Annotated in this window: 103 protein-coding genes (2 of these 103 only partly in view); 39 read left to right on the top strand and 64 right to left on the bottom strand. The window is 54.2% G+C overall.

All coding sequences use genetic code 11. From position 1 onward, the window contains the following. Positions 1-352, top strand: the 3' end of a protein-coding gene (locus ACYVHX_RS27675) for an alkaline phosphatase family protein (RefSeq protein WP_460674955.1). 749 nt of this gene lie to the left of the window's left edge; only the last 352 of its 1101 coding nucleotides appear in the window; its start codon lies off the left edge, out of view; the stop codon is at positions 350-352. Positions 353-364: 12 nt separating this feature from the next. On the opposite strand, the gene ACYVHX_RS27670 is transcribed toward ACYVHX_RS27675, so the two are convergent. From ACYVHX_RS27670 to gcvH, 6 genes are all read right to left on the bottom strand, one after another. Beyond that, on the bottom strand, positions 365-712 hold the full coding sequence (locus ACYVHX_RS27670; RefSeq protein ID WP_460674954.1) for a VanZ family protein: 348 nt from the start codon (positions 710-712) through the stop codon (positions 365-367). A 1-nt stretch (position 713) separates the two neighbouring features. Next, positions 714-1442 (bottom strand): gliding motility-associated ABC transporter permease subunit GldF, encoded by a 729-nt coding sequence (gldF, locus tag ACYVHX_RS27665; RefSeq protein WP_460674953.1) that lies wholly within the window; start codon positions 1440-1442, stop codon positions 714-716. 110 nt (positions 1443-1552) lie between these two features. Beyond that, on the bottom strand, positions 1553-2077 hold the full coding sequence (locus tag ACYVHX_RS27660; RefSeq protein WP_460674952.1) for a DUF4199 domain-containing protein: 525 nt from the start codon (positions 2075-2077) through the stop codon (positions 1553-1555). 19 nt (positions 2078-2096) lie between these two features. Then, on the bottom strand, positions 2097-2690 hold the full coding sequence (locus tag ACYVHX_RS27655; protein ID WP_460674951.1) for a DUF4199 domain-containing protein: 594 nt from the start codon (positions 2688-2690) through the stop codon (positions 2097-2099). A 6-nt stretch (positions 2691-2696) separates the two neighbouring features. Continuing rightward, the gene (locus ACYVHX_RS27650) at positions 2697-3992 is read right to left on the bottom strand and encodes a dihydroorotase (protein WP_460674950.1); all 1296 of its coding nucleotides are present in this window, start codon (positions 3990-3992) and stop codon (positions 2697-2699) included. Between the two features lie 51 nt (positions 3993-4043). Beyond that, positions 4044-4424: a glycine cleavage system protein GcvH gene (gene gcvH, locus ACYVHX_RS27645; RefSeq protein WP_460674949.1), complete on the bottom strand. Its 381-nt coding sequence runs from the start codon at positions 4422-4424 to the stop codon at positions 4044-4046. Between the two features lie 294 nt (positions 4425-4718). On the opposite strand from gcvH, the gene ACYVHX_RS27640 reads away from it, so the two are divergent. Next, the gene (locus ACYVHX_RS27640; RefSeq protein ID WP_460674948.1) at positions 4719-5252 is read left to right on the top strand and encodes a CD225/dispanin family protein; all 534 of its coding nucleotides are present in this window, start codon (positions 4719-4721) and stop codon (positions 5250-5252) included. Beyond that, the gene (locus tag ACYVHX_RS27635; protein ID WP_460674947.1) at positions 5227-5619 is read left to right on the top strand and encodes a DUF2752 domain-containing protein; all 393 of its coding nucleotides are present in this window, start codon (positions 5227-5229) and stop codon (positions 5617-5619) included. The genes ACYVHX_RS27640 and ACYVHX_RS27635 overlap by 26 nt, the downstream gene beginning before the upstream one ends. Here the strand turns inward: ACYVHX_RS27635 and ACYVHX_RS27630 are convergent, their stop codons facing one another. The 7 genes from ACYVHX_RS27630 to ACYVHX_RS27600 all read right to left on the bottom strand — a co-directional run bounded on the left by ACYVHX_RS27630 (position 5620) and on the right by ACYVHX_RS27600 (position 19617). After that, positions 5620-6756, bottom strand: coding sequence for a BamA/TamA family outer membrane protein (locus ACYVHX_RS27630; protein WP_460674946.1), 1137 nt, complete (start codon positions 6754-6756; stop codon positions 5620-5622). Between the two features lie 106 nt (positions 6757-6862). Then, a complete protein-coding gene (gene sov / locus ACYVHX_RS27625) occupies positions 6863-14263 on the bottom strand; it encodes a T9SS outer membrane translocon Sov/SprA (protein ID WP_460675074.1) in 7401 nt (2466 codons plus the stop codon). A 261-nt stretch (positions 14264-14524) separates the two neighbouring features. Continuing rightward, positions 14525-15118 (bottom strand): Holliday junction branch migration protein RuvA, encoded by a 594-nt coding sequence (gene ruvA / locus ACYVHX_RS27620; protein ID WP_460674945.1) that lies wholly within the window; start codon positions 15116-15118, stop codon positions 14525-14527. A gap of 157 nt (positions 15119-15275) precedes the next feature. Beyond that, complete coding sequence (locus tag ACYVHX_RS27615; RefSeq protein ID WP_460674944.1) at positions 15276-16820, bottom strand: lytic transglycosylase domain-containing protein; 1545 nt, start codon at positions 16818-16820, stop codon at positions 15276-15278. A 453-nt stretch (positions 16821-17273) separates the two neighbouring features. Then, the gene (gatA, locus tag ACYVHX_RS27610) at positions 17274-18713 is read right to left on the bottom strand and encodes an Asp-tRNA(Asn)/Glu-tRNA(Gln) amidotransferase subunit GatA (RefSeq protein ID WP_460675073.1); all 1440 of its coding nucleotides are present in this window, start codon (positions 18711-18713) and stop codon (positions 17274-17276) included. A 175-nt stretch (positions 18714-18888) separates the two neighbouring features. Next, on the bottom strand, positions 18889-19098 hold the full coding sequence (locus ACYVHX_RS27605) for a Sec-independent protein translocase subunit TatA/TatB (RefSeq protein WP_114408458.1): 210 nt from the start codon (positions 19096-19098) through the stop codon (positions 18889-18891). A gap of 84 nt (positions 19099-19182) precedes the next feature. Continuing rightward, entirely contained in the window at positions 19183-19617 is a 435-nt protein-coding gene (locus ACYVHX_RS27600) for a YkvA family protein (RefSeq protein ID WP_460674943.1), read from the bottom strand. Positions 19618-19864: 247 nt separating this feature from the next. Here ACYVHX_RS27600 and mdh point away from each other — a divergent pair, with 247 nt between their 5' ends. Then, positions 19865-20800, top strand: a complete 936-nt coding sequence (mdh, locus tag ACYVHX_RS27595) for a malate dehydrogenase (protein WP_460674942.1) — start codon at positions 19865-19867, stop codon at positions 20798-20800. 122 nt (positions 20801-20922) lie between these two features. Here mdh and ACYVHX_RS27590 read toward each other — a convergent pair whose 3' ends face one another. Both ACYVHX_RS27590 and ACYVHX_RS27585 read right to left on the bottom strand, forming a co-directional pair. Then, a complete protein-coding gene (locus ACYVHX_RS27590) occupies positions 20923-21156 on the bottom strand; it encodes a hypothetical protein (RefSeq protein WP_460674941.1) in 234 nt (77 codons plus the stop codon). 274 nt (positions 21157-21430) lie between these two features. Further along, a complete protein-coding gene (locus ACYVHX_RS27585) occupies positions 21431-22828 on the bottom strand; it encodes a hypothetical protein (protein WP_460674940.1) in 1398 nt (465 codons plus the stop codon). 349 nt (positions 22829-23177) lie between these two features. On the opposite strand from ACYVHX_RS27585, the gene ACYVHX_RS27580 reads away from it, so the two are divergent. Next, complete coding sequence (locus tag ACYVHX_RS27580) at positions 23178-23651, top strand: cupin domain-containing protein (RefSeq protein ID WP_460674939.1); 474 nt, start codon at positions 23178-23180, stop codon at positions 23649-23651. 63 nt (positions 23652-23714) lie between these two features. On the opposite strand, the gene ACYVHX_RS27575 is transcribed toward ACYVHX_RS27580, so the two are convergent. Further along, the gene (locus ACYVHX_RS27575) at positions 23715-26210 is read right to left on the bottom strand and encodes a zinc-dependent metalloprotease (RefSeq protein WP_460674938.1); all 2496 of its coding nucleotides are present in this window, start codon (positions 26208-26210) and stop codon (positions 23715-23717) included. A 112-nt stretch (positions 26211-26322) separates the two neighbouring features. Beyond that, entirely contained in the window at positions 26323-27045 is a 723-nt protein-coding gene (locus tag ACYVHX_RS27570; RefSeq protein ID WP_460674937.1) for an SIMPL domain-containing protein, read from the bottom strand. Between the two features lie 117 nt (positions 27046-27162). Here ACYVHX_RS27570 and ACYVHX_RS27565 point away from each other — a divergent pair, with 117 nt between their 5' ends. After that, positions 27163-27747 carry a hypothetical protein gene (locus tag ACYVHX_RS27565; RefSeq protein ID WP_460674936.1) on the top strand — a complete coding sequence of 195 codons (585 nt, stop codon included), beginning with the start codon at positions 27163-27165 and terminating at the stop codon, positions 27745-27747. A gap of 1 nt (position 27748) precedes the next feature. Here the strand turns inward: ACYVHX_RS27565 and ACYVHX_RS27560 are convergent, their stop codons facing one another. After that, positions 27749-28387, bottom strand: coding sequence for a peptidoglycan DD-metalloendopeptidase family protein (locus ACYVHX_RS27560; RefSeq protein ID WP_460674935.1), 639 nt, complete (start codon positions 28385-28387; stop codon positions 27749-27751). A gap of 135 nt (positions 28388-28522) precedes the next feature. On the opposite strand from ACYVHX_RS27560, the gene ACYVHX_RS27555 reads away from it, so the two are divergent. Beyond that, positions 28523-30019 (top strand): peptide MFS transporter, encoded by a 1497-nt coding sequence (locus ACYVHX_RS27555; RefSeq protein WP_460674934.1) that lies wholly within the window; start codon positions 28523-28525, stop codon positions 30017-30019. Positions 30020-30101: 82 nt separating this feature from the next. Here the strand turns inward: ACYVHX_RS27555 and ACYVHX_RS27550 are convergent, their stop codons facing one another. Continuing rightward, positions 30102-30437 (bottom strand): translation initiation factor, encoded by a 336-nt coding sequence (locus tag ACYVHX_RS27550; RefSeq protein WP_460674933.1) that lies wholly within the window; start codon positions 30435-30437, stop codon positions 30102-30104. Positions 30438-30546: 109 nt separating this feature from the next. After that, positions 30547-31422, bottom strand: coding sequence for a diacylglycerol/lipid kinase family protein (locus tag ACYVHX_RS27545; RefSeq protein WP_460674932.1), 876 nt, complete (start codon positions 31420-31422; stop codon positions 30547-30549). A gap of 243 nt (positions 31423-31665) precedes the next feature. Here ACYVHX_RS27545 and ACYVHX_RS27540 point away from each other — a divergent pair, with 243 nt between their 5' ends. Both ACYVHX_RS27540 and ACYVHX_RS27535 read left to right on the top strand, forming a co-directional pair. Then, positions 31666-32097 (top strand): YybH family protein, encoded by a 432-nt coding sequence (locus tag ACYVHX_RS27540; RefSeq protein WP_460674931.1) that lies wholly within the window; start codon positions 31666-31668, stop codon positions 32095-32097. 20 nt (positions 32098-32117) lie between these two features. Then, positions 32118-32525: a MaoC family dehydratase gene (locus ACYVHX_RS27535; RefSeq protein WP_460674930.1), complete on the top strand. Its 408-nt coding sequence runs from the start codon at positions 32118-32120 to the stop codon at positions 32523-32525. Positions 32526-32604: 79 nt separating this feature from the next. Here the strand turns inward: ACYVHX_RS27535 and ACYVHX_RS27530 are convergent, their stop codons facing one another. Beyond that, a complete protein-coding gene (locus ACYVHX_RS27530) occupies positions 32605-32784 on the bottom strand; it encodes a histone H1 (protein ID WP_460674929.1) in 180 nt (59 codons plus the stop codon). A gap of 155 nt (positions 32785-32939) precedes the next feature. Beyond that, positions 32940-34250, bottom strand: a complete 1311-nt coding sequence (locus tag ACYVHX_RS27525) for an aminotransferase class I/II-fold pyridoxal phosphate-dependent enzyme (RefSeq protein WP_460674928.1) — start codon at positions 34248-34250, stop codon at positions 32940-32942. A 172-nt stretch (positions 34251-34422) separates the two neighbouring features. On the opposite strand from ACYVHX_RS27525, the gene ACYVHX_RS27520 reads away from it, so the two are divergent. From ACYVHX_RS27520 to meaB, 7 genes are all read left to right on the top strand, one after another. After that, complete coding sequence (locus tag ACYVHX_RS27520; RefSeq protein ID WP_460674927.1) at positions 34423-35922, top strand: acetyl-CoA carboxylase biotin carboxylase subunit; 1500 nt, start codon at positions 34423-34425, stop codon at positions 35920-35922. A gap of 253 nt (positions 35923-36175) precedes the next feature. Continuing rightward, entirely contained in the window at positions 36176-36502 is a 327-nt protein-coding gene (locus ACYVHX_RS27515) for a hypothetical protein (RefSeq protein WP_460674926.1), read from the top strand. A 126-nt stretch (positions 36503-36628) separates the two neighbouring features. Then, positions 36629-37297, top strand: coding sequence for a 3-keto-disaccharide hydrolase (locus ACYVHX_RS27510; protein WP_460674925.1), 669 nt, complete (start codon positions 36629-36631; stop codon positions 37295-37297). A 143-nt stretch (positions 37298-37440) separates the two neighbouring features. Next, on the top strand, positions 37441-37812 hold the full coding sequence (locus ACYVHX_RS27505) for a hypothetical protein (RefSeq protein WP_460674924.1): 372 nt from the start codon (positions 37441-37443) through the stop codon (positions 37810-37812). A 189-nt stretch (positions 37813-38001) separates the two neighbouring features. Continuing rightward, positions 38002-39045, top strand: coding sequence for a tRNA preQ1(34) S-adenosylmethionine ribosyltransferase-isomerase QueA (queA, locus tag ACYVHX_RS27500; protein ID WP_460674923.1), 1044 nt, complete (start codon positions 38002-38004; stop codon positions 39043-39045). A gap of 99 nt (positions 39046-39144) precedes the next feature. Continuing rightward, positions 39145-39825 carry a 2-C-methyl-D-erythritol 4-phosphate cytidylyltransferase gene (locus ACYVHX_RS27495; RefSeq protein ID WP_460674922.1) on the top strand — a complete coding sequence of 227 codons (681 nt, stop codon included), beginning with the start codon at positions 39145-39147 and terminating at the stop codon, positions 39823-39825. Between the two features lie 29 nt (positions 39826-39854). After that, positions 39855-40841, top strand: coding sequence for a methylmalonyl Co-A mutase-associated GTPase MeaB (gene meaB, locus ACYVHX_RS27490; protein WP_460674921.1), 987 nt, complete (start codon positions 39855-39857; stop codon positions 40839-40841). Here the strand turns inward: meaB and ACYVHX_RS27485 are convergent. The 7 genes from ACYVHX_RS27485 to ACYVHX_RS27455 form a co-directional block, all read right to left on the bottom strand. Next, the gene (locus ACYVHX_RS27485; protein ID WP_460674920.1) at positions 40835-41803 is read right to left on the bottom strand and encodes an NAD-dependent epimerase/dehydratase family protein; all 969 of its coding nucleotides are present in this window, start codon (positions 41801-41803) and stop codon (positions 40835-40837) included. The genes meaB and ACYVHX_RS27485 overlap by 7 nt on opposite strands. Beyond that, a complete protein-coding gene (locus tag ACYVHX_RS27480) occupies positions 41800-42675 on the bottom strand; it encodes a lysylphosphatidylglycerol synthase transmembrane domain-containing protein (protein WP_460674919.1) in 876 nt (291 codons plus the stop codon). Before ACYVHX_RS27480 ends, ACYVHX_RS27485 begins: the two co-directional genes overlap by 4 nt. Positions 42676-42686: 11 nt before the next feature. Continuing rightward, positions 42687-43631, bottom strand: coding sequence for a glycosyltransferase family 2 protein (locus ACYVHX_RS27475; protein ID WP_460674918.1), 945 nt, complete (start codon positions 43629-43631; stop codon positions 42687-42689). A gap of 6 nt (positions 43632-43637) precedes the next feature. After that, entirely contained in the window at positions 43638-45278 is a 1641-nt protein-coding gene (locus tag ACYVHX_RS27470; protein ID WP_460674917.1) for an ArnT family glycosyltransferase, read from the bottom strand. A 111-nt stretch (positions 45279-45389) separates the two neighbouring features. Further along, a complete protein-coding gene (locus tag ACYVHX_RS27465; RefSeq protein WP_460674916.1) occupies positions 45390-45755 on the bottom strand; it encodes a hypothetical protein in 366 nt (121 codons plus the stop codon). 44 nt (positions 45756-45799) lie between these two features. Next, positions 45800-46264 carry a hypothetical protein gene (locus ACYVHX_RS27460; protein ID WP_460674915.1) on the bottom strand — a complete coding sequence of 155 codons (465 nt, stop codon included), beginning with the start codon at positions 46262-46264 and terminating at the stop codon, positions 45800-45802. A gap of 81 nt (positions 46265-46345) precedes the next feature. Next, positions 46346-46735: a VOC family protein gene (locus tag ACYVHX_RS27455; protein WP_460674914.1), complete on the bottom strand. Its 390-nt coding sequence runs from the start codon at positions 46733-46735 to the stop codon at positions 46346-46348. 206 nt (positions 46736-46941) lie between these two features. On the opposite strand from ACYVHX_RS27455, the gene ACYVHX_RS27450 reads away from it, so the two are divergent. Beyond that, positions 46942-47508, top strand: a complete 567-nt coding sequence (locus ACYVHX_RS27450; protein ID WP_460674913.1) for a PH domain-containing protein — start codon at positions 46942-46944, stop codon at positions 47506-47508. Positions 47509-47670: 162 nt separating this feature from the next. Here the strand turns inward: ACYVHX_RS27450 and msrA are convergent, their stop codons facing one another. From msrA to ACYVHX_RS27425, 5 genes are all read right to left on the bottom strand, one after another. Continuing rightward, complete coding sequence (msrA, locus tag ACYVHX_RS27445) at positions 47671-48330, bottom strand: peptide-methionine (S)-S-oxide reductase MsrA (protein WP_460674912.1); 660 nt, start codon at positions 48328-48330, stop codon at positions 47671-47673. 184 nt (positions 48331-48514) lie between these two features. Continuing rightward, a complete protein-coding gene (locus tag ACYVHX_RS27440) occupies positions 48515-50071 on the bottom strand; it encodes a RagB/SusD family nutrient uptake outer membrane protein (RefSeq protein ID WP_460674911.1) in 1557 nt (518 codons plus the stop codon). Between the two features lie 34 nt (positions 50072-50105). Beyond that, complete coding sequence (locus tag ACYVHX_RS27435) at positions 50106-53324, bottom strand: SusC/RagA family TonB-linked outer membrane protein (protein ID WP_460674910.1); 3219 nt, start codon at positions 53322-53324, stop codon at positions 50106-50108. A gap of 463 nt (positions 53325-53787) precedes the next feature. Next, on the bottom strand, positions 53788-55278 hold the full coding sequence (locus ACYVHX_RS27430; protein ID WP_460674909.1) for a glycoside hydrolase family 130 protein: 1491 nt from the start codon (positions 55276-55278) through the stop codon (positions 53788-53790). A 99-nt stretch (positions 55279-55377) separates the two neighbouring features. Continuing rightward, positions 55378-57678: a glycosyltransferase family 4 protein gene (locus ACYVHX_RS27425; RefSeq protein ID WP_460674908.1), complete on the bottom strand. Its 2301-nt coding sequence runs from the start codon at positions 57676-57678 to the stop codon at positions 55378-55380. Between the two features lie 422 nt (positions 57679-58100). On the opposite strand from ACYVHX_RS27425, the gene ACYVHX_RS27420 reads away from it, so the two are divergent. Together ACYVHX_RS27420 and ACYVHX_RS27415 are read left to right on the top strand one after the other, a co-directional pair. Further along, positions 58101-60464: an efflux RND transporter permease subunit gene (locus ACYVHX_RS27420; protein ID WP_460674907.1), complete on the top strand. Its 2364-nt coding sequence runs from the start codon at positions 58101-58103 to the stop codon at positions 60462-60464. A 101-nt stretch (positions 60465-60565) separates the two neighbouring features. Further along, positions 60566-60709 (top strand): hypothetical protein, encoded by a 144-nt coding sequence (locus tag ACYVHX_RS27415; protein ID WP_460674906.1) that lies wholly within the window; start codon positions 60566-60568, stop codon positions 60707-60709. A gap of 166 nt (positions 60710-60875) precedes the next feature. Here ACYVHX_RS27415 and ACYVHX_RS27410 read toward each other — a convergent pair whose 3' ends face one another. After that, positions 60876-62348: an MFS transporter gene (locus ACYVHX_RS27410; protein ID WP_460674905.1), complete on the bottom strand. Its 1473-nt coding sequence runs from the start codon at positions 62346-62348 to the stop codon at positions 60876-60878. Positions 62349-62427: 79 nt separating this feature from the next. Beyond that, positions 62428-62730 (bottom strand): DUF4286 family protein, encoded by a 303-nt coding sequence (locus ACYVHX_RS27405; protein WP_460674904.1) that lies wholly within the window; start codon positions 62728-62730, stop codon positions 62428-62430. Between the two features lie 158 nt (positions 62731-62888). On the opposite strand from ACYVHX_RS27405, the gene ACYVHX_RS27400 reads away from it, so the two are divergent. After that, positions 62889-63347 carry a cytochrome B gene (locus ACYVHX_RS27400; protein WP_460674903.1) on the top strand — a complete coding sequence of 153 codons (459 nt, stop codon included), beginning with the start codon at positions 62889-62891 and terminating at the stop codon, positions 63345-63347. A 153-nt stretch (positions 63348-63500) separates the two neighbouring features. Beyond that, a complete protein-coding gene (locus tag ACYVHX_RS27395) occupies positions 63501-64673 on the top strand; it encodes a glutathionylspermidine synthase family protein (RefSeq protein ID WP_460674902.1) in 1173 nt (390 codons plus the stop codon). Positions 64674-64679: 6 nt separating this feature from the next. On the opposite strand, the gene ACYVHX_RS27390 is transcribed toward ACYVHX_RS27395, so the two are convergent. Next, positions 64680-65114, bottom strand: a complete 435-nt coding sequence (locus ACYVHX_RS27390) for a hypothetical protein (RefSeq protein WP_460674901.1) — start codon at positions 65112-65114, stop codon at positions 64680-64682. A gap of 117 nt (positions 65115-65231) precedes the next feature. Further along, entirely contained in the window at positions 65232-66026 is a 795-nt protein-coding gene (locus ACYVHX_RS27385; RefSeq protein ID WP_460674900.1) for an SDR family oxidoreductase, read from the bottom strand. A 158-nt stretch (positions 66027-66184) separates the two neighbouring features. Between ACYVHX_RS27385 and ACYVHX_RS27380 the strand changes: the two genes are divergently transcribed. Then, positions 66185-66532, top strand: coding sequence for a DoxX family protein (locus ACYVHX_RS27380; RefSeq protein WP_460674899.1), 348 nt, complete (start codon positions 66185-66187; stop codon positions 66530-66532). Here the strand turns inward: ACYVHX_RS27380 and ACYVHX_RS27375 are convergent. Continuing rightward, positions 66529-67071, bottom strand: coding sequence for a GNAT family N-acetyltransferase (locus ACYVHX_RS27375; protein ID WP_460674898.1), 543 nt, complete (start codon positions 67069-67071; stop codon positions 66529-66531). The genes ACYVHX_RS27380 and ACYVHX_RS27375 overlap by 4 nt on opposite strands. A gap of 386 nt (positions 67072-67457) precedes the next feature. Between ACYVHX_RS27375 and ACYVHX_RS27370 the strand changes: the two genes are divergently transcribed. Genes ACYVHX_RS27370 through ACYVHX_RS27360 form a run of 3 tightly spaced genes read left to right on the top strand, consistent with a single transcriptional unit; the run spans position 67458 to position 70877 of the window. Continuing rightward, entirely contained in the window at positions 67458-67784 is a 327-nt protein-coding gene (locus ACYVHX_RS27370) for a PadR family transcriptional regulator (RefSeq protein WP_460674897.1), read from the top strand. Between the two features lie 2 nt (positions 67785-67786). After that, positions 67787-70522 carry a permease prefix domain 2-containing transporter gene (locus tag ACYVHX_RS27365; protein ID WP_460674896.1) on the top strand — a complete coding sequence of 912 codons (2736 nt, stop codon included), beginning with the start codon at positions 67787-67789 and terminating at the stop codon, positions 70520-70522. A gap of 10 nt (positions 70523-70532) precedes the next feature. After that, positions 70533-70877, top strand: coding sequence for a hypothetical protein (locus ACYVHX_RS27360; RefSeq protein WP_460674895.1), 345 nt, complete (start codon positions 70533-70535; stop codon positions 70875-70877). A 5-nt stretch (positions 70878-70882) separates the two neighbouring features. Here the strand turns inward: ACYVHX_RS27360 and ACYVHX_RS27355 are convergent, their stop codons facing one another. Both ACYVHX_RS27355 and ACYVHX_RS27350 read right to left on the bottom strand, forming a co-directional pair. Next, entirely contained in the window at positions 70883-71410 is a 528-nt protein-coding gene (locus ACYVHX_RS27355; protein WP_460674894.1) for a hypothetical protein, read from the bottom strand. Positions 71411-71433: 23 nt separating this feature from the next. Then, positions 71434-72393, bottom strand: a complete 960-nt coding sequence (locus ACYVHX_RS27350; RefSeq protein WP_460674893.1) for an MBL fold metallo-hydrolase — start codon at positions 72391-72393, stop codon at positions 71434-71436. A 121-nt stretch (positions 72394-72514) separates the two neighbouring features. On the opposite strand from ACYVHX_RS27350, the gene ACYVHX_RS27345 reads away from it, so the two are divergent. After that, positions 72515-73573, top strand: coding sequence for a 3-hydroxyacyl-CoA dehydrogenase family protein (locus ACYVHX_RS27345; protein WP_460674892.1), 1059 nt, complete (start codon positions 72515-72517; stop codon positions 73571-73573). On the opposite strand, the gene ACYVHX_RS27340 is transcribed toward ACYVHX_RS27345, so the two are convergent. Continuing rightward, positions 73547-73870, bottom strand: coding sequence for a hypothetical protein (locus ACYVHX_RS27340; protein ID WP_460674891.1), 324 nt, complete (start codon positions 73868-73870; stop codon positions 73547-73549). The genes ACYVHX_RS27345 and ACYVHX_RS27340 overlap by 27 nt on opposite strands. A 713-nt stretch (positions 73871-74583) precedes the next feature. Between ACYVHX_RS27340 and ACYVHX_RS27335 the strand changes: the two genes are divergently transcribed. The 3 genes from ACYVHX_RS27335 to ACYVHX_RS27325 all read left to right on the top strand — a co-directional run bounded on the left by ACYVHX_RS27335 (position 74584) and on the right by ACYVHX_RS27325 (position 78083). Beyond that, positions 74584-75246: a sugar transferase gene (locus tag ACYVHX_RS27335; RefSeq protein WP_460674890.1), complete on the top strand. Its 663-nt coding sequence runs from the start codon at positions 74584-74586 to the stop codon at positions 75244-75246. 116 nt (positions 75247-75362) lie between these two features. Next, positions 75363-75719, top strand: a complete 357-nt coding sequence (locus ACYVHX_RS27330) for a LytR/AlgR family response regulator transcription factor (RefSeq protein WP_460674889.1) — start codon at positions 75363-75365, stop codon at positions 75717-75719. Between the two features lie 405 nt (positions 75720-76124). Further along, complete coding sequence (locus tag ACYVHX_RS27325) at positions 76125-78083, top strand: heparinase II/III family protein (RefSeq protein WP_460674888.1); 1959 nt, start codon at positions 76125-76127, stop codon at positions 78081-78083. Positions 78084-78194: 111 nt separating this feature from the next. On the opposite strand, the gene ACYVHX_RS27320 is transcribed toward ACYVHX_RS27325, so the two are convergent. Both ACYVHX_RS27320 and ACYVHX_RS27315 read right to left on the bottom strand, forming a co-directional pair. Beyond that, positions 78195-78428: a hypothetical protein gene (locus tag ACYVHX_RS27320; RefSeq protein ID WP_460674887.1), complete on the bottom strand. Its 234-nt coding sequence runs from the start codon at positions 78426-78428 to the stop codon at positions 78195-78197. Positions 78429-78767: 339 nt separating this feature from the next. Further along, positions 78768-83729, bottom strand: a complete 4962-nt coding sequence (locus tag ACYVHX_RS27315; RefSeq protein WP_460674886.1) for a putative Ig domain-containing protein — start codon at positions 83727-83729, stop codon at positions 78768-78770. Between the two features lie 506 nt (positions 83730-84235). Between ACYVHX_RS27315 and ACYVHX_RS27310 the strand changes: the two genes are divergently transcribed. After that, positions 84236-86068 (top strand): alpha-amylase family glycosyl hydrolase, encoded by a 1833-nt coding sequence (locus tag ACYVHX_RS27310; protein ID WP_460674885.1) that lies wholly within the window; start codon positions 84236-84238, stop codon positions 86066-86068. A gap of 18 nt (positions 86069-86086) precedes the next feature. Here the strand turns inward: ACYVHX_RS27310 and ACYVHX_RS27305 are convergent, their stop codons facing one another. The 6 genes from ACYVHX_RS27305 to ACYVHX_RS27280 all read right to left on the bottom strand — a co-directional run bounded on the left by ACYVHX_RS27305 (position 86087) and on the right by ACYVHX_RS27280 (position 92519). Further along, a complete protein-coding gene (locus ACYVHX_RS27305) occupies positions 86087-86566 on the bottom strand; it encodes a group II truncated hemoglobin (protein ID WP_460674884.1) in 480 nt (159 codons plus the stop codon). Between the two features lie 44 nt (positions 86567-86610). Then, positions 86611-87333: a LytR/AlgR family response regulator transcription factor gene (locus ACYVHX_RS27300; protein WP_460674883.1), complete on the bottom strand. Its 723-nt coding sequence runs from the start codon at positions 87331-87333 to the stop codon at positions 86611-86613. 35 nt (positions 87334-87368) lie between these two features. Next, a complete protein-coding gene (locus tag ACYVHX_RS27295; protein ID WP_460674882.1) occupies positions 87369-88502 on the bottom strand; it encodes a sensor histidine kinase in 1134 nt (377 codons plus the stop codon). A 955-nt stretch (positions 88503-89457) separates the two neighbouring features. Further along, complete coding sequence (locus tag ACYVHX_RS27290; protein ID WP_460674881.1) at positions 89458-89823, bottom strand: DUF1304 domain-containing protein; 366 nt, start codon at positions 89821-89823, stop codon at positions 89458-89460. 58 nt (positions 89824-89881) lie between these two features. Continuing rightward, positions 89882-90712, bottom strand: a complete 831-nt coding sequence (locus ACYVHX_RS27285) for a CvfB family protein (RefSeq protein WP_460674880.1) — start codon at positions 90710-90712, stop codon at positions 89882-89884. A 25-nt stretch (positions 90713-90737) separates the two neighbouring features. Beyond that, positions 90738-92519 (bottom strand): DUF885 domain-containing protein, encoded by a 1782-nt coding sequence (locus ACYVHX_RS27280; protein WP_460674879.1) that lies wholly within the window; start codon positions 92517-92519, stop codon positions 90738-90740. Positions 92520-92663: 144 nt separating this feature from the next. Here ACYVHX_RS27280 and ACYVHX_RS27275 point away from each other — a divergent pair, with 144 nt between their 5' ends. From ACYVHX_RS27275 to ACYVHX_RS27255, 5 genes are all read left to right on the top strand, one after another. Continuing rightward, positions 92664-92912, top strand: coding sequence for a DUF6582 domain-containing protein (locus ACYVHX_RS27275; RefSeq protein ID WP_460674878.1), 249 nt, complete (start codon positions 92664-92666; stop codon positions 92910-92912). Between the two features lie 133 nt (positions 92913-93045). After that, a complete protein-coding gene (locus ACYVHX_RS27270; protein WP_460674877.1) occupies positions 93046-94263 on the top strand; it encodes a hypothetical protein in 1218 nt (405 codons plus the stop codon). Between the two features lie 89 nt (positions 94264-94352). Beyond that, positions 94353-96023 (top strand): hypothetical protein, encoded by a 1671-nt coding sequence (locus ACYVHX_RS27265; protein WP_460674876.1) that lies wholly within the window; start codon positions 94353-94355, stop codon positions 96021-96023. 131 nt (positions 96024-96154) lie between these two features. Then, positions 96155-96562 carry a c-type cytochrome gene (locus tag ACYVHX_RS27260; protein ID WP_460674875.1) on the top strand — a complete coding sequence of 136 codons (408 nt, stop codon included), beginning with the start codon at positions 96155-96157 and terminating at the stop codon, positions 96560-96562. Positions 96563-96660: 98 nt separating this feature from the next. Further along, complete coding sequence (locus ACYVHX_RS27255) at positions 96661-97497, top strand: sugar phosphate isomerase/epimerase family protein (RefSeq protein ID WP_460674874.1); 837 nt, start codon at positions 96661-96663, stop codon at positions 97495-97497. Positions 97498-97540: 43 nt separating this feature from the next. Here the strand turns inward: ACYVHX_RS27255 and ACYVHX_RS27250 are convergent, their stop codons facing one another. The 11 genes from ACYVHX_RS27250 to ACYVHX_RS27200 all read right to left on the bottom strand — a co-directional run bounded on the left by ACYVHX_RS27250 (position 97541) and on the right by ACYVHX_RS27200 (position 107806). Next, positions 97541-97945, bottom strand: a complete 405-nt coding sequence (locus ACYVHX_RS27250; RefSeq protein WP_460674873.1) for a DUF983 domain-containing protein — start codon at positions 97943-97945, stop codon at positions 97541-97543. A 114-nt stretch (positions 97946-98059) separates the two neighbouring features. Continuing rightward, the gene (locus ACYVHX_RS27245; RefSeq protein WP_460674872.1) at positions 98060-98923 is read right to left on the bottom strand and encodes a helix-turn-helix domain-containing protein; all 864 of its coding nucleotides are present in this window, start codon (positions 98921-98923) and stop codon (positions 98060-98062) included. Between the two features lie 52 nt (positions 98924-98975). After that, on the bottom strand, positions 98976-100106 hold the full coding sequence (locus tag ACYVHX_RS27240; protein ID WP_460674871.1) for a C40 family peptidase: 1131 nt from the start codon (positions 100104-100106) through the stop codon (positions 98976-98978). A gap of 97 nt (positions 100107-100203) precedes the next feature. Continuing rightward, a complete protein-coding gene (locus ACYVHX_RS27235; RefSeq protein WP_460674870.1) occupies positions 100204-100665 on the bottom strand; it encodes a hypothetical protein in 462 nt (153 codons plus the stop codon). Positions 100666-100780: 115 nt separating this feature from the next. Then, on the bottom strand, positions 100781-102085 hold the full coding sequence (locus ACYVHX_RS27230; protein WP_460674869.1) for a serine hydrolase: 1305 nt from the start codon (positions 102083-102085) through the stop codon (positions 100781-100783). Next, positions 102069-103124 carry an aminotransferase class I/II-fold pyridoxal phosphate-dependent enzyme gene (locus ACYVHX_RS27225; protein ID WP_460674868.1) on the bottom strand — a complete coding sequence of 352 codons (1056 nt, stop codon included), beginning with the start codon at positions 103122-103124 and terminating at the stop codon, positions 102069-102071. Before ACYVHX_RS27225 ends, ACYVHX_RS27230 begins: the two co-directional genes overlap by 17 nt. A 94-nt stretch (positions 103125-103218) precedes the next feature. Then, positions 103219-104256: a dipeptide epimerase gene (locus ACYVHX_RS27220; RefSeq protein WP_460674867.1), complete on the bottom strand. Its 1038-nt coding sequence runs from the start codon at positions 104254-104256 to the stop codon at positions 103219-103221. Positions 104257-104271: 15 nt separating this feature from the next. Then, on the bottom strand, positions 104272-104436 hold the full coding sequence (locus ACYVHX_RS27215; protein ID WP_460674866.1) for a hypothetical protein: 165 nt from the start codon (positions 104434-104436) through the stop codon (positions 104272-104274). A 1-nt stretch (position 104437) separates the two neighbouring features. Next, entirely contained in the window at positions 104438-105541 is a 1104-nt protein-coding gene (locus tag ACYVHX_RS27210) for a DUF922 domain-containing protein (RefSeq protein WP_460674865.1), read from the bottom strand. 96 nt (positions 105542-105637) lie between these two features. After that, positions 105638-106834, bottom strand: coding sequence for a molybdopterin molybdotransferase MoeA (locus ACYVHX_RS27205; protein WP_460674864.1), 1197 nt, complete (start codon positions 106832-106834; stop codon positions 105638-105640). Between the two features lie 117 nt (positions 106835-106951). Further along, the gene (locus ACYVHX_RS27200) at positions 106952-107806 is read right to left on the bottom strand and encodes a pirin family protein (RefSeq protein ID WP_460674863.1); all 855 of its coding nucleotides are present in this window, start codon (positions 107804-107806) and stop codon (positions 106952-106954) included. Positions 107807-108046: 240 nt separating this feature from the next. On the opposite strand from ACYVHX_RS27200, the gene ACYVHX_RS27195 reads away from it, so the two are divergent. Beyond that, positions 108047-109606, top strand: coding sequence for an alpha-amylase family glycosyl hydrolase (locus ACYVHX_RS27195; protein WP_460674862.1), 1560 nt, complete (start codon positions 108047-108049; stop codon positions 109604-109606). Positions 109607-109684: 78 nt separating this feature from the next. Next, positions 109685-110251 carry a hypothetical protein gene (locus ACYVHX_RS27190; protein ID WP_460674861.1) on the top strand — a complete coding sequence of 189 codons (567 nt, stop codon included), beginning with the start codon at positions 109685-109687 and terminating at the stop codon, positions 110249-110251. Positions 110252-110265: 14 nt separating this feature from the next. Here ACYVHX_RS27190 and ACYVHX_RS27185 read toward each other — a convergent pair whose 3' ends face one another. Beyond that, entirely contained in the window at positions 110266-111219 is a 954-nt protein-coding gene (locus ACYVHX_RS27185; RefSeq protein ID WP_460674860.1) for a hypothetical protein, read from the bottom strand. Between the two features lie 226 nt (positions 111220-111445). Here ACYVHX_RS27185 and ACYVHX_RS27180 point away from each other — a divergent pair, with 226 nt between their 5' ends. Together ACYVHX_RS27180 and ACYVHX_RS27175 are read left to right on the top strand one after the other, a co-directional pair. Continuing rightward, positions 111446-112366 carry an aspartate carbamoyltransferase catalytic subunit gene (locus ACYVHX_RS27180; RefSeq protein ID WP_460675072.1) on the top strand — a complete coding sequence of 307 codons (921 nt, stop codon included), beginning with the start codon at positions 111446-111448 and terminating at the stop codon, positions 112364-112366. A gap of 97 nt (positions 112367-112463) precedes the next feature. Next, a complete protein-coding gene (locus tag ACYVHX_RS27175) occupies positions 112464-113057 on the top strand; it encodes a Uma2 family endonuclease (protein ID WP_460674859.1) in 594 nt (197 codons plus the stop codon). 66 nt (positions 113058-113123) lie between these two features. Here the strand turns inward: ACYVHX_RS27175 and ACYVHX_RS27170 are convergent, their stop codons facing one another. Together ACYVHX_RS27170 and ACYVHX_RS27165 are read right to left on the bottom strand one after the other, a co-directional pair. Continuing rightward, positions 113124-114761, bottom strand: a complete 1638-nt coding sequence (locus ACYVHX_RS27170; RefSeq protein WP_460674858.1) for a carboxylesterase/lipase family protein — start codon at positions 114759-114761, stop codon at positions 113124-113126. 29 nt (positions 114762-114790) lie between these two features. Next, positions 114791-115343 carry the 3' portion of an alpha/beta hydrolase gene (locus ACYVHX_RS27165; protein ID WP_460674857.1) on the bottom strand. The gene runs 350 nt beyond the window's last position, so 553 of the gene's 903 nt are visible here — the last part of the coding sequence; its start codon lies beyond the right edge, outside the window; it ends in the stop codon at positions 114791-114793.

The following is a 115343-nucleotide window of genomic DNA, read 5'->3' as shown; positions in this document are numbered from 1 at the left end:
TGCCGACGATCTGCGCATGGTGAACGCCGTGGATGCTTTTCTGGCCGATCTCTGGAAAACCATCCAGCAAATTCCGCAGTATGCCGGAAAAACCTCGCTCCTCATTACGACCGACCACGGGCGGGGTCACACGCCGAAAGCAACGTGGAAAGCACACGGCGCCAAAACCGCCGACTCCTACCAGATGTGGTTTGCCGTAGTAGGGCCCGACACCCCGCCCACCGGCGAACAATCCGGCGGCCCGGTTTTATTCCAGAACCAGCTGGCGGCTACGCTGGCGCGGCTGCTGGGGCAGGACTTCAAGTGCGAACACCCGGTTGGCCCACCGGTTTCGACGGTTCTAAAACCGTAGGAAAAGGACTTTTCAACCTTTCATGAGCCAGCGGCCCAGCAGGACAAAGGCTGCCAGCCCGCCCACAATGCCAGCGGCATCGGCCAGCAAATCCAGCCATTCGAAGCTGCGGTTGATGGGCATCACCAGTTGGTAAAGTTCAATGGCGAAACCGTACAGCACCCCGATGATGAAAATGCGCAGCGGAAACCGGTAGAGCGTGGCCCACAGGAAGCTCCAGACGGCAAAAATCGAGAAGTGGATAAACTTGTCGTTGACGGTTTCGCCCGGGGCCGGATAATCGTTCGGCCAGGCGCAGCCAATGAAAATGGCGAGGGTCCAGCCGATGGCGGCCCATTTGATCAGAACTTCCAGTCGCATATCAGCGGATGAGGGCGGTCATGCGCCACTCGGTCAGAAACAAGAATACGGTGATAACACTCATTAGGTAAAAGACATTTCGGGAATCGATCAAACCCCGGCCCAACGCCTGGTACTGCTCGTCGAGCGCCAGCCAGCTCAGCGGATAGGCCAGGCTACCCCACCATTCCAGACCCGCCAGCTCGCTGATACCGACGTACAGTAAAAAACACAAAAAGACGCCGACCACAAACGCAACGACCTGATTTTCATTGATCGACGACGCAAACATTCCGACGGCCACGAAAACTCCGCCCAGCAGCAGCAAGCCCACGTAGGAACCAAATACCGAAGCGGAATCGACGTTGCCGGGCGGGTTGCCCAGTTGATACACCGAATAATAATACACCAGGGTAGGCAGCAATAACAGGACCACTAACAGCCAGTTAGCTAAAAACTTAGCCAGCACCAGCTGCCAGCGGGTCAGCGGCTTGGTCAGCAGCCACTCAATGGTTCCGGCCCGCACTTCCTCAGCAATGGATCGCATGGTGATGGCCGGAATCAGGAACAGCATGACGTAGGGCGTCAGGTTGAAAAAAACGCCCAGATCGGCATACCCGTAATTCAGGACACTCGTTTCCGGGAAAACCCACAGCATCAGCCCTACCGCCGTCAGAAAAACCGCCATGATCACGTAGGCGACCGGTGAGCTGAAAAAACCGTTAATCTCTTTGCGAAAAACAGGCAGCATAGTTTAGTGGGAAGACAGAAGTGGGTTACGAGGATAAAGCCGTCTGGTACGCACAATCAACAGTTTATTCTTCAACTTTATGCTCGTGTCCCAATCTCTGATCGCTTTCATTAACTCGGGAAACCCGAGTCCGGTTTGTTTCGACGCAGGAAAGCGGCCACGATCAGCGAAATGATCAGACCGAAGAAGGCCGCAGCCAGAATACCAAACAAAAACTGTAAACCGGGGCTTTGGAATTTTTCGGTCATTTCCATCGCCTGTTCGATCTGATCGTCCGGCATACCGCGCTCTTCCATCTGCTCCCGTACCTTGTCCAGCGTTTGCTGCCGAATCGTCGGGTCGATGAAAGTCGTGTAGATAAAATTATATGTAAACGAAACCATCGCCGAAACCACCGACAACAGCGTGCCAAGCCCAACCCCTTCGCCGTAGCTCATGTAATCGCCGTTCAGGGCCCGGTATTCCCGCATGGCCATTACCACAATGACAATCGAAATGACCAGGCTTAGCCAGGGTAAAGTGGTGTTGGTGAACTGACCGGTCACGTTGATCGCCGTTGTATACACCATGAAAATCACCCCGGAAATCAGGCCCCATTTCAGGGCCAAACGAGCGGTAGACGGTTTTTCTTCCATAATTTTAGCGGTTAATCCGTTATGATTGAGAGGGTTTTGAAGGATTCGGTGCGTCGGGAGCCGGGTTATACAGGCTGTAATCCTGCTTTCTGAACAGCAGCGAAATGATCAGAACCGGTAAAACAGCCAGCACGGTTTTTTTGCTGATTTCGTCGCCCACCAGCGTTTCGGGCGTAATCGTGTCGATGTTCTTCAGCGCTGTCAGGTATTCGGCCGCGCCCAGCCTTTCGACCAGCCGCCCTTTGGTGGAGATCAGCAAGTGCCGCATATCAGCAAGATAGCGCGTAAAAACCTCAGGATCAACATAATTCACAAACAGGTAGATTAGCCAGGCCGTCAGCAGGGCGCCCACGGTGTTGACCACGTAACAAATCGTCAAGGCTTCCCACAAATGCAGAAACCCCTTGCCGATGTGTTTGCGGTAATACCAGACTGCCGCGACCATCATAATAATCTGGAACCCGAAATCCAGCACCCGGATATTGCCCAGCGGCACAATGCCCAGCCAATACAGGACCAGAAAATAAAGAAAACACAGCACCCCCGCTACCAGCCCAAACAGAACCGGAAGTTTTAACAGCGGATGGTTGAAATAGGAAAACAGTTGTTTCACTCGATTTTAGACATGTTCAACAAAACCCTTATTTATAATCCATAACGCTTTTCCCCGCAGGGTTTTGCCAAAAAACGGTGAATTTTTTGAGCGGGAAGTCGTTTTTTCGTAGGTCCACGCCAGTTCCGGATCAAATAACGTCAGGGTCGCCGGCTGGTTTTCGTCGATCGTCAGTGCGGGTAGCCGCAAAATCCGGCGCGGGCCGTGCGTCAGTTTGTCGATCAGCTGCTCCAGCGGCAGGTCGGCGTGATGGGTCCGGGCAACGGCAAAGGCGGTTTCCAGCCCAATGATGCCAAACTCCGCGTGGTCAAATTCGATGTTCTTGCTTTCGTCGTCCTGCGGATTGTGATCCGACACAATCGCGTCGATGGTTCCGTCGGCCAGCCCGGTTTTCAGCGCGTCGCGGTCGGCGGGCAGGCGAAACGGCGGATTCACTTTCAGGTTCGTGTCAAACCCCATCAGCGCCGTATCGTCGAACGCCAGCTGGTGGGCCGCCACATCGCAGCTCACCGGCAACCCCTGCTGCTTGGCTTGTCGGATTAACGCAACCGAGCGCGCCGTCGAAATCGTTGAAAAATGCAAAACCGTATTCGTTGCCGGATTGGCCGTCGGCGGATGCGTATATTCTACCAGCCGCAAATCCCGTTCGACCATCATCTCCTCCGCCATGGCGGGCATCCCTTTGAGTCCCAGCAGCGTACTGGAAAGCCCTTCGTTCATCTGTCCGAAATGCGTTAGGTTCTCTTCTTCCGGGCGGTTCATCAACAGGCCGTTGAACGGTTGCAGGTATTGCAGGGTTTTCAGCAGCAGGTCCGGATTCGTGAGCGGTTTTTCACCGTCCGAAAAAGCCACCGCTCCGGCGTGGTGCAGGTCGATCATGTCCGTAAAATCCTGCCCTTCCGTGCCTTTCGTAATGGCCGCAATGGCATGGACATTCACGGGCTGCCCCTGCGTGGCCTGCCGGACATAGCCCAGCGTGTTTTTGGAATCGACAACCGGTTTGGTATTGGGCAGAACGGCAATATCCGTAAAACCGCCCCGCGCGGCCGCCCGGCACACCGTCGTGAGATCTTCTTTCTGTTCGTAACCGGGGTCTTTGGCCGACACCCGCAGATCGACCCAGCCGGGTGAGACACACAAGCCGTCCTGTTCGATAAGCTGGACAGCCGCCCCCTCGTCTTCGACGGTGAGCGAGTCGCCAATCTGGCGGATGAGACCATTTTCAAGTAAAACGTCACGAACCTGTCCATTAAAGGGCGACCGGGGGTCTACGATTCGGGCGGCACGGATGAGTAATTTCATGGAGAATGCAAAAAAAAAGCCCCGGGTGGAGCTTCCTGATCAAATCGGCATTTAAGCGCCCACCAAATCTTTATAGGCATCGGCCGACAGCAAGTCGTCGGTTTCGGCACCGTCGGTCAGTTTCAGACGCACGATCCAGCCCCGGCCATACGGATCGTCGTTGACCAGTTCGGGCGATTTTTCAACTTCCGGATTGATTTCAAGCACTTCGCCTTCGATGGGCAGAAACAGATCCGACACGGTTTTTACGGCTTCGATCGAGCCAAACACCTCGCCTTTCGCCAGGCTCTGGCCGACGCTCGTGATTTCCACAAAAACAATGTCACCTAACTCACTCTGCGCAAAATCGGTAATGCCAACCACAGCCGTGTCTCCTTCGATGCGAATCCACTCATGGTCCTGCGTATACTTCAGTTCTCCGGGAAAATTCATACGTAACGGTTCGTTTAACGCTGCAAGTTACACAGGTAAAACGGTTTTACAAACCTTCAGCCCGGCCTTTGTTTCCGGCCCTTTCTGCAAAAAGATTGCCGGGCGGTTTTGGGAGATCGACCCCTGCGGCCGGCCCACTGCGCGGGTGGTTTCATCGTCCACGGGCTCAACTTCGGACCGCACACACAAAAATGATTTCGTCAATACCCGATCGAATCGTAACTTTTTCTATCTTACATCCGGCCGTATTCACCCGTTGAGCCGGTTTTTCAGTCCACCCTTATTTCCTTTTCAATGAAGCAGTATTATTACTTGGAAGGCAATCAGCAATTTGGCCCGTTTTCCCTGGACGAACTCCGCAGCAAGCCCATCCAACCGGATACGAAGGTCTGGGCCCAGGGCTTGCCCGACTGGGTAGCGGCCCAAACGGTTCCCGAAATCAACGAATGGCTTTCCTCGGCTCCCCCTCTTCCGACGGATCCCGTGCAGCCGCCCGTGCCGGTTCCGCCCGTGGTGCGGCCTTTTCAGGAATCGTATACGCCCAACCAGCCGCTCACGGGAATGCCTCCCAAGCCCAAAAACTGGCTGGTTGAGTCCATTCTGGCCACGCTGTTTTGCTGCCTGCCTTTCGGAATTGCCGGGATCATCAACGCGGCCAATGTCGATTCGCGCTACGCCAACGGCGATTTTACCGGGGCGAAACGGGCGTCCGACGAAGCCGCCAAATGGACCAAAGTAAGCTTTTTTGTGGCCATCGGGCTCTGGATCGTGTACATGGGCCTGTTTTTCATCGGTGTTTTCAGTGGCATTACCAACTCGTATCGGTAAGCGATCCGGGCGGTTTTTCGGCCTGCTGGCCCTGGTCGGTTTGGCGGTGCTGTATCGCTGGTTCGATCCGGCGCAGGTGTCTTTTTTTCCACCCTGTCCGTTTCGGCTGCTCACCGGTTTTGAGTGCCCGGGCTGTGGTTCACAACGGTGTTTGCACCAGTTGAGCCACGGCCACATCGAACGGGCGTTCCAGTATAATCCCCTGCTGGTTGTCTCCCTGCCTTACATTCTGCTCGGGCTGGTGCTGGATTATACGCCCCTGCGGCACACGCATCCGGTTTTTTACCAGCGGTTTTACGGCAAAACCGCCAGCCTGCTGGTGTTTGGAATTGTGATTCTGTTCTGGATTGGCCGCAACCTGCCTTGATCAGAACGCTTCGCCGAGCGAAATGTAAAAACCGGTCCCTTCGCGCGTAACGCCCAGATCGGCCCGCAGAAAAATGTCTTTTCGCTGGAAAAACAAAAACCGCACCCCGCCCCCGGCCGCCCAGCGCAACTGGTTGAGCTGAAAGGCCCCCAGCGTTGGCGCCACCGTCCCTAAACCGGCGAACAGCGTTCCGCCCCAGCGTTTGCTGAACCCAAACGGCAGCCAGCGCAGTTCGGCCTGCCCCGCCAGCACGTTTTTGTCGCGGTATCGACCCAGGTAATACCCCCGCATCAGCGACTCGCCCCCGATCAGGCCAAGGTTGTTGAACGGAATATCGCCCTGCATAAACGTGCCGGCCAGTTGCATCGCCAGCACCCGGTTGGGTCGTCCCAGCATTCGGTACAGCCGCCCGTCGAGCACCAGAGCCCGGTACTTGAAATCACTGCCAAAACCGGGTCGGTACCATAAAATTCCGGTTTCCAGAAAGTGACCTTTCCGCACGTTCAGCACGTTTTTCCGGTCGTCGTAGACCACCGCAGCGCCCAGTCCCATCGTTGTCGAACCGGTTCCGCCGAGCGGCAGTTCAAAACCGGGGTGGTTGTCCAGTTCGAACGACACCCGCTGAATGCTTTGAAAATCCGCTTCCGCGCCGGCGTACCAATTGTTTTTCACCTGCCGCAAAATCCGCTGACGAATCTGAAAATAACTGGAATTGACCAAAGCCGGATTGGCCGAAGAAGTCGCCGGGCCGATGCCGTAGTAGAGCAGCGGAAATTGCTGATAGCGGGCCCGGCCCAAGAAGAAATACCGGTTTTTATGCGTGTAAGCCGCATTTTCGAGCAGAGCACCAAACTGCCCGCGAAACGTCACGAACGTATACAGAACGATTTCGCTGAGCCGGTTGACGGTGGTGTCTTTTTTGGCGTAGAACAGGGAGAAAACCCGAAGGCCCACTTCGATGCTGGTTTCGGGAGCAAAACCGGCGGTGGGAAACACCAGTAATTTCGAGGTTTCGGCCGACGAGGTGTCGTTCAGAACTTTCTTCACGTACCCAACGATTTTCCCCTGCGCCCGACCGGATAGACTTAGCAAACTCAATAATACCAACAGCAAAATACCTTTCAGGCGAATTCCCATATTTTCTTAGCGCATTTACCCCCAAGTCCGCAAGACCTGGGGGTAACCTGATAACTGGAAACCGGCCCGAATGATTATAAATCCGATGATAAGGGATATTGCCGGACTATTCCGCTAAGTTGAACCGGACCTGAACCCCGCCCGCCGTGGTGGCCCGACGGAACGAGTTGGATACCAGCGGATCGTTAAAGGTGCGATCAAAGTAAACCTGCACGTTCAACCGGCGGCTGACCACGTAACTCACCTGGGGCCGCAACTGGAAGTTGACGTTCCCGGCGGTGATAATCTGCTCGCCCACGCCATTTTCATTCTGCCCCGGCGTGTTCGAATCGTCAAACTTCCGCTGCACCGTGCGCGTATCGCGGAACGTCAGGTTGCAGTTGAACGTCAGGTCGTTTTTCAGTCGCCGGTAGGCACCGTTGATTTTAAACGGTACCCGGAAATTGGATTTTGTGAACCCGAATCGGAATGTAATGTCCTTGTTGCTCAGCTCGGCCACCTGGGCGTTGGAAAGGTTCAGCGCAACGCTGCGGTCCTGGTTGTATTCGAGTCCTCCGCTGATTTTGCTCTGCGTCCGGAACGTCACCCCCAGCAGGGGCGCAAACCGCTCGGTCATCGTAATGGTGCTCATGACAAAGATCGGCACGAACTGCAAATCCTCGTTGTAACGCGACGCCAGCGGATACCCCATCACCGCCAGATTCACGTAAGCCGCTTCGTAGTCGAGCGAGGAGGTGAAGTTCCCCACGCTGTACGTCGAGTTGTAACTGTGCGTCAGCGTAAACGCGCTGAATAGCTTCTGAAACGGTTTCAGTTGCGACAACCCGTTGTAATCGACGCGCCAGTTGGGCAACGGAAACCGCAGGAAGGGATTGAATTTTACCGTGTTGGGATCTTTGCCGCTGTAAGCCGCGAAGAAAGCCGGAATCAAGACATCCTGCGACGTGAGGTTGTACTCCCCCCCGGAACCGGACGCCGGATTGTTCCGAATCAGTCGGTCCAGAATGATCTTGCGGTATTCGGCAAACCGGTCGAAAATGGGCGATGAGTTGTCGCGGTTGAGCTTGGTAAATGCCGTCTTGAACGACAAAAATGACATACTGAACTGGCCGTTCCGGTAGGGGCTCAGGCTCGTAAAGGCACCCCCGACGGAATCGGGCCGGTACGTCTCCTGGTAGCTGTCCTGCCGGGTCAGACGCGCTTCGACCGTAATCCGGAAATCCTTGAACGGTTCGAGCGTCGTGCGGGCGTCGAACTTCCTGGCGAGGGATTGCGTAAACGGCTGGTTCTGAACCGTGCTGCGCGACAGCCAGCCCCGTTCGGCGGCCGTGCGGTGAATGTTCCGGTCCTGGCTGCCAAAGATAAAGGGCAGACCCGGCGCGTTTTCGCGCGAATTTCCGAAAAACCGGGGGGTCGGCAGAAAACCGGGCAGCAGCGTGGTTTCTTCCACGACGTAGTTGAAATTGATACCCCGAACCGTCAGCAGGGTTCGCACAAAACTCTTCAGCACCCGGCTTTCCGTCCGCTGGATTTCCTCAATGTCACCGGGGTTCCGCGTGAAATTTTTCCGGGGCACGGAAGGCGTGTTCGCAAACCGCAGGGACTTGATTTTATTGTACAACCGGATTAAATCCACCCGGCCCTGCAAACCCCATTCGCGCCGGTTCTGGATGGTGTTCCCAAACAGCGTGCCGAGCGTATCCGTAATTCCGAACGAATTGGCCTGGAACTGGTAGCGAATGTTGTACGTCATGTCGGCGGCAATCCAGTCGAGCAGCGGAATTTTGTCGAGCGGCAGCCGGTAAGTGGTCCGGATGTTCTGTTCAAAGTTTTTCGTGCGGCCAAACCGCTTGGCGTTGGCCCAAACCGAGTCGACCTTAGCCTGTGTGTTCAGGTCACCGGCGGGTTCGTCGATGATGGCATTGGTCCGGGCGTTGTAGGTTAGAATCAGGTTGCGGGTCAGGTTCCACTGCACGTCGTAAAACCGGTTGAACCAGAAGTATTTCTCAAACTGCGGCACCATGCCATCGGTAGTCAGCTCGGAATTCCGAAGCTGGGTTTTGATGAAGCTCCGGTCCAGTTCGCTCCGGAAGGCCACCTGCGTCGGCAGCAGGGTCAGGTTAAAATCACGGAGCCAGCGCAAATAGGGCCGTTCTAGGGCTTCAAACCGCTTGAAAGGCTCGAACGCTTTGGGCTGCGCGCTGTACACGTAGGCCACACTGCCCCGCGTCTGCTTCTGCACAAACTGCTCGGTCAGGATGTTGGTCCGGGTCGCTTCGTTGAACGCGTACGTAAACGCCAGGTTCTCGACGTCGTAAAAATGGCTTTTCGCGTTCGGATTGGTTTTCACTTTGCGGAAATTCGACAAGTTGAAACCGCGCCGAACCGAGCGGTCTTCCACCAGCCGCCGGTAGCGTTCCCGGGCGGCTTCGTTCTCCAGCGTCGAAAGCGTGGTTTCCAGGGGCGTATCCGGATCGAGCGGATTGAAGTGCGGCTGAATCAGGCGCTGGTCGTAGTTGACGTACAGCGGAATGCGCAATCCCCATTTTTCGGGCAGCAATTTATCGACCGCAATCTGCGACTGGATGCCGTATTCGGTGGAGGTTTCGCGCGAGCGTTCGGCAATCCGCTGCTGCACCCCACCGAAGCCAAAGGTCGTCATCTTGCCCGAAGCCGTCACGGTGGCCACGTCCGCCAACTTGGCATTGAGCACCCCAACAGCCGCGCGCCCGGCGGTCTGGTCGAACCCGTTGGCCCGCAGTTCATTCACCCAGATGGTAAAGCTTTTGGATCGTTCGTCGGGCGACTTGGGGTTTCGCACCCCGATCATGATGATCTGGACGGCGCTCAAATCCGGGTTTCCGACCACGGTGAGTTTGTAGCGGCCGTCAAGGCTGTTCATCGTAAACGGCTGGGCATACGAGCGGGTATACTGGCGGTTTTTCTCGGCCTTCAGATTAATCAGTTCGTCAAGCGCAATGTCGAGTTCGTTCGCAACCGGCCACACCAAGTCGTCGGGCTGGCTACCTTCGGGCGTTGCCACCAGATTGGGCACTTCAATTTCGTAGTAGTTATCCGTAAAATCCGTTCCGAACCGAATGAAGGCCGATACCTGACCGCTTTCGTTTTCTTCGTTGTGCATGTGGATAAACATCCGCAACCGCTCCCGGAACAACAGATCCTGGCTGGTGTTCTTGAAAGCCGCCCGCGAATCGCCGTCGCGCAGGTTGGTCACGCTCAGGCTCATCGACTGCTCGTTCAGTTCCACCTGGTTGATCTGCGTAAAATCACGGTCGCGCTGAAAACCGGGTGGCACGCGGTACACGTATTTATTATTCCCTGGCGCACTGTTTTCCTCCACGTTTACGGCGGCCACTTTAAACTGCGCGTCATAAGGTTCGGGCACTTCCTGCAAACCGCGCGCCGACAGATCGCCGGTGTATTTCCGGTATTGGTTGGAAGTCATCTGCAACTGCGCAAACCGCAGCACTACCGGTTCTTCAAACTCCGTCAGGTACATCCGGGCAAACCGCATCGACTTGAAGCCGTTGATGTTGCCCACTTTCTTCGGATTGTCGCGCACCGGCACCCGGAACAGGTACCAGGTAACGGTCCGGCCCGAGCGCGATACCACATCCACTTTATCGACAACATAGCCCCGACCAACTGCCAACTGACCCGGTTTCAGATCGACCTCATATTCGTAATAGGCCTCGTTGTCGTTGATGGTGTTGTCGGTGTTGAGGTCTTCAATGTCGGGCAACGTCGTCGATGCGGGTGTCACCACCTGGTTGCGATCCTGCAATTCGGGGGAGTTGTTTTCCATCCCCATGTACTGCTTGTAGCGGCTGACAATGTGCCGGACCGAATCGGCCCGTTGCCCGTAATAGAAAATAAAGTCGTCGTTGGCGGGGTCACTCAACAGCCGTTCGCGGGCCGCCGTATTCAAACGGGGCGAAACCTGATCGATGTAGTTTTTGAAGTAGGTATTCTCATCCCGGTTGCTCAGACCGTCCAGACCAATGTCCTGCTGCGCGCGCGTCACGTTGTCAAACGCCTGGGTTACAAACTGCGAGCGCGTCACCCGGCCCCAGACCGTCGAATCGGGCGAAAGGCCGTTCGGCACCGCCAGTCCATTCTCAAAACCGTACCGGCTGTCCTTGATCACATCCTCCGAAACGTCGCCCAGGTTGAACACCAGTTTCCCGCCGGTGCGGTTTGCTTTGTTTTCAAAACCGTCATGAACCACGGCGTAAGACGAGTCGGCCGCACCCAGGAAGGGATCCATCAGCCAGAATTCAAGGTTCTCGATGTTGGAATTATCAAAATCGGCATCCGACGAAATCGCCCGCATCACCGAGCCAAAGTTTTTCTTCGGATCACCGGTCAGCCGTCCGTCCGCGTCGAGGTTCGGATTGAAGTTATACATCCCGCGCTCTTTCGGGAAATACGCCACGTCCAGAATGTTTTCCGGCAGGTTGACCAGCCGTTGCGAACGGCCTTTGAACAGTTCATTCGACAGGAAGAACTGTTCGTACACGTTCTTTAAATTTTCGTCGGTCAGGTTGCTGGGCGGCACCCGGTTATTGGCAATCGTCGTAGCCGTACTGAACGTATTGTCGACCGTATAGACCGAAATGCGGGCCCGGTTGTAGGCGTAGGACAGCGGTTCGGCAAAGCTACCCTGCGGAAATGCCCGCTCCGGCGTCGTTGGCGTCGACCCCAGCCGCCAGCGGGTCGGTTGGCGGGTCAGGTCGTAAATCGTCCGGGCGGCTTCAAAATCGTCGATGAAGGCGTTGTTGTTGACCCGTGGAGCTACCCCCGGAAACAACTGGGCGACTTCTCCCTGAAAGGCAATGTTCGACAATTCCTTTGTCTGAATGAGCGGCAAACCGTCGAGCAGCTTGGTCAAAAACCGGGAGTCCTTCCGAATCGTGGCATCGAATCCCAGAATGGTGTTGTTCACCGGTTCGTTGCCAATGGCCACGCGCGTCAGAAAACCGGCCGGCGTTTCGCGCATGTTCATGGCCGTCATCCCCAGATTCACCTCCGGACTCAGTTTGTAGTCCAGCCGCGTTCCGACCAGGCGCCGGATCTGGTTCTGGAACAGATCGGGTCGTTCATACCGCACTTTAATCTCCTGCCCCGAATTAATCAGGCTTTCGTTTAAAAACCGCACCCGGCCAATCTGCGATTCCACCACAAAATCGACGCCCGGCGTCAGCGGCACTCCACCCGCCGTTACCTGCACCGATTTCTCATCCACGCCGTACGGCAAGGCCACATCGACGCCCGTCGACGACTGAAAACTTCCTTTCAGAAAAAACTTGTTCTTACCGGCCACCTGCTGCGCGTCGACCAGTGTGGTGCGGTACAATTCGTTGAAAACGTACTTGGCGCGCAGGGCCTCCTCCCCCGCTACGAACTGCTTTTCCAGGAACGACCCAAACGGCTCCAGAACCGGAAAAATAACCCGGCCGTAGCGGCTGTCCACCGTCACGTTCTCCACAAAATCGAAGTTTCCGTCGGGCTGCGGATCGAGCTGGGCGTTGACCTGGTCCATGTTGAACACCTGCACCAGCGGGTGGTTTTGCAGATTCCGCCCTTCCTGCAGATTCGGGTTGTCGATCCCGGTTAAATCGTCTTTATACACCACCCGCAGCTGGAAATTCTGCTTGTTGATCTGCGTTGTATTGAGTGAATAAATGTTCTTCATCATCAGGTTCCACATCGGCAACTGGGTGTTGTTGCGGATCGTCGATGACTTCAACAGCTTCAGAATCAGCACTTCATTATCCTGGCGGTTTTGGTAATCTTCCGTCAGTTCACCGACCTGATACTTGCGGCCCTGGTAGGTATACTCAAACGAAACGGCCAGCACTTCGTCGTTGCGCAGGGGCGTTACGAGCGAGATGTAGCCCAGTTCCGGCTGAAATTTAAATTCGGTTTCGGTCAGGCGTTTGGCTCCGCGCAGCAGCTCATAATCAATCCCTTTGCCAAAACCGAAGGTGCCATCCAGAATGGCGCTCACCTGATCGACCTGCCGGATGCCGGTATTGGTTCTCAGCCGGTTAAACAACCCGTTTCCGGTCAGGTTATCGGCCGGAGCGCCCGCATTGGCGTTGATGGGCTGCAAGTTCGGGTTGGTGCGGTTATAGGGCTGCGTTTCGGCCAGATCCGCAAAACCGACAATGTTTCGCAGGGTAGTTGTCGTATTCGTCCGATTGGTTACGTATACCTCTAAACGCGTCACAATAACCCCCGACATAATCTGGGGCAAGCGTTTCAACGAACGCTCGTAATTGTCCCGGAAAAAATTCGACAGGAAGAAGTGCCGGTTTTCGTCGTAGGTATCGACCCGAATCTCGTACGGCCGCTGCATCGATCCGCCTTTGAGGGTGATTTCTTCCTGTTTCGAACGCTGCTGCGACGCCACGAGGGTGGCGTATAATTTTCCAAAACGCAGCTGGGTTTTCACCCCGAACAGGTTTTGAACGCCCGGAATCAACTGGCTGCTGAGCGGCCAACTGATGTTACCGGCTTCGAGGCCCTGAATGATGCTCGGGTCCTGCGGCTGAAACTGCGGGATGGTGGACGGCACCATGCTGTTCGCCGTCGGCAAGCTGCCGGGCAGGCCACCGGCGGTGGGTAAACCGTTCGTCAGGCCGTTGGCGCTGGGTAAGGCCGGAATGGGCGGGCGGTAATTCAGTTTCAGGACATTCTCGAAATTGAAACTGGATTTGGTGTCGTAATTGGCCGTTACACCCAGCCGTTCGCCGATCTTCCCGTTGAAATTGATGTTAATTTGCTCATTGAAGATAAAATTCCCGTTTCGTCGCTGCAAAACCGGGATGATCGGGTTGTCGATGAACTGGTAGAGGTACCCAAAATCCAGCATCACAAAACCGTTCGGCTTGAAATCCACCAGATTCCCGCCAAACAAGCGGTCAAAAACCGGCGGCAGTTCCAGTTTCGGGAGGAGCCCACGCCCGCTGACGGCGCTTTTGCCATCGCTTCGGGCGCTGTATTCCCGCCATAAACCGCGTTGTGCCCGCTGGTTCTGGAAGCGGTTGTACGCGTCATACGACATGGTTTCGGCCGGCCGGTAGGGCAACCCAGCCGCTGGCCGGGCGGGCGACGATGGCACGACCGGGGAAACGCTTGGGCTCGTGGTTGCGGCCGGTGTCGAAGTACTGCCTGATGCCGGGGCCGGGGCGGTTTGTAGTGCGCCAATCTGCTCACTGACCGCGATCTGGCCGGGGCCGTCAAGCTGGACATTGGTCGAAACCGCCCGGGGGTCGCGGAGTAAAAAAGGAGATTTAGGTAACGTAACGGAAAAAGGACTCACATACCGGTCCCGCCAGCGAATAATCGGCCGGCGATCGGCGGTACGGGTGGCCCGAATGCTGTCCTGCCGGACGCGCGCAATCGAATCCGCCTGCGACACCGCACGCCGACGGGCGGGAGTTTGGGCCCCCACCGGTTTCATCCAGACCGGCCCCACCATTAACGCACACAACACAACCAGCCAGGGCCTAATTCGGCCATTCACCAACCCTTGCCGGGTTAGCCGGTGGCACTCAACACATTCCAAGAGAAGCACGTATATTTGATTCGGTGGAATAGGTAGTTTTCTTAAAAAAGAGTCTATCTCTACAAGCAAACGGCGAAAACCTTGCCAATATTTTAGTTATGAATCAAGAGTTAGGTGTAAAGCGTTAAATAGTCGGCAACTACCCATAAATAACCCATTGCTGATAACGCTTAACTATTTGAGAGCCAGTCGAATAAGTTGCTCCACGCTCAATTCTTCGCCTTCCCGTTTTAAGATGGTATCCAGGCTTTTTTCCGCAACGGGTTTCGGAATACCGAGGGTAACCAGAGCCGCCAGGGCCTCATCGCGAACCGGATTAGCAGACATTCGATACGTTGGAGAATCGGCCTGCGCCAGAATACCGGCTTTTTTCATCTTGTCGCGTAATTCCAGAATGACCCGTTGAGCGGTTTTACTCCCAATGCCTTTGATGCCTTGAATGGCCCGGATGTTTTCCATCAGAATGGCCTGGCGAAGTTCGACGGGAGTGAGCGTCGAGAGCATGGTGAGGGCGGTGTTGGGACCAATGCCCGACACTCCGATTAAATCCAGGAAGAGCGTCTTTTCGTCGAGATCAGCAAAACCGTACAGGGTCTGGGCATCCTCGCGAATGTGCTGGTACGTGTAGAGTTTGTAGGGCTCCCCCAGGTTCGGCAAAACCGTCGACGTATACAGGGAAACATGAATTTCGTAGCCCACCCCGTTGGCTTCTAGAATAACCAGCGTAGGGTCTTTTTGGGTGACTTTCCCGGAAATATAAGCAATCATATCTAGCTTTTTCAACCCGTTTGCGGGCGGGCCATAACCAGACCAATATACGAAAGAATGATGAGTGATGCGGTATGAATTATGCGTGGGCTGACGCATTCTCCTTCTGCAATGCCTCTGAACTCAAAACGCATACCTCATCATTCTCAACGCCCTACTAGCCGACAATCAGGCGCTGGCCGAGCTTGAGCGAGTCTCCTTTGATTTTGTTAAGTTTCTTGAGTTGATCGACTGTCAGATCGCTGTAGCGCTGTGAGATGTTCCAGAGCGTGTCGCCTTCCTGTACGCGGTGGTACTTGGGTTTGTACGTTTTTGTCGGCTTTTCTTTCTCGGCCTTAGCCGGCGCTTTGCCCAGGTGAGCGATGCGGGTCGATGTTTCGGGCAGGGCGGGTTCGCGCAGGATCACCAGTTTCTGACCCCGCTGAATGCGGTTGGACCGCAGGCGGTTCCATTTTTTCAGGTCATACACTTCCACATGGTGTTTCTCGGCAATGCTCGACAACGCTTCCCCTTTTTTGACAATGTACACCGTCTTTTTCGGTTTTCGTCGAACCACCTCTTCCACGTCTTCGTCGTCGGCGGTGATCGGACTAGCCGCGACAACCGGCTGGGATTCGCGGACCTGCTCTTCATTGGCGTCGGTAAACGGGAAATAATCCCGCTTCCGGGACGAATCCGACCGGTAATTCACACTCTCCGTTGACGCCAGCAGCATGTTGGTCGAAATCACAGGACTCCGACCCGATGAGTCCAGAATGGAACGCCGGTTAGCCGCAAAGTAGTCGAAATGCGCTTTAGGCACCCGCAGCACAAAACCGCGCGTCTGGTCCGACAACACACCGGACCTAATCGACGGATTCATTTTCTGGATTTCGGACAGCGGCACTCCGCTGTACTGGCAAAACCGGGCGATGGACAGATAGCCGTTAACGTGAATTGTGTCGCAGGGAATGGGGTATTCGGGACTTTCGGCGTAAATACCGTGGTCGTTTCCGTAGTTCATCATGTAGGTCAGTGCGATGAACTGCGGCACATACGCCCGGGTTTCTTTGGGCAGGAAGTTGTAGATGGTCCAGAACGAATCGCCCCCGGACCGGCGCATGGCCCGTTTTACCGTACCCGGTCCGCTGTTGTAAGCAGCCAGCGCCAGGTGCCAGTCTCCAAACACGGTATAGAGTCGTTTCAGATACCGGCAGGCCGCATCGGTCGATTTAACCGGGTCCATCCGCTCGTCCACGTACTCATCCTGGTTGAGCTGGTATTCTTCGCCCGTGTAGGGCATAAACTGCCACAAACCGCCCGCTCCGACGCGCGAAATCGCCTTTGGGTCCAGTGACGACTCCACGATCGACAGGTATTTTAGCTCTTCGGGAATTTCATGCTGCGCCAACAGCCGTTCATACAAGGGGAAGAACATCGGCATCCGTTCCATTACCTTCTTTGTATAGCTCGGTTTGCGGAACGTAAAATAATCGATGAATCCGTGGACGGTTTTGTTGTAATTCAGGGGAATGGACTGCTCGAGTCGGCCCAGCCGGTCGCGCAGGACGGCTTCGGGAACCGATAAAATTTCAGGTACATCGAGCACTTCAATGGCGGCCTCCTGAACCGTATCGGCCCGGACACCGTTGGTGTCGGCCTGAAAATAAGCGCCCCAGCTACGAGGTCCACTGCTTACAAAAATAAGGATTGTACAAGCCAATCGGAGGCCGTGAAGGGTCTTCTTCAGGTTCGACATGAGCAGGTTTTTGGTTACATTTTGGTTAAATACTTCCAGAGGAATGCGCGGTGTGATGGCTAAAAATAGGACAAAAATCAGTTTTCGTCAAACTTTTACGTAAAATAGATAACAAAACCGATTGAACTGTCCGGGAAAGTCTCTAAAACAAGTGCCGAATCCGTTGCAGAAACGCCTTCATTCCGCAAGCTTTATTTTAACGATCAGCGGCCGATAAATAGTGTCTGCGGTTTTCTTCGGAACCCAGAAAATCCACCGCAGATCGCGTCCTTCCGGACTTGCCGACTGAATTTTAATTCATGGCGATGCATCGGACCAAACCGTTTCCGAAGAGGTTTCAAGCCGGTTTTTGTACCGGGCATTTAGTGAAGCACCTGCGCGTCAGGAAACAAAAAACCGTCTCTGTCCAATGTTTTCTCAGCCCATCGCAACGGCTTTCGTCAGCGACTGAGCCGTGGCCAGCAGATCCACTTCCCGGAAGGGAGCCGCCATCAACTGGAAACCGATCGGAAGGTCGGTTTCGTCCGTTCCGTTCGGGATGGAAATTGCCGGGCAACCCACGACATTGGCCTGAACCGTAAAGATATCGGCCAGGTACATTTGCAATGGATCGCTCGCTTTTTCGCCGATCCGAAATGCCGTGGTGGGCGTCACGGGCGAAGCGACCAGATCGTACCGGGCAAACAGCGCGTCGGTTTCGTCTTTGATCAACCGACGGACCTGCTGGGCTTTGGTGTAATACGCGTCGTAGTAACTCGAACTGAGGGCAAAGGTGCCGAGAATGATCCGGCGCCGGACTTCATCGCCAAAACCGTCCGTCCGGGATTTTTTGTAGAGCGATTCCAGATCCGTAGCCTCGGGGCTCCGAAAACCGTATCGAACCCCGTCGAAGCGGGAAAGATTGGAACTGGCTTCGGCCGTCGTCAGGATGTAATAGGTGGGAAGAATGTGTTTCAGCAACGGAAAATCCACCGGTTCAACCGTGTGCCCCTGTTGCCGCAAGCGTTCCAGCATTGCCTGCGTTTTTTGCCGAATCACCGGATCAACGCCTTCACTTTCGACGCCATCGCGCAGGTAACCGATTTTTAACGGCCGGTTTACCGTCAGTTCCGCGCTGTAATTCGGGACGGGGTTCTGGCTGACGGTGCTGTCGAAATCATCCGGGCCCGCCATAATTTCCAGCAGCAGTGCCGCATCTTCGACGGTATGCGTAATCGGCCCGATGCAATCAAAGGAGGAAGCGTAGGCAATCAGCCCCCAGCGCGAAACCCGGGCATACGTCGGTTTCAGGCCCACCGTACCGCAAAAGGCTGCGGGCTGGCGCACCGAGCCGCCGGTGTCCGAGCCCAACGAAGCCAGACACAAACCGGCCTGAACCGCAACCGCCGAACCACCCGACGATCCGCCCGGCACCCGGCTGGTGTCGGTTGCATTCCGCACCGGACCAAAGGCCGAATTCTCGTTGGAGGACCCCATCGCAAATTCGTCGCAATTCTGCCGTCCGATGATGATCACATCTTCGTCGAGGACGCGCTGCACGGCGGTACCTGTAAATTGCGACACAAAACCGTCCAGAATCCGGCTTCCGGCTTGCACGCCATGCCCCTTGTAGCAAAGAACGTCCTTAATACCGAGTACCATTCCGGCCAGACGGCCCGCCGTTCCGGTCTTCCATTTCGCGTCTACCTCGTCGGCCTGCTGGCGGGCTTCGTCGGCATACACTGCAACGAACGCGTTCAGATGCTGGTGGTCGGCAATTCGTTGCAGATAATGCTCGACCAACTGGCGGCAGGTGACCGCTCCGGTGGCCAGATCGCGCTGAATTTCGGAAAGGGAATCGTACGGTTTTACGGGCATCATCAAGTACGGCTGGTAGAAAAAAAGAGACAACAGAACGACCAGTTTGGCCGAGCTGTTGTCTGAATGAAATCGTGCAAATATCGAATATTGAACACTAAATAATGAATATCGAAACCGGAAAATTACTTCGAAATTCGTTATTCAAAATTCTGTATTCGCTATTAGAATCTTTTTATTTCACATTCGTATCGCGAAGTCCTTCTTCGATGTTTTCGCGAACGTCTTTGGTAGCGTCTTTAAATTCCTTGATGCCTTTACCAAGTCCTTTCATCAGATCCGGAATCCGTTTTGCGCCGAAGAACAACAGGATGACCAGACCAATCAGAAGAAGTTCGGTTCCACCAAGTGAGCCCAGGAATGCATAAATTGTGAGTAATGCCATGATAGTATGAATTATGAGTGTATGCAGAAACTCTATGACAAATGTAACGATAATTGCGATTTATTGTGCACTAAAAAAACGTTTTCACCCAATTTTAATCGCCGAGGAATGGGTGCGTTCCCAGTCCTTGAACTGGTCGATGTCGTCGGAAATTGAGCTGATCAGCCACAAAAGTAAGGCGATGTCGTCGGTGAGTCCCAGAATGGGCAGCACGTCGGGAATAAAGTCGATCGGTGAAACGAAATACACCAAAACCGCCACCGTCCGGAGCAGGGTTTTGCCGGAAATGGCCCGGTATTCTCCTTTGGCATACGCCCGAATCATGCGAACCAGAATGTTGATGTGATCCTTGGCGGCCGAGTAGCTGGCCCCAACGCCCAGGACCCGGGTTTTTTCGGCCACCCGGTGCAAAAGATCCAGCAGGCTTTTCCCACTCCGGGCGTAGCGGGATGCTTTTTGGGTCGAGCGACGAAAAAAGATTGAACTCAGAATAGCCGTTAATAATCGACGGTTTGCCATAGTTACGTTATTGTATAATATCCTTGGATAATGGACACTTACTATAACACATTTTTTATCCCAAAAGTCTTATTTATCAAAAAAAACCCGAGTTCACGGTATGAGTGTTCAACCGCTCTCCTATTTTTGTACCGTTCAAAATAATTGGTCTCAAGGAATTGCCTAGTGCCCAATTAGCAGTTGATCCAACCGCCGGCCCTTTGAAAGGAGCCACCGGCACTAACAAAAACTTTAAACCACTAACTCTATGAAAATTACCGTAGTAGGTGCCGGGGCCGTTGGCGCGACCTGTGCCGATAACATCACCCGCCGTGAATTAGCCGAGGAGGTTGTGCTCCTGGACATCAAAGAGGGGCTGAGCGAAGGCAAAGGTCTGGACATGCTTCAGGCGTCTACTTTACTGGACTGCGATGTTAAAATCACCGGTTCTTCCAATAACTACGAATTAACGGCCAATTCGGATGTTGTCGTGATCACGTCGGGGCTTCCGCGCAAACCGGGAATGACCCGCGAAGAGCTGATCGGCACCAACGCCAACATCGTGAAAGGAGTGACCGAAAACATTCTGAAATATTCACCAGATGCCATTTTCGTCATTATTTCCAACCCGATGGATACGATGACGTACCTAGCCCTGAAATCTTCCGGACTACCGAAAAACCGGATAATCGGATTGGGCGGAATTTTGGATTCGGCCCGTTTCAAGACCTATTTATCGCTGGCGTTGAAGTGTTCACCCAACGATTTACAGGGTGTGGTTATCGGTGGGCACGGCGACACCACCATGATTCCGCTGACCCGCCTGGCGACGTATTCGGGTGTTCCGGTCGGTCATTTCCTGGATGCCGAAACGCTGCAGAAAGTAGCCGCCGATACGATGGTGGGTGGTGCTACGCTGACCAAACTGATCGGCACTTCGGCCTGGTATGCACCGGGCGCGGCTGGCGCAGCCCTGGTCGAAAGCATCGTCCGGGACCAGAAACGCGTTATTCCCTGCTGCGTCTACCTGGACGGCGAATACGGTCAGTCGGATATCTGTCTGGGCGTTCCGGTCGTGATCGGGCGTACTGGCTGGGAGCGAATCGTTGATTTCGAACTCAACGGCGAGGAGCAGGCGGCTTTCAACAAATCCGCCGATGCCGTTCGAAACATGAACGACGTCCTGAAAACGCTGGACTTGTAACAAATTCCGTTTTCCATCGTACCAAAAAGGACACAACGAGTTGTGTCCTTTTTGGTAAAACCGGTACCTAGTAATTAATCCACCGGGACTCCTGCCGCCCCGGATCGTCGACCGGTTTTTGCTCAGGCTTTAACCGTAATGTTCAGGGTCCGCCCAACCACATTCCGGTCGCTTCTTTCCCAGGCCCCCAGATTGTACGTAATAAATACGTTATTCTCGGTATTCATCGCTTCAAGGGCCATATAGTGGGTTGTCATCACGCCCGATGTCAGGCGGACCACAGTCTGCAACCCTTTGGGGACCACCACCGTTTCTTCTCCGAAATTCAGGCGTAAACGACCGTCCGCTTCGACCATTTGGTTTAACAGTTGTTCGGTTTTGGCTATTGGCCAGAGTCAGCATGGACAAAGTTAGACGCCACCCGCACAGCGGTCTACTACTTTTATTTTCATTTCCGATACTATTTTTCTGCGATTTCTTATCCGACTGCCATAACCAAGAGCTTCCCTAAATCCTCTCCAGAATGGGTTAGTGGTTCGATAAACCAACAAAAAAGAGGTCCAAAGACCTCCTTTCGTCGAAATTAAAAGACTACATACACGCGAACACTGAAATTTCCCCAACTCCCGATTAGATAAACACCTGGTACTGCAACACGACCTGTCCCCGGCGGCCCTGCGCGTCCAGTAATCCCGAAGGCAGCGCCTGTAAATACGGCCGGTTTTGGTAATCGAGGGTGATTTTGGAGTTATGCCCCCTGATGAGCCAGTTTAAACCGAGGTTGTAAACGCCCAGATTGCCATTCACGCGGTCGAAGGTATTAAGCTGCGCCTGCGCATACGGCATCAAGGTTCCGAGGCTTCCGAGCAGATCCTGCCGGAACAAATAGCCCACCTGCGAATAGATCACGCTTCCCGTGCCGAACATCGGAAACGCATTGCCCTGCGTTCCACCCAAACCGCCAATCGGTTGCGTGGTGCCGGTCGCCGGATTCATGATGCCGTTGTACCGGAGGTAATTTTTGCCGTAGTCGAGGTTAAAATAGCCGAGGTAGGCATTGGTGGCCGAGCCCGTCGCCCGGTTGGTCGGCATATCCAGAAAAGCCGCAACCGACCACAGGTTCAGGTTTTGATACACCGTATCGGTGGCGGATTCCCCGGTATGCCAAACTGCATTTTTCTGCGTGATAAAACCGGCTTCGAGGTTCAGAATCTTCTTTTTTCCCAGGTACGTTCCGGTCATGTACCCCGGTGTCTGGTTCGATTCCTTTTCGAAAAACTGGTAGAGCAGCATACCCTGAAACTGCTTGTGATGACCTTTCAGCGCAAAATTGGAAGTTGGCCCCAACGCTGGCGGAGCGGCTCCGTTGGTCTGAACGGGAAACGGATCGCTGACGGCAAACCGGTAATCGATCGGCCCAACCTGCCCCCGGGCGTAAACACTCAGTTTCCGCGCAAACTCGTCCGTCTGATCGACGGTGGCCTGCGCAAAAACCGGCACATCCAGTGACACGATCGAACTGACGCCGGGCTGGGTGAAGCGCGACAAGCCGTTGACAATCGTCAGACCGCCCCCAATTTTCAGGTAATCCTTGTTTTTCCAGACCAGGTATTCGGCCACAGCATCGTGGAAAAAAGCCTGCACTTTCCGGTTCGAGGGCGTTCCGTTGGTGTTGAAGGCCGGAAAACCGTTCTGGAAATTGAAGTTGTTCAGACCAAACTGAAAATACACCAGCACGTGATCGTTGACCTGCCCAAAAAGTTGAATCCGGGTCCGGCGCAGGCCAATGTCGAAAGTGTTGTCTTTGGGTTCGCTGACTACCGTCGTACCCGGATTGCTCTGGTTGAACCGCAACCAGGTCTGGTTCAGGAACGTAACTTTAAAAAAATGCGAGCCTGACTCATTGAGATTGTATTTCAGTTCATTTTTCTCCGGCGCCGGTTTTGGCGCGGCCGGGGAATTGGTGGGTGGCTGGGCAAACGCAAGGGTATTGCTCACTACGCAAAGGATGACCAAAATTTTTCTCATAGCGGGTTCTTAAGGGGACACCAGACTATAAACAAGCGGAAAAAGCCAACTATTTACCCAGTTTCTACGACCATTTTATCAATGACCAAAAAACCGATGGTGGAAACGTAGGGCTGGCGGTTTTCAATACCGTCGAAAGTCCAGGAGTACGATCAATATGTTGTATTAAAATCCGTGATTGTACTATTTCCCGAAATCATTTTTTAACGATTAAGCCTGAAAATCCCTTTCATCGGCAGCAAGAGTCGCTTCGCCCCCTAATTCTTCCAGTCTACCCGAATCACCCGCACGTTTCGGGCTTCCGGTTTTCAATTTTGAACCGTTTACCAACCAGTACATTTCAAAAGGAATGACAACTTCTCAAATTCAGCCAGGCATCCGGAGTGGTGAATTGCGCTGGCACCACGGCCATTTAATGAATTTCCGGGTTACATCCGGGCAAACCAGCGGAGCTTTCTCACTGATCGAAGCTACCCTGCAACGGGGATTCGAGCCGCCCAAACACCTTCATGAACGGGAGGACGAGCTGTTCTATGTGCAAAAAGGCGTCATGCGCTTCACCATCGGCGACCGGGTGATTGAGGCCAAAACCGGTGATACGGTTTTTCTGCCCCGACTCATTCCGCACGCCTTTGAGGTCGTAACGCCCACCGCCGACGTTTTGCTTTACCTGACACCCGGCCCGTTCGAAGGGTTCTTTTATGAACTCAGTGAAGAGGCTCCGGAAGCGGTTCTGCCCCCCACGGTCGCCGGACCACCGTCTGAAGCCGTCCTCAACCTGATCGGGGAAACGTCGGCCCGGTACGGCATCCGGTACGCTTAAACCTACAAAAACTGGAGCGTGCGCGCATGCTCCAGTTTTTGTACTTTTTTAATTTTACACCTTCTACCGGTTCCACTCGCAGGCTGGTTCGCCCAGCAGTCCCTCCAGCCACTCCTGTCCGGGGTCGATGGGCATTCCGTCGGGGGGCGGCAGAACCGGAGCGGGACTGACCTGAGCCGAATTCTGTTCATATTGCCGAATCAGGTGCGCAATCAACCCGTACGTTTTATCGGGCGAAACCGGCTCCACCAGCACCTTGATGTGTTGCAGGGAGCGATGAACCTGATCGCGAACGGCACCGGCGGCATCCTTGTTTTGGGCCAGCGCAATGAGTTGCTCCGCCAGTTTCAGGTCGATCATCCGGTTGATTTCACCGCTGTACGTTCGGTCCAGCGTTTTTTTATAAACCGTCCGAATGAGCTGATTCAGCACATCATCCAGCCCCAGTTGATTCGAGAAAAGCATTTTCTGGTGAACCAGCCGGGCGCAGCGTTCCGGGTTCAACAGCATTCGCAACGTCATGCCAACGGCGGCTTCCGGTGGGCCGAGCGGATCGAACGTCATACCCGTCCGGCGTTTGAACACCTCCCGCGTATTCGGATTGTAGCGAAACGGACGGGGCGGAATGGCTTTCAGCAGGTACGGCGGCACGGCCAGAACCTGCGGATCGAGGGTAGCCAGTAACGCATCGAGCGCCCGGCGCTGCTCCTCAACCGGAACGGTGGACAAAACCGGCTGACCGTCACCGCGTAAGGCGTTGGTGTACGACTGACCGCCCAGCACTTTCGCGGCTGCTTCGACCTGATACCGGTGGAACAGATACATGGGCACAAACACCTCCTCCAGCGTTGCCATCGGCGTTCCGGCCGGTATTTTCTTTTCCGAAAAGTTACTCAGCGCCACTTTCCGAACCTCCATCGTGCGCTTCAACTCGTCAACCGCGTTCACGCCATTGTCCCAGAGGTGCGTGGCCGGATGGGCGCTGCTTTCGGGCCGGGCGTCCTGATCGGTCAGAAACGTCAGCCCTTTGGCGTGCATTTGCCGGACAATTTTGTCAAGTTCCTGCTTCTCGTTCGTTCCCTCCGGAAAATCCTGGTAGCCCCAGATGATGCTCCATTTGTCGTAGTCACCAATGCTGAGCGTGTAGGCATCCGACAGGTCGATGCGGCCCCCTTTCAGTTTGGCGACCATCGTGGGGTAATCCATCACCGACGCCCGACCGAATGGCTCCGGCGAACCGGTCGGGCTGCCTTGCGTACTGGCGATGTAATTGTGCGGCAAACCGAGCGTATGTCCTACTTCGTGAGCCGCCAGTTGCCGCAGCCGGTCGAGCGACATTTTCATCATTTCGGCAACGTGCGAAGTGTCCGTATCGAACGTGCCGACCAGCCCCTGCGCGATCAGGTAATCCTGCCGCACCCGCAGTGACCCCAGCGTCACTTTTCCTTTAATGATTTCGCCCGTCCGCGGGTCGATAACGCTGGCTCCGTACGACCAGCCGCGCGTGGAACGGTGCACCCACTGAATCAGGTTATAGCGAATATCCATCGGGTCGGCATCGGCGGGCAGCAGCCGGACCTGAAACGCATTTTTATACCCGGCGGCTTCAAAAGCCTGATTCCACCAGGCCGTTCCTTCCAGCAGGGCCGAACGGATGGGTTCGGGTGTGCCGGGGTCGAGGTAATAAACGATGGGTTTAACGGCTTCGCTGACAGCCGCTTTCGGATCTTTTTTGGCCAGCCGGTGCCGCGAAATATACTTTTTGACAATCGGCTGACTGACGGGCGTTGCGTAATCAAAATACTCGATGCCGCCGTAGCCAATGCGCGGGTCAAATTCACGGGGTTTGTACCCCGGCTCGGGCAACTGCACAAACGAATGATGCTGCCGCATCGTCACGCTCGTTGGCGTTGGCACCACCGAGCGCAGATAGCCCCCGGGCGAATCGCCGGTCAGCGTGATGGTTGCTTCAAATTCCGTATTTTGCGGAAACGACTTGGAATGCGGCCCATACAGGGCGCAACGGCTGGCATCGAGCCGGAAAGTTCCCTGCCGGGTTTGGCTGATATCCTGAATGGCACCTATGGCATCCTGCATCAGAAACGGTGTCAGATCCACCAAAACCCGGTTTTCGCCCTCGGCGACCACGTCGAAACCCCAGAGAACCGACTGCGCAAACGACTCTTCGACGGCCCGGCGTTCGAGTGGGTCGTTGCTGATGGCGCGGTAGTGGTAATTGGGTTCAACCATCAGAATCTTCGGGCCGGTGCGCTGAAACTTGACGATGTGTTCCTGCCCGAGCCGCCCCCGGTCCAGCCCAATATCGTTGGAACCGATGCCCGACGCCAGACTGGGGTAATACAGCAATTCGGTCTCAAACTTGTCGATTTCCAGCCAGATTTTGCCTTTTTTGGCGTCCCAGTAAAACGTCAGAAAACCGGGTTGTTTTTCCATGCCGCTGGTGAACGTGGCGATGGTTGGCAAACTGCCGGACGGGGAATTCTGGGAAAAAGCCGACAACGTGCCTAAAAGCATCAGCACAAGCAGAAGTTTGTTCATAAAGGGGCGGTTTGTATTCTCAGCTAAAAATAGAAAAGGGACGGTTCCCAAGCCAGAACCGTCCCTCGTTTTTAAACCAATTTCTTAAAACCAGCCAGATTTGGCTGACTGATCACTTCAATTCAAAGGTCACTTTCACCTGCGCCGGAATCCGGATGGTTTGCGGAATATCGAGCAAACCGCCCCCCGATTCGGCCCGGGCGGACATATACCTGAGATCACCGGAAAACCGCTTCTGCAAAACCGGGTCGGTTTCTTCGGTATCGCGGACACTCAATACCGTGCCGAGTGTGCGTCCAGCTGCCTTGGCCAGAATCGTGGCTTTTTCGCGGGCGACCTCAACGGCTTTCTCCAGCACCCGGTTTTTGCTGGCGTCTTCTTTCGTGGATCGGTAACTGGCCTGGAACCGGTTAAAACCGCCGTTAATCAGGGCCAGTTGAAGCGCCGGATATCGCTCCGGTTTGCCCAATTCGAAAATAATCTGCTGCATGGTCATGACCTCCTGCCGCCGTTCGCCCGTCTGGTAGATGTCGTTCTGGTGTTTCTGAACCTGCAACAACGTGTACCGAATGTCTTTTTCGTCGATCTGATAATCTTTCAGTAATTTTACCAGCCGTTTTTCCGCGGCCTGGTGGGCTTCATACGCTTTTCGGGCATCAGTTGGGTCCGAATATTGCAGGGTAACTACGATCCGGACCTGATCGGCAGGCAATTCAAGTTCGGCATCACCCAACACCACAATCCGGTTGACGGGAAGATCCGGGGTTGGCGCCACCTGGGCGGTCGCCGAGGAAAGGCTGAACAAGGTCAATACAAAGAAAGAAAGTTTACGCATTTTTGTAAAATGATTACGGAATGTTAATCGTTTCGATACAGTGGTTACTCCACTCGTAGAATTTTTCGCACCGTCTGTACGTAGTTAAGATTTAAGACTCGCTGAGTCAACTAATTAATGCACCACGTTATTCGTCTCCTCCTGATTGGTCTGGTTTTCGTGCAGGGCTGCGGAGTGCCCCCGGGTATTCCCGCCGACCCTACTTCGCCGGTTACGACGGTTTACCAAATTCGGGCCGGGGCCCATTACGCCGACCACCAGGGTCTGAATTACACGGCCAAGACCTCCTTATCGTTCAGCGTTACGTTTGACAGCACCGCTATTTACACCAGCCGAACTCCCGAAAACCAGCACGATATCAACAAGCTCTACGGTTTTTCCGACTGCGGAGCGCAACACAACACGGCCAGCGCCCGGTTTGGCTGGAACTGGCGCGACGATTCGCTCCGGATTTATGCCTACTGCTACCGCAACGGTGAACGCATTTCGGAAGAGCTCGGCACCGCTGAACTAAACCAACCGACGGAGTATCGACTCAGCATTGTCGGCGGCAACTACGTTTTTACCTTCAAAGGCAAAGAAACCAGCATTGCCCGCAGTTGCACAACCGTGGAAAGCGACCGACGCTACCGCCTGTACCCGTATTTCGGCGGTGACGAAACCGCTCCGCACACCATAACGATTTCCATCACCGAAAAGTGATTCACAGACCCGGAATTTGCAACAACTGGTTTGGATCGGGGCAGATGGCGAGGTACCGCTCCCGTTCCCGCAGCGAGCAAACGCCCGGAAAGTCTCCTGTATGACCCAGCAGATCGGTCATCAGTTGGAAGTGCAGGTGCGGAGGCCAATCGCCATTTTCCGGATACGGCCCGATTTCCCCGATTTGCTGACCGGTTTTTACGGGCATTCCCCGGCGTAACCCGCTGAGCGAGGACCGGCTGAGGTGGCCATACAAGCTGAAAAGCGGTTTTAGCTCGTGGGTATGCTCAATCAGGATCGTCGGGCCGTAGTCGCCAAAATGATTGTTGTCCTGAAAACTGTGGATTTTCCCGTCGAGCGGAGCAAAAATCGGCGTTCCGGCTTCGGCCCACAGATCGACGCCCAGATGAATGCAGCGCGGTTCTTCCGTCTGGTTGAAATGCGGACTGCGCCGGTAGATGACACGCTCCTCGTTGTAACCACCCACGCCCACCACGGCCCCGCTCCGATGAAGATTGCCAAAAACATACGCTGTAAACTCGCCGGTATCCGTTAAATCGATGCCCGCTAAATCGGGGTTGTTTTTCGTAAAATCCAGCGTCAGGTACGGATCGGTGCGAAAATTAAACGGTAGAATCATAGCACAAAGGTGGTCAGATCCACGGATAACCGATCAACTTTTGGGAGATTCCGGCGCAAAGCTTATATTTAATGTGCTTTTTGCAGCAAATTCAGCGTTTAACCAAACGGATCACTCATCAACCCAACCGATCGAATGCAGGCAACCGCTTCATCCCCAACTCCTACGACGCCGGTCAAGCACCCGCCGGGCTTATATGTTTTGTTTTTCACCGAAATGTGGGAGCGGTTTAGCTACTACGGCATGCGGGCCATCCTGCTGCTCTTCCTGATCGACAACATCCGGGGTGGAATGGGGCTCAGCGAATCCGAGGGGGCGGCCATTTACGGTTTGTATACGGCTTCGGCCTACCTGCTCTCGCTGCCCGGCGGCTGGATTGCCGACAATGTGCTGGGCCAGCGAAAATCAATCTGGTACGGCGGAATCGTGATCATGTTGGGGCACATTCTGCTGGCAATACCGGCCGGAAGTGGCTTGTTCTTTACGGGCCTGGCAACGGTTGCGCTCGGCACGGGCTTGCTCAAACCCAACATCAGTTCCATTGTGGGTGAACTGTATCCCGAAGGCGGTGCCCGGCGCGACGCGGCTTTTTCCATCTTTTACATGGGCATCAACATGGGCTCTTTTCTGGGCATCACCATCGTTGGGTACCTGGGGCAGAAAGTGGGCTGGCACTACGGTTTTGGCGCTGCTGCCGTCGGCATGTTGCTGGGTCTGATCGTGTTCCGAATCTTCGGCCAGAAGTACCTGAGCGACTACGGAAATGTTCCGGTGAAAGCCCAGGTGGCCGCGGAGAAAACCGGTCAGAGCCGGGGTTTGTATTTCCTGATTGGGCTGGTGGTTCTGCTGGCTATTTTGCAGATAACGGGGATTCTGGACCTGACCACGGCGCAGGGTTTAGCCAAAGGGGCGGGTGTGATCATTGCGGTTACCGCCGTTGGTTACTTTCTGTTTATCCTGCTGGCGGGCGGTTTAACGCTCGTCGAGAAGAAGCGGGTGGGCGTCCTGTTTGTTTTTTTCCTGGCGTCGGCCGTGTTCTGGGCGGGTTTTGAACAACAGGGTTCGTCGCTCCAGATTTTCTCCGACCGCTACACCGACCTGAACTTTTTGGGCTGGGAAATGCCTTCCAGCTGGTTTCAGAATTTCAATCCGGCTTTCATCCTGATTTTCTCCCCCATTCTGGCCGCTCTCTGGATTTACTTGGGAAACCGGAACCAGAATCCGCCCCCGCACCTGAAGTTTGCGGTGGCCTTGTTTCTGCTGGGACTGGGCTATCTGGTGATGGTCGTCGCTTCCAAGATCGCCTTGACGGGCCAGCTCACTTCCCCCATCTTTCTGACGTTCACATATTTGTTCCATACCCTGGGCGAACTCTGCCTCAGTCCGGTGGGACTCAGCTCGTTTACCAAACTGGCTCCCAAACGCTACGTTAGTCAGTTAATGGGTATCTGGTTTGTGGGCACCTCGCTCGGCAACCTGATTGCCGGTCTGTTCGCGGGCGGTTTTGATGAAGAGAACGTCCAGCAAATGCCCGATCTCTTCATGAGCGTCGTTTACTTCAGCTTCGGTTTCGCAGCCCTCCTGCTGCTGTTCTACAAACCACTGAAAAACTGGCTGGGAGGGGTGAAATAAAATGATGAACGATGGATGATGAGCGATGAAAGAATGCGTTCGCCACTTCATCGTTCATCATTTATAATTCATCATTCCAGAATCACCCGCCTGCTTTCTTAACCTTGTAGCCTTTGCTGGTCAGCCAGGCCAGGGCTTTGTCGCGGTGGTCGCCCTGAATCAGGATCTCCCCATCTTTGGCGGAGCCACCGGAGCCACAGGCGGTTTTTAGCTGTTTGGCCAATTCGGTCAGGTCGGCGTCCGTGCCGATGAAATCGCGAATGGCCGTAACAAGTTTGCCGCCCCCTTTGCGATCGAGCCAGATTTTCAGGTTCTGTTGCTGGGCCGGGCGTGTTTCGGCTTCCGGTTCGCTGGCATCCTGGTAGTTGAAGTCGGGATTGGTCGAATAAACAACGCCCGTGCGGTTTTTCTTCCTCATCGTTGGTTGGCCTTAAAAAGGCGAATTGCTGTATCGACAAAATTACGCAGCGACGCGTGAATCATCCGTCTGGTTCCGTCAACATTTTCGCACAAATTCGCTGCCGGTTTTACCGAACCACCAATAAACTCGAAGGCACCACCTGCACCCTTGCCGTATCCGTTGATAGTTGCAGCGGTTCGCCATCGACGTGAATCAGCAACGGCTCTTCGCCTTGTACCGTCACCGAGCGGGAAGGCTGCACCGTCAGATAATCCGATTGATCGAGCGTTTTGTTAAAAAGCTGCCAGGCCAGCATGCCGGCGGCAGCCCGGGAGAACGGTTTCAACAGGCACACATCCAGCAAGCCGTCGGCGACGTTGGCTTTCGGAGCGATCCAGGCGTTGTTGCCAAACTGCCCCGCGTTGGCGATCGTTACTGAAAACAGCGTAAGACGCTGCTGATCGATTTGGTACGTGGCCGGCTGGTAATTCCAGAAAGCCCGGTAGGTGGTTCGAATGTACGTTTGCAGGCCCCGAACCGGTTGCCGGGCAAAAGCCTGGGCGACATGGGCATCAAATCCAATACCGGTCGTGCCAAAAAAAGCGTGTTCGTTGATCCGGCCGCTGTCGATGATCACCGGTCGGCCATTGATGGCGCGTTCGATGGCTTTCCGGGGGTCCAGCGGAAGTTTCAGGTGCCGCGCCAGGCCGTTTCCCGAACCCACCGGCACGATTCCCAGCGCCGTTGCCGTGTGCAGCAACACCCGGGCGGTTTCGTTCATCGTGCCATCGCCCCCAATCACAATCACCCGCCGGATGCCCCGCCGAACGGCTTCGGCCGCCAGTTCTGTCGCGTGCCCGGCGTATTGGGTAAAATGCGCTTCGGGGGTAAAACCGCTTTCAGCAGCTTTTTTCAGCAGAAAATCGATCCATTGTTGTTTACGCGCGACCGAAGCCGTCCCCGACAACGGATTGACAATTGCCAGCAAGGTCGTTGGGGCCACAATCAGGAGAAGAAAATGAAGAGAAAGAGAATGAACACAATGATGAAAACATAATACCAGCCATCGGAAAAGATGTACGGTTTATATTCTTCGTAAAATTTGCGGAATTTATTCATTAGTATTGGGGAAAGATCCATCCTGATCACGCCCCTCATTACCGGCGGAGCGCTTTACCAAACCGGGATTTCGTCCCTCTGATTGACTGGGCCACTTCCGACTTGCTTCTTCAAAGTTCGCGATAAAATGAAAAACCTGTACAGCCTGCTCCTTTTTTTGTTGACGATTCCCGCGATTCGGGCCCAGACGCCCGCCGACCGGAAAGCCATTCTGGGTATTCTGGATCGCCAGACCACCGACTGGAACGCCGGGAATACCGAAGCCTTCATGAACGGATACTGGCCTTCCGACTCTCTTACCTTTGTGGGAAAAGTGGGCGTCACCTACGGGTACAACGCCACGCTGAGCAACTACAAACGCCGGTATCCCGACCGGGAATCGATGGGAACCCTGAAATTCACGATTCTGAAACTGGAGTTTCAGGCGAAGGATGTTGCCTATGTCATCGGGAAATTTCACCTGACCCGGCTCAAGGTTGGTGATGCAGAAGGACATTTTACCTTACTTTGGCGAAAAATAAAGGGCAAGTGGCTGATCGTTAGCGACCACTCCAGCTAGCTCTGTTTCTTCTTTTTCGTATGACCGCTTTTGACTTAAATGCCGTCCACCGGCACCTGTTCCGGTTTTCGCAAGCCGATGTAGAAGCCTTCGCCCGGGTCACCGGCGACGACAATCCCTTGCACCTCGATCCGGAATTTGCCCGCCAGACCCCGTTCAAGCGTCCGATTATTCACGGAATGCTGGGCGCCAGTGTGTTCACCAAAGTGCTTGGCACCGCGTTTCCCGGACACGGATCGGTGTATTTAAAACAAACCCTGGAATTTCTTCGACCTATGTTTGTGGACTCGGAGTACGAAGCGGTTTTTACCGTCATTTCCATGAATCCGGAGAAGCATACCGCCGAAGTTTCCACCGAAATTAAAGACGGGCAAACCGGTAAACTGACCACCCGCGGAGTTGCCACGCTGATGTATAAAAAAGGATAGGCGCCAGCAAGGCAATCCCTCCTAACAACAGGAAGCCCGGCGAAATCGCCGGGCTTCCTGATTTAAAGCGACCTGGTGTCTACTCTTTGGAATTTTTCTGACCCTGAACTTCAGAGCGGATGTTCTGAGCCAGCGTCTTCAGATCCTGCATGCCTTTCCGTACGCGCGTACCGGCTGCCTGATTGCCTTTGTCGTAAAATTTTTCAAAATCACCTTCCAGAGAAAGAACCAGATTTTTTATTTCATCAAAGCGTGCCATAACAGTTCGTATGGGGTTTAAATTGTGAAAAATGCCCTAAAACGCTCAAAAACCGCGTTTTTGACGAAATATACGCAATCTATGATTCCGCGCAAGAATTCGGCAAAAAAAAACGTTGGAAAAGTCCAAATAAACCCCAATTCCTTACTAAACGGTTATTCAGCGACCGTTTTTGCGGCTTCTGAGGGCACTAGGGCCGGTTCTTCCACATTGGTCAGGGCATTTTCCCGGTAATAGCCTTGGCTGAGTTTATCAGACACTTCGGTGAAGGCTTCAAGGGTGTTCTCAACATCGTCGAGCGAGTGAGCGGCTGTCGGAATAATCCGCAGCATGATGACGCCTTTCGGCACCACCGGATACACGACGATGGAGCAGAAAATACCCTTGTTTTCGCGCAAGTCACGAACCAGCGCCGTCGCTTCCGGAATACCGCCTTCACTCTGCAACAAAACCGGCGTCACGGGCGAGGTTGTTTCGCCAATGTTCAGGCCCCGGGCGCGCAACCCGTCCTGCATGGCCCGGACGTTCTGCCACAATTTCTCGCGCAGCTCGGGATGTTTTTTGATCAGTTCGAGCCGCTTCATCCCCCCGATCACGTACGGCATTGGCAAGGCTTTCGCGTACGTTTGTGAACGCATGTTGTACTTCAGATACATAATGATGTCGTGCGAACCGGCGATGAAGGCGCCAATGGCGGCCATCGACTTGGCGAAGGTCGAGAAGTACAAATCAATCCCGTCCTGGCAACCCTGTAGTTCGCCGACGCCGGCGCCCGTGGCTCCCATCGTTCCAAAACCGTGTGCGTCGTCGACCAGCAGTTTAAATTCGTATTTTTCTTTCAGGGCGACGATCTCTTTCAGGCAACCGACTTTGCCCGACATGCCAAACACGCCTTCGGTAACGACCAGAATACCGCCCCCTTTTTCGGCGGCTTTTTTGGTAGCTCTCTGTAAATTTTTCTCTAGACTATCGACGTCGTTGTGGTTGAATTTATAATACTCCCCCAGCTTGGCCTTGTGCAACCGGATTCCGTCAATCAAACACGCGTGGCACTCGGCATCGTAGACAATGACATCGCGGTGATCCACCACGGCTTCAATGGCCGACATCACCCCCTGGTAGCCGTAATTCAGCAGGAACGCATCTTCCTTGCCGACAAAGGTCGCCAGTTGCTGTTCCAGTTCTTCGTGCAGATCGGAATTACCCGACATCATCCGCGCTCCCATCGGATACGCCAGCCCCCATTCGGCAGCCGCTTCCGCATCAACTTTCCGGACTTCCGGATGATTGGCCAGCCCCAAATAATTATTCAGGCTCCAGTTCAGCATCTTTTTCCCCCGGAACATCATATGCGGCCCTAATTCGCCTTCCAGCTTCGGAAATGCAAAATAATGGTGTGCGTTCAGCTCCCGCGATGACGACCCGATGGGCCCGAGGTTGGTGCGTAATTTCTCAAATAAATCCACTTTACTTTGCTTTATACCGGTTTATAATGAGTTTGTTAACTATATTAATACAAAAGTAAATGAAATTGGTTCAATGGCAAACCGTAAAAGAAGGTTGCGTACCGCCCGGTAAATTTACCGCCGATTCTCACGTACCTATTGACTTTCGACGCCGGTCTTTCGACTTTTGGTCATGACTTCCATCCGAAAACTCCTGGTTGCCAATCGGGGCGAAATCGCCCTGCGGATCATGCGCACCGCCCGCGAAATGGGCATCCAAACGGTTGCCATCTACAGCGAAGCTGACCGCCAGGCCCTCCACGTCCGGTATGCCGATGAAGCGGTTTGCGTGGGTCCTGCACCTTCCTCGGAATCGTATCTGCGCGCCGACGTCATCATCGATGTTTGCAAACAACTGGCCGTCGATGCCATCCATCCGGGCTACGGTTTTTTGTCGGAAAATGCCGGTTTTGCCCGGGCCGTCCGGAACGCCGGGCTGATTTTCGTCGGGCCATCGCCGGAGTCCATCGACGTGATGGGGAGTAAACTGGCCGCCAAAGCCGCCGTAGCGGCCTACCACATTCCGATGGTGCCGGGAACGCCCGAAGCCATTACGGACCGCGAAGCGGCCAAAAAAACCGCAGCCCAGATCGGCTACCCGATTCTGATCAAGGCCAGCGCGGGCGGTGGTGGCAAAGGCATGCGGATAGTCGAGCAGGAAGCGGATTTTGACGAAGGGATGGAACGCGCCGTCAGCGAGGCCACCTCGGCTTTCGGCGACGGATCGGTTTTTATCGAAAAGTACGTTACCTCGCCCCGGCACGTCGAAATTCAGGTCCTGGGCGACCAGCACGGCCACATCATTCACCTCTTCGAGCGCGAATGTTCCGTGCAGCGCCGGCACCAGAAAGTGGTGGAAGAAGCGCCATCCTCGGTTCTGACGCCGGAAATTCGGGCCGAAATAGGACGGTGTGCGGTGGAAGTGGCCCGGGCCTGCGGTTACTACGGCGCCGGAACCGTCGAGTTCATCGTGGACGATCAGCTCAATTTTTATTTTCTGGAAATGAACACCCGGCTCCAGGTCGAGCATCCGGTGACCGAGCAAATCACAGGCATCGATCTGGTGAAGCAGATGATTTACATTGCCGAAGGAAAACCGCTGGCAATCCGGCAGGAAGAGCTGGAAATCAACGGCCACGCCATCGAAATCCGGGTGTATGCTGAAGATCCGGCCAACAACTTCCTGCCCGACGTCGGCACGCTGGAAACCTACGTGCGGCCCCAGGGCAACGGCATTCGGGTGGACGATGGTTTTGAACAGGGCATGACCATTCCGATCTACTACGATCCGATGATCGCCAAGCTGGTAACGACGGGCGCCACCCGCGCGGAAGCCATCGAAAAAATGATTCGGGCCATCGACGAATACCGGATCACGGGCGTTCAGACCACCCTGCCCTTCTGCCGGTTTGTGATGCAGCACGATGCCTTTCGCTCCGGAAAGTTCGACACCCACTTTGTCAATCATTATTTTACGCCCGATCAACTAGCCTCGGCCGCGAGTCCGGAAGAAGCTCAACTGGCGGGGGTGCTGGCGGCCTGGCTGTTTCAGAACAGTCAACCGAAACCGGAAACCGGGGCGGTTTTAGCCGAACAGCGAAAAAGCCGGTGGAAAGAACGGCGCCTGGGCTAAACTGGACAATCGGAGTGGAATGTTGTTTCAATCATAGGTAAAAACTGGCCTTTTTACCTGGAACACGCGGCCCGGTATTACGTTTTTCTGAGTCTTTACGACTGGGCCAAAATTTTTGGCGGACAATTTTACCCAACCGGACATTTTCCGGCTAAGTAGCCCAGCGTCCGTTAGCCGAAGTGAGTGGTTTCGATCTGGCCTGGGCCTTTTCGGTTACTCACCCTTCTACATCTGGTTTATTGGCCTTGCCCAGGTGGTCGGAGCGTGGCTACTGGCGTGGGAGAAAACAAAATTGCTGGGGGCCGCCATTCTGATTCCTATTCTGTTGAACATCGTAGTGATCGATGTTAGCTTTCAAATTGAAGTTGGGGCGTTAACCGTTGCAGCTACCTGTCTGGTGGTTCTGGTGTTGTGTCTCAACCGGTCAACGCTGAAAGTTATTTTTGCCATTCTAGGGCAATCGGCGCCAATCGAAGAGCCGGTTTCAAAAACAGGCATAAAAACAGTGGCCCTCATTCTGGGATTACTGGTCTTGTTTTTTGGGCTCCAGAGCCTTCTCATCCAGTTGGCAAAGCAGTGAACTACGCCATCGCAGCCCGACACGACCTTAAAAAAACAACGACAATCGGCGGCTGAAAAATAGAGTAATTAAGACGGTTGTGTAACTTAGCGCAGAAAACAATCTCCTTTTTCTATAAAAAACCCTATGAAAAACCTTTTAATCATGGTCTGTGCGGCCCTCACCCTAGGTGCCTGCTCAAAATCGGCGACGACATCATCCACAAAAGCGACATCGGCGAAAGCGGAAAAAGGCTGGATCAGTCTCTTCGACGGCAAATCGTTCGATGGCTGGAAAGTTGGCAAAAACGCCGAATCCTTTAAAATCGAGGACGGCGCCATTGCCGTTAACGGCCCCGTGGGACACCTTTTCTACGTGGGTTCCGTGAAGGACCACAACTTCAAAAACTTCCAGTTCAAAGCCAAAGTAATGACCCTGCCCGGCTCCAATTCCGGCATGTATTTTCATACCCAGTACCAGGAAGAAAGCTGGCCGAAAAAAGGGTTTGAAGTACAGGTCAACAACTCGCACACCGACTGGCGCCGGACCGCCAGCCTATACGCCATTCAGGACGTGAAAGAAACGTATGTCAAAGACAATGAATGGTATACGGAAGAAATCATGGTGCAGGGCAAAAAAGTAACCATCAAAATCAACGACAAAGTTGTCAACGAATACACCGAACCCGAGGCTGTAGACCGCCCCAAAGACATGGCGGAACGTAAAATCGGCAGCGGCACCTTTGCCCTCCAGGCCCACGACCCCAAAAGTAAAGTCTACTTCAAAGACATCATGGTGAAAGTGTTGCCGGATTAAAAGAAAGGAGGAAAGGAAGACGGATACGAGAACGGGGAGCCCAATAGGCTCCTTTCCCCCTTCCCCTTTTCTCCCTTCCTCCTCTTTTCAAAACATCTTGCCCGGTTGCGGGTTTCTTAGGTATTCATTAAACTCGAAACACCATGAACCATTTTGAAACCCTGACGGAAGCGATGGAAAGCCTGCGTGAACGCGGTTACACCCACGATTTTAGACCCAAACGGGATTACCTGGAAGAATCCGGCTCCGGACTCAAATTAAAAAGTGAAGAAATCAACGTCGATGAATTCCACCGGTTTGAGGGCACATCCGACCCCGGCGATGAAATGACGCTGTACGCCATTTCGACCACCAACGGCATGAAAGGCGTTTTTGTATCTCCCCAGGGCACCTACGCCAATGAGGTGACGCCCGAATTAATGCAAAAATTTTCGATTGCCGAGCGGCCCGAAACCAACACGGAAGGTTCCGTACAGCCCATTCATGCCATCGGAATGGATGCAAATCAACAGTAAACAACAGGCCGTTTATACGATATACTTGCAATCGCCCCCCCGCGCACTGTATATTTGTCCGTGGCTGCGGTTTTCTTTCGGCTATTTTTCAGCGAAATAGCGAAAGAATCCAATCGGCTCACTGTCAACTGTTACCTGTTTTTTGCTAATTTTGCGCTCTTTTTACAGAGAAGCTCTTTTTTTGACCGTATGAAGCTGTCCGAATTTAGGTTTGACTTACCCCAAAGTCTGGTTGCCTTGTATCCGCCTGAGCGTGGGGAAGCGCGGCTGATGGTTGTTGATCGGAAAACAAAAACCATCGAACACAAACAATTCTCCGACATCCTGTCCTATTTTGACGATGGGGACGTGATGGTGATCAACAACACCAAGGTATTTCCAGCACGGCTTTATGGCAATAAAGAGAAAACCGGCGCTAAAATTGAAGTTTTCCTGTTGCGGGAGCTCAACCGCGAAATGCGCCTGTGGGACGTTCTGGTTGATCCGGCCCGGAAAATTCGGGTGGGCAATAAGCTGTATTTCGGGGATAGCGACTTGGTTGCGGAAGTAATCGACAACACAACGTCGCGGGGCCGAACCATCCGGTTTTTGTTTGAAGGCTCGCACGAAGAATTCATGAAAGCCATCGACGAGTTGGGCGAAACTCCCCTGCCGCGCGAAATTAAACGCAAAACAGAGGATTCGGACCGCGACCGTTACCAGACGATTTTTGCCCAGCACGTTGGCGCCGTGGCCGCTCCGACGGCCGGGATGCACTTCACCAAGACGATCATGAAGCGCATGGAAATCAAAGGGCTTCATTTTGCGCCGATTACGCTCCACGTTGGCCTGGGTACGTTCCGCACGGTGGATGTGGAAGACCTGACCAAACACAAAACCGACTCGGAGAACTATTCCATTACGGAACCGGCGGCCAATATTGTCAACCAGGCACTGGATAATAATAAGCGGGTTTGCGCCGTCGGCACGACCTCGCTGAAGGCCATTGAATCGTCGGTGTCGGCCAACGGTCGGCTCAAACCGGTCGATGGCTGGACCGACCGGTTTATTTTTCCGCCGTACGACTTTAAAATTGCCAACGCACTGCTGACCAATTTCCACCTGCCCGAATCGATCCTGATCATGATGACCAGCGCATTCGGCGGGTACGATTTAGTCAAACATGCCTACGACGTTGCCATCCAGGAGAAATACAAATTCTTCAGTTACGGCGACGCGATGTTGATTCTTTAAGCAGACCCAAGAACCGCGACGGCGGACCGTTTAGACAAGTGATAAAAGGCGGTTTTCAGCGCGTCTTTGATCACTTGTCTTTTCTGTTTATTCTCCAGAATGAAAAACCGTTACGCCATTATTGTCGCCGGAGGGAGTGGCAGCCGGATGGGAATGGATTTACCGAAGCAGTTTCTTCCGATTGGCGGTTTACCCATTCTGATGCACACCATTCGGCGGTTTCGCTCCTACGCCCCTGATTTGCAAATTATTGTGGTCTTGCCGGTAGTCCAGATTCCGGTTTGGGATACCCTTTGCCGGCAGCACCAGTTCCACGAAGTCAGCACGGTAGTGCCGGGTGGCGCCAGCCGTTTTCAATCGGTGCGGAACGGGCTGGCGCAGATCCTGGCCGACGACGGGTTAGTAGCCGTCCACGATGGCGTTCGTCCGTTTGTCTCCACCACCATCATCCAAAACAGCTTCGAAACCGCCCACCGAACCGGCAGCGCCGTCACCTGCGTTGCCCTGAAAGATTCGGCCCGGCTGGTTCATCCGGACGGCAGCAGCCAGGCCGTTGACCGGTCCCAATACCGGCTCGTGCAAACTCCGCAGACGTTTCAGTTGCCCCTGTTCAGAAATGCCTTTCAAACGGAAGAACAAGCCTTTTTCACCGATTGCGCCAGTGTGGTCGAGTACGCCGGTTTTCCGATTACGCTCATCGACGGCTCCTACGACAACCTTAAAATTACCACGCCGGAAGATTTAGCGATTTCCGAGCAGAAATTACGTCCGTCCTTCTAACTTGCCAGCTCAAGCAGCCCCGACGATTCATGCCCCGCTTTCCGCCCGATTATTACATTACCGGTATTCGCTCGGGCGACCGGTTGGTGCTCAGCCGGGCCATCACGCTGGCGGAGAGCCAGTTGGAAAGTGATCAGGAACTGGCGTTGCAGATTCTGGAGCAGGTGTTACCGCAAACGGGTCGTTCCGTTCGGATCGGGATAACGGGCGTGCCGGGCGTCGGAAAAAGCTCGTTTATCGAAGCATTTGGGAAACACCTGACCTCGTCCGGTAAAAAAGTGGCGGTTTTGGCGATTGACCCCACCAGTCAGCGGTCGCACGGCAGTATTCTGGGCGACAAAACCCGCATGGAAACCCTGTCGATGGACCCACTGGCCTACATCCGGCCTACGCCCTCGGGTGGGTCGTTGGGTGGCGTGGCCAACAAAACCCGGGAGACCCTGTTGCTATGCGAAGCGGCTGGCTTTGACGTTATTCTAATCGAAACCGTCGGGGTTGGTCAATCCGAAACGCTGGTGTACGGCATGGTCGATTTCTTTCTGCTCCTGATGCTGGCCGGAGCCGGTGACGAACTGCAGGGGATGAAAAGAGGCATTATGGAGCTGGCCGACGCCATTGCCATCACCAAAGCCGATGGCGACAATGAAACCGCTGCCGAACGCGCCCGGGTCGAGTACCAGAACGCCCTGCACCTTTTTACGGCCGCTCCCAGCCGGTGGACTCCGCCGGTTTTGACGTGTTCGGCACTCCGGAACCGGGGAATTGCGGACTTGTGGACGATCGTAACGGATCACCAGACGTTACTTACTCAGAATGGATACCGCGATCAAAACCGCCAGCAGCAAAACCTCGACTGGTTTCACAGCACCATCCGGCAACAGCTGGAAAGCCGGTTTTATCAGGAGTCCGGCCGAAAAGAACAAATAGTCAACCTGGAAACGGCAGTGCGGAACGGCGAACTGCTTCCCCTGCAGGCAGCCCGGCAGATTCTGGCGGTTTTGCCCGACAATCAGTAGGCGACCAAGCCGGCATCCTGGTTTTTCCGGTACCAGTCCACAAACTGACGAATGCCGTCTTCAATCCGGACCGAGGGCTGATAACCAATCAATTGCGCGGCTTTGCTGATGTTGGCAAACGTCTGCTGCACATCCCCCGCCTGCATCGGCAATCGGTTGATCAGGGCGCTTCGACCCACGGTTTTTTCAATCACCTGAATCAAACCGGTCAGCGAAATCGGATCGGAGCCGCCGATGTTCAGGATTTCGTAGCCTTTCACCTGTTCCAGCGACTTGATGATTCCCTTGACAATATCGTCCACGTACGTATAATCCCGGGCGGTTGAGCCGTCTCCGAAAACATTGATCGCGATGCCGTTCAGAATGCTGTCGGTAAACTGGCTGATCGCCATTTCGGGGCGCTGATGCGGGCCGTAAACCGTAAAAAACCGGAGGCAAAAAATATCAAAACCGTAGAGATGATGAAACGTATGGCACAACAACTCGGCCGATCGTTTGGAAGCGGCATAGGGCGACAAAGGCCGGTCGGCGGTATCATTCTCGTCAAACGGCACGCGGGGCGAATCGCCGTAAACCGATGAAGAGGAAGCAAACACCATTTTTTTGACACCCGATTGCTGCATGGCCTGCAACAAGGTCAGGGTGCCATTCACATTGACATCGTAGTATAAAGCCGGGTCCTGCACCGACGGACGCACGCCCGCCCGCGCGGCCAGGTGGATAACCGCATCGAACGCATACGTCCGAAACAAGGTGTGGATCAATTCGACATCGCGGATATCTCCTTCATGAAACTGATACGACGGGTGGTTCAGCGTCTGCTGCACATTTTTCCACTTGATTGCCGGATCATAATACGCATCCAGACTATCGAGACAGATTACCTGATGGTTTTCCTGCAAAAGTTGCCTGGCTAAACTTGAGCCAATGAAACCGGCGCCACCTGTCAGTAATATGGTCATATACTCAATTCTTTCGTTAATGACGATGATCGAAAACTAAATACAACACCCACCAGTGAAACCAAAGCCGTGATGCTATAAAACACCAGGCTAACTGACACGGCGGCATCGGCGGGTAAATTCAGAAACTGCGCACCCCACAAAAATGTCAACTCCCGCGCTCCGGCTCCGCCGATGGTGAACGGAATCGTCGCCACAACCGACGAAATCAAAAAAATCAAGACGTAAATTTCCGGTTTTCCGGTGGCGTCAACCGCCCGCAGCAACGCCAGAATTTCCAGCATCTGGAACGCCTGAACCAGGCCGGACCAGCCGACCGAGCGTTCAAAAACCGGGTGATACGGCGGCATGAAGCGTTTCGTCAGTGCTTTCGCCACTACATGAACCAGCGGAATCGTCGCCAGCCACCACCCGTCCAGCCGAAAACCCAGCCCGGCCGACACCTCCGGAATCAGCACGGCGAAAACCACCGTTGCGTAGCCCAGCGGCAAAAGGCCAATCAACCGATCCAGCAGGGTTGCCCCCACCAAAGGCTTAACCGGTATTCCGGTTAATCGGTTCAATAGGTACACTTTGTACCCATCTCCGCCGATGCCACCCGGCAAAAACAGGTTATAATACATGCCCAGCCAGTAGAGCTTCAGGTTCGGCCACCGACGCAACCGCAGCCCGATCTGTACAAACAGGACCTGCAACCGCTCCGCCGATGCGATTTTTGACGAAACGAATAAAACCGTTGCCACCAGCAACCAGCCAGGGTGCGCCCGCGACAGCAAAGCCCAGACCCGTTCGGGCTCGATCTTGCGAAAAACCAGCCAGAGGGCCAGTGCCGACAGGCTCACCTTGAGCGCGTTTTTCAGGTATTTTGGCATAAAACCGCTTTTCAGGATGCAACCGTCTGGTAAATCCGCCGAATTTTATACGGTTTTTTGTCCTGCGATTCGTAATAGGTCCGCATCTGTAATTCGGTCATGATCCCGAACGTTATCAGCTGAATCCCCGCCAAAACCAGGATCGTCCCCAGAATGAGCAACGGTCGGCCCCAAATGTCGTGCCCCAACAGTTTGAGAATGAGCAGGTATCCGTTAATGAGCAAGCCCACGGCCAGCGCCATCAACCCCCAGTTGCCGAAGAGGTGCATCGGTTTTCGGAGGTATTTTTTCATGAACAGCATCAGGATCAAATCGCTGACCACTTTGAGCGTACGGCCCAGCCCGTATTTCGATTGACCGATCCGGCGCGGATGATGCCGCACGTCCACCTGCGTCATGCGCGCGCCTTCCAGCCGGGCCAAAACCGGAATGAAGCGGTGCAACTCACCGTATAAACCGAGGCTCTTGGCCAGATCGGCCCGGAACACTTTCAGGGCGCAGCCGTAATCTTTCAGGTGGACGCCCGAGGTTTGCCGAATGATCCAGTTGGCAATGCGGCTCGGCACTTTGCGCAGTAAAGCGCCATCCTGACGATTGGCACGAATGCCGGCCACCAGGTCAAAATCACCTTCTTCGGCCCATTGCAGCATCATCGGAATGTCGGCCGGATCGTTTTGCAAGTCGCCGTCCATTGTGATAATGTACTGCCCTTTGGCCACGTCGATCCCGGCCGCCAGCGCCAGACTCTGCCCGTAATTGGTTTGCAGATCAACCACCACCAGGCGCTCATTCTGTACGGATTTCAGTTCCGCCAGCGTCTGGTCCGACGAGCCGTCGTTGACGTACACAATTTCAAAATCATACCCAATCAGGGCCCGCTCGACCTGATCGATCATGGGAAAAATATTGCCAGCTTCGTTGTAGACGCAGATGACAACGGAAAGATACGGTTGCATATACTTTTATTTTTCGGTGGGACCGGTTGAAAACCGGACCAGTTTGGTCGGATGCCTGTCAAACAGATTGAATTCGGAAAGAGTTTGGTACGATTCGCCCGACAAATTGACGGAGTCGGCCAAGTAAAGCGCGTTGGGTAGTTTCCGGTCGGTTTTTCGCAGGATTTCGTTGCGCACTACTTCAATGTGAAAGCTGTTTACGTCGGTTTGTCCGTCGCTGCCGATGGTCTGTTTATACCCGTAAAGCGGCTGACCGAGCGACTGCCGCGCGATGCGTTCCGATGAATCCTTATACTCCTGGCGGTGGGCCAACCGGGGCGGAATCACCAGCCAGTTGAAGCCGTTTCGAAACATCGCCAAAAAGGCAATCAGGATAATCAGCCGGTGTTCGGGCTGCCGGATGTAGTGATACGTAATGAACGCCAGCCCCAGAAACATCAGGCTGCATTTCCACCATAAACCCGAAATCTGCTGCGTTTCGGGATGAAAAACCGGCACCCAGGCGCCCAGCGTGACGACGACGAGCAGCACCCCCAGAAACCCTTCCCAGCCCCGGCGTCGCCAGTCGGTCGGGTCGGTTCGTTCATAGTAGACGTACGCAAAAATTGTAAACAGCAGCGGCAACAGCATCAGCAGATACCGGGCGTAGACTTGCGGTGAGGACCAGTAAATGACAAAGTTGACCGCAAAAATAAGGGTGTTGAACAGGATAAACGGCTGTCCGGCAATAAGCGGTTTTTCCTCACTACCCGGTTTTTGTTTCCACAGCCCTTTGCGAAACAGCAGAATCACCATAAACAGCCAGGGCGCGTAGTGATAAAGCATTTCGAAGGGGAAGGTCAGCAGGTGCAACAGCGTTTCCCGGATGCCGAACTGCACCACCGTTCGCTTGGCGCTTTCATCGAACAGTACCGAGGCTATTTTTTCCGGCGTGATGGTATTCCGATCGAAATAAGCCAGGTAGTAACTACCAACGATCAGCAAAAAAAGGCCGATACCGGCAAAGTGCGCCGGACTGAACAACCGCCGGACCTGTCTGGTGTACAGAAAATAGGCCAGCAACGTCAGGCCCTGGAAAACCAGCGACGGCAGTCCTTTCATCATAAATCCAACCGCGGTCAGCAGGTAGGTGCTCAGGAACAACGCCCCGTATTTCCGTTTTTGGTCGAAATGGTACACCAAAATAAAAGCCGCGTACGTCAGCCAGGAAAACGTAATATCAATCAGGCCCAACATGGAATCATACAACAAAATCCGGGTATTGGTCACGAGCATCAGGGCCACGGCAAACGCAATCCGCGATCCCAGCTGTTGCCGGACCAGGGCGTAAATTGTCAGCCCGTAGAGCAACAGCGAAACCGCCATCGGGAACCGCAACGCAAACGAGGAGTAATTTCCAAACAGGTGAAAGGAAGCCGCAATGAGCCAGTTATAGAGCGGAGGTTTGTTAAAATAAAGTTCACCGTTCAGGGTTGGGGTGAGGTAATCGCCCGATAGAATCATTTCGAGGGCCACCAACGCCCGGCGCGGTTCATCCGTTCCGGTATCCAGCGGCAGGTAGCCGAGGTATGAAAAAAGAGCCGGAATCAACAACGCCACACTGAGCAGTTGCCAGAAAACCGGGCGCTGGTAAATAGCACGTTCCATCCTGCAAAGGTAGGACGGATTTACAATCTGTCGGTGTCCATGACCGGGAATAATAGCCGTTCAACAAAAAAGCCCACACGAGGTGGGCTTAAAAAAATGCAAATTATTGCCTTAAGAGGGCTGAATCGGTTCTTCGGTATCCCGGTTCCAGTCGGCACCGGGCACCCGGTCTTCACTCCACTTGGTTCCGGTCAAACCGCCATCGTCGTCGCGCGCCAGCGATTCGTCCGACACTTCAACCAGGTTCGTGTCCCGGCCACTGGCGTCGTTGCTAACTTCATTAGACTCATCGTCAATGGGTTGCACATCCTCCCGCTCCACATCATCGGTCCGGTAGGTTTCGGAAGGCAATACATTACCCGGCTGCTCCGTTTTTGCCAGCTGGCTTTGTTCCGGGGCTACGCCCATGGTGTTGCCCATCCGTTGGGCGGCATATGATTCTGTACTTTCTTTTCGAGAATTGCTTGAAAGGCTCATAACGCTAATTGAGTTAAATGCTACGGCGAAAACCGCAGCCAGGGTTAATAAACTGGTTTGTGTTCCGTTGATGTCCCGGTGTGGGCCACATCATCCTCGGTTTTTTCCTGGGCCTGATCGGCATCCGTATTTGGGCTCTTCTGGTCTTGCTCTTTGGCTTCTTCCTGCGCTTTTGGAGCCGGAACCTCGTCATCGGAGGCAAAATCATCAGGGCCGTGCGTGGTGACATCCACGGTTGAGGTGTTGCTTTTTGAATTGGATCCGACGATACTCTCCTGGCCTTCTTCGGTAATATCGTCGCCCGGATTTACGCTATCCTGGTCATTAAATCGCAGGATTCCATTGGCACCATCCATGTCCGTACTGCCCATAAAACGGGAATTCCGGCCGGTTTCGTCATCCTGAATTTCCCGGCTGTCCATGGCATTCGCCGAATTTTCCTGGTCGGCCCGGTGACGGTTATCGATTGCGGCAATATCGTCTTCGTTAATTTCTTTATCCTTTTCCATACCGTTAGTCGTTGGTTGAAAAGACCACAATGCTATAACAAGGCCGTTGGGAAAAGGTTATGAAAACCGGGGGCGAATTGCTTAAGCGGGCCCGATTAAATCCCATAGATTACCGTATAAATCCTCAAAAACCGCCACGGTTCCGTAGGGTTCCCGGCTGGGGTCACGCACAAACACGACTTCCTTTTCAACCAGCTGTTTGTAATCCCGCCAGAAATCGTCGGTGTGCAAAAACAGAAAAACCCGGCCGCCGGTCTGGTTGCCCACCCGGCTTCGCTGTAAGTCATTGGCGGCCTTAGCCAGCAGCAGTCGGCAGCCGGTCGAACCCGGGGGTGCGACCACCACCCACCGCTTGGTTTCCGACAAAACCGTGTCTTCGACGAGAGTGAAGCTCAACGTCCGGGTATAAAATTCAATGGCTTCGTCGTAGTCATCGACGACCAGCGCAATCTGGGCAATGTTTTGTTGCATGGTCTAAAAATACGGAAGGATCAGTCGCCAATTTCATTTGAACGCGATAAAAAAGTAAGCGCATTAATATTCTTTTAATGCGCGTTAAACTTTAGTTAATAGTTTATCAATCAACCTCTTATATCATGATCAGGTGTTACTTTTATAGCGATATAAGAAAATATTACAATGGGTAAACACTACATTTCCGGGAAAGAATTTGCAGAGTGGGCTATTTTAGCGTTGATTGCTACGATGGGCGTTTTATGCGTCATGTCCATTTTTCTTCCCTGGCAGGCTTAATCGGCCTTTTTTCGTATATTTCCTCTGCTAAAATCGCTACTGCCTTTTCATTCCGCAAAATGAAACGCTATTCCTCCAGAATCGGCCTTGAACTCGCGGTTCCGTTGTTGGGGCTTCTGGTTGGCCTGGGGAGTGTTATGATTTATAAAGGCCTTTGGGCAGGTTCGGGTATCATACTGGTTGTTTCGCTGTTGATCGTGCACCTATTCATGACCACCCACTATCGGATTGACCGAAATATCCTGAAAATTCAATCCGGTTTTTTGGTTCACCAGGATATTTCCATCGAATCCATCAAACGGATCAGCGAAACCAATAATCCGATCAGCTCCCCCGCGCTGTCGCTCGATCGAATTGAAATCCTCTACAATCGATTCGATAGCGTCCTGATCTCGCCCAAAGACAAAACCGGCTTTATTGCTGACCTGCTCCGCCAAAAACCGGATATTGAAGTACGGTTAAAATCAAAGCAGGAGTTGCACCAGTCCTAAAATCAGGCCGGCTCTTTCAGTCAATGGCTACCGGTTTTCTTCCCGAACGCATCCGTCGTTTCCACCCGGTATTTATTCGGCGGCAACGCTGTCGGATCGGCTCTTTTCGTTCAACTAAAAAAGCCCCTTTCGGGGCTTTCGTTCAATCTGTTATGAAGGCGGTTAGGAACGTTTGCCGTTATCCTTCAATTTCCCCGACATGGCTTTCCGAAGTTTATCCACTTTGGGCAGTGAGACATTCCGGATGTAGGGCTGATTCGGATGCAGTTTGCAATAATTCTGGTGGTAGTTTTCGGCGGGGTAAAACACCGAGAACGGAGCGACTTCCGTGACCACTTTGTTGGGGTAGTGTTTGGATTCGTTCACCTCCTGAATGGCGTCCTCAATGGCTTTCTTCTCGACCGGATTCCGGTAAAAAGCGACGGAGCGGTAATCACGACCCACATCCGGTCCCTGCCGGTTCAGCGTGGTCGGATCGTGCGCGGCAAAAAAGGCCACAAGCAGATCGGTATAGCTAATTACTTTCGGATTATAATAGACCTGCACCGTTTCGGCGTGGCCGGTTTCGTCGGTACCCACCTGCTCATAGGTCGGATTTTTCAAATTGCCCCCGGAATAGCCCGATACCACTTCCCGAACACCCTGGAGCTGGTCGAAGGCTTCTTCCTGCGCCCAGAAACAACCGCCCGCAAACGTGGCAACGGCCTCACCCGGTTTCAGCGCCGGAAGTTTGGCAAAACCGGCCCGGGAATCGGGGAATTGCGCCTGAACCATCCCGGCCAGTAAACAAAGCAGAAGCGTAAAAACAGAAACGGTTTTCATCGATGTAAGCTGGTTAATGGGGTGTTTATACCATGCAGCCCCTTCTGTAAGAACGAAATTCCGGGGCCGAAAGTTGCGAACACGTCGCCGGATCCTACGGCCTTCAACCACGAGAATTCACCAAAAATAAAACCGCCCCGACGGAAAGAATCTGTCGGGGCGGTTTTTCCTTAACTGCGTTTGCTTAGTTCGGATAACCCGGATTCTGAGGGGTCAGATTGGGGTTGTTCAGCATTTCCTGCTTGCCCAGCGGCAGCAACAAATGTTTTTCCTGCAAAGGCTGGTTCGAGCTGGGATTTACGTGACCCACAAAGTTGTCGAAACCGTTGGTTTTGTCGTTGTATACCTTCCGCAAGCGAACCATGTCAAACCAGGTGATCTGCTCATAGCTCAGTTCGTGCCAGCGTTCCCGCCAAACGGCTTCCCGGAACGTTGCCTGCGTGTAGGTACCCAAAGCCGGCGTCGTCAGACCCGCCCGATCGCGAATCTTTTTCAGGGCATCGTAAGCGGCTGCCGTCGGAGCGCCCAGTTCGTTTTGGGCTTCAGCGTAAATCAACAAGGTCTCGGCGTAGCGAATCTGCGGTACGTTCAGGTTGTTCTGACGCGTTCCGGCAACACCAGCCGTCCCGTTAGCCGTCCGGTTGAAGTGCTTGAAGATGTAGTTAGCACCCAGCGCGAACGGTGCGCCGTTTCCGTTGGTGTAATAGGTCGAGTAGAAATAACCCTGATCCTTCGCCCGCAAATCGCCTTTCTCGTACGAATTGTAGAACGACGGCACTGGCACCGTGCTACCCGTTCCCGAAGGACCGTTAAACGTCACCGGTTTGAAGTTCGGATACATGTTATCCATCGGGTTACCGGCCACCAGCGTGTTGTATTGCAGCATGAACAAATGCTCCAGGCGGTTTTCGGTACTTTCTCTGTGCACATCTTCGTACGACGTAAACAGGCCCACAGCCGTCGGATTGGCGTTGGCGTAGGTGATTACTTCGTTGGATTTGTCAGCCGCCAGCTTGTAATGCGTAGCGCCTTTGCTCAGCGGAAAACCGGCCATCGTCAGGTATACTTTCGACAGCAGCGTTTTGATGGCAGCCTGGTTAACCCGGCCACTCACGTCGGTCCAGGGCAGGCCCGATGCTTCGGCAGCCACCAGATCATCAACGATCAGTTTGTAAATCTCTTCCTTGTTGGTCCGGCCGGGCTGGAAGTCTTCCGACGTAGCCGTTTGCGGCTTGGTAATCAGTGGAACATCCCCCCAAAGCTGAACCGTCATGAAGTAGGCCCAGGCCCGCAGAAACTGCGCTTCACCCAGGATTCTCTTTCTCTGCGCTTCATCCATCGGCGTGATACCCGGAACCCGGTCGAGGACCTGGTTAGCCTGCGCAATCACCCGGTAGAGACCGTTCCAATAGTTAACAACGTGTACCGTGTTCCCGTCGTGAACCAAACCGTAGAGGTTGTTCAAATCCGAGTTCTGGGCGGTTTCGGTCGTCGACGTACCCGTCAGGGCTTCCAGCAACTGCCAGTTGGAGGAGAAGATCCCCGCTCCATCCCCCATGAACCGCAGGTTGTCGTATACCGAGGCAATAGCCGCTTCGGCGTGGTCAGGAATGGTGTAAAAATTATCGGGCGTCAGGTTGGAAGGGGCCTGCTCTTCGAGGAAGTCCTTACAACCAATCGGTCCCAGCAGGGTAGCGCTTAACAGCGCTACCTTACCTACTTGCTTTATGATGTGTTTCATCGTCAAAATCGTCTTTTAAAATCCTGTTAATCAATTACAACCCAATCTGCAGACCAAACATGTACGTAGTCGGTTTTGGGTAGTTGTGCCAGATCATCCCCTGTGAGAAGGCGCTGTTGCCATCACCCTGGTTCGTCGGCGTTACTTCCGGGTCACCTACGATTGGATCATCCACCAGCAGGAAGAAGTTCTGTACCGTTGCATAAGCGCGCAGACGATTCAGTTTCAGGCGGTTGGTTACGTTCGACGGGAAGGTGAAACCCAGCAACAGGTTTTTACCGCGCAGGAACGAACCATCCTTGATCCAGTGGCTATCCACGTTGGTAACATACCCAGCGCGCGTATCCCGGATTTCAGCAATCATCGTGTTCTGGTTGGTTGGTGTCCAGGCGTTCAGCACGGAGGTGTAGCTGTTGGCCAGTGCCTGACGGTCTTCGCTCGGGTGCAGGTTCATCAACATAACGTCATTGCCATACGAGAATTGCGTCTCGAACGTCAGATCGAAGCTTTTGTACCGGAAGTTGTTCGTAAACGCACCCCACGATTTCGGGCTACCGTTGCCAATGATGCTGCGGTCAGCATCCGTAATGGCCCGGTCGCCGTTCACATCCAGGTATTTGATATCACCCGGCAGAATCGTCAAACCGTTCCGGTAGCTCGTGTACCGGGCAGCTTCTTCGCGCTCGGCTTCGCTCCAGACACCCAGACGGGTCAGACCCCAGAACGCACCCACCGGCTCGCCAATGCGGATTACGTTGGTCGGGTTGGTGAAGTTCGGACCACCGACGTTGAAGATATCCGAAGGAGTAGCCAGCGTCAGTACTTTATTGCGGTTGAACGAGATGTTAAAGGTTGTGTTCCACTGGAAACCGCCCGCGTCGATGTTAACCGTGTTCAAACCAAGCTCGAAGCCTTTGTTATACATTGAACCAACGTTCCGGCGAATCGTGGCGTATCCACTCGTACGCGGAACCGGCGCATCCAACAGCATGTCGGTGGTTTTGCGGTAGTAGTAATCCGCTTCAATGTTGATGCGGCCTTTCAACAAACCGATTTCAACCCCTACGTCCGTCTGGGCGGTTTTTTCCCAGCGCAAATCCGGGTTGGCCAAACGGCTGATCCCCGTTCCTGCCACGCGGGCGTCGCCAAAGATGGTTGCGTAGGTCGAGCTCAGCAGCGACAGCGAAGTGTACGGCGGAATTTCGGAGTTACCCGTCAAACCAAAGCTGGTCCGTACTTTCAGGTTGGAGATGATCGAGTTGCCTTTCAGGAACTCCTCTTCCGACGCCCGCCAGGCCAGAGCCGCTGAGGGGAAGAACGCGAACTTGTTACTAGATCCGAATTTTGAAGAACCGTCAGCCCGTCCCGTTACCGTCAACAGGTATTTCTCCATCAGGCTGTAGTTGATCCGTCCGAAGTACGAGTTAAACGAGAACCGCGAAGCGCCCGAACCCACACCCGGATTGGTAGCACCCGCGCCCAGGTTGTTATAACCAAAGTAGTCCGTTGCAAAGTTACTAACCCCACCGTTCATGCTGAAGATGTTCGTTTCCTGCCACGAAACCCCTAACAGCGCGTTGATCGAATGTTTTTCGTTGATCTGCTTGTTGTAGGTCAGGTAGTTTTCCAGCGACCAGAACGATTCTTTCCGGTTGACCGTCGAAGCGCTACCACGACCACCGATGTTCAGCGTCCGGGTTTCTGATTGCAGCACTTCCTGAGTCTGAATGTTGGTTCCCAGAATGGTACGCATTTCCAGACCCGGTGCGAAGGTGATGTTGGAATACAAACTTCCCAGCGTGGTCTGCGTGTTCAGGACGTATTTCCGGCCCATCAGACGGTGTACGGAACTCATCGTTCCTTCCGCAAATGGGAAATCACGGTTGTTGGCGTAGGTACCGTCTTCGTACTTAACCGGCAGGAACGGGAAGTCTTCCACGATCTGACGCGCAACGGCATCACCCTGATCCACGATGTTTTCCGACTGGTTGTTGTAGCTCAGCGTTCCGCCAATTTTCAGCCACTTTTTCACCTGATCGTCCACGGTAAACCGGCCCGAATAACGCTTCATGTACGAGGTTTTGATCAAACCCTGATCGTCGCGGTAGCCCAGTGAAACCGAGTACTGCGTGCGGTCGTTACCGCCACTGAAACCGAGTTGGTGGTTTTGCGAAAGTTTGTTCTGCGTCGACTCTTCCAGCCAGTTCGTGTCAAATTTCGGACTTCCGTCGGAGTTCCACACGCGGGGGTCAACCCGGCGCAGTTTGGGATTCAGATACGCCCATTTGCCGGCAGCCCAGCCAACGGGGTCATATTTTGCCATGTTGGCCCAGGCCAGGTCTTCCACGGCCATGTACTGTGCCGTATTCAATACCCGCGGCCGGTTCGGTCCGATGGTGTTAACGCTGAAATCGACATTATAGGTTACCTGGCCTTCGCCGGATTTGCCTTTCCGGGTCGTTACCAGCACAACGCCGTTCGCACCGCGAGCCCCGTAAATAGCCGTCGAGGAAGCATCTTTCAATACCTCAACCGATACGATGTCGTTGGGGTTGATGTAGTCAATCGCCGACGAGAACTGGTTCTGGTTACCTTGTGGCAACATCACGCCATCGACCACATACAAGGGGTTGTTCGAGGAGTTGATGGAGCTAAATCCGCGCACGCGGATGGTGGTCCGGCCACCGGGGCGACCCGAGTTGGTATTCACCTGCACGCCCGGCATCCGGCCCGAAAGGGCTTGCTGCAGCGACGGAGCGGGCCGTTCTTTCAGTTCGGCTTCTTTCACCGTACCAACGGCGCCGGTCAAATCGCTCTTGCGGGCGGTTCCGTAACCGATTACTACGATTTCTTCCAGTACTTTGTCGTCAGCTTTCAGGCTGATGTCAACGGAAGCGCGTGAACCCACACTAACTTCCTGGGACAGGTAGCCCACAAACGAGAAAACCAGCACGGCGCCCGATTCAGGAACCTCCAGTTTGTACTGCCCGTTGGCGTCAGAAACCGTACCCCGTTGCGTTCCTTTCAGAACAATACTCACACCCGGTAATGGCGAGTTGGACTCGTCGGTCACTTTCCCGTTAAGGGTTCTGTCAACGGTTTTTGTTGATACGACACTTTTCGATGAGATTCCCCCGTCGGGGTTTTTCGCAGCGAGGGCGAAATTGGTGCAAAAAACGGCAAGCAGAAGGTGAGGAATACACACACTCGTCATCCTGCCAAGCCGAGTTGGCGGTAGTAGGTGTTTTATCATAGATTTTCTTTACCGTAGGACACGGCGGTTAAAATAGACTGGTAGTTAATTGGAAAGTAGCACTATTTTATTTTGCAAAACTAATAAATTGAAGCATTGTAATTGCATACATCCGGTTACATTTAATAAAAAATTTAATAATGGATGTATTATTTTGAACATATTGAATCAATTGCAGTTACCAAACGAGAATCCGCAAGTCTATTTATTAGTGTCCAACGATCAAAGAGGCCATGACAAGCGACTGAAAATAAGAACGCTACAATCTTATTTTTCCAAGAGCCGTCCATGAGAGCAGTTAAATAATTCAGCGGACACGATACGGCAGATTGCTTTGGCTGGGGGGTGAATTCACCAATAATGGTACGGCCTCTGTCTTTTCAAAACCGGCTTTCGGGGCTTAAAAATACAAAACCGCCCCCGGCAGCGAATACGGCCGGGGGCGGTTTTATCAACGATAAGACTAAAGATTCTGTTCTTCCGCACTGACTTCCACCTGCTTTTGGTTACTGGTCAGCACCTCCAGCAATTCCTGGACATTGACGGTGGCAAAACTACTGGCGTAATCCGACATGGCGTAGGGAATAATGAGCTCATTGCCGTTGATCAATCCACCGCAGCTATAGACCACGTTCGGCACATACCCTTCGCGCTCGTTCTCGTCGGGGCTGATCAGCGGTTCGGTGGTCCGGCCGATGACCTTTGATGGATCGTTCAGGTCCAGCAAAAAGGCCCCAATGGCGTATTTCCGCATGGGACCAACGCCGTGGCTCAACACCAGCCAGCCCGCTTCGGTTTCGATGGGCGAGCCACAATTGCCCAGTTGAACATACTCCCAGTGATAGGTCGGTTTTAGCAGAATTTCCTTGGTTTGCCAGAAATACAGATCATCCGAGTACATGATGTAAATATTTTCGCCATCCTGCCGGGACAGCATCACGTACTTGCCGTTGATTTTCCGGGGAAACAACGCCATGCCTTTGTTCTGAACCTCAGCGCCGTTCAACGTGCTGACACTGAAGTGCGTGAAGTCTTTGGTCATGAGCAACTGCGGAAAAGTCACCTGCCCATTATAAGCCGTGTAGGTCGCATAGTACGTTACCTCGCCATTGTCATCAACAAACTGAACGAAGCGGGCATCTTCAATTCCGTTGGTCTCATTGGGTGAAGTCGGAAAAATGCAGCGTTCGTCCAGGCTCTGGTCATCGTCGAAATCCAGCTCGTAGTTGGAGCGGGCCAGCGTTCGCAGACTACTAGCAATCGCTTCGTATTCAGCATGGTGCCGGTATTGACTCAGCACCCGTTTTAGCCGGTCTTCCATTTCTTCCAGTCCGAACTCCTCGCCCAAACCGGTCATCATCATTTCCGAAATGGGATTCGACAGCCGCAGCTCGTACAGTTTCTTTTCAAACTGCGACCGGATGAAACGGTGATTCGGCACGATTTCCGGCGAGGTAACATACCGCGACGGTTTTCGGAGGATGATCTTGCTGTCCTGATCGATATACCCCATGCGGAACGTAATCGACGAAATATGCCCTTCGCCGGTGGCCCGCATACTGAGAATAAACCGCTTAAAACCGGGGGGAACATTGGTCTGGTCGGGGTGCCAGACCATCGAAGGATTAAACAAAGCCGCCGATTCCAGCGAATATTCCATCGTGAAATACGCCCCCAGCAGCAGTTTCCGCTCCAGCGTCAGCGGTTCATCGGTCAATAACTGGGACTTAATGTGGTTGAATCGTTTCAGAAAAAACCGCTCAAGCTTATAGTGCCGGCTTCCAAATTCGCGAATCACTTCCCCGAGTTTTCGTTCGGCTTCTTCTTCCGTCATGGCATTGACCCGGGCGATGATTTTCAGAACGCGGGTCGAACTACTAAGCTCAAAGGGTCGGAAGAGAACACGGGTCGGATCCGGACGCAGTACAATACCGGTGCGAGTTGCCTTGATCATAGTTAATAAAATAAAGTCGGACAGGCGTTTAACGGAATGAGGGACTGAACGAGCCGCAAAAGACCCGGTTCATTCCCTCATTCTTTCTGCCTTCAACGATTAAACTAACAATGTTAGTGCCGTATTTGCAATTTCAGTATCAGAAATTTGTTTTTGGGTAATATGCAGTTCCGTCAGCGCCATCAGATACGCCAGCGTCGATTCGGCCCCCTGATTCTGGTTGACGCGGTCGACGTGTAAACCGTCGCGGCAACCGCCCGTGTTGGGATCAAAAACCGATAAACCCAGATCGTTATGGCCCGTAAACCATTTGAAGATCTTGGTGGCCCGTTTTAGCCAGGCGGTTTCTTTGGTGACCCGGTAGGCCGCCAGACAGGCCGAAACAGACCCCTGCGCTTCGAGGGGCTGCTGGTCAAAATAAGCCCGTTCACCCCCTTTGCTGAAGAACCCATTCGAGCCAATCGGCTGGAAATACCCCGTGCTGGATGGACTGCTGCCCGTCATCTGCAATCCGATCAGCCAGTTCAGGCTTTTGACGCCCAGATCGGTTACTTTCGCATCCTGCAAGGTTTCACCGGCGCAAATCAGCGCGTGCGATAATTTGGCATTGTCGTAGGTCAGATACCCTTCGAACCAAGGCCACTCTTTGGACTTGCTGTCGTTGTACCGGATCAGCATTTTATCCACCAGTTGCTGCAAGATCGTTTTAACCAGCCGGTCGCTCCCGAATCGTTTCAGGTATTCACAGGCGCCCATGATCCCGAAGGCCCAGGCCCGGGGCGAGGGCAAATCAACGAGCGAGGGCAACGCCTGATGCAACATCGGCATGGCCCAGGTCACCAGATTTTTGTCGGAGGCCCGCCCGACGCAGGTTCCGAGCGCCCAGAGGGCCCGACCCGTGCTGTCGTCGGAGCCAACGTCTTCGAGCCAGCGCCGGTCGTAGCCCATAAAATTCCGGAACTGTCCCCGCCCCTGGAGGTAGGCATAATTCAGAAAGGCCGCAAAAATGTCGGTGAGCTGCGCCAGTTTGCGGTCGCCCAGACCGGCTTCCTCCGCCATCACGGTCAGAATAAGCGCGCGGGCGTTGTCATCGGTGCAGTAGCCTTCTTCGTAATGGGGCAAATGATACCGGGCGTGCTGGATGATTCCGGTCGAATCGGTCAGCCGGTACAGGTGCTCCAACCGAATTGGCGGCAGTTTGTAGGTTCCGTTTACCCCCCCATTCAGCATCGCCAGCGGACTGCCGGGCAACGCAATGGGCTGCCGGCGCGCCTGCACAAAGCTGTCGACGTAGCGTTCCATGACCCGCTCCCAGATCATGCTGCGACCGAGCATGTAGGCTTTTTTGCGCATTCCGTGCCGCAGCGGTTCGTCGCTCATCAGCTTGATGATTTCATCGGCCACGGCCTCCGAATCGTTGAACGGTACCAAAACGCCCCGGCCATCGGCCAGCAGTTCTTCGGCGTGCCAGTACGGCGTTGAAACGACGGCTTTTCCGCAGCCAAAGGCGTACGACAGCGTTCCGGACGTAATCTGGGCCGGATTCAGATACGGCGTAATGTAAATATCGGCCGCTCCGAGAAACTCAATGAGGTTATCCAGTTCGACAAACTGATTGAAGAACAGGACGTTATTTTTCACTCCGCAATCATCGGCCAGCTTTTTCAGGCTGTCGCGGTACACTTCCCCCTGGTCGCGAACCAGATTCGGGTGCGTTGCGCCCAGCACGATGTAAACCGTATCCGGAAACCGGTCCACAATCCGGGGTAACGCCTTGATGACGTTCTCGATGCCTTTGTTGGGAGACAGCAATCCGAACGTCAGCAACACCTGCTTGCCCTCGATGCCAAACCGGTCCTTGTGAAAATGCGGATCGACAAACGGCATATCCGGAATTCCGTGCGCGATGACGTCAATTTTATCTTCCGGCACTTCGTAAATATCCCTCAGAAACTGACGCCCTTTTTCGGTCATCACCACCACCCGCGCCGACAGGTCGGCGATGGTTTTGAGCACCATCAACTGGTCCTGATCGGGATTCCGCAAAACCGTATGGAACGTCGTCACCACGGGCATGGTCAGGTTACGCAGCAAGGTCAGAATATAGTTGCCCGCCGTGCCGCCGTAAATCCCGTATTCGTGCTGCAGACAGACGACTTCGGTATTCATCGAATTCAAAAACTCGGCCGCCTTTTTGTAGGAGTTCAGATCGTGCTGGTAAAATTCGTAGCGAACCTCTTCGGGATAGTCATAACCCTCCGGCACATCATTTACCGATACCACCATGGCCGAAGAATCCGGATAAAATTCCGTAAACGACTTGTACAGATCCGAGGTAAACGTAGCAATACCACATTGCCGGGGCAGGTAATCGCCGATAAAAGCGACACTGGTAGGCATGTGTACACTCGGTGCTGCGTTTTGCAAAGGGTTATAATTCATGACTATTTGGGGAATTAATGGTATATTAATGAGCCGTATAACGAACTGGTTAATAGGAATAGCTGTGAATGGATCGGACAGGAGGGTAACTGCAAAGTCTAACCGGGAAACTTGCCTGGTTGTTTAGCCGATTTGCGTTTAAATTATTGTATGACCCGTTTTTTCAGAAGCTCCATAGTAAAAACCGGCGCGGGCATCCGGTTTTTTTCCAAATTCTGCGCCGTGCCATCGCGCTTACGAACCCAAACCGCTACCCGGTTCGGAAATTTCACCCCAAATTGTATAATTCATTTATAAGCTTTCGGGTCCGGTCACCGTTCCCTTTCAAAAATCTCACCCAATTTTAGTACCTTGCACCCTTTACTGTCTGTTCTCTTTTGATGTTCTGGCACCGCGTTTCGGATTTCATTTTAAAAAACCGCATTCTTCTCCTGGTTCTCATTTTCGCAGGAACGGTTTTCATGGCGTATCAGGCCACCCGCCTTCAACTTTCTTACGAAGTCGCCCGAATTCTACCCTCCAACGACCCGGATTTTGAATTGTACGAGTCGTTTAAGAAGCGGTTTGGCGAGGACGGCAGCGTCATGGTGATCGGCATCGAAACGCCGGATTTATACAAACTGCCGGTTTTCAACGGCTGGCAGGCGCTGAATCAGGAGATTAAAAAGGCCCCAGGCGTGCAAACCGTCTTATCGGCCGCCAGCCTGTTCCGGGTGGTCCGCAACGACAGCATCAGGCAATTTCAGTTTTTACCGATCACCCCCCGTCCCCTGAACACGCAGGCCGAAGCCGACAGCGTTCGCTCGTTGATCGCTTCGCTGCCTTTTTACCAGGGCTTTGTTTCCGACAGTGCCGGACGCTCGCACCTGATGGCGGTTACCTTCGACCAGAAAAAACTGAACACCAAAGACCGGATCGGGTTTGTGCTCGAAATCGAGAAAAAAGTCCGGGCGTTTGGAGCCCAATTCAACATTCCGGTGCATATGTCCGGCATGCCCTACATCCGGACCAAATTCACCGGCAAGGTCAGCAACGAAATGGTCTTGTTTATGGCCCTGGCGTTCGGGGTCACGGCGGTGATTCTGCTGTTCTTTTTCCGCTCCATCGTGGCCGTGGTCGCGGCCATCAGCATTGTTGGCGTCGGCGTGGTCTGGTCGCTGGGCTTTCTGGTTTTGTTTGGCTACAAAATCACACTGCTGACCGGTTTATTACCCCCGCTGATTATTGTGATCGGAATTCCGAATACTATCTTCCTGATCAATAAATATTTTGAAGAATACAGCCTCCACGGTGACAAAGTCCGGGCGCTGAATACCGCAACGGAAGCGATTGGTGAGATGACCTTTTTCGCCAACGTGACCACCGCCATCGGTTTTTTCGTATTTTATTTCGCCAGCAGCCCCATGCTCGCCCAGTTTGGGCTGGTAGCGGCTCTGGGGGTGGTCGTCACCTATGTGATCTGCCTGATCCTGATTCCGATCGTGTTCGGTTTTCTGCCCGAACCGTCTTCCAAACAGCGCGGTCATCTGGAGAGTCGCTGGGTGGTTTCGTTCCTGAACTGGGTTAATCAGACCGTCCACCACCGCCGTCGGGTGGTGTATGCAATCATCGGTATTCTGGTGATTGTCAGTGTGGTGGGCGCGATGCAGATCAAAGCCGTTGGCTACGTGGTGGATGATTTGCCGAAGAATGACCCGATTTACACCGACCTCAAGTTTTTCGAGAAAAACTTCCGGGGCGTTCTGCCCTTCGAAGTTTCCATTGATTCGCGGCAGCCGGGGCGCATTCTGAGCCCGCAAACGCTGACCAAGATGCGGCTTTTGCAACGTGAATTTGAAAAATACCCCGAATTCACGCGCCCGCTTTCCGTCGTCGAAGCCGCCAAATTTCTGTATCAGGGCTACCGCGGGGGTGATCCGAAGTATTACGTATTGCCCGGAGCGTTAGAAATGAGCAAACTGGCCAGCTACGCGCCCCAGATGAAAGGGCAGGCCAACCTGTTCAAAGGGTTTCTGGACAGCACCCGGCGGTATACGCGCGTCAGTTTTCAGATGGCCGATGTCGGTACGGTCCGCATCCGGGAGCTGCTGACCACGCTGCAACCCAAGGCTGATTCCATTTTCAATGTTGATCGGGAAACCGGGCAGCGCGTTTCGAACGGTGATATGTACGACGTCCGGATTACGGGCAGCAGCACCATTTTTACGAAGGGAAACGAGTACCTGGTCGATAACCTGAAAGAAAGTGTTTATCTGGCGGTTATCCTGATCACGGCTTTGCTGGCACTGCTGCTGCGCGACCTCCGAACGATTATCATTTGTTCGCTGCCCCGCATCGTTCCGCTCATCATTACGGCGGGCATTATGGGGTATTTCGGCATCCGGCTTAAACCTTCTACCATCCTGATTTTCAGCGTGGCTTTCGGAATTGCCTCCGACGGCACCATTTATTTCGTGGCCCGTTACCGCGAAGAACTCCGGCGCGGTTTGGGCATTTCCAAGGCGATCACCAACACGATCCATCAGGCCGGTATCAGCATGATTTACACCGCGTTTATCCTCTTTGCCGGTTTCGCCATTTTTGCGTTTTCCACCTTTCAGGGAACCGTCGCGCTGGGCGTTCTGGTGTCGATCACCCTGCTGATGGGCATGGCGGCCAACCTGATTTTACTTCCGGCCTTTCTGCTGTCGCTCGATAAACGAACCAACCGAAAAGAATTAATCAACAACGAAAGTGCGGTTTAACCGATTCCCGTCCGTTTTCATTCGATCTATTTTTCAGACCCGCTGAACAGAAAGGAATTTCTCTTGTTAATTGCGTATATTGGATGCAAGAAAATAACAACATGCTTCAATTTATAGCGTACCATCCTGATCTCGACTACATTGTGTATTCGGAATCCAACGGAAGCTACTCGACGAATCCAGTAGCGGCCCTCATTCTGACCGGCCAAATCAAAGATGTGACCTTTCTGTACTTTTATAATTAAAAACAATGCCCGACGGTAACCGCCGGGCTTGTCTAAGTTCTTAACCGTAACGTTTTAGTCTTGCGAAAACCTTAAACGTGTCCAAATGTAAGCGGTTTTGCGGAAACTATAATAGTTGTATCATATATTTTTCAGAAATATATTTTCATCATATCACAACCACCTGCTAAGCAACCGATTCGGTCATTGAATTATCCGGATAGGCAGGCTTGGCGGCAGGCGGAGAAACCGGACCCCGTGTGACGGAAATGAGCGCCCCCATCAACACCAAACCAGTCATCGTCAGGTAGGTGTAATGCATCCCCAATAATTGGGCTTCCGTCGATTCGGGAGCGATGCCGTGCGCCAGTGCATACCGGTTTCGGGTGCTGTACCAAACCGCAGCCGCCAGCGCAATGCCGACCACAAAGCCCAGATTTCGCATGAAAGCAATTACACTACTGGCAATGCCGCGTTGTGCCAGTGGGGCCGAATTCAGGGCGCTGCTGCTGTTGGGCGACTGAAACAGGCCAAAACCCATGCTGACCAGCGAACTTCGCCAGATGACATCCGTCCAGTGCCAGTCGGCTTCCAGAAACGAAAACGCAAAATACCCACCGGCGGCTAGCAGCAAACCCGCACTCGATAGCCAGCGCGTCGGAATCCGGCTGGACAAATAACCGCCCAGCGGAGCGACCAGACTGAGCGTTAAGGGTCCGGCCAGCAACACCAGACCGGCCTGTTCGGGATTGAGCGCCAGCACCTGCTGCAAAAAGAAGGGAATCACGAACAAATTGCCGCCCGAGGCCACAAAGCCGCAGAAAGCCGCCAGAATGGCCGCCGTGTAGGGCCGCACCCGGAACAGACTCAATTGCAGCATCGGCTCCCGAACCCGCATTTCCCACAGCAGAAACAGCAGCAAAAAAACCGCCCCGACGGCTAAAAGCGCCATTACGAACGGGTGATTCCAGCCGTAGCTGGGTTCGGGTCCAAAATCGAGCCCTGTCAGCAGGCTGGTCACCCCAACAAGAAAAAGGCCCGCACCCACCAGGTCGAACCGCTGTCCCGGCACCTTCGGGCTATCGGGTAAGATGGTCCACGCCCGCCAGATAGCCAGCACTCCAATCGGTACGTTCACGAAAAAGATGCTTGACCAGCCAAATTTGCCAAGCAACAAACCGCCAATAACTGGTCCGGCGCTGGAACCGGCGGCCACCACCGACCCCATGAACCCCATAGCCTGCCCCCGCTCCTGCGGGGCAAACGTATCGCCGATGATGGCCGGGCCAACGGCGTAAATCATGGAAGCGCCCAGCCCCTGCACCACCCGAAAACCGACCAGCGACCAGAGGTTCCAGGCCAGTCCGCAAAGCAGCGACCCCAGCACAAAAACGCAGAAACCGGTGATGTAAAGCTGCCGGCGGCCCACCCAGTCCGACAGTTTTCCCATGATGAGCAGCGTGCTGGTGGTGGTCAGCAGGTAACACAGCACAATCCATTCCACGCTATCACCGGCCCCCAGCTCCCGCCGGATGGTGGGCAGGGCAATGTTCACAATGCTGCTGTCGAGCGTGGACATGAAGGTCCCGAACATGAGAGTGCCCAGAATAATCCATTTATTGGAAGCGCCCGGTGTGGCTGCGGCAGGGGAAGAAGACACGGATCAGAAACATTATTTCACGATCACAACGGCGTAACGCAGCCGGGTGTTTAGATCCGTGGCCCCTGATGAGCCAACGTCACACCTCTTCCAGCAAACTCTGGAAGGTGACGTACTGATTGCCAAACCGTTGCTGCATTTGGTCCATCAACGCATCCGAATGATTTTTCTGAAAGCGAAAAAAATCCAGTTTGTTCCGAAACGAATACTGAAAGGTGTACGTGGCTCCGTTGTTATCGACTTCGGTCAGCAAATGCAGAATCTTGTGGTCCTGCGGCAAACCGGTCGCCAAAACCGCCGGAACGTGTTCGGCCCGCATCCACTGTAACCACTCCTGCTCAATGGGTTTCTCAATGTTAACGGTCAGATTGTAAAGAATCATAGTATAGGAAGAGCGAGGTTGGATAAAAGCGAAAAGAAAGGAGCCTCACCAGAAGATTAACCCCAAAATCAGCGGTTTTGTCCGCAAACTTACGAAGAAACGCGTCCGACGTACCCACAAATGTTGTTTCTTTGCCGTCAGACAAATCTACTCACTCCATGTTTTACACTATACTGCTTCGTGCGCACTCGGGACTTCGCTGGATTGTTCTGGTTCTGTTGCTGGCGGCCATCGTCACGGCTTTCCGCAAATGGCAGGCCCGGGACGAATACACCGCCGGCGACAACAAACTCTATCTGTTTACGCTGATTGCCACGCACACGCAATTTCTGATTGGCCTGATTCTGTATTTCATCAGCCCGAAAGTACCGCTCGGCACTGGCGTTGACTTCGGCACCATCATGCGCGAAAGCCTGTACCGGTTTTATACCGTCGAACACCTTGCCGGGATGCTGATCGCCGTGGTTCTGATCACCATTGGCCGGTCAAAATCGCGTCGGCTCAGCAATGCGATTCAGAAGCACCGGACGGTTTTCGTTTTCTTCGGCCTGGGCCTTGTCCTTATTCTGGTGTCCATTCCGTGGCCGTTCCGGATTCCCGGCGCGGGCTGGTATTGAGGTTGATCCCTGTATCTACCGATCGGAACCGGGGGCACGTTGTTCAGAAGTCACCATTCCTTCGTTTCGTTCATGCCGCCCCAGCACCCAACGGTTCTCACCTGGATTAGCCCACCGTAAACCTGAAAACCGGCTACTGAAACCCGTATTGCCATGATCCTAACCCGTTCCCTCCCGGTTTCCCCCGACCAGCAACTGCGCAACATTGGCTGGAACTGGATGCTGGGCTCCGACACGCTCCCCTATTTAACGCATGAAGTGGTGGTGGTCCATTCGGACGAGGCCGATGCTTATTTCGAAGCGGCCAACCAACTGTTTGAAATGCTGGTGGAAGCCGGGCAACACGTCATCGACGCCAACCGGTTTGCCGAGCTGGGCATTCCCGAAAACCTCGTGGAGCTGATTAAATTTTCCTGGAACGACGAACGGCACATTCAGTTGTACGGGCGGTTCGATTTTGCGGGCGGCATCGACGGCCAACCCATCAAGCTGATCGAATTCAACGCCGACACTGCGACCTGCATTCCGGAAACAGCGGTGGTCCAGTTTGCCCACCTGCGCGCCAACAGCCTCGACGAAAAGCACCAGTTCAATTCGGTTTATGAAACGCTGGTCACGCAGTTTCGCGAAATTCGGACCCAGAACAGCGATCTGCAACCGACGCTCCTGCTGTCGGCCATGCGCGGTTTTCCGGAAGACGACAGCAATGTGGCGGTTTTGGGCGAAGCCGCCCGCGAAGCCGGTTTTACGGTCGATTTCGAATACATCGATAAAGTAGAATTTTCGGTCGAGGAAGGAATTTTCAAGCAGAACCCGCAAAACGGCCAGTTCGATAAATTCGATTTCTGGTTCAAACTGCTGCCCTGGGAATACATCGGTTACGAAGAAACCGACCTGGCCCAGATCCTGACCGAAGCCGTTCGCCGTCGGCGGGTGGTGGTTTTAAATCCGGCTTATTCGCTGCTGTTTCAATCGAAACACATTCTCAAAATTCTGTGGGAATTGTATCCTTACCATCCGCTGCTGCTCCGGACCGAAACGCAGCCGCTGACCGACCGGCCCTACGTGGAGAAAGTGCTGTTCGGGCGGGAAGGCGCTAACGTGCGCATTCTGGACGAACGGGGCCAGGTGACGGCCGAAGCCGAAGGCGACTATGGCGATTATCCCAAAATTTACCAGGAATACGTCGATTTACCCGCCGATGCCGCCGGAAACCGCTACCAAGCCGGGGTGTTCTACGCGGGCGAAGGCTGCGGTTTGGGTTTCCGGCGCGGGGGCGTTATCCTGGACAATGGCGCCCAGTTTGTGGGCCACATCGTCGAGTGAAGACGGCTAGGGTTTTGCCCGCACCCGTTTTTCGACAAACTTGTCACCACCCCAGGCGTCGGGCGGCAATTCCCGGCCCGAACGGTCGAATACTTTTTTGAAGCCCCGGAAAATCAGCGTATCGCCTTTCAACTCCCAGGTTTGCTGATCGGAAAAACCGGTCCAGGTGGTATCGCTGTAGTAGCGAAACGTCTCGTGATACTGGTTTCCATCCACCGTGAATGGCCCCCCTCCGGCCCCGTGAAAGCTGCCATCCGGATTGAGGTGCATGAATGCAAAAAAACCGTCCTGGAAGATTTTGATCTGTTGCGGGCGGCTGGGTCGTTCCAGTTTGCCATCAACACGGTTTTCCACCAATTCCCAGTTTCCGTCGATGGGAGACGATTTTGTATCACTGCTGGTGGTGGCCCCGCTTGTTCGATCCGTTTGTGAGCACGCCATCTGGATTACACACAGCACTCCGGGGAGAAGCAGACGTTTTGCGGTTGGCATAGTCTTTTTCCGGAAGTATACCACGAACGCGTCTGACATACAATAGCGTATCGATTTTTTTCGCCCTCAGCCCATCAGCAGCGATTCTGCGCCGTCGATCCAGATGGGGGTGCCGGTAATGTGGCTGGCCCGGTCGGAGGCCAGAAACGCCACCAACTCGGCCACCTGCTCGCTGGTACCCGGTTTTCCATCCGTCAGCGGAATCGTTCCTTCCGGAAACTCGACCGGCTCGCGGGCCGACTCAATGTCGCGTTTTTCGGTGCTGTCGTCAATCTCGGTTTTGATGGCCCCGGGGCAGATCACATTCACCCGGATGCGGTGTTTGGCCAGTTCCAGCGCGGCCATTTTGGCAAACGCCACCTGCCCGGCTTTGGTCGTGGAATAGGCCGTCGCGCCGGTATTGCTGAAAATCCGCGTCCCGTTGACCGAAGCCGTGATGATAACCGAACCGCCGTTTTCTTTCAGGAGCGGAATGGCGTATTTCACCGTCAGAAACGTGCCGCGCAGGTTGATATTCATGGTTTTGTCCCATTCGTCGGGCTCCAGTTCTTCGATCGGTGCCCACACACCGTTGATGCCGGCATTGGCCAGAACAATGTGCAAACCGCCCAACTGGCTTTGGATGTCCGCAAACGCCCGCTCCATTTCGTCCGGTTTCGAGATGTCGGCCAGCAGCCAGATGGCCTCGCCCCCCTCCCGCCGGATCTGCCCGACGGTTTGCTCCAATTCGTCCCTGGTGCGGCCCAGCGCAACCAAACGGGCGCCGTGTCGTGCCAGCAGCAGAGCCGCAGCTTTGCCGATTCCCGAGCCAGCGCCGGTTACCAATGCTACTTTTCCGGTAAATTCCTTATCTTGACTCATCCTATATCAACGGCTTATGGTGTTTCCTCCAGTGTTTTACCCAAACCAGACCCTTTTTGTTAGAAAATACAGGGTTTCTTGCCAAACTTTCTTTCCAATGTCCTTTTTAGAACAGGTTTAAACCCAGGCTGTTCTGCGAAAAACCATCTCTTGCATCCATGAACAACCTGAGTCTTTACAGTATTGCCGCCGTTTACATCGTGTCGGGGTTTCTGCATTTTTTCCGGCCCGAGCCCTACCTCCGCATCATGCCCCCCTACATTCCGTATCATTCGCTGATGGTTTTGCTGAGCGGCATTGCCGAGTTGGTACTGGGCGTCGGGTTGCTGTTTCCGGCAACCCGAACGCTGGCAGCCTGGGGGTTAATTCTCCTGCTGATTGCGGTTTTTCCGGCCAATCTCTACATGGCGACCTCGGAGAAATTCGCCGGCATTCCGGCCTGGATTCGCTGGGGGCGGCTGCCCCTCCAGGGCCTGCTGATCTGGTGGGCGTGGCGCTTTACCTAAACCGGACGATCTGACCGGTTTTTTCGCCAGCGTACGCCCTCTTCCACTTCACCCGCGTATTCAAAACCGTTCTTCTGCAATACCCGCTGCGAAGCAATGTGCTCCGCTGGCGTGTCGGCGATTACGGTTTTTACGGTTGGTTCCTGAAAAATCCAGTCGAGAAAACAGGCGACGGCTTCGGTTGTGAAGTTCTGCCCTTCCACTTTCTTATCGATGAAATACCCGATCATCGTTTGCCCACCGGCGTCCGGCGGTCCGGCCACGCCGATGCCGCCAATGGTCAGGTTCCGGGGCCGGTGGACGATCAGCCAGTGCGTATACCAGCGCCAGGTGTCGGGGTGCGCCTTCACATTTGGCAGGACAAAATGCGCGGTAGCCTCGGCAAATTCGGCCATAAAACCGTCGTCAGCGTTCAGCTCCAGGTTGGAAATAGCCAGGCCACGCGCCCTTTCCAGGGTCGCGCGACTGATCATGAGCTGTTCGAGATCCGATTGGGTAAGCGGTATGAGTTGTAAGCGATTTGAAATCAGCGAAGTCATTGGTGTAACGGATTTATAAATGAATAAGAAAGACACGAGCGGCCCGGGCCACGCGTAGCGTGACGGCCAGACCCGGCGAATCAATCCGTTAAACCCGTCCAGGCAGAGAATCCGGAAGCAATGACGTATTCAGAGGCAGTTGTTTTAAACCGGGGCAAACATACGGACAAAAACCCGTGTATGATGCGCGGTTTTGATTCAACGGCAAGTGCCGGAGCCGGTTTTTCCTCTTTTTTCACTGTCCAGAAGTGTACAGTCTGCTGTCCGTTTCTGGACAAGTACGCGGACTTCTTTTCCTTAAAACCGCTTTAATAAGCCTGAGAAAGACGTTTCACAGCTTTGGCAAGGCATTTGTTTAGCAAATAATAATCAAATAGCTGACTTGAATGGGCCGGGCATATTTAGGGGAGTTTGAAGAACTGGTGCTGCTCACCGTAGCGGTTTTAGACGGCGGGGCGTATGGCGTCACGATTGCGGCCGAACTCAAGCGTCGCACCGACCGCATCATCAGTCTGAGCGGGGTGCACATTGCCCTGTACCGGCTGGAAGAAAAAGGCTTCGTGGCGTCGAATCTGGGGGGCGCAACCAACGCCCGCGGTGGTCGCCGGAAACGCTTTTTCACGGTCACGGCCGCCGGGAAGCAAACGCTGAACGATATGCGGCAGGTCCGCAACGAACTCTGGGATTCCATTCCAAACCCGTCCTGGTCGTAGCCATGAGCAAGCCGAACCCCTCCGAAACCCCCAACCAGCCCGCGCCCCCGGCCTGGGCCGACCGCCTGATGCGGTGGTTTTGCCCGCCCTATCTGCGGGAGGAATTGCTGGGCGATCTGCACGAACAGTTTGCCGACCAGGTGGCCGCACTCGGCCTGTCCCAAGCCCGGCGAATATACGTGCTGGAAGTACTGAAATTCTGCCGGCCGTATTTTCTGAAACGCCGGGCTGGGGATTTGGCCAGACCAATTTCCCAAACCGCACCTTTTCAAACACCAACTGCGTATTCTCACGTTTCTTTTCTCCATCCCGCTATGCTCCGGAACTACCTGAAAATCGCCTTTCGTACCCTCTGGAAAAGCAAGGGGTATGCCGCCATCAACGTACTGGGTCTGGCCGTCGCGTTTTGCATCTGCGCGTTTTTGTTTCTGACCTCGTATCTGCAACTGACCTACGACTCGTTCCACGCCGACGGCGACCGGATTTACCAGACGTACACGTTTGCGAACGATCCGGAAAAAACCGTCCGGAACGGTGGAATGCCGCTGCCGTTTGCCCCCGTTCTAAAAACCGACTACCCCGAAACGGAAGCCGCGGCCCGGGTTCTGGCGGGCCGCAAAAGTCTCGTGGAGGTCAACGGCAACTATTTCGATAAGCTGGTGCTGCACACGGATCCGGATTTTCTGCGCATTTTTTCTTTTCCGATGACGCAGGGAAACCGCGAGGTTGCCCTGCGGAATCTGAGCGATATTGTGATCAGTGAAGACATGGCCCAGACGGTTTTTGGCACCGCCGATCCCATCGGAAAAGCGATTCTGGTGGGCAGCGTTGGCAGTCAGAAGCAGTACATTGTTTCCGGTATTTTGCAGGATGCTCCGCACAACTCGACCATTCAGTATGACGCCTTAATCCGGATTGAAAACGCCCCCAATTATGCGTCGGAAAAAGACAACTGGACCGCCAATTCGCACAAGGTTTTTGTTAAACTCTCGCCCAAAGTCGATCAGGCCACGTTCGAAAACCGCCTGAAGCCGCTGGTTCAAAAGTATTATCCGGGCCATCTGGAAGAGTTGAAAAAACGAAACGCCCAGCCCGATTCGCGGGGCGACATCCTGGCGATCCGGCTCCAGCAGCTTGCCCATGTTCACTTCGACCGGGAAATAAGCGGTGGCGCCCCCATTGCGCTGGTTTACACCATTGTGGGCATCGCTTTCTTTATCCTGCTGATTGCCTGCATCAACTTTATCAACCTGAGCATTGCCCGCTCCTTTACGCGGGCCCGGGAAGTGGGCGTCCGCAAGTCGCTGGGCGCGCTCAAAAGTCAGCTATTTGCCCAGATCTGGGGCGAAACGACCCTGATTTGCCTGGCCGGTTTTTTACTGGGTCTGCTCCTGGCCTATCTGCTGTTGCCCCAGTTCAATGCCACTTTCGACGCCCGGCTTCGGCTCGAACAAATGGCGCAACCCGGTTTTGTAACCCTGATTCTGGGGGTCTTTGCGGTGGTTACGCTGGCGGCTGGCGGCTACCCGGCCTGGCAGATGACGAAGTTCAACACCGTGGAAGTGCTGAAAGGAAAAGTATCGCTGAAACGCCCCGGGCTTCTACGCAACTCGCTGATCGTGACGCAATTTGTCTTGTCCTGTCTGCTGGCCTGCTGCACCATCATCGCCGTTCAGCAAGTGGATCACCTCCGAACCCGGCCACTCGGTTTTGAAAAAGAGCAGGTCATCAGCATTCCGGTGGGCAATCAGGTAAACGGCCGGCAGGTGCTGGGCCGCATGCGCAACCTCCTGGCGACCGATCCGGCGGTTCTGGCCATCACGGGAACCAGCGTGAACATTGGCCGGGGCCTCGACCGCGTCAGTTCCCGATCGACGTTCGGATTCAGCTACAAGGGCAACCCGGTTTCCACCGACTGGCTGCTGATCGATTATGATTACCTCAAAACTTTGAACATCAAACCTATTGCCGGTCGGGATTTCGACCGAACGTATTCGACCGACTCGGTCAACCGGGTGATCGTGACGGAAAGCATGGCCAAATTAATCGGCGAAAAAAATCCGGTGGGTGTGCTGCTCGGCGACGATACGGATTCGACCGGCAACAAGTCGCAAATTATTGGCGTTATTCCTGATTTTCAGTTGTATTCGCTCGCTAGTCAGGCCAATCCGATCACGATGCACATTTCCAATTCTGAGACGATCCACTACATTTTTGTGCGGGTGGCTCCGCAGAGTCTGGCGGGTGCGATGGACAAACTGAAAACCGTGTGGCAGCAGGTGGCTCCGCAGGCCGAATTTACCGGTTCGTATCTGGATGACAATGTGGATGCCTGGTACCAGGAAGAAGAGAAAATGGCCCAAATCTGTAGCCTGGCTTCCGGTGTCGCCATTTTGCTTTCCTGCATGGGCCTGTTTGCCGTCGCGATGATGGTGATCGAGCAGCGCACCAAAGAAATTGGCATCCGGAAGGTGATGGGAGCCAGCATTGCCAGCATCATCGTGGTGTTGTCGCGGGACTTTGTCAAGCTGGTGCTGATTGCCCTGCTGATTGCCGGTCCGCTGTCCTGGTTTTTAATGAACACCTGGCTGAGCAATTACCGGGAACGCATTGCCATCAGCCTGTGGGTGTTTGCCGGGGTCGGGCTGGCGGCCATTCTGATTGCACTGGCCACAGTCAGTTTTCAGACGATCAAAGCCGCCCTGGTGAATCCGGTGAAAAGTTTACGCAGCGAATAAATTCTACCTTATGAAAACCGTCATCCTGTTTCTGCTGCTGGGTATCAGCACAGGGTCCGTAGGACTGGCCAACGGGCCTTCCCGCTACCGCACCACAATTGTCCAGAACAATCAAATTCTCGCCATCAAAATCGATGGGTACCGGGATGGTCGCAAACTTTTTTACGACCGGACCTTCGACGTCTCGGACAAGAATTACGTCGAAAAAAAGTGGCTCAAATACCGCGTCTTCCGCTCGCTGGATATGCCCTTACCGGCCGATGACATCCGGGATCTGGTGCTGGCGGCATTCGGGTTGACCACCGTGGTCATTACGGCCCTGATTTTTGGGTACCGGGCGTTAAGAAGCCGCTAGCGTGTTTATTGTTTCACCAGCGAAAGGATAAATAATACCAGACCGCCGATGAACAGGATGGCGGAAAACAAAATGGCAAAAATCATCAGAAAGCCCCGCGAACCGGTTTTGGGCATAATGACCAGTTTGTCTTTTTCTTTAAAGAGGCCGGTTTTCGGATTCGTCAGCCGGAACTGCCCGCCTTGTTCGAGGGTAAATTCGGCAATGGGCACGATCCGGTTTCCCGACATATCTTTCCGCTGCGACAACAGATTGACAAACCGCTGAACGGCAACGGGTTTGCCGCTCGATGCCTCCACCAGCTCAAATGCAATATCCGTCCTGATAATGCCGGTCAGCGCAGGCCGTTTCACCGAAATTTCGTAGGAACCGGGGTCTTTCAATGAAAAATCCAGGAACTGCCCCTGTGCGGGCCCTTCGATGCGCGGCCCGGCCGAATAAATCGAGATGATCCGGCTGATGCTCTTGATGAGCAGCACCGAACCAACGATCGTGAGCACGGCGAATAAAAAAGTAGCCCAGAGTGGAAACATGGTTAGACAGAGTTGGTTGTCGGTTAAAACTTCAGGCTTTTACCCTGCTCCGGAAAAATCAGGTTGACGTTCAGGCTGTTGGCTTCCCGAAGCTGCCGTTTGATCTGCTCTTCGTTGGTTCCCGTTGGTTTGATGTGGGTGATGACCACCGGGAGCCCGCTCAAGGCATCCGCGCCGGTTAGTTTGCTCAGGGCCTTCAATTCGTGCATCAGCCAGTTGGGCGTCAGGTGGCCGTAGAGCTGGTTGTCCGGCTGTTCGTTGGGATAAGAGACTTCGATAAAAACCGCCTTGAGGGATTTGGACTGAATCAGCGGCTGCACGGCCTTCCAGAGCCGGGCCAGATTCGTCGATTTTTCGATCAGATCCGGCCCGGTATCTCCCAGATAAAGGGCATACGCATCGTTGCTTTTAACGAGAAAAGCCGCGCTCTGGTACGAATTTCCGTGGCTTAACGGAAACGTTTGCACGCTCAGGCCAGTTGTTTCGATGGGCGTTTCCGTGGCCGGCTCCAAAACCGTATACCGGTATTTACTCAGGGCGGGCTGATCCCCTTCGTTGGCCAGATTGGGCCAGCTTTTCCAGTTGAAATAGTTTTTTTTTAGCACGTCGATACAGGGCGCCATCGCGTAGATCGGTTTTCGGGCGTCTTCCGTCGAATTGATGATCAGGCCCGCCAGGTGATCCAGGTGGGCATGGCTGATCACGTACGCTTTGATGTAGTCTTTCAAAACAACGTCTGAACTTACACTAAACACCTGATTCTGAACGGCCTTCTCAATCCCGGCATGCAACGTTCCGGCATCCAGACAGAGGTAGGTATTCGTTCCGGCCGGGGCCAGTAGATAGGCCGAAAGATTGCTTTCGTCGATGCCGCCTTTGACGCCCAGCGGAATAACTGTAAACGCGGCTTGGGCCGGTTTTTGCGCCCGGACGGTAGAGTAACTACTCAGAAGAAAGAGAAAAACTAGGAATCGAACCGACATAAAATGAGGACATTACGTGATTAAAACTACACTTTTTCTGCCACCCGTTCAACCTTGCTCACAGTAAATGCCTTTCCCCGCGTTCTTTTGCATGAAATCAGGTATCGAATCACTTGAACGGATGGACAGCACCGAAAATCAGCAAATTCTTTTTTCTACTAAACCGGCCGAGGTACCCGTGGGTGTTGTGGGCCTGGGGTTGATGGGTTGCAGCATTGCGACCTGCCTGCTGATGGCGGGCCATGCCGTGGTGGCCGTTGCGCCGATTCCGACCGATCTGAACACCGCCGAACCCCGGATTCGGGAACACTTCCGCAAGTCGTTTGCGGAAGGAGTTTGCCAGGAACAACCCGATTATTACCTGAAAAATCTGATCGTAACGGAAGAATACGGTTTTCTGGAAAAGGCGCGGCTGGTGATTGAGTGTACGCTGGAAGACCTTGCCATTAAGAAACAGGTGTACCGGAATATCGAAACCAGCGTAGCCAGCGACGCGGTGGTGACCAGCAACACGTCGGCCATTCCGATCAGTATTTTGCAACAGGAAACCGCCCACCCCGCCCGGTTTCTGGGCCTGCACTGGGCCGAACCGTCGCACACCACCCGGTTTCTGGAAATCATTTGCGGGGATGCCAGCGACCTCCGGCAGGCCGAGTGGCTTTACGAGCTTGCGCACCACTGGGGAAAGGAGCCCACGCTGGTCCGGAAAGACATTCGGGGCTTTATCACCAACCGGTTGATGTACGCCCTCTACCGGGAAGCGTTTTACCTGGTGGAAAACGGTTACGCATCCATTGAAGATGTTGATCGGGCCTGCCGCAACAATGCCGGATACTGGATGACGCTGGTGGGCATTTTTCGGTGGATGGACCTGACCGGCGTTCCGGCCTACCACGCGGTGATGAAAGAATTACTACCGACGCTCAACACCAGGTCGGAAGTTCCAAAGCTGATCGAGGAAGTTGTGAAACGCGGAGGAAAAGGCGTTCAGAATGCGAATGGCTTTTACGACTATTCGCCCGAAGAGGCCCGCCTATGGCGCGAAACCTTCGAAGAATTTAGTTATGAAATCCGGCGGCTGGCCCTCAAATACCCGGCTGATGTGGTCAAAAAAAAACTGGCCGACCAGTCGAAAACCGGCCAAGAACCGCCCTTACCGGATGCCGAACACAACCCCTAAATTGGCTATTTTTTTATGCAGCTTAGTGGTAATATCCTGGAAAGGGGTTGTCCAGAATTCGATCCAGTTGATTGAATTGGCACTCGTATTTCCCAGGACACTTTTAACCGTGTTGTTCCGACGTTTAAAATAAATCAGAGAATCGTCATAGGCCCGAACGATGGACAAGGTGTCATTTTTGGCAACTTGATGGGTCGTAATCAGGGCAACGAGATACGCACGGGCATCATTTTCGGTATCCGTATAGGTCAAGTTGGTGTTGTTGCCATCGTAATGGACAACGATGAAATCTTTCATAAAGTTGGTACGGCGTCTAAAGGCTTGTGCAATATTAAGTAAAATTGAGTATTTGTACGCATTAAAATTCCATGAAAAACCGACAAATTTTAAAATTTGTGATTTAAAGGTTTTCCGCCTTTTTACTGAAAGCGATTTCTGCCCCATTTTGTTCTTTATTTATCGCCCTATTTTCGTTAAAACCGCTCAAAAACAGGCACATTTATTGATATATATGCTAACTACCGTTTGGCTTCATGTTTGTATAAACAGGGACGACAAAACCGCATTTCGGGTGAGAAATTAACCTGCTAACAGCCGTAAATAGACAGATGATTAATATTAAGTAATTGCACACCTTTTTAGAAACACTTGTCTGGTAACCGAGTATTTTTTGCAAGGAAGGCTCCCACTGGTTCCGATCGTGGTGGAAAAATGGTATGTCAATACTCCCGCGTTTTCGCGTTCCACTCTACCGCTTAAAAGGGTAAAACGCGCAAAAACCGCTGAATCACTTTCAAACTGAATTGTTGGCAAAGGAAAATATGAAGATTATTATTGTCTGATAATTACAATGGTAATCGCAGTTGAACTAAGTACTTGTGTCCGTTTTAAGAAATCAGTTGCTTCGAATAGCGAAATACATTCCCTAAACCACGGCGTTTTTTTTGTCTGTTAAATAAACGTATTCCGTACGATTTTCCGATCTATGTCCTTTTCTCTACTCAACGTGTATGCTTAGTATTCAATCCGGGGCTTATCCCCTCTCTTCATCGACAAAACAATTGCCGAAAGCGGCTCAAACAGTTTACGCTTTAGCCGGAAAACGTTTTCTGGATTTGCTTGCTACCTTCCTGATCACGGTTCTGGTGCTGGTCTGGCTGGTCCCTTTAATTGCCCTGGCCATTGCCCTTACGTCGCCGGGTCCGGTTTTTCTCGCGCAAGTCCGCACAGGCCGGAACGGCCGCCCTTTTCGCTGCCTGAAATTTCGGACCAGCTCGTACGAAAAACGGTTAGGCTTTGGCCAGATCACCCGGTTTGAGACTCAGGTGACGGCGGTAGGACGCTTTCTGCGGGCTACTCAACTGGATAAATTGCCCCATTTTTTCAATATTCTGGCCGGTGAAATGAGCATCGTGGGGCCCCGCCCCCAAACGCTCCAGTACGACGCACAGTACTGGACCGTACCTGGCTACCGGGATCGTCACGCACTGCGGCCGGGCCTGACGGGGCTGGCTCAAACCCGCCCCGGCTGTCAGCAGCTCCCTGATGAACTGCAAATGCAAAACGGCGTCCGCTACGATCGCTGGTACCTGCGCCAAACCTCGCTGCGGCTCGATGTCATGATCTGCTGGTGGGCCATTACGAACAAACGGGTGGTATCCAAGAAGGGGTGAGCCGTTGAACTTCCTTAATTAACAGACATTAATTGTAACTAATATATACTAATAGTAACACAATGGCATAGAGTTTGTACACGAAAGAGAAAGCGATGCACTCAACGTTATCATCTATGAATACAACACGTACTACCATCAAAGTCAGAGATCGAAGGGGACGAGCCATCACCATTTCGGCTAAGCAAATCCTCTTTTTTGAAGGCTGGAGTAACTATAGTCGTATTTTCCTTAGCAAGCAGAACGGTTTTGTTTCCAGTTATACCTTAAAAGAACAGCAGGAATATCACCCATCATTCTGGCGCATTTCGCGGTCGCACCTGGTCAATCCGGAGCATATTGTGCAGATGGATTTACACGATATGCACAACAGTTGGGTTGAATTATCAGACGAAACGCGCCTACCCGTCAGCCGTCGCCGGGTAAAGTCGGTCGTCACTCTGGCAAAATATTACAATACCGTATTTTCCTGATCCTGGTGACGGATCAGGTACTAGCTAGTATTCATACAAATTTTACGATTTACTCAACGCTTACATGAAAAATCTGCACGATCTGGTGGACCTTTCCAAATACCCATTCGGGAATTGGGAAGTGACCACCAGACTCGAGGCAGCATTTCTTCAGATCCTGAATCGCTTCGGCGTATAATCCTATCCGTTAGCGGAGTTGGTGCGCTACTGACAGCTCAAGACCTGTCCCCTTCTGTTCCTTTGGGCAGGTCCCCTACTTTATCAGTTCGCCTGTCTTCGCCAGCCGGTGAGTTATCCGCTGCGTATCGTCCGGACCAATTCCGGGCCGCAACAGCTCAACCAGCCTGACAAGCGGGCGTGCAATCACACTCATTGTCTGTTTAATCCTCAACGTGCCACCCTAAAATGCTGAATCGGTACCACTGGCTCTTTTATCGGCTGCGTTCGCTATCGACGGCGGAAGCTGGTTTCCGGCTTCGGCAGTACTTTCGGGCGAAGGCGGATAAAAAACGGATCGGCTGGAAACCCGAAGTACAGCTTTCTGTGTGGCCCAACAGCCTGTTTCCCCCGCATTCTGACCAGTTTCCGACTATAGCGTTTCCGCACCATCACCAAATTTTTGAGCACATTCTTGATGACAGGGCCCCGGTGGACTGGCATCTCGATATCAGCACGAACAAGCGTTTTCCGCCTGTTTATGCCGGGGAAATTAACCCTCACGATGCCGCGTTCGGAAATGTCCGTTATGTCTGGGAAGTCAACCGGTTTCTCTTCCTGCCTGCTCTGGCCCTGCGCTACCGACTCTCGGCCCAGCCGCAGGAATTGGACTGCCTGACCAGCCTGATTTCGTCCTGGGTGACGGCCAATCCGTACCTGCTCGGAATAAACTGGCAGAACCTCCTTGAAGTCAATGTCCGGCTCATAAACTGGTTTCTGTGCTGGAATAGTATTGATGCCTCGCTGCTGGCCAAAACCAACCCGGTTTTCCAGCAATTTGCCGAATCGATCTGGCTACCGGTCATTTACCAGCATTGTTTCTACATCCGAACGGCGCTTTCCAATCCGGTCGTGGCCAGCCACCAGCTCATCGTCGGGTATGCCGGCCTGTTTATCGCCAGTTCATACTGGAAGTTTGCGGAAGCGGCCGACTGGAACGCCTTTGCCAAAACCGGGCTCGAGCAGGAAATGCAGCGGCAACACAGCCCCAATGGTCTGAATCGGGATGAGTCGGCTGACGATGTGCAGTTTAAGTCGGATCTATTTCTGATTGCCTACCTCACCGGCTTACGAACCAATAATCCGTTTTCGGCTCTCTACACCGATCAACTGGAAAACACCTTTTCCAGCATCGTTCATTTGCTCGACCTGCGGGGCAATTTTCCAAAGTACGGCGACGAAAACAGCGGCCGTCTGTGGATTCTCGACGATCAGCCCTCTTTCAACAATTTTCGCTCGTTACTGGCCTCGGCGGCCGTGTTGTTTGGCAACCCGATTTACAAACACTATTCGGACGGATTTGACCTTAAAAACCGCCTGCTCTTCGGCGACGAAGGACTCCGGAAGTTCACCGCCATTCCGGACAGCCAGGCGGTTTTGGAAAGCCAGTTTTATCCCACCGACGGACATTATAGTTTCCGCAAGCAGGAAAACGCTCAGAACGAAATCTACGTTCATTTCAAGGCGGTTTCGATGGTTTCTCAACCCGTGGCTTCCCACAGCCATGCCGATGCCCTTTCGTTTGTGCTGCACGTCGACGGGCAGCCTTTCTTTGTTGATTCGGGCGCTTACACCGCCGAAACTCATTCCAGCTGGCGCCGGTATTTCACCAGCACCCGCGCCCACAATACGGTCTGTATCGATCAGCAGAATCAGGCCGTTCAGGACGATCAGTCGCGGTGGTTGAGTCCCTGTACTGTTCAGGTCGAGAAAGCGGAAATCAACGACCATACCGACGAAGTAATTGCCTCCCATGATGGGTATGCGCGGCTTGGCTGTACGCATCAGCGCCGGATGGAATTCGACAAGCTCAACAACCGGCTGCGGATCGACGACCGGATTGAAAACCGGCGGGGCGGCAGTCACACTGTCGAGGTGCTTTTTCATTTGCATCCGGCGGTCCGGTTTCGGTCCAAAGGACGGAACCATTTTGTGCTGTCCCACCCGCAAACCAAGCGGCTGGTGGTGCTGGTGATTGATCCGGCGCTGCAAATCGAAGTGGTGAACGGGCAGATGAATCCGGTGCCGCTGGGCTGGTATTCGCCGGAGCTGCACCAGAAGCAGGCGACGTGCGTATTCAGGGCTTATTTGACGCTTGGCGGGAAAAACCGGGTTGATTTACATCACCAGATTACGGTGCAATCCTGAAGAAAAAAGAGTAACGAGTATAAGTAGTAACATGGATAGAGTAGTTAGAAAAAAACCAGTCAGTCGACTGGTTTTTTCTTTTAAATAACCTGATATTCTACTGAATGAGCGTCAATTGCCATAGAGCGGCCGAAAACCTTTCGGCGCCAGCTGGCGGGCAATGTCTGGTGAAACAACCAGGAACGAATTCTTATCTCTGGCAATAATCTGTGCGTTAAAACCTTCCATAAAAAATTTGTTAGCACAGCTAATGGCCTGTGGCAAACTGGTAAAACTAAAGGAAGGCGATTTAGCGCCGGAAAAACTGGATCCCATGAGCCTCGATATATCCTTGGTTACATTCATTACTTAGCACGTTGTTACGGTGGGTACTGCAAAGATACATGCACAATTATTAAATTGAGTAATAATACCTAGCAATGTGATTAATCGGTACGGTCAATTTAGCCTCTGAATGACCAATACAATGCAATTTGGAAACAAATAACCAAAACGCAAAATAAATTTCCCATTTTATCAGACAAACGACATTCGACTGATACCCTTTTTATCCATCGGTTACGGGGCAGCAGTTCGCTGAAGGGCCAAATAAAAAGCCTGCCCTCAAAGAGAGCAGGCTTATCCAGTTAATCCAGGTTATTTAATCAATTCCTTTTTAAACCATGCCGGGCTTTCAGGCGGTTTTTATTGCTTCACAATTTTCAAGGTAACCGACCGTGATTCGCTGGCTACCCGCAGAATCAGCAGCCCCGCGGGTTCGCTGCTGAGGCTAAACTGCTGCTGCTCGTTCGCACCGGCGTTTTCGACCTGCCGCTTGCCAACCACCCGACCGTGCAGGTTGGTGATTAAAAAGTGGACCGGACGTCCTTCGGCTCCCTGAACCGTCACCTCCAGTTTTTCACCCACCGGATTGCCCAGAACCGTGACATTCAGGCGTTCTTCGGCCGATTCGGCCGACAGCCGCGCCGACGAGGGACAAACCAACGTTTTGGGACCCTGTTTCAGGACGTAAGAGCTGTTGTACACCTTGGCACTGATTACATGCGGTTTGTTATCTTTCAGATGCTCCGGGGTCGTAAAACTATAGGCATGAACGCCATTGCCTTTCCCGGCGCTACTCAGATCGGACCGGTGAATGTTAGCCTCAGCCGTTCCGATGGCTTTTCCGTCGGAATAAAATTCCACCGTCAGCGGAGTGTTCGGCTTGTTACGGTCCCACACCCAGCCGCGAATGGTTCCGCATTCGACCTTGTCCAGGAAGCCTTCAAAATTTCCTTTTACTTCGGCCACCAGCGCCTGGACTTTCAGTTGGAAACCGGTCGTGACGGTTGCGCCACCATTATCCGTTGCTTTCACCGTCACGGAAGCCGTTCCCTCCGAAGTGGGCGTACCCGAGATCAGGCTCTTTGAAGCATTGAAGCTCAATCCGGCCGGCAAGCCGCTTACTTCCACTTTCGCAATCGTTCCGTCCGGATCAGTGAACACATTCGCACCAATGGTGTAGGTAAACGCCTGACCGACCGTGCCGGTTTGCTCCGGAATCGTTTGCGATACCACCGGTGACACATTAGCCGCCGAATAGACCGTAAACCGAAAACTGGTGGTCACCGAAGCTCCCTGATTATCGGTAGCTGTTACCGTTATCGTCCCGGACGAAGCAGTCGTCGGTTTGCCGCTGATGACCCGCGTTTCCGGATAATAGGTCATACCCGAGGGTAAACCGGTCACGTCAACTTTTACAATTTCTCCGTCGGGGTCGCTGAAAATCGCGGGTCCAACGGTAGACGTATAGAACTGACCGACGGTTCCGGTCTGGTCGCCAATCAGCTGCTCCACCACCGGCGGCAGGTTCAAAGGCGGATGGACGGTTAAGCGGAAACTGGTCGTTACCGAAGCCCCCCGGTTGTCAATGGCTTTCACCGTAACGGTCGAAGTAGAGGGTTCCGTAACGGTTGCCACCAGGCCCCGACCGGCGACCGATGGAACGGGCACCCCGCTAATCACCCGAATCACCGCCGTGTACGTCAAACCATTGGGGAGCACACTGGTCACTTCCACATGATCGATGCTTCCGTCAGGGTCGGAAAAGATGTCTCCGCCGATGGCATACGTGAAGACCTGACCAATGGTGGCCATCTGATCCGGAATGGCCCGCATAACTACCGGCGCCAGGTTTTCTGCAACCGGTTTGGAGTTCACCGTAAACCGGAAACTGGTGGTCACCGAAGCCCCCTGATTATCGGTGGCTTTGGCCGTCACCGTTGCGGTGACCGGGCTGCTGGGCGTGCCGCTAAGAACCCGGTTTGTTGCAGTATAGGTCAGCCCGGCGGGTAAACCGCTCAGCTCAATTTTGGCAATACTTCCATCGGAATCGGTAAAGGTGCCCGCGTCAATCGTGTACGTAAACGTCTGATCAACGGTAGTCGTCTGATCCGGAATCGACTTAGCCACCACCGGCGCCTGGTTGGCGGGCGGTTCGGGAGCCGCCAGGAACGTCAGCTGGAAACTAACCGTTGCCGTAGCGCCGTCGTCGTCAGTACCCGTCACCGTGATGGTTGCGGTTTCCGGTTTGGTCAGTGTTCCCGCAATCGTCCGGGTATTCGGAGTGTAATTCAAACCGCCCGGCAAACCCGACACGCTGATGCTGACGATGTTGCCATCCGGGTCCGAAAACGTCTCCAGCGGAATCTGGAAGCTGAAGGTTGCGCCCACAAGGGCCGTCTGGTTCGCAGGCGCAGCCGCCACTACCGGCGCCTGGTTATCCGGTGCCGCAGCCGGTTCGACCGTAATTTTGAAGGTGGTGACCGCCGTGGCTCCCACCGCGTCTGTTGCTTTTACGGAAACCGTCGTACTGCCGGGTCCGGTTGGGGTTCCGCTAATCAACCGGCTCGTTGGATTGTAAGCCAGGCCAGCGGGCAGGCCGTTCACCTGAATTCCCGTGAGGTTATAGTCCGGGTCGGTAAACGTATCGGCGTTAATCGTATACCCAAACGCCTGACCAACGGTCGCGGTCTGATCGGGGATGGTCTGGCTCACCACGGGCGGGCGGTTGGCCGGAGCCGCACCCACCACTACGGTTACAATTGCCGGTGTGTAGCCTCCCTGCCCATCGGACACGATCAGACTGGCCGTGAAGGTGCCCACCTGGTTCGGCGTACCGCTAAAGGTGCGCGTGGCCTGGTTGTAGGTCAGACCGGCAATTCCGCCACTGACCGCGTACACCAGCGTCTGGCCGTCTTCGTGCGAAAACTCGGGAATGGTGTAGCTAAACGGAATGTTCAGGTACGCATTCTGAACCGGAATCGGTGGAGCCACCGGCGGAACATTCGTCGGGTCGACCTGATCCGTGCTGGATGGGCACGTCAGGGTAATGGGTGAGCCTTTCAGGTAATAATCCGAATTCTCAATCCGCATGCTGATGACGTGCGGTTTGCCGTCTTTGAGGCTGGCCGGAATAACAAACTGATACCCGTGCACCCCATTGCCTTTTTTGGCGGCCACCAGATCGGGCCGGTTTACATTGGCCACAAACGTTCCGACCAGATTCAAACCGTCGAACACTTCGATCGGCATGGGCGTGTTGGGCAGATTTCGGTCCCAGACCCAGCCCCAGATGTCGCCGTCGCAATTGTATTTATCGAGGTACCCTTCAAAGTTACCGGTTCTTTTCTGCGGAGGATCGGCGGCCCGGATCGTGAGCTGAAAAGTCGTGGCGGCCAGGGCTTCGGATGGATCAGCCGCCGAATAAGTCAGGGAGTACACGCCCGCCGTGGTGGGAACGCCACTGAACACGCCGGTTTCTGTCGAATAGGCCAAACCGGGGACATCGGCCCGCAACGCGTGCAGCAACGGCAGGCTTTCAGGATCCGAAAACCGGGGCAAGGTGTAGGAATATCCCTTGCCAACCTGGGCGGTTTGTGCCGCAATATAAGGTGCAACCGGCGGCAGATTGGTGGCAACGGGATCCGAGACGGTCAAGTGGAAACTGCCGGTCACCGTGGCTCCCAGGTTATCGCGGGCGGTGAGGGTCACCATGGCGGCTTCCACGCGCGTGGGAGTACCGCTGAATTCCCCCGTGGTGGCCGACCATTGAATCCCCTGTGGCAGGTTGCTGGCTTCGACGCTGACAATCGTTCCGTCGGCATCGGAAAAAACCTGTCCAATCGAATAGCTGAACGGCTGCCCAACCAAGGCCGTCTGATCGGTCAGGGAACGGCTCAAAACCGGCAGACTGTTGATCACCGGCGGCTCGTTGCGGAGCAGGTCTTCGTCAATTTCGATCCGCACCGGTTTTTTGCCGTTCTGCGAATACCGCTGGTTCCACCGCTCCTGCGCAATGGAATGAGATTTGAGAATGTCGGACAATTTGTAGCCAATGGCGTTGCCGGCGGTCTGAACCTGCGTAACCGGCTTGTGCAGCAAACTATCCTTCACCACCAGGCCGATCAGGTCGGTCAGCTTTTGGCGGGCATTTTTAGGACTGAAATTGGCCAGCGTCAGCATTTTCGCGCCGTGCTCAAAGCATTGCGTAATCTGCTCATAGTATTTTTCAACCGAAACGGACGTGTAGAACATCCCGTCAACGGCATTGATCATGAACGCGCCCGGTTTGAGGTTCGTCCGCACTACGTCCATCGAAAACCGGTGGTTGTAATCCGGGCCATCGTTAAACTTCAGGCCATTGGCCGATTGGCCCAGATCTTTAAACGCCAGCGAAGCCCGCAACCCCGACAGCCGATCCCAGACGCAGCCGTGCTGGTTGACCACCACAATGGACGGATCAACACTTTTGACCGTTGCGTTGATTTTGTCGATGAATTTTTTCAACTGACGATGCCGGAAAACATACCAGTCGTTCCCGCGAACACCCAGTTGCGACGCATACGGATTATTCTTGTCGTTGGCCGGTGGCATTACTTTGCTCCACTGGCTGAAGTCGGTTCCCCAGCGCTGGTTGAGCTGCCCCAGGCTGAAACGGGCCTGCAAATACTGGCGAAATGCGTTGAGTTCGTAAATACTGTAGTCGTACGGAACCACGTATTTTTCGCCCGATGGGGGATCATAAACCGGGGTATATTCCGACTCAAGGGCGGGCGAAGAGACGACGGAGAAAAACAGCAGACTATCTTTTTCCTGGAGGTACTGATACCGGTCCAGCACCTCTTTCACAAAACCGGCGGCCCGGTCGATGGTGGGTTGGTGCGAAAAGGAAAACTGGATGATGCCCTGTTTGGTGCTCCGCGAACTGTCGGCGGCCTGCATGGTTTCGTGGACTCCCCAGAATCCGCCGAGTTTGTCGGCTTCCCGGCCCACATGCACCCGCAGGGCAATTTTCAGCTTCTTGGCCAGGGCCGTCTTGATGTGCGAATCGACCACGCTCCAGCCGGGGCTGCTGTTGATGTTGGGATAAACCCGGTCCCAGTTAACGGTAATTTCAACGGCGTTGCAACCCGCATCGGCGGAGTGCCGAATCCGTTCATCATCGACTTCAGCAACCGTTTCAAAGTTAAAGATCGTCACGCCGATGTAACGCTGGTTGTCGATCTTTACGCCCCCCATTCGGGCTCGATTGGCCGAATTCGTTGCGGTGTTAGTGGGCGTTTGGGCAATTCCGGACTGGAAGGTGGAAACAAGAAGCAATGCCATACCAATGACATGCCCCAGCATGCGGACAGGTAGTTTTGAAATCATAATAACGTTGAGTATTAAAAATGTTCCTACTGAGAGCATGTGATCAAATGCCCTATTTCATTCTCTTGCACTTCGCGCAACCTGGCATTTTGCCCTTAACTACAAGACTAGTTTTGATTTGAACGCGATCAATTCGCTGATCAGAGCAATGGTGTTTGGCTGCAAAATGATGCATACAAAAGAAATGCCAAGGGATCATTTTGTTATTTTCTGGTATATCGTAGTGATTTTCAAAGACTTCTGCGAGAGGTAGCTGACCTGAAAAAAAGAGTTAACGGTTTACGGTTTTCAAACCTGCCGAAAACGCCCCAATCTCAACCAATACATCCGGATCCGCAGAGCCGTTGAGTCAGCCGACCGGCTTCGGTTAGAAAATCCGGATCAGGTTACCGCTTACGAAGAGGTCGGCCCGTTTAATGAAGCCGATTTGCTACCTTCCTGCTCACCAAAAAAGAAGTCTCGTGTTCCGCCAAATTGACGACATCGATTTCAAGGCGCTCACCCAACGGCGCTACCACCCCTCGCCGGTGGCCTGGGAAGATCAGGTTCTTTATTTTCTGATGCTGGACCGGTTTTCGGATGGCAATGAGCAGGGTTTTCTGGATAATGACGGCACACCCGTTACGGCGGGAATGACCCCGGTTTTTAGTCCATCGGATGCGGAAAATGCCGTCCAGACCCCGGCCGAAGCGCAGCAGTGGCGCGAAGCTGGCACCCGGTTTGCAGGCGGTACGCTGAAAGGACTGGAAAGCAAATTGGGCTACCTGAAACGGCTGAACATTACGGCCATCTGGATCAGCCCGGTTTTTAAACAGGTCAGTTCACAGGAAACGTATCACGGCTACGGCATCCAGCATTTTCTGGACATCGACCCCCGCTTCGGAACACCCGACGATCTGCGAAACGTAGTCGAAACGGCGCACACGCTGGGTATATACGTCATCCTCGATATCATCTTCAACCACGCGGGCGACGTCTTTGCGTATCAGGCCGGCCAGCCCCGCTACCACAACGGCATGCGCTACCCGGTGACGGGTTACCGCGACCCGCAGGGCAATCCGTCGCTGCCGTTCAAAACCGTCGATCTGGCGACCCGGCCGGAGGCCTGGCCCAATGGCGCGATCTGGCCCACTGACTTTCAGGACCCTTCGACCTTCACGCAGAAAGGCGAAATCAGCTGGTGGGACAATGACCCGGAATTCATCGAAGGCGATTTTGCGTCGCTGAAAGACATTCACCACGGCTCCGGTTCCCTGGATCACTACCAGCCCGCGCCCGCCCTGAAAGCCATCTGCGAAGTGTACAAATACTGGATGGCGTTCGCCGACCTCGACGGCTACCGGATCGATACCGTCAAACACATGGACCTGGGTGCCACCCGGTATTTTACGGCCGTCATCAAGGAGTTCGCCATGGACCTCGGCAAGGAAAACTTTTACCTGATCGGTGAGATTACCGGGGGCCGTCAGCGGGCGTATACGACGATGGAACTGACCGGTCTGGACGCGGCTTTGGGAATCGACGACATTCCGGACAAACTGGAATACGCGGTGAAGGGCTACCGCAACCCGTCCGATTATTTCAACCTGTTCCGCAACTCCGAACTGATTGGCAAGGATTCGCACAGCTGGTTTCGCAACCACGTCGTGACGGTTTTCGACGACCACGATCAGGTGCGGAAAGGCGGCAGTAAAGCCCGGTTCTGCGCCGATCCGGATGCCGACCGCCAACTCATTGCGCTCGTTGGCCTGAACGTTACCACCCTGGGCATTCCCTGCATTTATTACGGCTCCGAGCAGTTGTTCGACGGGCGGGGCGACAACGACCGGTACATTCGGGAAGCCATGTTCGGCGGGGCATTCGGGGCATTTCGGAGCCACCACCGGCATTTTTTCCGGGAACACACCCCGGTTTTTCGGGCCATCTCCCAGATTCTGGCTTTGCGGCAGCAGCACATCGCGCTTCGCCGGGGACGGCAGTATCTGCGCCAGATTTCAGGCGACGGCATTCATTTTGGCTTCCCCGAAATGGTGGGCGGGCAGATCCGCTCGGTCGTGCCGTGGTCGCGGCTGTTCAACAAACAGGAAATCGTGTGCGCCATCAATACCGACCCGCAGGAGGAGCGAACCGCCTGGGTCACCATTGATAATGAGCTGCACCGGCCCGGCGCGGTGTTAACCTGCCAGTATTCGACCGACGCGGCCCAGATTCAGGCGACGGTTTCGGTGGCAGTTCGCAACGGACGCGCCATTCAACTGACCGTTCCGGCGGGCGGTTTTGTTATTTACCAGTAATCAGTAGCGACACGTCACTTAATCCGCGACATAGGGTCCGCCGGTTTCGCCCCAGCCCCAAACGGGCATCGGCGCACCGGCCTGAACGGGATTTTCGGGCGCCGTCGCGTTCAGCACGGCAATCCGGCTGCCCCATTCCAGATACCCCAGCAGGGCCGAACGAAATTCCGGATCGTCGGGCAACCCGATTTCGTCCGCGCTTTCGAGCAGCAAAGTCAACCAGCGCCGACGTTTGGGTTCGTCGAGTTGTTTCCCGATGTGGTGCGCCACCATGCTGGCGTGGCTCCCGCCATCGGTTTCCGTGTAGTGTTTCGGTCCTCCGAACACTTCGCCGATGAAATGCGCCACGTGCCGGGCGTGTTCGGGCGACATGTGCCGAAAAACCGGCTCCAGCAAATCGTCCTGCAACACTTTCTGGTAAAAGAGCGTGGTCAGTTGTTCCAGCCGGTGGGTGCCGCCCAGCCAGTCGTGCAGCGTCGGAAGGGTTCGTTCGTTCATAGTCCTGAAGTCGGATCAGCGAAAAAAAATAGGATGTATACTTTTCAGAGCATCACGTTGTCGCCGTGAAACGCCCGCAACGCCTGGTGCTTGTAATTCCGCCCCAGCGGCAGGTTTTTCTCGCCAATCAGGACGGAAAGCGGGGTAAAAGCCTTTACTTTTTCGATGGCGACCAGAAACGAGCGGTGAATGCGGATGAATTTATTTTCGGGCAGTTTCTGCTCCAGATAACTGATTTTCTGGTACGTAATGATCTGACGTTCCTGCGTTTTCACCCGTACGTAGTCGCGCAGGCTTTCGATGTACAGAATATCCCGGAGGTACACTTTCACCATTTCGCGGTCTTCGCGCAGAAAAATATACGCCCGGTCGAAGTCGTGCGTCAGCGGATTGGCGGGCACCTCCGATGCCACCGGCTGACTGCCCTGGTAGACCTTGCTGATGGACCGCAAAAACCGCTCGAACGTCACCGGCTTCAGCAGGTAATCCACCACGTCGAGGTCGTAGGCATCGACGGCGTAATCGCGGTAGGCCGTGGTCATGATCACCGGCGGGCGGTTTTTAAGCGATTTCAGCAACTCCAGCCCGGAAATCTGTGGCAGCTCGATGTCCAGAAACAGCAAATCGACGGTTTTGGATTGCAGAAACGTAAACGCTTCCACGGCGTTGGTGTAGCTCCGGACCAGATTCAGCCCTTCGACCCGCCGGACGTAGGATTCGAGCAGGTTCAGCGCCAGGGGCTCGTCTTCAATAATGACACAATTCATGGTGCATAGCAGTCAGAAATTTAAACCTGCAAGGTTTAGGTTGGTAAAGCACTCGTTTCTCCTTGCAAAACCGCAGGCTCCACCGGCGCCAGGACGTCCGGAACCAGGTCAATTTTCAGGACCACCAGATACGTTTCTTCTTCGTCGAAAAGTTGGAGCGAATACCGGGTCCCGTAGATGATATCGAGTCGTTTGCGAACGTTCTGCAGGCCGATGCCGGAATACGCACCGGGCCGGACCGTCGGCGCCTGGGCCGCTTTGCTGTTTTCGATCTTAAAGATCAGGCTATTAGCGTTGGTCAGCACATCCACCCGCACCCAGACGCAATCCAACTGGCGACTGACGCCGTGTTTGAAACTGTTCTCCACAAACGGCAGAATGATCAGGGGCGCAATCTGAATCCCGTCGAGGGACGCATAAAGATTGAGCGACACATCCAGCCGGTCGCCGTACCGGATTTTTTCCAGCGTGATGTAATTCTCGATGTACTGGATTTCTTTCCGAAGCGGCACCTGCGGCAGGTTGCTGTCGTAGAGCATGTAACTCATCAATTCCGACAACTTGAAGACAATTTCGGGCGACTTGGGCGAGCCGTTCAGCGTAAGGGCGTACAGGTTGTTGAGCGTATTGAACAGAAAATGCGGGTGAATCTGCGACTTGAGCAGTTTCAGTTCGGCTTCCAGTTTTTCCTTCGCCAGCTGCTGGGTCACTTCCTGAAGCTGCTGCGTGCGCTGCTGATCGACATACCCCTTTTTCATCAAATGAATCGCGGCCGGAATTGCCGCCATCGAATAGGTTGCAAAGGTGTAAATCAGGATTTTAGGCAGAAAAAAAACCGGCATCGACAACGCGGCCGGGTAGTAAAGCGGGTAAATCAGGTAGTAACCCAACAACCGCTGTGCTAACCCAACGGCAGCAATCGACACCAGAAAAAACGAAAAGAACGCCCCGTACCGCTTCCGCAGCAGCAGCTTGTCAATGAGCAGGTACAGCAAAACGTAGGTCGCCAGCATTTTGACCGGCAACTCGACGAGCGTAATCGTGAACCGCTGCCGGTATTGGTCGTCGATACTGCCCAGAATCAATGCCTCATACGCCAGCAAGAGCAGCCAGAAAAGGACGTGCCACGCAACCCGGTAGCGAAACAAAAGTCTGAATAACGATTCCATCGGTTGGCTTGGGGCCGATTCGTTTCTTAAAGATACCGTTTTCGCCGTCCCGTCGCGCGAAGAACCGGTTTTTTTAGACAAACGACGCAATCGCCCGACGAACGGCATTTCTCCCCGGCCAACGCTCTTCGTCCGGTTTCTCCGACTTCGGTCCGGCCGGAACGGGGTTTGGCCTAAAAATCCGGTTTGGTATAAATCCAGGTGTTTCCTTCGTTGAAAAATCCGGCACAACCCCTTCACTCCGAATCAGATGAAACAACCCATGAACACCCGCATCCTGTTTATCCTGAGTTACTTCCTGAGCGTCGGACCGATTCTGGCGCAGACCGACACTTACGTTCCGGCTTCGCGCTGGCAGCTGCACACGGATGCGGTTTCGCACCAAACGGTCGTCGCGTTTTACGACGACCACAACCGCCTGATCTATCAGGAAGTCCTGCCCGGTCAGCACGTCCGCCTGACCCGCAAAAACATCCGGCGGCTCGACCAGGCCAGCGCCCGACTGGCCAGCAACCAACTGGTCGCTTCGGTCATCAGCCCGGATCTGCTCACGGCTGATGCCGGTTTTGCCCCAACCGAAACCGGTGTCGGCCGGTCGGCGTTGCTGGGCGCTCCGCTGGCCGAGTCGGCAACGGACGGTTTTCGCGCAACGGTGGTTCCGGCTCCCCGCGCCCGGATTGCGGTTTACTACCAGAATACGGAATCAAACCCGGTTTCGATCCAGTTGCTCGATCCATCCGGCCAGCCGGTTTACCGGGAAACGAGTACGCATCCCAGCTACAAACGCTACCTGGACCTGGACAAACTGGGTTTGGGAGTTTACCAGCTAACGCTATCGACGGCGCAGTATCGCTACCAGTACCGCCTGCGGGTCCATGCATATTCGGAACAAAACCGCCCGGTTTTGCTGTCAGCCCACGGCGAACCGATGCGGCCCAAACCAGATCAAAGTCCCTTACAGATAGTGTTGAACCACCAGCAGTCCGATGGCGATCAGGGCCGGGAGCGCCTGGGTGAAGAAAATCTTTTTATCCGCCGTGGCTGCTCCGTAAAGCCCGGCGACGGCGACGCAGCCCAGAAAAAAGAAGGCGACGTGGTGTTGCCAAACCGGGTCGCTGATGAGCAGTGACCAGATCAGACCCGCAGCCAGAAACCCGTTGTACAGGCCCTGATTGGCCGCCAGCGCCCGGGTTGCGGGGAACAGATGCGCCGGAAAATTCCTGAAAACCTTCGGTCCGCGGGTGGTCCACGCGAACATTTCGAGCCAGAGAATGTAGAGGTGGAGCGCGGCCACCAGCCCAATCAGAATTTTTAGTACCATCGACTTACGGTTTAGAGACAGGAATGGCGAAAACCGGTTTGAGACGCATCGACAAAAATCACGCCCGATAAATGCCGTCTTCTTTGATCACAATCTGGCGCTCCCGAAACAAAGCGCCAATGGCTTTCTTAAACGTTTTTTTGCTCATTTCCAGCAATCTGTAAATTTCGTCCGGATCGCTCTTGTCGTGCAGCGGCAAAAAACCGCGTTGTTTTTCCAGCACCGCCAGAATACGCCGGGCACTGGGTTCAACGTTTTCGTACCCCGGTTTTTGCAGGCTCACATCCACCCGGTTGTCGTCGCGAACCAGTTTGATGTACCCCGTCAGCCGGTCGCCGGGGTACACGGGCTGAAAAATCTCGTTGGCATAGACCAGCCCCCGGTAGCGGTTGTTGATGATGACGTTCACGCCGAGGTCGGTCGCTTCGTACACCAGCAAATCCACCTCCTGCCCTTCGTCGAGGTTGGGCGCGCCCGAATCCAGAAACCGGTTGAGCCGGCTGGAAGCCACCAGCCGGTCGGTTTCGTGATCGAGGTACAGGTGAACGACGTACCAGCGACCCACTTCCATCGGCCGGCTTTGTTCGCGGTAGGGCACCAGCAGATCTTTTTCGAGCCCCCAGTCCAGAAAAGCGCCTACCCCGGTCACCGACACCACCTGCAAACGGGCAAATTCGTTGCGTTTGATCTTGGGCGTCAGCGTGGTAGCAATCGGGCGGTCTTCCGAATCGGTGTAGACAAACACGTCGATCCGGTCGCCGATCTGCAGCTCCCGGGGCACGTATTTATTCGGTAGCAGCAGGTCGTTGCCTTCCTCATCGCCCAGAAAAAAACCGACGCTGGTTTCGCGGAGGGCTTCGAGGGTATTTATTTTTCCAATTTGTATCATTCGTAACGGTTTTTCAACTCCCTGCCTAGTTTCCCGCCCGGGCGGCCCAAGCATCCATTTTGCGTTCCAGCACATCGAGCGGCATGCAGCCGTCTTTCAGAAATTCGTCGTGGAAAGCCGCCAAACTGAATTTGTCGCCCAGTTGCTGCTCGTATTTGGCCCGCAACTCCCGGATTTTCAGCGCCCCGATTTTGTACGACAATGCCTGCCCCGGAATGGCCATGTACCGCTCAATTTCGGCCACCGCGCCCTCTTCGGCAATCGGCTCGTTCGCCATCATATACCGGATGGCTTCTTCACGGGTCATGTGCTTGGTGTGAATGGCTACGTCGACCACCAGCCGGATTGCCCGGTGAATTTCGTCGCTCAACGCGCCCATGTACTGGTACGGGTCGGTGTACAGGCCCAGTTCTTTCCCCAGCGATTCGCAATACAGCGCCCAGCCTTCGCCGTAGGCACCGTACCAGGCAAACCGCCGGAACTTCGGCAGTGCGGTTTCTTCCTGCTGCAACGAAACCTGGTAGTGATGGCCCGGAATGGCTTCGTGCAGAAACAGCGATTCCATGCCCGAGGTCACGTTAAACTTGGTCGCGTCCGGAATCGGCACGTAAAAAATACCGGGTCGGCTGCCATCGGCCGCTGCCGGGTTGTATTCCGCGCTGGCCGAGGCTTCCCGGAATTTTTCGGTCTGCCGGATTTCAAACTTCGACTTCGGCGTTTTGGTGAACATCTTCGACAGATTCGGCTCGATTTTGGTCAGAATGGCGTTAAAAGCCGCCAGCACATCCTTGGGCTCTTTGTAAGGATACAGCTTCGGATCGGTTTTGAGGTGCGTAAAAAACTGATCCAGCGTCCCCGAAAAACCGACCTGTGCCTTCACCTTTTCCATCTCACCCCGAATCCGGGCCACTTCCTTTAACCCGGTCTGGTAAATTTCTTCCGGGGTTTTGTCGGTCGTGGTCCAGGTTCTGACCAGGTAACGATACACCTCAGCCCCTTTCGGCACCGCGTCGACGCCCGAGGTCGTGCGGGCTTCGGGCAGGTATTCGTTTTTCAGAAAATCGCCCAGTTTTTTGTAGGTGGGCACGATTTCGTCCCGAATGGCTTTCTGGTAAGCCGCCGTCAGCCGGTTTTTGTCCGCATCGCTGAAATCCTTCGGCAGTTTGCTGATCGGGCCGTAAAAAAGGCTTTTCGTCGGATCGGCCACCACCAGATCGGTCATTTGCGGAATCATCTTCACCACCAGGCTTTTCGGCCAGATGATTCCGGCGGCCATGCCCTTGCGGAAATTGACAATCGCCGAATCGCTCCACACCCGAAACGCCGACACCCGTTTCAGCCAGTCGTCGTAATCCTTGACGGTTTTGAACGGTTGGGCGCCGGCTCCGCTTCCCAACTGCCCGAACGTCAAGGTCAGGCCGTCGAACTGCGAAAATGGCACGTATTCGAGGTGAAACTGGAATTGTTCGAGCTGCATTTCCAGTTCACGTTTCAGAATATCGTAAGAAATCCGGTCCTGATCCGACAATTTTTCGCGGTCGAACGCCGTTAGTTTTTCGAGGTTGGCGGTATAAAATGCCCGGGTCTGGGCCAGAAATTCCGGTGAATTGCTGTTGGGCAGCCGGTCGTTAAACCGGTTGTCGCCCTGAAAGGTCGCTTCCAGCGGAAAAAGCGTCAGCCGTTCTTCGTAATAGGCATCCAGAATTTTCGCAAAATCGTCGTTGGAAGACGTGGTCTGCTGTTCGTTGCCGGAATTACACGCGATCATCGACGCCATAAGCAAAGCGGATACAAGGATAGTTTTCATACATTCTCTGGATCGGGAAAGGTTCGGGCCGGAAAGTTAGAAAGAAACCGCAGAGAATCCTGCAAAGCGTAAAAAACCGGAACGTTCAAGCCCTAACTTTTGTCGGTTAAATTGGTTATTGGTTGAAATCAACTACGCATCGTTATGGACAAGATTGAGCGACGGGAGGATGTGAGTCCGAAAGAAGGGCTGCACCAACACGGCGATGTCACGTTTGCCGACCCGACCAACAAAAAATACCCGATCGACACGCCGGAACACATTCGGGCGGCCTGGTCGTATATTCACCACAAAGACAACGCGGCCAAGTACGACCCGGATGAGGTGGAAACCATCAAAGAACGCATTCGGCGGGCGGCCAAAAAACACGACATCGCCATCAAGGACGAGTAGCGGTTTCGACGAAACCGTTTGACCGGAAAGGACCCAATTCGGGTCCTTTCCGGTTTATGGAAACAGCCGTAGGGGGAAAGTCTGATAAGCGGGTCTTTTTTCATATATTTATCCCATACTTGATCCATAGTTCATGCAAGCCGCCTTCTCCCCCGCTCTGACCCAAAACCGCACCGCGATTCCGGTTTACATTTACGCCGTGGTGTTCTCGTCGCTCTGCATTGTGTGGGGCTTGCTCTGGGACATCATGTGGCACATGAGCATCGGCCGCGACGGGCTGTTTGCGCCCCCGCATTTGCTGATGTACGTCGGGGCGGTGGTGGCCGGTTTGTTTTCCGGGATCAAAATCCTGCAACTCACTTTCGCCAAAGCAAACCCCGAACGGAATGCGTCGGTGCGGTTTTGGGGCGTTTTCTACGGCTCCTTAGGCGCCATGTACTGCGTCTGGGGCGCGTTAACGATGCTGACCTCCGCCCCTTTCGACGACTGGTGGCACAACACCTACGGCCTGGACGTTCAGATTCTGACCCCTCCGCACACGGTTTTACTCATCGGTATGATGACGGTGCAGTTCGGCGCCATGATTGGCGTGCTGGCCGTGCAAAACCGGTTTTCCAGCGCGCTGGCCAGCGGAAGTTACGCCGTTGAAAGTCGGCCCGAAGAAGGTCAGCTCCGGCAGCTGAAAGTGATGTTTACCGTGGCCGCCGGTTTGCTGCTGAGCATTCTGTATACGATGCTGGCCGAAAAAATGGGACCCTGGGCGTCGCATCATTCGTCGGCCTACATCACGATGGGTATTGCCTTTCCGTTTTACCTGCTGGCGGTGGGCCGCGCATCGTCCCTGCGGTATCCGATCACCATCACGGCGGCTGCCTACATGCTGACGATGCTGATTCCGAGCTGGGTTCTGCCCCTCTTCCCGGCCACTCCCCGGCTGGGGCCGGTTTTGAACCCGATTACGCACTACCAGGCGTTTGTGTTTCCGCTCCTGCTGGTGGTGCCCGGTTTTGTGCTCGACAAACTGCTGCACCGGTTCGGCAGGGGCCGGCTCAACGACTGGCTGCTGGCGGCCCTCACCGGCACGGTTTTTATCCTGGTGGTCACCGGGGTTCAGTGGTTTTTCGGCGAATTTCTGCACACGTCGTCCTCCGCCCAGAACTGGTTTTTTCTGAGTGATTCCATGTCGTACAGCGATGATCCGTCCTGGGCGTATCACCATAAATTTCACCCCTACTGGCTCGAAACGATGCCGCAGTTTTTTAAAGGCATTGCCATTGCCATCGGCTGCGCCATCCTCTCGGCCCGCGTCGGATTGTGGTGGGGCAACTGGATGAAACGGGTTCAGCGATAAAGACGGAATTGTCCGTGCGGGAGAAAAATTAACCAGTATAAGTCAAAGGGAATCAGCCACCAGGGCGGGTTGCCACTGTAAAATTTCACATGAAGCCATTCTTGTTGCGGGTTCTCTTTTATTCACTCTTTCTCTCCTTCACGCATTCGCTCACGGCCTTCGGTCACGTCGGCAGTCCGGGGGTGATGGTGCAGAAACAGGTCGGAAAATACCAGCTTCTGATCAGCGTGGTGCCGCCGGAGGTGGTGCCCGGAACGGCGCTGGTGACGGTTTTTGTGGAAAGGGGCCGCCCGACGACCCTACAGGCCCGGCCGATTTATTTCTTTTCCGGCGACGAGGGCGCTCCGGTCCACGACGCGTTGAAACCGCTGGGCGACAACCGCTTCGAAGGCGTGGTCTGGATGATGGATTCCGGTTCGTCCAGCATCGAACTGGTGCTCGACGGTCCCGACGGCAAAGCCACCCTGGTGGCTCCGGTCGTTTCGGTCCCGACCAAAATGGAACCCATGCCCACCGGAACGGGCCTGGGTCTGGCGGCTCTGGGCGTTTTGCTCGTCATTCTGCTGATCACCACCGTCGGTGCCAGCCTGGCTGACGGAACGCTGAAACCGGGTCAGGCCGCCCCCCGCTCCTACCGCCGGAAGCGGCTCGTCGGGATGAGCATTGCGGCCGTTCTGCTGGGCGTCGGCCTGACGGGCTGGCGGACGTGGTGGACCAGCTGGGCGGATGACTATCGCGCGGAAGAGCTGTATGCGCCCCTGCCCATCACCGCTAAGGTGGTTGAAAAAACCGATGGTCCGGCGGTTTTGACCATCCGGATCGATACGTCACACTTTGCGGAAAGCCGCAGCAAACGCCGTCGGATCGATTTTCTGGTGCCGGATCACGGCAAATTGATGCACGTTTTTCTGGCCCGCACCCCCGGCCTCGACGCCTTTGCGCATCTTCACCCCGACCGCCGGGCGACCACCGAGTTCCAGTCGGATTTGCCGGATCTGCCGGCGGGTCAATACCTGCTCTACGCCGATATTGTATACCGGAACGGTTTTACCGAAACCTTAACCGATACCATCGCCATTCCCGCTCAGCGGTCCAAAAACCGCCTTTCTGCCGCACCAGCCGACCCGGATGACAGCTGGCTGGTGGCCGAGCCCATGGGCGTTAAAGCCAATGCCGTTGGTATTCCGCACCTGGACGATGAGATGGTGCTGTGCGGTATTCCGGGCGCCAGTTCGAAACTGAGCGACGGTTCGACCATGCTCTGGACCGACAAACCCGCGCCGGTTCTGGAAGCCGGAAAACCGTATCTGCTGAAATTTGCCGTTGCCGACGTTCAGGGAAAACCGGCTCCGCTCGAACCGTACCTGGGCATGGGCGGACACGCAGCCATTGTCCGTTCCGATGGCACGGTTTACATTCACCTGCATCCGGTCGGCACCTACTCCATGGCGGCCGAAACGTTTCTGATTGATCGCATTGCCGACACGACGCGCCGGTTTCAGTTCCCCGATCCGACGATGTTCCGCGACAGCATCGACCGGTACGTGGCGCAGTTGAAAAAGCTGCCCGAAGCCGACAAAAACCGCCTTTTGATGGCCGCAATGCCCGCCATGTCGCACTCGATGAACGTCAATAACATGGTGGAATTCCCGTATGCCTTTCCGCGCGCCGGGCATTACCGCATCTGGGTGCAGGTCAAACGCCAGGGCACCGTGCTGACCGGCGTTTTCGATACGCAGGTGAAAGAGGGAATTTTATAGGCGGAAAGAAGAAAAAATGGAGGAGGGAGAAAAGAAGGGGAGTATGCTCCTCAATTTCCTTTCCTCCTCTCTTCCTTTTCCCTCCTTTCCGCCTTCTTTTGCTTATCTTTACAAAAAGTCAATTTCGTGTTATGAGAATTGTGTTTGCCTTGGGCTTTTGTTTTCTGACTTTCACCAGTAATGCACAAACCAAAAAACCAGCCGCCAAAGCCACGCCCGGTCCGGGGCAGCAAATCTATGAACAATACTGCCTGACCTGCCACCAGGCCGACGGCTCGGGCGTTCCGAACCTGAACCCACCGCTGAAACAAACCGACTGGGTACAGGGCGACAAAACACGGCTGATCAACGTGATTTTGAAGGGTTTGCAGGAACCGATCGAGATTAACGGCGAAACATTTGACAACGTCATGCCCGCCCACGACTTTCTGTCCGACAAGGAAATTTCGGACGTCCTGACCTTTATCCGCAGTAGTTTTGGCAACAAAGCGGAGGCCATTTCGACGGAGGAAGTTCGGAAAGTTAGAACGGGGAAATAATCAACCTGGCGGGGCCTCCCGTTGGATTCTGTAAATTAAATGACTAATTAGGCCGGAGTATTGCCAATTCCGCTACGCTTCTGAGCCCTCCCAACCCTATGAAAAAGCTGCTTTATTTCTTCTTTCTCGCTTTTGGTCTGACCCTTTCCGGTTTTGCCCAGCCCAAATCGCCGGTTGGTCTCCAGTTGTATAGTTTTCGGGCGCAATTTCCGAAGGATGTCGCCGGAACGATGGCCAAAGTCCGGGAGATGGGCTTTCGGGAGGTCGAGCTGGCGGGCACCTACGGCCTGTCTGCGGCCGATTTTCGGAAGCTGCTCGACAAAAACGGCCTGAAAGCAATCAGCACCGGGGCGTCGTACGAAGATCTGTCGACGAACGTTCCGAAGGTAATCGAGGAAGCCAAAGCGTTCGGCGTGAAATACGTGATGTGCGCCTGGATTCCGCATAACGGCGACAAGTTTACCATCGAAGATGCCAAAAAAGCGGCCGATGTGTTCAATACCGCCGGTAAGCTGCTGCGCGACAATGGCATTTCGTTTTGCTACCACATCCACGGCTACGAGTTTCAGCCTTACCAGAACGGTACCTTTTTCGATTACCTGGTAGAAAATCTGGAACCCCGGTACGCAAACTTTGAAATGGACGTATTCTGGGTGAAACACCCCGGTCAGGACCCCATTGCGCTGCTCAAGAAATACCCCGGCCGCTTTCCGTTGATGCATCTGAAAGACCGCAAACCGGGAACGCCCGGCAACAATACCGGCCATGTCGATGTGGAATCGAACGTTGCAATTGGCAAAGGCGATCTGGGCATTGCCGAGATCATGAAGCAGGCCCGCAAATCGGGCGTCAAGCACTTTTTTATCGAAGACGAATCCTCGCGCTCGGTGGAGCAGATGCCCGAAAGCGTGGCTTTTCTGCGGGAAGCAATGTAAAAATGACGCCCAGCCGGGTACTGGCTGGGCGTAACGTTCTGCGTCAAACCGGAACGTTCAGCCGGTTTTTGCCGATCTGCTGTTTCTTTGCGGGATCGTAGGCAATGAAAAACGTGAGCCACGTCCGGCGCGCCAGCCGGAAAAAATACGGCGTCAGCAACACCAGCGTCGGCACCAGCCCAATCAAATAATAATCCAGATCGACCTCCAGCCCGGTGACGAACACAAAGAAAGTGGCCAGGGTGTACAGCGTATAAAACGCATAACTCACGAACATGGATCCCCAATAAAAACCGGGTTCCGGAATCAGCACTTCTTCGCAGTGCGGGCACTTTTCGTGCATTTCATCAAACCGGCGGCTATAAGCACTTTTCGTTACGAAAAAATCCCCCTGGTGGCAACGGGGACATTTATTGAAGACGATACTGTATAAGCGATTCTCTTTCATGGCTTTGGGCGTTTACGTACCTACCAATTTGCATCCGTAAGGACAAGGCAAAGGTACGGCCGGAAACCGGAGTGCGGAAAGACAAAACCGGAGCGCTATGGTACAAATCAACGATCAATGGGTCAGAGCCAACCGAAACTCGGCGGGGGTTTGCCGGGTGTGTTTTTTGAAAAACCGGACGAAATACGAAGGATCTTCGAACCCCAGCTGAAACCCGATTTCTTTCACCGACTGGGCCGTGTGGGTCAGCAGGCGCTGCGCTTCGATGACCAGCCGTTCGTGCAGCAATTGGCTGGCGGTTTTGCCCAGCACCTTTTTGCAGATGTGGTTGAGGTAGTTGGGCGTCAGGTGCATCTGATCGGCGTAGGAACTCACTTCGCGCACCGTCAGGAACTGCTGCTCCAGCAACTCTTCGTACTGCCGCACCCGGTCGAACAGGTTGGCATCGGTCGTGTTTCGCTGTTCGGTATACAGCCGGTTGGCGGTTTCGAGCAGCAGGTGCACATACGACAGAAAAACCTCCGAACGGTTGGGCTGGCGCGTTTCGTACTCCTGCCAGGCATACCGAAACAAGTCCCGAAACAGGGCGGGCGAGCCCGTTGCTTCGAGCAAAGGCTGGTGCTGGTGCGAGTGATAAAACGGATACTGAAACAGCCGGTTGCCAAACCGGCTCCGGAAAAAGTTCGCTTCAAAAAACAGGTTGAATCCTTCGATGTCGTCGGACAACTGCCAGCTATGCACCTGCCCCGGCGTCAGAAAATAAAGTTGATGGGCCGCAATCGAATGCGTTTTGAAGTCGATGGTGTGCGTGCCGCTGCCGTTCACAATCCACATGACCAGGTAAAACGTGTGCGAATGCGGTTTGTCGATGCCCTTGAATTCCTGCACCAGTTTCTCCAGCCGGGTCATGTAAAAGAGGGCATCCGGCTCGTGCCGCGGAAACGCCTGAAGTTTATAAACCGGAACGGGCGAAGACATGGGAGTTTGAATGATGAGTTATGAATGATGAATGGAAATGGTAGTCTTGACTTCATAACTCATCATTCTTTTTCGCAACTCGTTTGACGCGCAGGAAGCGGTTTAATTCAAAGGCATCGAAATTGGGGGCCGCCGGATCGACGCTGGTGATCCGGATCTGGCCCGATGCGTGAATAAACTCGTTGTTGCCAATCCACATGCCAACGTGTACGACGCGCTCGGCCTGGTCGGCGGTGGCCGGAACGCCAAAAAACAGCAGATCCCCGGGTTTGAGCTGACTAAAATTCCTGCCGGGTGTCTCGACCGGCTCGCCTTCGTTTACCTGCTGCGACGCATCGCGCGAAAGTTGCTGGCCGTTCAGCATATAGACGGTTTTAGTAAAACCGCTGCAATCCATGCCTTTCACCGACGTGCCGCCCCACAGATACGGAATTCCCACCAACCTCTTCGCCGTGCTCACCAGGGCCTCGGCGGTGGGCCGGGCCGTCGCCAGCCAGCGTTCCAGCCGCTGCGCTTCCCGTTTGGACACAAAACCGGTTCTGCCGTCGGGATACCGCACCTGAAAATACTGCCGGTTTTCGCTCACAAGGACGAGTTGATTCCCTGCCACAATGTCGGATACGGTTTGCGACTTCCGGCTGACTTCGCTGTAAACAAACCCAAAGGGGCGGGTATATATGATTTTTTCGGCCGACTGCCACTGGTCAAAATCGGTTTTGGTCATGAGTTGCAGAGCCCCCGCATCCGTCCAGGCGATGTACTGATCGGGCGTTTGCACCTGATACCAGCTCCGGTCTTTGTCCCACACGTTCAGCGGCATACCCAGCAGCGCCTGGGTGGACAGTTCGGCGGCATTGCGGGCGTTGGCGCGCAAATTCGCCACCGACACGTTGACAATGGCGTAGGATTTTTCGCCCAAAACCGGGGCGGGCAGCAACTGAACCTGGTCAACGACGGGCCGATCCAGTTCTTTCACCTTCGCCAGCAGGGCCTGCTTGGCTTCGGGCAGGTTCGTAAAACCGGTCAGGTTACCCGCCGAATCGGCTTCTACGTTGAAAATAGCCACCCGTTTATCGGGCGCATACTGCCGCCGAACCGAGTCAACCACCTGACGGAGCGATTGCGCAAACCCGTCGGCAGCCAGCAGCGAAAGCAGTAGAAAACCGGCAAAAAAAAGTCTCATGGAGGCAATGAATGGAACAATCAAAACAAAAATACAAAAAGCCAGCGACGAATGCGTCCCCGGCTTTCTGGAAATGGTGTGGTGGATGAATCAACAATTATTTACTGGCATTGAAAGAAAGTAACAGTTCGTCCCCGGTTTCCGAAGTTCCGGACACATTAAAGATGATGAACCCGCCGTCGGCATCGCCGATGCGCTCCCCCTCTACGTAAAGGCCAAAATTTTTGCCGGATTCGCGCACTTCAACTTCCAGGCCTTCCACCACCGCCAGATTGCCTTCGCCTTCGATAAAGAGGCTCAGGTCCATAGTAACTTTCTTGTCCGACTTAGTCGTGATTTTGACGGTTCCGGAAGCAACGGTTTTTCCGCTTTCCACCAGCGGCAGTTTTTCCAGTTCGACTTCGTTGGCACCGTCGACAAAGTGGAACGAGCTCAGTTTATAGGTTCCGGCCACTTTTGCCGCCGGTTCGATGGGCGGGGCGGGTTGCGGATCGTTCCCGTCTTTCTTGCAGGCGACAAAAGCAGCGAAGACAAACAGGAATAAGAGGACTTTTTTCATCAGTAGAGTTGTTTTGTTCGCTGCAAACGTAGCCTTGAACGCACCCAATCTCAATTGATGGTTACCTGAATCGTCATTTTGCGTACCTGAACTGTAGGCAAAACCCGTTGAACATTCAATCGGGTTGGTCGTAGCGCACCCGAAACCGGCTCAGATCCGGCGGATTGACCCGTTTCCGCTTTACTTCATAATCAAAAATTACCCGCCCCAGGTTCGCCATGAACGGATAACCGACCGTCTGGTAGTCGTATTTATTGTCGTTGAAAACGCCGTCCTCGTTGCACAAAATCACCGCCGATAGCAGGAACTCGATGTTTTTTTCAAAATCCACGATGTAGGCGTTGTCGATCATGTACCCGTAGGCATCCCCGACTTTGTTAAAAATCCGGACCGAGGGCGGCAGTTTACTCTTGGCGTCGCCGAAAACCAGAAACTTGCCGTAGCTGTCGTAGTAAGTGGAATCGTACTTCGGGTAGCTGGTCTCGCGTGGCAGCTGCGACAGGTAGCGGTACAAAAACCGGTAGTCGTCGGAGGTCAGATCAAATTTCTGGCGGGCCGGCACGTCGTCGGGAAACAAAACCGCCCGCAGCATATCCTGCTGGTTTTCAAGCGAGAAGAAGTTTTTTCCGGTAAAATCAAACGGTTCGTTCACCAGCGTCTCCCCGTTGCGGTAGCCGGTGCCCCGAAAAATCGGCTTGTCGGGCCGGAAGGTTTGATCACACACCTGGGCCGGTTGCTGATACAAAACCGTATCGCCTTTTTCAAACCGAATGGCGTTTGTCCGGCGGTTTTGTTCCGGCGTCAAAGGGATGGACAATCGGTGCACAATCCGCACGTCCTTGTAGCCTTTTTCGCGCAGCCGTCCGTTGAGTTCGCACGGACCCACCCATTCATAGAGCCGGTTGAACGCATCGTTATCGCTGACCAGCAGGATTTTCCGGGCATACTGCGCCACCGACGGCAGGCCGTTTTCGGCGGTCGAATCGCTGCGAACGGCGGTTTGAAAAGAAGTCGAGTCGGTCAGCATGGGCGTGTCAATCGACAAACCGGCCTGCTTTTTCCGCAGTTGATTGATTTTTTCCAGGGCCAGCAAAACCGTCGGCAGTTTAACGGTGCTGGCCGGATAAAAATACCGGTCCTTGTCGAGCCGGTAGCGGTAGGTTTTGAACAGCGGGCGGTTTTTCTCGTCGCGGTTGATCTGCGTGTACAGAATCTGCACGTCGTATTTCGCCGGATTTTCCAGGACTTTGCCAAACAGCTCCGGGTTCTTTTTCAGCAGTTCTTCCAGAAACTTATCGGTTTGCTGGGCCTGCGTCGGCTGACTCCCGAACCACAGCCCCAGAACCGCCAGCAGCACGGGCCGGATGTGGCGTCGGGGCGTTAAAGACCGATTCTTGTTGCATTCACCACGTTCTTTCATGTAAGTAATCGCCTAATAGTTCGATATCTTCCGGCTGGTGCAGGGCGCTGAGTACGATGCGTGTGTTGGGTGGATCGGTGGGAGTCGGATAGGCAAACGAATAGATCAGAATCCGCTTCGTTAACAGATACGAATATAAGCGATCCTGCTCAGTATAAAAGACCGGATACGCGGGAATGTGTTGAAACAGCCCCAAATGATCGACCCGGTTTTCGAACCGGCGGATGTTTTCAAGCAAACGCAAAAAGGCAGTTTTGTACAAATCCTGCGTCTGGCCGAACGCGGAGAGGTAGGCCGGGGGCATGGGCGAACACGCGCCGAAAAAAGCCGTTCGGCGAATGGACTCCAGCGTAGGCGGGTCGGCAAAAATGGCGCCACCGGGCAAGCCCATGGCCTTCGCCAGCGAAGCCGTCACAATCAGCCGGACGTTGGCCCGTTGCGGAATCTGCGGCCCAATCCCGCTACCGTCCGGCCCCACGACGCCCAAACCGTGGGAGTCGTCCACCAGCAACGTAATTTCCTGATCGGCGGGCAATTGACTGACCCACTCAAACGAATACGCCGACGAGCCGAGGGCATCCAGCGAATTGAGCGCAATGACGACCTTTGGCGTCACCGCAGCCGCCACCAGATCGGGTACCTGCTTCGTCCACGCGTCGAACGAAAGCGTTGGCAGCCGGAGGTTGGGTTCCTGCCAGATGGCCGGGTGGGCGTTGGGGCCGTAGATGAAGCTAAATTCCTGCGCTTTCAGCCAATTGACGACAGCCTGCCCCGCCAGCATTCCCGACGAAACCGTCAGAGCCGCTTCGGCCCGGGCAAACGCGGCCAGCTGGACTTCCGCTTCTTCGTAAATGCGGAGTTGCAGATTGCCGTTGCGCGACGACCCGAAAACCGTCCCGTAGCGCGCCATTTCCGCCGTCAACCGCTCCCGAAAAACCGGGTTTTGCGCCATGCCGAGGTACGACGTTCCGCTAAAAAACAAATAGTCCTGCCCTTCGAATTGAATGGTCCGGCCCGGCAGGTGATCAATGGAAAGCATAAGAAGAAGGAGGAAAGGAGGAAGGGGATTAAAGGAGAAAAGGGGCAGGATGCATGGAGGAAGGGCGACCGGTTTTGCCACTCCCCTCTTCCTTTCATCCCTCCTCCTTTCCGCCTTTTCTCTCTTTTAATCCCGCTCCCGTTCCGTTTTCGTTGGCGTAAAGAACCCGGCCAAAATCGAAGGTAACGCCCGTGGCCGGGTCGTTGGTGATGAGCAGTGTGCCGTCCATGTCCACGTAATCGAGCAGGGGCAGCAACTGGGCGATGGCCGAAATGCCCACGCTGGTTTCGTTCATGCAGCCCACCATCACCTGCAAACCCGCCTGCCGGGCCGCGTCGATCATCCGCCGGGCGGGCGTCAGCCCCGCGCACTTGGTCAGTTTGATGTTCACGCCGTGAAAATAACCGGCACAACGCGCCACATCGCCTTCAACAATGCAACTTTCGTCGGCAATCACCGGCAGGACACTCTGCTCCATTACCCGTTTCATGCCCGTCCAGTCGTCGGCTTTGAGCGGTTGTTCGATGAATTCGACACCCAGTTCTTTCAGCACGGGCGCGTTCGCAAGGGTGGTGTCGGCGGTCCAGGCGCAGTTGGCATCCACCCGAAAAACCGCATCGGTGTGCTGGCGCAGTTCCCGAACAATCGTCAGGTCGTCGGGCGTACCGAGTTTTATTTTATAAAGCGGCCACGGAAACGCCTGCATCTTCCGGACCATCGTTTCCACCGTGTCGATGCCGATCGTGTAATCCGTGATGGGGTTGCGGATCGGATCGAGGTTCCAGTGCTGGTACAGCGGTTTTCCGGCCCGTTTGGCCACCAGATCGTGCGCGGCTTCGTCCAGCGCACACTGCGCAAACGGGTTATCGATCAGGTGCGGGTGAGCCAGTTGCCAAAGTTCTTCGGCGGTTTTCCAGGCATCGGATTCAATCAACGGGCGGATTGTTTCGAGCGCGTCAATCATCCGGTCGATGGTGATGCCGTAGTATTTGTTGGACGTGGCTTCGCCAAAACCGCTCTGCAAACCCTCCTGCAACTCCACGATGAGCGTCGGCTGCACATCGCGGGAGTCGTGGGCGATGGTAAAGGTATGTTTCAGTTGAAGGTCGAACCGGTGGAAACGGAGTGTCATTTTTCGGTGAACGATTTACGGTTTTCGGTATACGGTTTTCAGGATACGGTTTTCGGTGTACGGTTTACAGGAATGGGTTTTGATGGATTCCAGTTTAGACCACAACCAAACCGCCGGCCCGGCGAAAACCGTATACCGAAAACCGTAAACCGTATCCTGAAAACCGTATACCGCAATCAACTCACTGCCGGTTCGACAGCATAATGGCTGTCAGATCCTCGGCATTTTTCAGATCCTGGGCAATCTTCCGGTTCCAGCGTTCCTGTTCGGCGTGATTGATGCCGTGCTGCGTTTCCGAATCATACTGCTGCTGCCAGCGGTTCATGTCGCGGTAGGCCTCCAGGTACAGAAACTGAATGCGGCTGTTGTAATCATCGAGGTCCATTTCCTGATCGGCAATGATTCGCTGTTTGAACCGCTCGACAATCAGCTTGACAATATCGAAATGTTTCTGCTCGTGCAAAAGCGCGTACGGCTCTTTGCTCACGGGCCGCACCCACGACAGGCTTTTCACCATGAACGTCTTGAAGGTCAGCTCCATCTGAATGTAGCCGTTGACCCAGCGGCTGTGGCCTTCGTAGGAAAAGGTCGGGAATATCATGGCAGCATTGCGGCTGCCCCCCCGGGGTTCGGCCTGAAAATCGTCCCAGTTCAACGGGCGGAGCTGGCTGTAAAAAACCGTATCGCCCGACGCCTGCTGAACCGTGTGATCGATGTAAACAAATTTGAGGCCCTTCACCAGCGCCGGACTTTTGTCGCGGTTGATCCGGATCCAGTTCGACAGATACTGCACCGCACTTTCGAGGGCTTTGCGGCCCACCAGCTCCAGCCGGTCGGTTTGGCCAAACGAGCGGGTATAAATGGTCCGGGCCGTGTAAGTCGTTAACTGAACCGGTTTTCCGTCGCGCAGCACGTCGAAGGCCAGCTCCAGGCGACAGACGCCGTCGGCCTGCGATTCGCCCTTTATTTTTTCGGAGAAAACAAACTCCTGAACCCGGATGATGACCGGCACGCGCATGGAATCGGGCCCAAAACCGGGTCGCAGCAGATCGGTAAAAATCTCCGCGATGGCTTCGTTACTCCGAACGGGCTGGCTGTTTTTCGGGCCGGACAAAATGGTTCCGAGCTGGGATCGAAGCGAGCGCTGATCCTGAATCCGAAGAAGCGAAAAGGTGGTTGCTTTTACCGAAACCGGCTCTTTCCTGAACGCAATCCATACCGGGTCCTGCCACGCCAGTGCCAGGTGCGGTACCGCCAAAAACAGGATGAATCGGATCAGTTTCACAATCGGTATTCACGGACGAAAGCCGTTGCCTGAAAGATGCGTTTTTTTTCGTTTCTTACTCTTATCCAAACGAAATGGGCTTGGTATTTCAATACATTACCGGAACGTAAAAACCGGAAACGCTTCTCCTTCGCCAAATTCTGCCCGATCCGGCGGCAGTTCCAGAAAACCGTCGCAGCGGAGCAGGTTGGCGTAATCCGCCGAACCGCTTCCCGGCAACGGTTCGGCCCGCCAGCTTCCCTCCGTTGTTACGGATAAACTCACCGGCAGAAAATAAGTTAGTTTGGGCGCAAAAGAAATGGGTCGCGCCAGACGGGCCACCGCCGGCTGCCGAACCGCCAGGCCCAGCGATGCGTTCAGCCACGGCAGTAAATACCGATAGGCGCACAAAAACGTGGAAACCGGGTTGCCGGGCAGTCCAAAAACGATTTTCCCGGTTTCGGACGCGCCAAACCACAACGGTTTCCCGGGTCGCTGCGCCACCTGATGGAATTGCTGCCGGACGCCCAGCCGCTCCATCACGGCGGGCACAAAGTCGGCTTTTCCGGCCGAAACGCCCCCGCTCAACACCAGCGCATCGAAGTCGGCCAGCGTGGTTTTCAGGTCGGTTTCCATCGTTTGGGCATCGTCGGGCAGGTGCAGCAGAACGGTTTCGGCCCCGGCGCTTTGCAAAACCGTTTGCAACAGGTAGGTATTAGAGCGTCGAATCTGATACGGTTTCGGGGTTTCCGCCACGTCCACCAGTTCGTCGCCCGTGGAGATCAGGGCAATACGTGGTACTTTACTCACCAAAACCGCGGCTTTTCCGACTGATGCGGCAACGGCCATTTCCGGCGGCCCCAGGCGCGTCCCGGTTTTGACCAGTTCCTCGTTCTGCTTTCGATCGGTCGCCCGGTGGTGGACATTCTGCCCGGCCTGCACCCCATCGATTGTAATTTCGGCGATGCCGTCGGTGATGCGAACGTCTTCGTAGCGAATGACAGTGTCGGCTCCGGTGGGTAAGAGGGCGCCCGTCATAACTTCCAGACAGGCGGTTTGGTCGGTCAGGGTTTGCGCGGGCTGGCCGGCAAACTGCGCGCCTGCCACCCGAAACTGTCGTTGTCCGCTGGCAAAAACCGGGTATTGAATCGCAATCCCGTCCATCGAAACCCGGTCGAAAGGCGGCAGATCGCGGTCGGCCACGAGCGGCTCCCGCAACACCCGGCCGGCGGCCCGGGCTAAGGGCACGGTTTCCGCCGGCATCGCCAGCGAGTGGTTCAAAACAATCGAGTAGGCTTCGGCAACGGAGATCATCGGCGCGTTTTTTATGCAAAGAAAGAAAAGACCGTTACGCAAAAAACGCGGGTTGCGGAGAATTTACCAGAATAGCTGTAAAAACTCCGCAACCCGCGTCGAAAGCCTGAGCGGTTTTTAGTCTTCGATCAGGATGCCCATTTTACCGATCCGGAAATCGCGGTAGGCTTCCATCACTTCGATTTCGCTGTTCATCACAAACGGCCCCTGCGCCAGGATTTTCTCACCAATCGGCTCGCCCGTCATCAGCAGCACCCGCGTATCTTCGAGTGCTTCGAGGGTGATGCCTTCGCCGTCGTTTTGGGGCACCACCAGGTACCGGGGCTTCACTTCGGTTTGCTCACCGATGCGCAGCTTGCCATCCAGCAAATACAGAAAGGCGTTATGGCTGGCGGGCAACGGCAGGTATATTTTGCCACCGGTTTTCAGCTGCAAGGTCGCCGATACAAGGGGCGTGAACGTCGGAATCGGTCCTTTAACGCCCAGCAACGCGCCCGAAACGACGTTGACCGTCACCAGCCCGTCTTCGCTCACCACCGAGGGCGTTTCTTCTTTCAGTAACGAATAATACGACGGCTGGTCCTTTTTGTGCGCCATCGGCGTATTGACCCACATCTGAATGATTTCGAGTTCGTCGGAAAGGGGCCGCTCACTGTGCATGATGCCCAGACCGGCGTTCATCCACTGCGTTCCGCCTTCGTAGACGCTGCTGTCGTTGCCCCGGCTGTCGCGGTGCCGAATCCCACCCTTGAACACAAACGTGACCGGCGAAAACCCCCGGTGCGGGTGCGGCCCGACACCCGCGTGGTTGGGATTTTCGTGTTCTTTCAGAAAACTATGGCCGTGGTGCAGCAGCACAAATGGATCGTGGTAAGGCAGCTGCGAAGAAGGCAACGGTTGCCGAACCCGAAGTTCGCCCATGCTCATCAGCGGAGCCGGTATCAATTGCTGGATCGTGCGTTCTTTTTTCATGGCTTAGAAATTTACAAGTAATAACATTTAATGTATATACATTTAAATTTAAAAAGAAGTTCACCAACTTTATTTTTCTCCAGAATGACCCCGGAACGAAATTCCTGGCGGAGTTGCGGGTGTCTGCCAGTTTGAATTTGGCCCGATTTCCAGATTTTCTTGTCGAATTTAGGGAAAAAACCGTCCTTACAAACCGCTACCTCTTTTCGGCGGTTTACTAAGAAACACACGCTCTGTACGATGATTGCTGACGCATCCGCTCCAACGACTTCATCCACCCCAACCCCTGCCCGCTTTGCAAAAACCGCTACCGGCCAAACCGGTGTCCACTACGAAATTTTCGTCCGCGCCTTCTGCGACTCCAACGGCGACGGCATCGGCGACCTGAACGGCGTGACGTCGAAGCTGGATTACCTCCAGGACCTGGGCGTTTCGGCCATCTGGCTCATGCCCATCAATCCGTCGCCGAGCTATCACATGTACGATGTGACGGATTATTACGGCATTGCGCCCGAATACGGCACGATGGAGGATTTTCGGCGGCTGATTAGGGAAGCGCACCAGCGGGGCATCAAGGTTATTCTGGATTTTGTGATTAACCACACCAGCCGGCGGCATCCGTGGTTTGTGGAAGCCTGCAGGGGCAAGGATAATCCGTACCACGACTGGTACGTCTGGATGAGTCAGCAGGAGATTAACGCGCTGAACATTGCCTCCCGCGAAATCACCGCCGACTCGCAGGAGAAAAATCCGTGGCACCGCGTGCCGGGTGCCCCGTTTTCCGAGAAATACTACGCGCTGTTCTGGAGCGGAATGCCCGACCTGAACTACGACAACCCGGCGGTGCGGGCCGAGATCTACAAAGCCGGAAAATTCTGGCTGGCCGATGTGGGCGTCGACGGTTTTCGGCTCGATGCGGCCCGGCACATTTACCCGGATTGGGAAGAACCCAAAAATCACCAGTTCTGGGAGGAATTTGGCCGGGAAATGGCGTCGGTGAAACCGGATGTCTACACCGTTGGCGAAGTCTGGACGCGGGCCGAGCGGATTGCACCATATTTTCGGGGCCTGAAAGCCAATTTTAATTTTGACCTGAGTCTGGCGTTGCAGGAAATTCCGTTCATGGAGCGCGACACGGCCGGAATCGTTTCGATGTTGCTGCACAACCATACGGTTTTTGGGCAGGTCAATCCAAATTTCATCGACGCCATCATGCTGTCCAACCACGACCAGACCCGGATTGGCAGCTTCCTGAACGGCAACCGGAATCACCTGAAAGTGGCCGCCAACCTGCTGCTGACGCTGCCCGGTAATCCGTACATCTATTACGGGGAAGAAATCGGGATGCTGGGTGCCAAACCCGACGAAAATATTCGGGAGCCGTTTTTGTGGGATGCCAAGCGGAAGGACAAAAACCGCAGCCGCTGGCGCCGGGCCACGCAATCGACCGATGCCACGGTGACGCCCCTGGCCCAGCAGCAGGCCGACCCGGATTCGCTGTATTCGCATTACAAACGACTCATTCATTTCCGCAACGGCCACCCGGTTTTGAACGACAATCAAAGCAAACTGGAAGCGAGCGGTATTCAGCACAAAAACGTGATTGCGTTCACCCGCCGGTCCGGCGACCGTTCGGTTCTGGTGATCCATAATCTGACCAAACGCGCTCTGGAGGTGGTCATTTATCCGTCCGAAACCGCCGAGGGCAAGGAAATTGTGCTGGACACAGTGGGTGGAGCCAAACTCATCAAGGGCGACAAGGTGCGGGTGCCGGGGTATGGGTGTGTGGTGCTGGAGTAAACCGGATTGGACGCAAATAACTAGACACGTTTAAAATTTAATGCCTATCTTGTTAGGACTCGCAATCCGTAGGCATTCATGGAACAGATTCAGCTTTCGAGAAAATATTTTAAAAATCCGGTTTACGCCGGTTTAACGCTGCTGCTTACGGTTTTTATTTTTGAAGGAATCAACTGGTCATTTTCGTTCGAGAAAACGATCCTTAAAGTTAGGGAATATGGCGGCATTTTGGGGTACGCTTATATTCTGTTCCGGGGTGGCATTATGCCTGAACTGGCCACGCTAACCATCCTGATTGCCCTGCTGAATATTTACCATGAAGTGCTCAGAATCAAAGTGGTGGACGCATCGTGGTCGGGGATTCTGCGCTATGAGCTGCTGTGTCTGCCCGTGATGCTGATCGCTTTTTTCTTTTTTAGTCCCGTTACCCAAACCATCCGGTATTTATTGGTGGAATTCCCGGCGTATGATTTTTCCGTTTACACCGAGACTTACCTGATGGGTACTTATTCTCTGAAGTACTACGCTTTTTATCTGATTCCCGTATTACTAATGGGCTATTCGACCATTACGTTTTCGTTGGTGCGGGATTTTATAAAAGGCTCTAAAAAGCAAAAATCCAGCCCTATCATTTTCGATAACTAATAACCGTACCGGTTTTACAATCGGGTTTTCGGCTGCGGTTTGAAAACCGTATTCCAGAAAATCACCAGAAATAAAATCCATAAAAAAACCGGTGGAATGGCCTGCGAATAATCGCCCGAATAAGTGGCCGACATGAAATCATCCCGTTCAGCGTCGTACAGAACCCGCAGGGTGGCCTTCGGCTTCAGGGTTTCATACTCAGCCTTCGTGATCGGAACCACCCGCTGACCGGTCCGGTAGTTAAAAGTCGCATCGTAAACGTAGAGGTTAAAACCGGTATGGCGCGTACTGCGCCCCACACGGTGCCGGTCGGTATCCTGAACCGTCACCTCCATCAGCTGACCGGTTTTTTTGACGTGCCGGTAGTATTCGTAATACACCCAAGTGTCGTAGGTAAAAAACAACGCGGCTATTCCCAGTACACTCACCAGCATGAACCGGGCGATGATTTGCAGGAAAGTCCAGCCGGTAATGGAAAACAGAAAACTGCCGGCGAAAAAGAGCAGGCCCGTCGTCACGGCCAGAAAACCGACCAGTAATTTGTTTTCTTTGCTGAATCCGGCAACCGAGCTCCAGTGAATAAACCGGGAAACGATTCGACCCGGTTTTCGTTCGTAGGACGGCTGCCGAAATTGGTCCCGTTGCGGATGATACAGCAACCGGACCCGGTCGCCCGAACCCACCCAGGACGTGTCGCGCACCACCCGAATCGTGTAGTTTTTCTGGTGGTAGGGAAACGTAATGTAAACCGCATTTCCAAAAACATCCCGCCAGGAATGATGCGAGAGGTCAATGTCGGCGACCTGGACTTCAACCTCCTTTCCTTCCTTCAGAAACTCGTTTTGCCGGCGTTCGTCAACAAAAAATTGCCACATCGCCCAGGCTGCAATCCCCAACAGCGCAATCAACAGAAGAGAAATAAAAAACCGGTATAATTTCCCCAGAAAAACAAAGATCTCTCGGAGCATATGGGCTGATAGCAGGCATGAAGTAGCTGCTTAAAAATAAGGAAGTTATCAGGAAACTCAGCCGATTTTGGCAATTTGCGCCTGACTTCTGTGTAAACGGTTACCAAAATCCACCGGCTGCGTTCTTTCGCCTTTCAGCGCTCAAATCCGAAACAGAATGGTTCCGGATTTGAAAACCGGCGCAACGAAACCTATCTTTGCCAAACTTTTCCTCCTGATTCGCGCCATGCAACAACTCAGCGTCCGACACCTGCTGGGCATTAAGAACCTGACCGAGAACGACATTCAACTCATTTTAGGAACGGCTCGCGAGTTCAAAGACGTCATTAACCGACCCATCAAGAAAGTGCCGTCGTTGCGCGACATCACGATTGCCAACGTTTTTTTTGAAAATTCAACACGCACCCGCCTGTCCTTTGAGCTGGCCGAAAAGCGCTTGTCGGCGGATGTAGTCAATTTTTCGGCCTCGGGCAGTTCGGTCAAGAAAGGCGAAACGCTGCTGGATACGGTCAACAACATTCTGGCGATGAAAGTCGACATGATCGTGATGCGGCACAGCAGTCCCGGCGCTCCGCATTACCTGTCGGACCGGATTCAGGCCAATGTGGTCAACGCGGGCGACGGCACCCACGAACACCCCACGCAGGCTCTGCTGGACTCGTTTTCGATTCAGGACAAACTGGGCGAGGTAGCGGGCAAGCGGGTGGCCATCATCGGCGACATACTGCACTCGCGGGTAGCGCTGTCGAACATTTTCTGCCTGCAAAAGCAGGGGGCGGAAGTCATGGTTTGCGGCCCCACGACGCTGATTCCCAAATACATCGGCCAACTGGGCGTGAAGGTTGGCCACGACGTGCGCGAAGCCCTCAACTGGTGCGATGTCGCCAACGTACTCCGGATTCAACTGGAGCGGCAGCAGATCAAGTATTTTCCGTCGCTGCGGGAATATTCGCTTTATTACGGCATCACCAAAAAGATGCTCGATGAGCTGGACCGGCCCATTGTGCTGATGCACCCCGGCCCCATCAACCGGGGGGTCGAACTGACCTCCGATGCCGCCGATTCCCACCACTCGATCATTCTGGATCAGGTCGAAAACGGCGTGGCCGTGCGGATGGCGGTTTTGTATTTGCTGGCGCAGATGTAACAAGCTGCCCCGTACGTTGTTAAATCCACCGGATGTTTGGGGCTCTGACGGACTAAAGTCCGTTGGTACGTATTATATTTGGGAAAAGGCTTGCTGTATGATTGCCGAAATTCAGACTTCCGACCACCTGACCCTGCACCCGCCCCGTCAATTCCAGTTTGACGACGAGTATTTTTTTGCCTTGTGCCAGGCCAACCGGGATCTGCGTCTCGAACGCGATGCCGACGGAAACATCATTCTTATGCCTCCCACCGGATCAGAGACAGGACGTTACAATGCCGATTTGCTCGGCGAATTATGGAATTGGAACCGCAAAACTAAACTCGGTTACGTATTTGATTCATCCACCGGTTTTACCCTGCCCGATTCCTCAGTTCGGTCGCCGGATGTATCCTGGATTCAGAAGGACCGCTGGGAAGCGCTTCCGGAAGCGAAACGGGAAAAATTTGCGCCGATCTGTCCGGATTTTGTAATCGAAATCCGCTCCAAAACCGACTCCATCCAGGGCTTGAAAGCCAAAATGGAAGACTACCGCGCCAACGGTTGCCAGCTCGGCTGGCTCATCGACCGAATCGAGCAGCAGATCTACATCTATCGTGGAAACGGTTCCATTGAAATCCTTAACGAGAAGCAGGCAGTTTTGTCGGGCGAAGCGGTTTTGGAGGGATTGAAAGTGACCATAGCCCTGTAATAAAAACACGGCTTCCCGGGTTCTGCTCCCCGAAAAGCCGTGCTCCCACCAGCCTCATACCCGGTTTTACAACATTACCGGCGGGCCGATGGCCAAAACCGCCTTGTCGTGGTGGTACTTTTCCACGCACTGGTTATCAAACAACATCGTGGCTCCGTTCGCGGGGGTATATTTCTGCCAGGCCGGCAGACCCTTGTGGCCCGGATTGCCGCTGCGGGCGAAGTTGATCCACGACTGGCTCATTTTGTCGGCCAGTTCGTAAGCCGCCCTGGTGCCGCCGGTCATTTCCTCGCAACGGGCGATGTTGTTGAACACAAACGGGATTTCCATGCAGTGAACCGCCTTGTAGCGCCCATCCAGAACCGGCGATTGCCAGGTAAACAGGTACATAAAAACCGGGGCCGGGGAACCGGCTTTTACATCGGCCATTTTAATCGCGCTCCGCCGGAACATCGCGTCCACATCGAGCAGATCCGACGGTTTGGTGTCGGCCGGGTAGGCCTTTTTGACGGCGGCTATATAGGCGTCGGTTTGGTCACCATACGGTTGTTGCAGGGCTTTTCTGGCTTCTTCCGGCGTGATGGCGTTGCTGTCCGGCATTCGCAGCGAAGCCATGAACTCGTTTTTCGTTGACCCGATCAGCAGCGGTACCGCACTGGAAACCGACTGTGCCGCCGGATCGGTGGGCTGATGGGGCAGAAAACCGCCGTCGAGCGTTGGTCCCCACATCCAGCCAAAAACCGTCAGCGGCTTGCCCTCGGTTTTTAGTTGTTCCTGCACTTTCTGCACCGCTTTTTTCCCGGCAGCCGCCAGTTTTTCGTACGAAATCTTCTGAATCTCGTCCACCTGAGCCGGTTGCAGATTCAACTCGGTCAGAACAGCCGCTCCGATTCGTTTCGTCACCGCCTGGTCGTGAAAACTCAGACCCAGACCGCCACTTTGGATGATCGCTTTGTGAAAAAGCCCCTTGGCCGAAGGGGTATACAGCAGCGTGTTCACTTTCCCTCCGCCCCCGGACTGGCCAAAAATGGTCACATTGTTCGGGTCACCGCCGAAATTGGCAATGTTAGTTTTGACCCATTGCAAAGCCGCCACCAGATCCATAATGCTGGTGTTCGGGGATGCTTTGTATTTGTCACCGTAGGCCGATAAATCCAGAAAACCCAGAATGTTCAGCCGGTGGTTGACCGAAACCAGCACCACATCACCCTTTTTGCTGATGTTTTCACCATCGTACGACGGCAACTCCTGCGAAGAACCAGCCGTGTGACCACCCCCGTGCAACCAAACCATCACGGGCCGTTTCTTACCATCGTTGACGCCCGCCGACCAGAGGTTCAGGCGGAGACAATCTTCGCCCGGATACCCCCAATCGTGATGATACACAAACTCGGATTCGTCCTGCACCGAGGTGGTGGGGTCCATCAGCGGGCAAACCGGGCCGTAACTCAGCGAGCTTCGCACGCCCGGCCATGAATCCGGTTTGGTCGGCGCCATAAACCGCTCGGCTTTGGCGTACGGAATTCCCTTGAAGGTAAACGTACCGTTGTGAACGTAGCCGCGCACTTTGCCCGCTTCGGTCGGCACAACCGCCACGTCTTTTCCGGTTACAAGGGGAGCCGCAGCTTCTTTTTTACCTTGCCCCACGCTTCGGAGCGGCAGGGACAGGATGGTCACAGCAAAAACTAAACTACTGATTTTCATATGGGTTGGCGAAAGTTTATTCAATTGTTTTAGTTTGAAGACAGGGCGACTCCGTTTGCTTTCAGGATTTTGCTGAAAAACAGGACCTGATACGGCAGGGCGTTTTCCCAATAGTCCCAGGTGTGCGCACCGGGTCGCTCGGTATAGTCGTGCGGAGTTTTATTTTCGGTCAGTTGGCGGTGCAAATCCCGGTTTCCGTCAATCAGAAAGTCATCCACACCAATGTCGAAGACCAACGGCAGGTTGTTGGCTTTCAGCTGATTGGCCAGCGTTACCATCGTTAAACCCGGATACGGCGAACCGCCTTCTTTCGGAGGTCCGAGCAGCCGGGCCAGATTCTCGGCGCGGGATTTGGCAAATTCGGCGAGCACTTTCCAGGTGGCCGTGTTGATGTTCATCACCCCGCTCATGCTTCCGGCAGCCGCGTACAATTCAGGATGGCGGCAGGAAATAAACATCGCACCGTGCCCACCCATCGACAGGCCCGCAATAACGCGGCCTTTCCGGTCGCGGACGGTTCGGTAGCGATGATCAATTTGATCGACCAACTCCCCGGAAATGAAGGTTTCGAACTGACTGTTG

It is taken from the genome of Larkinella ripae, assembly GCF_054780775.1.
This window is presented reverse-complemented; position numbering and strand designations above follow the sequence as displayed.

Bases quoted from the DNA above. Each gene is read 5' to 3' on its own strand.
- ACYVHX_RS27670 (WP_460674954.1), bottom strand. From the start codon at position 712: ATGCGACTGGAAGTTCTGATCAAATGGGCCGCCATCGGCTGGACCCTC.
- gldF (WP_460674953.1), bottom strand. From the start codon at position 1,442: ATGCTGCCTGTTTTTCGCAAAGAGATTAACGGTTTTTTCAGCTCACCG.
- ACYVHX_RS27660 (WP_460674952.1), bottom strand. From the start codon at position 2,077: ATGGAAGAAAAACCGTCTACCGCTCGTTTGGCCCTGAAATGGGGCCTG.
- ACYVHX_RS27650 (WP_460674950.1), bottom strand. From the start codon at position 3,992: ATGAAATTACTCATCCGTGCCGCCCGAATCGTAGACCCCCGGTCGCCC.
- gcvH (WP_460674949.1), bottom strand. From the start codon at position 4,424: ATGAATTTTCCCGGAGAACTGAAGTATACGCAGGACCATGAGTGGATT.
- ACYVHX_RS27640 (WP_460674948.1), top strand. From the start codon at position 4,719: ATGAAGCAGTATTATTACTTGGAAGGCAATCAGCAATTTGGCCCGTTT.
- ACYVHX_RS27630 (WP_460674946.1), bottom strand. From the start codon at position 6,756: ATGGGAATTCGCCTGAAAGGTATTTTGCTGTTGGTATTATTGAGTTTG.
- sov (WP_460675074.1), bottom strand. From the start codon at position 14,263: ATGGTGGGGCCGGTCTGGATGAAACCGGTGGGGGCCCAAACTCCCGCC.
- ruvA (WP_460674945.1), bottom strand. From the start codon at position 15,118: ATGATTGCTTATATTTCCGGGAAAGTCACCCAAAAAGACCCTACGCTG.
- gatA (WP_460675073.1), bottom strand. From the start codon at position 18,713: ATGCCCGTAAAACCGTACGATTCCCTTTCCGAAATTCAGCGCGATCTG.
- ACYVHX_RS27605 (WP_114408458.1), bottom strand. From the start codon at position 19,098: ATGGCATTACTCACAATTTATGCATTCCTGGGCTCACTTGGTGGAACC.
- ACYVHX_RS27600 (WP_460674943.1), bottom strand. From the start codon at position 19,617: ATGGCAAACCGTCGATTATTAACGGCTATTCTGAGTTCAATCTTTTTT.
- mdh (WP_460674942.1), top strand. From the start codon at position 19,865: ATGAAAATTACCGTAGTAGGTGCCGGGGCCGTTGGCGCGACCTGTGCC.
- ACYVHX_RS27590 (WP_460674941.1), bottom strand. From the start codon at position 21,156: ATGGTCGAAGCGGACGGTCGTTTACGCCTGAATTTCGGAGAAGAAACG.
- ACYVHX_RS27585 (WP_460674940.1), bottom strand. From the start codon at position 22,828: ATGAGAAAAATTTTGGTCATCCTTTGCGTAGTGAGCAATACCCTTGCG.
- ACYVHX_RS27580 (WP_460674939.1), top strand. From the start codon at position 23,178: ATGACAACTTCTCAAATTCAGCCAGGCATCCGGAGTGGTGAATTGCGC.
- ACYVHX_RS27575 (WP_460674938.1), bottom strand. From the start codon at position 26,210: ATGAACAAACTTCTGCTTGTGCTGATGCTTTTAGGCACGTTGTCGGCT.
- ACYVHX_RS27570 (WP_460674937.1), bottom strand. From the start codon at position 27,045: ATGCGTAAACTTTCTTTCTTTGTATTGACCTTGTTCAGCCTTTCCTCG.
- ACYVHX_RS27565 (WP_460674936.1), top strand. From the start codon at position 27,163: ATGCACCACGTTATTCGTCTCCTCCTGATTGGTCTGGTTTTCGTGCAG.
- ACYVHX_RS27560 (WP_460674935.1), bottom strand. From the start codon at position 28,387: ATGATTCTACCGTTTAATTTTCGCACCGATCCGTACCTGACGCTGGAT.
- ACYVHX_RS27555 (WP_460674934.1), top strand. From the start codon at position 28,523: ATGCAGGCAACCGCTTCATCCCCAACTCCTACGACGCCGGTCAAGCAC.
- ACYVHX_RS27550 (WP_460674933.1), bottom strand. From the start codon at position 30,437: ATGAGGAAGAAAAACCGCACGGGCGTTGTTTATTCGACCAATCCCGAC.
- ACYVHX_RS27540 (WP_460674931.1), top strand. From the start codon at position 31,666: ATGAAAAACCTGTACAGCCTGCTCCTTTTTTTGTTGACGATTCCCGCG.
- ACYVHX_RS27535 (WP_460674930.1), top strand. From the start codon at position 32,118: ATGACCGCTTTTGACTTAAATGCCGTCCACCGGCACCTGTTCCGGTTT.
- ACYVHX_RS27530 (WP_460674929.1), bottom strand. From the start codon at position 32,784: ATGGCACGCTTTGATGAAATAAAAAATCTGGTTCTTTCTCTGGAAGGT.
- ACYVHX_RS27520 (WP_460674927.1), top strand. From the start codon at position 34,423: ATGACTTCCATCCGAAAACTCCTGGTTGCCAATCGGGGCGAAATCGCC.
- ACYVHX_RS27510 (WP_460674925.1), top strand. From the start codon at position 36,629: ATGAAAAACCTTTTAATCATGGTCTGTGCGGCCCTCACCCTAGGTGCC.
- ACYVHX_RS27505 (WP_460674924.1), top strand. From the start codon at position 37,441: ATGAACCATTTTGAAACCCTGACGGAAGCGATGGAAAGCCTGCGTGAA.
- queA (WP_460674923.1), top strand. From the start codon at position 38,002: ATGAAGCTGTCCGAATTTAGGTTTGACTTACCCCAAAGTCTGGTTGCC.
- ACYVHX_RS27495 (WP_460674922.1), top strand. From the start codon at position 39,145: ATGAAAAACCGTTACGCCATTATTGTCGCCGGAGGGAGTGGCAGCCGG.
- meaB (WP_460674921.1), top strand. From the start codon at position 39,855: ATGCCCCGCTTTCCGCCCGATTATTACATTACCGGTATTCGCTCGGGC.
- ACYVHX_RS27485 (WP_460674920.1), bottom strand. From the start codon at position 41,803: ATGACCATATTACTGACAGGTGGCGCCGGTTTCATTGGCTCAAGTTTA.
- ACYVHX_RS27480 (WP_460674919.1), bottom strand. From the start codon at position 42,675: ATGCCAAAATACCTGAAAAACGCGCTCAAGGTGAGCCTGTCGGCACTG.
- ACYVHX_RS27475 (WP_460674918.1), bottom strand. From the start codon at position 43,631: ATGCAACCGTATCTTTCCGTTGTCATCTGCGTCTACAACGAAGCTGGC.
- ACYVHX_RS27470 (WP_460674917.1), bottom strand. From the start codon at position 45,278: ATGGAACGTGCTATTTACCAGCGCCCGGTTTTCTGGCAACTGCTCAGT.
- ACYVHX_RS27465 (WP_460674916.1), bottom strand. From the start codon at position 45,755: ATGAGCCTTTCAAGCAATTCTCGAAAAGAAAGTACAGAATCATATGCC.
- ACYVHX_RS27460 (WP_460674915.1), bottom strand. From the start codon at position 46,264: ATGGAAAAGGATAAAGAAATTAACGAAGACGATATTGCCGCAATCGAT.
- ACYVHX_RS27455 (WP_460674914.1), bottom strand. From the start codon at position 46,735: ATGCAACAAAACATTGCCCAGATTGCGCTGGTCGTCGATGACTACGAC.
- msrA (WP_460674912.1), bottom strand. From the start codon at position 48,330: ATGAAAACCGTTTCTGTTTTTACGCTTCTGCTTTGTTTACTGGCCGGG.
- ACYVHX_RS27440 (WP_460674911.1), bottom strand. From the start codon at position 50,071: ATGAAACACATCATAAAGCAAGTAGGTAAGGTAGCGCTGTTAAGCGCT.
- ACYVHX_RS27435 (WP_460674910.1), bottom strand. From the start codon at position 53,324: ATGATAAAACACCTACTACCGCCAACTCGGCTTGGCAGGATGACGAGT.
- ACYVHX_RS27430 (WP_460674909.1), bottom strand. From the start codon at position 55,278: ATGATCAAGGCAACTCGCACCGGTATTGTACTGCGTCCGGATCCGACC.
- ACYVHX_RS27425 (WP_460674908.1), bottom strand. From the start codon at position 57,678: ATGCCTACCAGTGTCGCTTTTATCGGCGATTACCTGCCCCGGCAATGT.
- ACYVHX_RS27420 (WP_460674907.1), top strand. From the start codon at position 58,101: ATGTTCTGGCACCGCGTTTCGGATTTCATTTTAAAAAACCGCATTCTT.
- ACYVHX_RS27415 (WP_460674906.1), top strand. From the start codon at position 60,566: ATGCTTCAATTTATAGCGTACCATCCTGATCTCGACTACATTGTGTAT.
- ACYVHX_RS27405 (WP_460674904.1), bottom strand. From the start codon at position 62,730: ATGATTCTTTACAATCTGACCGTTAACATTGAGAAACCCATTGAGCAG.
- ACYVHX_RS27400 (WP_460674903.1), top strand. From the start codon at position 62,889: ATGTTTTACACTATACTGCTTCGTGCGCACTCGGGACTTCGCTGGATT.
- ACYVHX_RS27395 (WP_460674902.1), top strand. From the start codon at position 63,501: ATGATCCTAACCCGTTCCCTCCCGGTTTCCCCCGACCAGCAACTGCGC.
- ACYVHX_RS27390 (WP_460674901.1), bottom strand. From the start codon at position 65,114: ATGGCGTGCTCACAAACGGATCGAACAAGCGGGGCCACCACCAGCAGT.
- ACYVHX_RS27385 (WP_460674900.1), bottom strand. From the start codon at position 66,026: ATGAGTCAAGATAAGGAATTTACCGGAAAAGTAGCATTGGTAACCGGC.
- ACYVHX_RS27380 (WP_460674899.1), top strand. From the start codon at position 66,185: ATGAACAACCTGAGTCTTTACAGTATTGCCGCCGTTTACATCGTGTCG.
- ACYVHX_RS27375 (WP_460674898.1), bottom strand. From the start codon at position 67,071: ATGACTTCGCTGATTTCAAATCGCTTACAACTCATACCGCTTACCCAA.
- ACYVHX_RS27370 (WP_460674897.1), top strand. From the start codon at position 67,458: ATGGGCCGGGCATATTTAGGGGAGTTTGAAGAACTGGTGCTGCTCACC.
- ACYVHX_RS27365 (WP_460674896.1), top strand. From the start codon at position 67,787: ATGAGCAAGCCGAACCCCTCCGAAACCCCCAACCAGCCCGCGCCCCCG.
- ACYVHX_RS27360 (WP_460674895.1), top strand. From the start codon at position 70,533: ATGAAAACCGTCATCCTGTTTCTGCTGCTGGGTATCAGCACAGGGTCC.
- ACYVHX_RS27355 (WP_460674894.1), bottom strand. From the start codon at position 71,410: ATGTTTCCACTCTGGGCTACTTTTTTATTCGCCGTGCTCACGATCGTT.
- ACYVHX_RS27350 (WP_460674893.1), bottom strand. From the start codon at position 72,393: ATGTCGGTTCGATTCCTAGTTTTTCTCTTTCTTCTGAGTAGTTACTCT.
- ACYVHX_RS27345 (WP_460674892.1), top strand. From the start codon at position 72,515: ATGGACAGCACCGAAAATCAGCAAATTCTTTTTTCTACTAAACCGGCC.
- ACYVHX_RS27340 (WP_460674891.1), bottom strand. From the start codon at position 73,870: ATGAAAGATTTCATCGTTGTCCATTACGATGGCAACAACACCAACTTG.
- ACYVHX_RS27335 (WP_460674890.1), top strand. From the start codon at position 74,584: ATGCTTAGTATTCAATCCGGGGCTTATCCCCTCTCTTCATCGACAAAA.
- ACYVHX_RS27330 (WP_460674889.1), top strand. From the start codon at position 75,363: ATGAATACAACACGTACTACCATCAAAGTCAGAGATCGAAGGGGACGA.
- ACYVHX_RS27325 (WP_460674888.1), top strand. From the start codon at position 76,125: ATGCTGAATCGGTACCACTGGCTCTTTTATCGGCTGCGTTCGCTATCG.
- ACYVHX_RS27320 (WP_460674887.1), bottom strand. From the start codon at position 78,428: ATGAATGTAACCAAGGATATATCGAGGCTCATGGGATCCAGTTTTTCC.
- ACYVHX_RS27315 (WP_460674886.1), bottom strand. From the start codon at position 83,729: ATGGCATTGCTTCTTGTTTCCACCTTCCAGTCCGGAATTGCCCAAACG.
- ACYVHX_RS27305 (WP_460674884.1), bottom strand. From the start codon at position 86,566: ATGAACGAACGAACCCTTCCGACGCTGCACGACTGGCTGGGCGGCACC.
- ACYVHX_RS27300 (WP_460674883.1), bottom strand. From the start codon at position 87,333: ATGAATTGTGTCATTATTGAAGACGAGCCCCTGGCGCTGAACCTGCTC.
- ACYVHX_RS27295 (WP_460674882.1), bottom strand. From the start codon at position 88,502: ATGGAATCGTTATTCAGACTTTTGTTTCGCTACCGGGTTGCGTGGCAC.
- ACYVHX_RS27290 (WP_460674881.1), bottom strand. From the start codon at position 89,823: ATGGTACTAAAAATTCTGATTGGGCTGGTGGCCGCGCTCCACCTCTAC.
- ACYVHX_RS27285 (WP_460674880.1), bottom strand. From the start codon at position 90,712: ATGATACAAATTGGAAAAATAAATACCCTCGAAGCCCTCCGCGAAACC.
- ACYVHX_RS27280 (WP_460674879.1), bottom strand. From the start codon at position 92,519: ATGAAAACTATCCTTGTATCCGCTTTGCTTATGGCGTCGATGATCGCG.
- ACYVHX_RS27275 (WP_460674878.1), top strand. From the start codon at position 92,664: ATGGACAAGATTGAGCGACGGGAGGATGTGAGTCCGAAAGAAGGGCTG.
- ACYVHX_RS27270 (WP_460674877.1), top strand. From the start codon at position 93,046: ATGCAAGCCGCCTTCTCCCCCGCTCTGACCCAAAACCGCACCGCGATT.
- ACYVHX_RS27265 (WP_460674876.1), top strand. From the start codon at position 94,353: ATGAAGCCATTCTTGTTGCGGGTTCTCTTTTATTCACTCTTTCTCTCC.
- ACYVHX_RS27260 (WP_460674875.1), top strand. From the start codon at position 96,155: ATGAGAATTGTGTTTGCCTTGGGCTTTTGTTTTCTGACTTTCACCAGT.
- ACYVHX_RS27255 (WP_460674874.1), top strand. From the start codon at position 96,661: ATGAAAAAGCTGCTTTATTTCTTCTTTCTCGCTTTTGGTCTGACCCTT.
- ACYVHX_RS27250 (WP_460674873.1), bottom strand. From the start codon at position 97,945: ATGAAAGAGAATCGCTTATACAGTATCGTCTTCAATAAATGTCCCCGT.
- ACYVHX_RS27245 (WP_460674872.1), bottom strand. From the start codon at position 98,923: ATGTCTTCGCCCGTTCCGGTTTATAAACTTCAGGCGTTTCCGCGGCAC.
- ACYVHX_RS27240 (WP_460674871.1), bottom strand. From the start codon at position 100,106: ATGAGACTTTTTTTTGCCGGTTTTCTACTGCTTTCGCTGCTGGCTGCC.
- ACYVHX_RS27235 (WP_460674870.1), bottom strand. From the start codon at position 100,665: ATGAAAAAAGTCCTCTTATTCCTGTTTGTCTTCGCTGCTTTTGTCGCC.
- ACYVHX_RS27230 (WP_460674869.1), bottom strand. From the start codon at position 102,085: ATGAAAGAACGTGGTGAATGCAACAAGAATCGGTCTTTAACGCCCCGA.
- ACYVHX_RS27225 (WP_460674868.1), bottom strand. From the start codon at position 103,124: ATGCTTTCCATTGATCACCTGCCGGGCCGGACCATTCAATTCGAAGGG.
- ACYVHX_RS27220 (WP_460674867.1), bottom strand. From the start codon at position 104,256: ATGACACTCCGTTTCCACCGGTTCGACCTTCAACTGAAACATACCTTT.
- ACYVHX_RS27205 (WP_460674864.1), bottom strand. From the start codon at position 106,834: ATGATCTCCGTTGCCGAAGCCTACTCGATTGTTTTGAACCACTCGCTG.
- ACYVHX_RS27200 (WP_460674863.1), bottom strand. From the start codon at position 107,806: ATGAAAAAAGAACGCACGATCCAGCAATTGATACCGGCTCCGCTGATG.
- ACYVHX_RS27195 (WP_460674862.1), top strand. From the start codon at position 108,047: ATGATTGCTGACGCATCCGCTCCAACGACTTCATCCACCCCAACCCCT.
- ACYVHX_RS27190 (WP_460674861.1), top strand. From the start codon at position 109,685: ATGGAACAGATTCAGCTTTCGAGAAAATATTTTAAAAATCCGGTTTAC.
- ACYVHX_RS27185 (WP_460674860.1), bottom strand. From the start codon at position 111,219: ATGCTCCGAGAGATCTTTGTTTTTCTGGGGAAATTATACCGGTTTTTT.
- ACYVHX_RS27180 (WP_460675072.1), top strand. From the start codon at position 111,446: ATGCAACAACTCAGCGTCCGACACCTGCTGGGCATTAAGAACCTGACC.
- ACYVHX_RS27175 (WP_460674859.1), top strand. From the start codon at position 112,464: ATGATTGCCGAAATTCAGACTTCCGACCACCTGACCCTGCACCCGCCC.
- ACYVHX_RS27170 (WP_460674858.1), bottom strand. From the start codon at position 114,761: ATGAAAATCAGTAGTTTAGTTTTTGCTGTGACCATCCTGTCCCTGCCG.